This window comes from Candidatus Methylacidiphilales bacterium (genome assembly GCA_028713655.1).
Classification (GTDB): domain Bacteria; phylum Verrucomicrobiota; class Verrucomicrobiia; order Methylacidiphilales; family JAAUTS01; genus JAQTNW01.
Genome location: JAQTNW010000008.1, coordinates 1 through 82,637 on the forward strand (window position 1 = coordinate 1; position 82,637 = coordinate 82,637).

Below are 82,637 nucleotides of genomic sequence, written 5' to 3' on the forward strand. Positions count from 1 at the left end.
AGCGCCGGGCTTCTGAATCTCTCGAATGCGCTCGCCCTCCAAAACAGCACATTGGCGGCCAACAGCGCCTTTACAAACAGCGGCATCATCTTTTCCTCCACTGTGTCCGGCAACGCCTTCACTCTCGGCGGGCTGACTGGCAGCGGCAACCTCGCCCTTCAAAACAATGCCTCCACTCCCGCAGCCATCACCCTGTCGGTCGGGAATAACGGCAGCAGCACGACCTATTCCGGCGTGTTGAGCGGGCCCGGATCCCTGGTCAAAGTCGGTGCTGGAACGCTCATACTTACCGGTTTCAACACCTATGCCGGCTCCACCACGATCAGCGGCGGTACGCTGCGCTTGAAAGCACCGCCGATTTTGCCCACAGGCCTGAAGATCATGCCCGTCGGGGACTCAATCACATTCGGCTACAACGGCACCAATGCCGGTTATCGCGGACCGCTTTACAACCTGCTCAAGAATATTGCGCCGGGCCTTCTCTATGTTGGAAGTTCCGTCCAGGGGAATGTCACGGTGACCGGTCCGCAAATGTTGCCTCTGGACCAGCGCCATAACGAGGGGCACAGCTCCTATACCATTTCAGACATCAATAACAACCTGGACGGATTGGATCTCACCGAGTTTAACATATATGGCGGCGCGGAACGTGACCCCAATGGCGGGCACTGGCTCGACGGGGTCGCAGATACCAACAGCCCGAACTATCGTCTTCCTCTCTATCCCGACATCATCACCCTGATGATCGGCACCAACAACACCAATGATACAGATCGGGCCGCGGTCCAAACCCAGTTGCACGCCCTCATCACGAAAATCACCACGATGCGCCCAAATACCAAACTCATCGTCGCTCAGATCACCCCGTCCACCCGGCCCAACGTCGTCAGCTACAACGCCGCCGTGGCAAGCGAGGTCGCGAGCTTTCAGGCTGCCGGCAAACAAGTCAGCATGGTCGATCTGTACACCAATTTCCCGACGGGAGGGCTTACCGGCGACGGAATACACCCTAACGATACGGGCTTCAATTTTATGGCGAACCAATGGTATAACGGCATTCTCGCCGTCGTCACCCCCGTCGGCAAAGGTGTTTCCTCTTCCCTTCCCACGACTTCGCCCGTGGCCATCGCAGGTGGAGCCACCTTGGATCTGGATGGCGCTCAAGCCGCTGTCTGCCAGATTTCCGGAAGCGGCACCCTCATGCTCGGAAGCGGTGGGATTCTCACCGCCGTCAATACGGCCGGAAATGACACGACCTTTTCCGGTCCAATCTCAGGTTCCGGAAATCTGATCAAAACGGGCACCGGGACCTGGACCCTCACCGGATCCTGCAATTATACCGGCACAACACAGATCTCAGGAGGCGTGCTCAATCTCAGTGGCACACTTGCAAACAACAGCACTTTCGATGTCTTCAGCGGTGCGACACTAAACCTGGCCGGCGGCACGATCACAACCAACTCGATTCACATCCACAGCGGCGGCGCCTTAAGCGGTACCGGCACCATCAATGCCACCATCATCAATGATAACAGCCCTTACAACGCCTGGAAGAATCTGAAGTTCTCATCGTCAGATCTTGCCGACCCGGCAATCAGCGGGGACACCGCAGATCCGAACCGCGACGGCATTCCAAACCTGCTGGCATACGCGCTCCATCTCGAGCCCAAGAACCCAAACACGGGCGGTTTCCCCGTCGCAGGGGAAACCAATGCAGGCGGGAACAATTACCTCACGCTCAATTACACCCAGCTCAACTGGGTGACCGAAATCAACTATCTCGTGGAAGTATCCAGTGACTTGGCCACATGGAATTCCGGCCCCCCTTACACGGCTCTTGTCAGCTCATTAGACAACGGCGATGGCACCAGTACCGTCGTGGCACAAGACCTGACGCCGATGAACGCCGCAACCAAACGGTTCATCCGCCTGAGAATAACAAAGCTTTAGCAACCAAATTCGCAAAACACAACACATCCGGATTCAATATAAGCCTTCTTGCTCCTTGAGCTGCCGAACCCGGCAAATTTTGCAAACAAAGTTCAGGACTTTCTTGATTTGGAAAAGACAGAACATGGAAACAACCGCCGAAAAGTCAAAGATATCCATTGAGGAGTCACGAGAGGCCATTGTTTTTGAATAGGGCACCATTCATTCTTATGAGCTTGTTGAAAACCATGCCACTGAACGTATTTTTATGATCCGAGATCCTATCGCTATTGATCCTGCACGGCTTCCCTCGCGCCTTCTGGCCTCCGGTGCGCGGATGCCCGCCATCGGGTTGGGCACCTTCGGCTCCGACTCGGTCAGCGGCGAGGTTATTGCCGAAGCGGTATTAGATGCCGGACACCTCGGTTACCGGCACTTCGATTGTGCCGCCGTTTACTCCAACGAGCATCTGATCGGCCCTGCTCTTAAAAAACTTATCGCCGACGGAGTGAAACGGGAGGAACTTTGGATCACCTCGAAATTGTGGAATGACAAACACGGCGAGAAGGATGTCATTCCGGCATTCCACCAATCGCTGAAAGACCTTCAACTCGACTATCTGGATCTCTATCTGGTACATTGGCCCTTTCCGAATTTTCATCCGCCCGGCTGTGATGTGAATTTCCACGACCCCAACGCCAAACCTTACATTCATGAGAAATTCATGAGCACATGGCGACAGCTCGAAAAATTGGTGGATCGAGGCCTCGTCCGCCATATCGGCACTTCGAACATGACAATTCCCAAACTCAAACTCGTTTTGCGCGACGCCCGGATTCGTCCCGCATGCAACGAAATGGAACTTCATCCTCATTTTCAACAGCCCAGGCTTTTTGCCTATGTCAGGGAGCAGGGCGTCGAGCCCATCGGTTACTGTCCGCTCGGTTCACCGGGCCGACCTGAACGTGATCGCACGCCGGAAGACACTTCGCCCACGGAAGATCCTGTCATTCTAGATATTGCGAAGGCGCATGGCGTTCATCCTGCCGAGATTTGTTTGAAGTGGGCCGTGCAACGCGGCCAGACGCCCATTCCGTTCTCTGCCAAACGGCGCAACTACCTTGCCAACTTGCGTGCGGTGACGCAGGATCCGCTCACGGACATCGAAATGAAAGCAATTGCCAGGCTCGACCGCAACTGCCGCCTGATCAAAGGCCAGGTCTTCTGCTGGAAGGAAAACCAATCCTGGGAAGATCTCTGGGACGTCAACGATGTCATTACTCCTGCTTAACCCTAACCAAATTTATGCCCACTCCAACCCTCCCCGATCAAATGCAAGGTGCCATTCTCCCCGGCAACAGCACCACCAAACTTGAATGTTTTGCCGTCCCCACTCCCGGACATGGCGAAGTTCTGATCCGCATGAAAGCCTCCACGATATGCGGCTCCGACATCCGCTGCATTTACCATGAACACCTGGGCAAGGGGCCCGAAGGATATCAGGGAGTGATTGCAGGCCATGAACCCTGCGGCCAAATCGTCAAGGTCGGCCCCGGTTGCCGGGAATTCAGGGAAAAGGATCGCGTGATCGTTTATCACATTTCCGGCTGCGGTGTCTGCAATGATTGCCGCCGCGGCTACATGATCTCATGCACCAGCGAAAAGTATAGGCGCGCGTACGGCTGGCAGCGCGACGGCGGCATGGCACAATACCTTCTGGCCGAGGAAAAGGATCTGGTACATCTTCCTGACGAACTTTCCTATGCGGATGGCGCGCAGGTGGCCTGCGGCTTTGGCACCGTTTATGAAGGGTTGGAAAAAATCGGCATCAGCGGCAATGACGCGGTGCTTATCACCGGCCTTGGCCCGGTCGGCCTGGCCACGGCCGCACTCTGCCGCAAGCTGGGCGCATCGAAGATCATCGGCATCGATGTCGTTGAGGATCGGATGAAGCTCGCCCGCGATCTGAACCTTTGCGATGAAACTTTGAAATCAGGCCCGGACAATGTTGAGGAAGTGCGAAAGCTGACCGGCGGCCACGGCGTCGAGCGGGCGGTTGATTGCTCCGCCCATCCGGCGGCGCGGGCCACGGCCATTCGCGCCACGCGCAAGTGGGGCCGCATCGTTCTTCTTGGCGAAGGCGGCAAACTTGAGATCAATCCGTCCCCCGACATGATTCACGACCAGAAAACGCTTTACGGCTCGTGGGTCACCTCCATCTGGCGGATGGAGGAACTCGTCGAGCGGCTCGTGCGCTGGAAGTTGTATCCCAGCGAACTCATCACGCACCGTTTTGCCATCGATCAGGTTTCCGAAGCCTATGCGCTCATGGCCTCGGGCAAATGCGGCAAGGTGGCGGTTTGTTTTGACGAGGAACTCTCGAAAGCCTGAACCAAGCCACCAGCAACGAGAGGCAGCCATTAACAGCGCGATGGCCATGCGCCCCTGCAAATTCGCCTACGGTTTAAAAATCCAACCTGAAGCAGAAAAATTCAGTCCGACTCCCAGACTATAAAATACATGAGACATGATCCCCAAAGTCATTCTCGATGCCACAGAGCAATCCCGATTCATCGAAGGATGTTTTTTCCAGCGCTGGCTTTGCCCGGGTTGGCCTGTGCCGCCTTGGTTTCGACAGGTTTCGCGCAGGGGACAAATTCCGGCACCGGCAAGACCCTTATCGATTATTTTCTTCCGATGCCCATCGAGGGCTCCCTGGTGTCTGATGTCTGGGGTGCTCCCGGTGTTTTCCCGCGCGATCCAAAGAACGGCCTTGAAGATGTAACCATGAAAAAGTGGTGCTATTGGGACGGGCAGATTATCAAGGGAACGGATGGCAAATATCACATGTTCGCCAGCCGCTGGAACCAGGCCCGGGGCCATTTCGGTTGGACCGGTTCCGTGGCTGTACACGCGGTCAGCGACAACGTCATTGGGCCTTATGTGGACAAAGGGCTTTGCTGGCCGGATAATCTGAGTGGGAAAGGCCACAATGTGACGGCACTTGTCCTAACAGATGGCAGTTATGCCATTCTTGTCAGCGATACAAGGCCTGGTGATGTTTTTGTTTCCAAATCGCTGGATGGCCCCTGGAAGATGCTGGGCTCGATTCGGGTGGATGCAAACGGGTTCCGCAGGCCGTCCATGCAAAACCTGAGCATTATGGTTCGTCCGGATGGCGACTACATGATCGTACCCCGCTCAGGCGCCATTCTGATCAGCAAGGACGGCATCCTGGGACCCTACAAGGTCCAGGGACCCTCCATCTATCCACAAATTCCCGGTTTGCCGGGGAGCAACCTGGAGGACCCTGTTGTTTGGTACAGCGGCGGTTTGTATCATATTATTGTCAATTGCTGGAACCAGCGAAAGGCATTTCATCTGACGTCATCCGACGGCATTAACAACTGGACCAACAGGGGATCGGCTTACGATCCACTCAAGGATTTTCTCCGTTATACGGATGGCACGCTCAACCATTGGGATAAGATGGAACGTCCTGGGGTGCTCATTGAAGACGGACATGTGACTCATTTTACATTTGCCGTAGTGGATGTTCCAAAAAAGGAGGAATTGGGAAACGATATGCACGGCAGCAAGGTTATCGTTGTTCCATTCGACGGCGCAGCCCTCGATCGCGATCTGCAATCCGCCGCCGATCGTGCATTAAAAGCGCCGCAACCGGCTGTTTCCCTGGGCGTTGACTCCCAATGCCGCACAGGACTTTGACTTTTAACCCTGCTTCAACCTATAAAATTACAGCAATAATAATGAAAAAGAACCCAAGTGTCGCCCCGGAAGAATTCAAGCTCATCGGCGAAGCTCCACCTCCGCCTTCAGCATTGACGTTGTGGTATCGCCAACCCGCCGCTCGCTGGCTGGAGGCCTTGCCGGTCGGCAATGGGCGCCTGGGCCTGATGGTGTTTGGCGGCGTCGTGGAAGAACGGCTCGAACTCAACGAAGCCACATTCTGGTCCGGCGCACCCAGCGATAAGAACGACAATCCGCTGTCGTGCGACGCTTTCACCCGGATTCGCGAATTATTCAAGGCTGGGAAGTATGATGAGGCGGAACCCCTGATCCATAATATGTTGGGCCGCAAGCTCAACTTCGGCACAAACCTGCCGGCTGGACACCTCTTGCTGAGACAGTGCGGAACGAGCGGCGAAGTCCGCGATTACCGGCGGGAGCTTGACCTTGAGCAGGCCCTCGCACGAGTGTCCTTTACAGCCAACGGCGTACGGTTCCATCGTGAAGTTCTGGCGAGCCATCCGGATGGCGTGGTGGTGCTGCGGTTGAGCGCAGATCGTCCGGGTGCCATCGGTTTCACACTGCACTACGGCAGCGAGCGGCTCCCTTGGACTGCAAGGGTTCAGGGCAACGATACACTGACGGTCACGGGTCATGCCTTTGAGGCGAAACACAGTGACGGCAAGAGTGGTGTGTCATTTCACGCGATGGTCCGGGTATTGACGGAAGGCGGAACCGTGACGTCCGGAGAGGACACTCTGTGTGTCGCCGGCGCCAATACGGCAACGGTGTTCATCGACTTGAACACAGATTTCCAAGGGCGCAATCCGGCGGAATCATGCGCCGGAAATATTGCTTCCGCAGTGCGCAAAAGCTGGACCAGTTTACATTACGCTCATGTGGCCGATCATCAGCGGTTGTTTCGCCGCGCTACGATGGATCTTGGAGGCGCGAATGCAACCAATCTTCCGACAGATGTGCGTTTGAAAGCCCTGCGCAATGGCAAAGCCGATCCGCAACTCGCCGTCCTTTTCTTTCAATACGGCCGTTATCTGACCATTGCGGGCTCGCGGGAGGATTCACCGTTGCCGATGCACCTGCAGGGAATCTGGAACGACGGTCTGGCAGCAGACATGGGTTGGACATGCGACTATCATCTGAATATCAATGAACAGCAGAATTACTGGGCAACCGAAATCTGCAACCTGAGCGAATGCGGCCAGCCACTGTTTCGTTTCATCGAGTCATTGCAGGCATCCGGGCACCTAACCGCGCAAAATACCTATGGCATCAAGCACGGATGGGTTTGCCATCACGTGACCAATCCATGGGGTTTTACCGCTCCTGCCTGGGGATTGTGGTGGGGACTCCATGTAACCGGCGGAGTCTGGATTGCCACCCACCTCTGGGAACATTGGCTGTTCTCGCGCGACCGCGGATTTCTTGCCGGGTGTGCCTATCCAGTCCTCAAGGGCGCCGCCGAGTTCTTTCTCGATTATCTCTATACCGATCCTTCCACGGGGTACTTGCTGACCGGCCCATCCGTTTCCCCTGAATGCGGGGGTGAAACGACTCCCGGTGCAACACATGACCGGGCGTTGATCTTCGAACTTTTCAGCCAGTGTATCGAAGCCAGCCTGGCACTTGGAACGGATGCCGATTTCCGGGCACGGGTCGAGTCGGCACTGGCAAAACTCCCGCCCTACAAGGTCGGGCGCAACGGCCAGTTGCAGGAATGGCTCACGAAGGATGACGGGGGCGAGACCAATCATCGCCACACCAGCCATCTGGTGGGGCTGTTTCCACTGGCGCAGATTACTCCCATTAACACTCCGGAACTGGCGAGTGCCGCGGAACAATCCCTGCAACTCCGCATGCAGCGGCCGGATTGGGAGGATGTCGAGTGGAGCGCCAGCAACAGCATCTGCTACTACGCCCGTCTCGGCAACGGCGAACTGGCCCATAAGAACCTGCTCCACCTGATGACCGAGGACACGGACATGGATTTGCTCACTTTTTCACGCGCTGGCGTTGGTGGCGCGCAACACAATATCTTCGCCATTGATGGAAATACTTCCGGCACAGCCGGAATTGCCGAGATGTTGCTGCAATCTCATGCCGGTGAAATTAAACTTCTTCCCGCGTTGCCGAAAGCCTGGCCGAACGGTTCCATCAAAGGCCTGCGCGCGCGCGGCGGTTTTACCGTGGACATCGAATGGAAGGATGGCAGGGTCGCGAGCTACCGCATCGCTTCACCCAATCCCACCGAAGTGAAAGTCCGCATGAATGGTGAAACCAAGACCGTCAAAGCCGAAAAGCAATGAGACGGAATGGCCAACATTATGCAATCCATTAAATAAGATGAATTCCTCCCAAAAGGGTATGTTCATCGCGAAGAATGGCCAGAATCTGTTCTTCACCTTCATTCTCGTCAGTTCGCTGTTCCTCCTCTGGGGATTTTGCAACGGAATGATCGACGTGATGGACAAGCATTTCCAGGAGGAACTGCACCTGACCCTGTCGCAATCGGCCTGGGTGCAATTTGCCCATTATCTAGGTTATTTCCTGATGGCATTGCCAGCGGGATGGCTGGCCACCAAGCTGGGTTACAAGGGCGGCATCATCGCGGGCCTGCTGATGGTTGGCATTGGCGGGTTTTGGTTTATTCCGGCAACGTACATCGCGCAATTCTGGGCATTTTTGTTAGGCGTCTGTTTTATTGCGGCGGGCCTCACCTTCCTTGAAACGATCGCCAACCCTTATACCACCGTGCTCGGCCATCCGCACTACGCGGCAACCCGCATCAACCTTGCCCAGTCCTGCAACGGCATCGGCTGGATTTTCGGCCCGATTGCCGGCGGCATGTTTTTCTATTCAACTGACGCCGCAGGAAACAGCACCGGCAGCCAGACACTCTGGATCCCCTATGCAGGCGTTGCGGTCGTGGTGGTGGTCCTCGCAGGCATCTTCTACTTTGCCAACGTTCCCGATATCAAAACAGAGGACGACTACCGTTTGGACGATTCGGGGCCTGGAACCTCGCGCTCCATCTGGTCGCATCCGCACTTCGTACTGGCAGTCGCCGCGCAATTTTTTTATGTGGCCGCACAGGCCGGCATCTTCAGCTTTTTCATCAACTACATGACTTCCCAGGTCCCCGCCATTCCTGCGTCATGGAATACGGGTCTGCTGCGGGGCTGGTTTGAAGCCAATCAAGCCGGAATCTTCCACATCACCAACAAAGGAGCATCGAATCTCGCATCGCTCGGCTTTCTTTTCTTTCTGGCCGGTCGCTTTACCGGCGCCGGCATTCTCAGAAAAATCGAGGCGCACAAGGTGCTGGGCCTTTATGGACTCCTTAATGTCATCGTCACTCTTCTGGTTTTCTGCAAACTCGGATGGCTATCAGTAGCCTGCGTCTTCCTGAGCTACTTTTTCATGTCGATTATGTTCCCCACGATCTTCGCGCTTGGCATTTTCGGCCTCGGTGTGCGGGCGAAACAGGCCTCTGCTTATATCGTTATGGCAATCATGGGCGGCGCCCTGCTTCCCAAGCTGATGGGCCATATCGCGGATGTCTATGACATGTCCCGCGGCTTCATCGTCCCAATGGCTTGCTTCGCATTTGTTGCGTTCTATGGCTTCAACTGGCCCCGCTTCAGCGGATTTAAGGGCATGGTTTCCATAAAACCGCCTTCCTCCGTGCGCTTGCCTCCGTGAGGGAAAAGGCGGAATGGCTGCCCTGTTGCCGCGGCCCAGGACAGCCATCATTCTAATTATAATTGGCATTGCCTTTCCAGCGATAAATCAGGAAATATCCAACAATTCCGTCTATTCCAATTCGATGCGTTAAAATATTTTTAGCGCTTGCTTGCAATACGGTTTCCGTTCGGGAGGATGCCGAACGGTGCGGCCGGGACGGTCGCGCTCCTGTAAGTCAGAAGAGCCACTCCCCGCCGATTCCATTGCGGTCCAAATTTGTTATGTGACGAATACAGGCAACCTGGTTTTTATCTGTGTGAATCCGTGTTTATCCGCGGTTCAACCAAGCCTGCGCCGGTATTTGGCTCTAATGCAAGCCGGTGGCGCAGTCGTTGCAGCCGGAAATCTGCCTGAAAAAGTCGTTGCCTTTGTCATCAACCAAAATAAAGGCGGGAAAATTTTCCACTTCGATTTTCCAGACCGCTTCCATGCCAAGCTCGGGGTACTCGAGCACTTCGACTTTTTTGATGTTCTCCCTGGCCAGGATGGCCGCCGGCCCGCCGATTGAACCCAGATAAAATCCGCCATGCTTCTTGCAGGCTTCTGCGACCTGGGGGCTGCGGTTGCCTTTTGCGATCATCACCATCGACCCCCCCTTGGCCTGGAACAAATCGACGTAGCTGTCCATCCGGCCCGCGGTGGTGGGGCCGAAGGAACCCGAAGGCAGGCCTTTGGGGGTTTTGGCGGGACCCGCGTAATAGACCGGATGATTTTTGAAATAATCCGGCAGCTCGCCGGTGCTGTCGAGGCGCTCCTTGAGTTTGGCGTGCGCGATGTCCCGGGCCACGACGATGGTTCCACTCAAGGACAATGGCGTGGTAACCGGGTGTTTGGACAGTTCGGCCAGTATCTCCTTCATCGGCCTGTTCAGGTCGATCCGTATGGATTTTCCGCTGAGATCGAGCCGGCGGAATTTTTCGGGAATATAGCGGCCGGGATTGGTTTCCAAACGCTCCAGCCAGAGGCCGTCCTTGTTGATTTTGGCTTTGATGTTGCGGTCGGCCGAGCAGGAGACGCCGATGCCGATCGGACAGGATGCGCCGTGGCGCGGGAGCCGGATGACCCTGACGTCCAAAGCAAAATATTTCCCTCCGAACTGGGCCCCGATGCCGCAGGCGCGGGCGGCCTCCAGCATTTTTTCTTCCATCTCCAGATCCCGGAAGGCCTGGCCGTGTTCGTTTCCCCGGGTCGGGAGCGCGTCGAGATATTTCGTGGAGGCGAGTTTGACGGTCTTGAGGCAGGTCTCGGCCGAGGTGCCTCCGATGACGAAAGTGAGGTGGTAGGGAGGGCAGGCCGCGGTGCCGAGGGTCTTCATTTTTTCCGTGAGAAATTTTTCAAGTCCCCCGGGAACGAGGGTCGCGCGGGTTTCCTGGTAGAAATAGGTTTTGTTGGCGGAACCGCCGCCTTTGGAGACAAACAGGAAGCTGTACTCGGAGCCTTCCGTGGCATAGATGTCGATCTGGGCCGGGAGATTGGTTCCGGTATTTTTTTCCTCATACATGGTGAGCGGAGCGTTCTGGGAATAGCGCAGATTTTCCTCGGTGTAGGTTTTGTAAACCCCCTTGGAAAGTTCTTCCTCGTCGTTGCCGCCGGTCCAGACCTGCTGGCCTTTCTTGCCCATGATGATGGCGGTGCCGGTGTCCTGACAGAATGGAAGAATTCCCTGGGCGGAGATTTCAGCGTTGCGAAGCAGCGTAAGCGCAACCGTGCGGTCGTTTTCCGAGGCGGCGGGATCGTCAAGAATCGCGGCCACCTGTTTCAAGTGCGCGGGGCGCAGCATGAACGCAATGTCCTTAAAAGCCTGATTGGCCAGATAGGACAACGCCCCGGGTTCAATTTTGAGGATGGGCTGGCCTTCAAATGACCCGGCTGAAACGAAGTCATTGGTGAGAAGCCGGTATTCAGTTTCGTCTTTGCCGAGTGGGAAGGGTTTTTGATAATGGAAGGGTGGAGTTGGCATGGAGAGGGGTTTCCGTATTAAAAAATTAAAATAAAGTTCGCAGCGATATTAGCCGACCGGATATAAAAAATCCAGCAGCATTAGTTTGGCTATCCGGATTTTTACCTTAAGAAATCATTCTGCGCATTCCTAAGCCTTTAACACTTCCCGGTATAATCCATTTGAATTGGCAAAATCGCTGATTTGAGTATCATCTTGCCTTTCTGCTATATTGATTTGGACTAAAAACATGATCCGCCAAGTGCTCAAATCCAAGATTCACCGCGCCGTGGTGACGGACGCCAACGTCAACTACGAGGGGAGCATCACGATTCCTGAGGATTTGATGCAAGCCGCCGACCTCTGGGAAGGCGAAAAAGTGCTGGTGGCTTCCATTACGGGTGGTTCCCGGCTCGAAACGTACGTGCAAAAAGGCCCCATCGGTTCCGGAGCCATTGTCATCAACGGAGGCGCCGCCCATCTCATCCACAAAGGGGAACTTGTTTCCATCATGGCGTTTGCCCTTTCGGAAAAGCCCCTTTCATCCAAGCGCATCCTGTGCGACAGCCACAATCGAATTGTAAAATAGGAACGAAACAGGCTGCCTCCCGCGGGATTTGTGCGGCAGGAACAGCTTTTGAAAGAGGGAGCTAAGTGGGCATGACAATATCCAAGGACAATTCCAGGATTTTCGTTGCAGGCCACATGGGCATGGTGGGATCTGCCATTGTGAGAGCCCTCAAAAAGAAGGGAAACCGGGACATCCTTACCCGGACACGACAGGAACTGGATCTTGCCGACCCGGCAGCGACCCTGCGTTTCCTGGAAAAAGAAAAACCCGCAGCCGTCATCATTGCCGCCGCGCGCGTGGGCGGCATCAAGGCCAACTCAGACTTCCCGGTGGAATTCCTGCTGGATAACCTGAAGATCCAGAACAGTCTGATCGAAGCCTCCTATAAAACGGGGGTAAAGAAGCTTCTTTTTCTCGGCAGCTCCTGCATTTACCCGAAGCTCGCCCCCCAGCCCATCAAAGAAGAATCGCTTCTCACGTCAGAGTTGGAACCCACGAACGAGGCCTACGCCATCGCAAAAATCACCGGTATCAAGCTTTGCCAGGCCTTTCGCCGGGAATACGGGTGCAATTTCGTATCGGCCATGCCCACCAATCTATACGGAACCGGCGACAATTATGATCCCGAGACCTCACATGTTCTGCCCGCAATGATAGGCAAATTCCACCGGGCCAAACAGGCCGGAGAAAGGGAAGTGGCGCTATGGGGCACGGGCAACCCGAAACGGGAATTTTTGCATTCTGACGACCTGGCGCAAGCCTGTGTGCTTCTGCTTGAAAAATATAACGACGCGGCGCCGATCAATGTCGGCTGCGGCGAGGACGTCAGCATCCGCGAACTGGCGGAGCTGATACGTGAAATCGTGGGCTTCTCAGGCGCAATCCGTTGGGATACAAGCAAGCCGGACGGCACTCCGCGAAAACTCCTGGATATCTCGCGCATCAAAGCATTGGGCTGGTCGCCCCGGATCGGCCTTGCAGACGGGGTACGAAAAACCTACGAGGAATTCAAGGCGTTGCAAAATCGTTAGCCTGTATATTTCTTTTTACTTTGCTTGGCAGATGCCATGAAATAACATGTCACCTTCATAACTGGCGATCGTTGCTGAGGGACGCCTGTTCATTGAAAGAATGGATTGATTATAGATGCCGGGCTTTTTAATTCGGGTTGTCCCAAGGTCTGTCTGGCCAGAAGAGCAATTTTCTCCTTCGACTCTGGGGGCCAGGCTGTGTCGTGGAGGGCGGCGTAAGCCGCCAGTTTATTGAAGACTGTATCACGGTTGTACGGATTGGAGATGGCGAGGGCCACCGTCAAGGCTTCGGCGGGGTGATCCATGCCAAGCAGCGTTTGCATCTGGCAGAGGGACGCCTCCTCTTTTACGTCGAGCGCCGTAGTCATATCAGGAGAGAGCGTCTGTCCCAATTGGTCGAGAAGTTCCTGGGATTCTTTCCAACGGCCAGCTTCGATCAATTTCCGTTCCACCGACAGCAGAAAATAGGCTTTATCGGAAGGCGTTTCCATTTTGGCCGCCAATCGATTGGCCAGATCGATGTGTAAATTTTCACAGATGGCATTTTGGAGATCCTCCAAGCGCGCGTCTCCGATGCCATTTTGCTCGATGACGGACATGGCGGCTTCCGCATAGGTCCTTGACGCAGCTTTGTTCGATTTGGCGTTGTCCTTTGCCACTCCGCCAAGCACCGCAATTTGCTTTGAGGGGGTGTCGCCAGCGCCAGCCAAGGCAGCGGGAAGTCCTTTTGGGGCCAGTTGATCATCGAGATCCATGGCCATATCCCACAAAGTCTGGCTTTGTGTCTGAAAAAAGGATTTTAATTTTTCAGGGGTGGCATCCGGCGGTGGCGTAGCCAGGAGTTTGGAGTAGAGTTTGCGCGCCAGATCGTATTTTTTGTTCCCCCACTTTGCGCTATTCCACGCGGCCAGTATCAATTCCTTTTCCAAAAAGAGGGTAAAGGCCTCCTTTTCAGCGTATTCCTCGGCCTTGCCGGCATGCACAATCGAACTCAGCATGGAACGCTCGGCGTCCTCCAAGCTTTTGGTGTCATCATCTCCCTTGATTTGGGAATAGGCATTTTCAGCGTCCTTGATCCATGTGACGGTCAACGGGTACGCCTCGGGGTCTTTGTTTGTGAGAGCGGCTTCAAGAATTTCACCGCGAATGAGGAGCGTTTTGAGCAGCCCCAAACCCGGCGGGATTTGAGGGAGCGTCTGTGTGATGCCGTTTTTTACTACGGACTGGCCTAATTCCAATTTCAACGCCTCGTTATAGAGGAAGTCAAAAGTATGGGCCGGTATTTGTGCCCGGGAGCGTTCCAATTCCATGCTGGTGTAATGACTTCCCTTGGCTTTGATTTCACTCATAACGTTAAGTGCATCTGGATGCTTCTCCGCATATTTATGCATCAAGGTTTCATAGGTCAGGATGGCTGCATCATAATAGCGGACGGCTTCCTCATTGCTTTGTTGCCGGGCTGTCTTTTGCAACCAATAGATCGCCTCCATTTCCATGCCGATATGGGACTCCGGCTGGTCCGGCTCCGAGCCTTCATCATCCTCGCCGCTTTCGGACTTGAATAAATCGGCGACGGATTCGTTGGCGAGGTTGGAGCGCATAACGGCATCGGCACAGGCATATTGATCCACATTGAGCAAATCTCTCACAATTGAATAGCGGTATTCCGAGCTTGGCCGGAACAGACTTTTCGGGGGATTTGCCTTGATGAACGTTGCGAGCTGTTCCACTGCGGCGGTGTTGCCATCCTTCCGGCATTGCTCAATTGCGCTGGTACAAGCTTGAATGCGGTCAATTCCGTCCCTTTCATATCCGGCAATTTTTAGCGCGGCGGGGAGATCGCCCGTGTCGATCATCGTATGGAAACAGTAGAGATTGTCGTAGAGATAATACAGTGGTTTGGCTGCTTTGGAGACCACGGCGAGCACTTTTTCATATTCGGCGGCGGCCTTGTCGTGTTTTTTTGCCTTGGCGTAAGCCGCACCTAAACGCCAGTGGATGGATATTTCCCCCGTGGGGGAGAGCGGGAGTTTCATGGATTCAAGTGCTGAAGCCGAAACGTCAGGATCGTCTTCCTTGATGAGCGGAAGTGAAACTTGCGTTGCAATGTCCTGAAAGTCATCCTCTGAAATTGGCACAAGGCGGGCCTTGTCCACCAAGCCCCTCTTTAACAGGTCTTCGATCAGGCTCGTTCTCGTCGCCAAGGCGGTTTCGGGTTGATTGGCGAGTGCGATGGCCCAATCGACCGTCGCGGCGGCGCTTTCGGGGATCTTTGAATCGGAGCCTGAAAGTTTGGAAACAATTTTTTCAGCCAGTCCCGCCTGTTGGGAAGGTGGGAGTAATTTGGCCAACGCGAGAGCCTTGTCCCATTTTCCATCCTTGGCCAATAAAAGCGCGGTATTCCCATGTTCCGAAAAGTCGTGCCGCACATCATTGGATTTGAGAGCAAGGAGGTTATTGAGGAGAAAGAGGTTCTCGGTCAGCACCCGCGTTTCCAAAGACAGGAGGGTGTCGCTGAGGAATTTGTCCGGCGGCATGCCTGCCACGGTCGCCCTATTCTGCAGCAAATCCGAGGCCAGTGGAGCCTGCGGGGATTTTTGGGTGATATCGACCAGCGCCTGCGTGGCGCTCAAATAAAGTTTGAGAGCTCCGACTGTGTCACCTGACTTGTCGGCCACGGCGGCATCCGCGCACAATTTTTGGCTGCGCGCGAAGGCTGCGTTTGCCAGTGTAACATGGATTGTGGCCGGATCGGGGAGTTTGGAATTGAGAAAGGCCGTCACCTCTGCGTCGCTTCTAATGGCAATGATGCGTCCGGTTTCCTTGCCTTGCTGGAGAACAAGCAAGGTTGGGATGGTCTCCACATGGAAACGTTCCGAGAGGGGGCCTGTTCCGGAAGCGGAAGCGTCCACCGCCAAAAATTGAAAACAGGGGTCGTAATACTCCCGAATATCTTTAAGAATGGGGCGATATCCTTGGGTAATTCCATCACCGTTGGAACCGGCTTTTGTCCAGCAGAAAAAAATGAGGACGGGCTTTTGTATATTTTGGGCTTTTGCATCAAGCTCGGCAGGCTTGAGAAATTCCCATCCGTCCGACTTGAGCAGATCCGCCGTGTCCGCCCGGAGAGACAGGTGAAGTGAGAGGAAGACAAGCAAAATGCAGGGAATCGATTTTTGCTTCATAAGGTTTAATTCAGGGTAAGTTCACTACTGTATCTGCCTGACAAGCCTGTCCGCTGATGACCGCTGTGGCATGAATGGAGATGCTTCCCGGTCCCTTGGAGTGTACGGTGATTTCACCGGAGGCACTGCCATCGGCGGCGATGTCGATGGCCCCGCCTCCAATGGCGTTTTGGTCAGTCGAGAACTGGCTTTTGTCGGCATCGTGGACGCTGAGGGCAATGGCTGCTTTGCCAAACCCGCCCGGCAATCCGGCGACCGTGGCGGTGATTTTCAATTTATATTCGGTGGCGCGGGCGTTTGGACCCAGGGTGGTGTTCACATTCTTATCAAGAACCTCCGCTTCGAGCTTGCTGAGGTTGGCGTCCTGCTTTGAAGGGGCCCACTTTTCGGGAACAACGCCGGAGGCGATTGCCCTGAAAAGATCAATATCGTTGACGCCTTCGGGCACCCGGGTTCCGGTTTCATTCAAAAATTGGCCCCAGGCCGGAGTGGAGTCAGCGATGAACTTTTTATAGGCATCCAAATTTTGCCGGGCCGCCATTCTGAGCTCGTTCTGCGTGGCGACAAGCTGCTTGTATTCATCGGGCGGATAGCGATGGCCCACATGCTGTGCATCAAATGCTTTCAAGGCGTTGTTGGAATCTTCAAAGGTCTGGGCAAGAGCGAGCGCTTGCTGTGCCATCCGGACCAGTTCAGGGGAAAATTTGCCGTTGAATGCTGGCCTGGAAGGGGCCGCAGGCTTCTGTTCTGTTCTCCCGGTTGTGTTTTGCAGGGTGGAGGAGACCGGCTTGCTTTGTTCCTGTTTTTGCACTTCTTCTTCCCGCTTCTTTTTAGCCTCAAAATCCCTCAGGAGCTGTCGGCGCTCCTCGGCCAGAGCATTGACCTTGATTCGGGCGGTTTCGTAATCCTTGGGCAGAGCGTCAAGTTTGGCCTGGTCATCGATAATAAGCTGTTGCAGGTTGCTGATGACCTTGAGATTGGCGGCGCGAACCTTTTCATCGCTTGTAAAAGACTTGAGCTGTGAGCGGGCCACCTTGATTTCCTGAGTCCAGAAGGCGGAATACTTGTCGTTCAAGTAACCCAGATATTCCAGCTTTTCCTTGATAATGGGGGCGTACTCGGCTTCGCTGCCGGCACCGGCGAACATTTGCGAGTCCAAGCTGAAAATTCCGTCCGGGCCGATGGGAATGGTATCTGCTCGGCAGAGCGCCATGGCAACCCAGAGGAATAGGGATAGAGTGGTAGATTTGGCTTTCATGGGTATGTCATGGATCGGGTGAGAGGAACAATAAATCGAGAAAGAGGCTTGCCGGAGCGCGACAGGCGAAGATGGAGGAAGGCCGCCGCGATTTTTTGGACGTAATATTCGCCCCATGAAGACTCCCCGTATGAAATTGAAAACATCCCCCTTCCCCTGGTGATAGATAATGGCGCCGTTTATATAAGCAGGCCTAATTTTTTCTATAAGTTCTCTGATTCGTTGACAAGATAAATAAGAGCTAAGATAGTCCTTGAATTCCAACTTATATGAGACAACTCCAAGGTTTGATCGTTTCAATTTTCTGTTTGCTTGGCACGGCCCATGTGCAGGCTGCCGAACCCGCTCCCACAACTGTAACATCGGCCAACCCAGCCGAAGGCAGCAACTGGGTGAATAGCATCGGGGTCGAAATGAAGTGGAATGAAAAAGGCTATTGGATGGCGGGTGACACGATGAAGCTGGAACAGGCCCGGAAAATCATCAACCTGCCGTCTGCGACAGAGTCTGCAAAAAGCCAAGGCAAGGATGCCGATTATTGGACTTCCCTCACATGTATCTCTGCTGAGCTGTTTTGTTCTTACCTGACCCTGTTGGAGCAAGCCAAAGGGCTGCCGACCGGCTTGGCCTATCATATCCCGAGCGGCGCGCAGTTGAATAACGTGGAACTAAATCTAAGCGAGTGGTCTGAGCCTGTACGCGAGGGGGGAGTCCATTTCGTGATATGCCCGCAGGGCAATTATACGGCAATACCTGCATTTGCATTTAGCGGGGGCCAGAATAGGGAAAGCACCGGAGAAGGTGTGGCCGCAGACTTTCTTGCCGGGGGCGGTACCGCCAAGGAGAGCCGCAAAGATGCGCATTTGGGATTTCGCCTTGTGCTGGAGAAAGCGGGGGCAGTTACATCTGGAGGCATGGGCACGTCTGGCAGTGACGCTGCTGCGGTGAAAATGGCGTTGGAAAAATCTTTTCTACCGAACAGCGCTGAGGATTGCTTCGCTCAAGGTTTGGATGACATGTCGAAAAAACGTTTAGACGAGGCCTTTCTGAATTTCAAAAAAGCCGCGGAAATGGACCCGAACAACGCCGACTATGCCAGCGCCGTGGGCGCCTGCTATGCGGACGGAACCGGCACCGCCAAAGATCCGGTGCAAATGGTGGTTTGGACTACAAAGGCGGCCTCGTTGGGGAAATCCAGCGCCCAATATTTTTTGAGCCGGATATATCGCGGCGGCTGGGGAATTCCTTCCAACCTACCCCTGGCAAACGAATGGCTGCAGAAAGCTGCGGATAAAGGCGACTCCGATGCCTTGAGCCATATGGCGAGCTTCTATATCGAGGGCATAAATGGCTTTCCCCAGGATTATGCCAAGGCCTACGAATGGGCCAAAAAGGGAGTCGGCTCGCGGCATTGCATCTATCTGTTGGGATTGCTCACCTGGAACGGCTGGGGTGTTACCAAAAATGAAGCAGAGGCACGACGCCTCTGGCAAAGCGCGGCAGATCTCGGAGACAACGCTGCCAAAAATGCGCTTGAAAAAAGTGCGGCCGCTCAATGAAACACGGCACAGGTCTAAATGAATTATCAGCCGACCAGTAAACAAGCTGAAACTGGCCACTGCGTTCCGCTCGGAAAGTGGAACGCAAGGCTTCTGACCGACATCAAGGCAGCAGACGGGCGGGAAGACTGCATCCGCTGCCACTATATATATGAGGTTTCCGACCCAGTTACCAAAAAAATTGTTTATGCGACTGCTTTGGAGGAGTCGCGCGCGATTCCCGGCATGCTGTTTTTGTGCGCCTTCCTCGGAGACAAACATGTCAATTTCGGCCGGTTTGAACCCGGGGCAGATGCGGACGCGTTTGTCGCCAAAGCCCGGGAAATGGCCTGTGTGCACTTGGGCGTCAGTGGAAATAAGGAATCTTCCATACAATTCAAATTCAGGGTCTTTCTCTGCTATCTTGACCCCATGGTTGCGGAGATGCTCCAAGGGCTGCTTTCCAAGGACAGGCCCAAGGACGAAATCGGGTATGTGGTGCAGGAACCCGACACCATTAATGCTGATAGTTCCAAAAGGGCCCGGACTCTAATGATCAAGGCTGGCCAGGCGCACCGGGGAGGGGCGATTGATCTGATTGTTCTCGGAGTCAATAATGCGTTTGAGCAGCCAACGGTACAATTTTTAGCTGGTATGCTACGCTGTCCCATTTGGGCAATACTGACTACGGAAACCGAAAATTTGGAAGAAAACCTGCGTAAAAGCGGAGTGTCAGAAGTTTTTCGACCGACAGAAATGAAAGCTCTGGAAATGGCTTTCAAAGAAAGACTGAAATGATACACATCGAAGCCCGTGCTTGTGACAACCGCCAAGGACACATTTGGGGAGGCCGCATGCCGTATTATTTTGAAAAATTGTTGTATTTGCAAATACCGCCTGATTTTGGTTTTGTTATTCATGCTGGTAGCGCCTACGGGCTGGCTTTACGCCCAAACAGAAACGGCAACTCCGAATCCACCCAAGTCCCTGCAAGCAACGACAACTGCGAGTCGCAAATTCAGTATTCTCGGACAGGTACAAAAACCGGGGTGCTATGAGATTCCGGCCAATACACATGTAAGCATCATTGATGCAATCTCACTGGCTGGGGGATACACACGAACGGCGGCCCAGAATTCCGTCACGGTCAAGCGAGTGGTCAATGGCAAGCCCACGATCTTAAAAGTCAGAGCAGGTGATATGGCTCACAGTCCCGATGCCGCGCCCTTCGAGGTTCTTCCCGGCGATATTATCAAGGTACCAGAGAGCTGGTACTAACAGCCTTTTGAGAAACACAGGCCGATGTGGTTGGACACTCGTCCTTCCATTTCCGACTGCGCTAGGGGGCTTAAGGACTGGTGACCGGAATTTGGGGAGGGGGATCCGGCGGGATACCCAACTGATTGTTGACGGCATCGCTTAATCCCTGTGGAACCGGCGTCTCAGGAAGATAAAACTGCGTGACGGTGTTTCCAAAGGCGCTGATCTCGGAAGCAGTAAAAGGCGCCCCGCTGGGACCGCTGTCTGCCGCCAGTTGAACAATGGGAACTTCCTGGGTCAGCAGCGCGGCGGCGAATTTGCGGATGCTGAAGCCGCTCCCATTGCCCCAGGCAGAGGCAATGGCCTTTTTGGGAATAAAACGGAACATAATATAGCGGACCGGTGTCATGTCAAAGTTAACCGCCATCCGGCGTGGGCCACCGGACATTTCGATGGTCCGGTAAGGCTTTGTTTTGTCAAAAAATGCGGGGGGAATGGTCAGGCTGGGAGGCGCGCTCAGGCGGATCTGGGCCAGGAAGATTGGCAGCCCGCTGGTTCCGGAGGATGATCCGTACGGCAGAAAACCCGCGACATCGGAAGAATCTTCCCCCGGCAAACGGTAGAGCAGATAAATATTCAGATCACCGGGAGGGGAGGTAAATGTTCCCGAAATGCGCCGCAGCGGCGTGGTGCTGGACAAATCCAATATCAGGCAGGGATGCGGATCATCCGGGGCAAAACTGTAGCTTGTGCTGATATTATTATCGATCATGTAGTTCGCATCGGAAAGTTTGTTGCCCGGTCCTGTTGAACTCACATATGCGACCGAGGATTTGGCCGTGTACAATGCGGAATAGCTGTAGTTGACAATTTGCTCCACAGGCTGCTGGGCATCAACCACCTCCGGCTTGCCCCGAAGACCGTAGTTTTTGGCGGTGCCAAACAAACCGAACGCCCGGATTTCCCCGGGGATCGAAACGTCAAAGGTCACTTTCACATATCGCGCATCCGCCATGGTAAAATGGCATTCGTACGCATGATCTTTGGCAAAAGTTATAATCTGGCCCGCAGGACGCCAATCGGGACTGTTAAAATCCAAGTCATTTTTCGAGAGAAAGACCGAAAATTTTCCGGCACACTTGTAATTTTGAAAATTAAAGAAATCGAGCGGGTAGGTTTGAGGTAATGATATAATATAAGAAGTTTTCCCGGACAGCAGCGGAGTGCTAATGCTTTGATCGTCGGAAATCAAAGTCATTCCGGTATTCGAACGGCTCTCGTCCTTCTCGTCATCAACAATTTTTTGTGTCGCCTGGGTTGGCCGGTCTGATTTGATATGCGCCCCCAGATTGATCCTCGCCAGATTCAGCGGGTACGTGGCGCGTTTGATTTCATTCAAGTCCGGCGTTTTTTTCAAAACATCTGCCGCCACTTGCTGGGCAAATGTTGTGAAGTAAAGCAAAGCCAAGGCATACAACGAAAGACCAACACCGCGCGCAACCCTCGCCTTGGAATATCCGCTTTTTTGGAAAGTGTCCTTTTTTTGCGTAATCATGCGTGTTCTCGTAGCTCTTTGTCTCCTTCCCCCTTTTAACCTATCCGAGGCTGTAGTATTTGACAATCCGTAAAAGAGAGGCCAGTACTATGGGGTCAGGGCATGTCTCAAAGGGAATTAAAGGGAGTTTTTACTGTAAACTTCGTATTTACATGATCTAAATGTTCTATAATGTGCTAATTAGTAGGAAAATCCATCTGCAAAAGGCGGATAAACCGCCGTTTTGGGGAATTCCATATAAAATGGGCAAATAATAGTTTCGCGACCAATTCAATTGATGTGAATGCCGGGAGAACAGGAAGACGTCTTTCCCACGAAAACGGGGGGAAAGTAGTGAAGACTTGTGGACTGAAATACTTTTCAGGGCGCCTGTCATTTCTTTTTTATTTTCTTTATCTGCTTGCGCCTGCGTATGCCTATGATGGGTCGTATAATGGGGCTTATAATGCAAGGGGGCCTGACATCGGTGTGCTGGGCGAAAGAACAACATTCCCCCATAGTGCCGACGATTCCTACAACATCAAAGCCGGCCCGATCGAGATGAAAGTATCGGCGGGTCTTCGTACGACCTACAGCGATAACATCGGTTTGTCGGAATTCAATCGGATGGAGGATGTCATTTTCAGCCCCTATGTGAACTTGTCCGCAACCTGGCCCATGACTGAATACAACACCCTGCGAATCGGCCTGGGGGTTGCCTACTATAAATATCTCATGCATTCCCAGTTTGACAGTAATGGCCCGATTCTAAGCCAGAATACCAACACCGACACCGGGGTTGATTTTACCATACTGGCGGGTGATTTCCGTTTCATTATATATGACCACATTGCGTATGAACAGGATCCGCTGCAAAACGGCACCTTAAGCAACACTGTGAACTTCGGAGAACTGATCAATACCGCGGGTGTGCATGGAAATTGGGATCTGAACGATCTGCAGCTTTCCCTCGGCGTTGCGCAGCAAAACACAATTTCGACTGAAGGTTCATTCGATTACCTGAACCGATCTTCGCAGATTATCGACGGGGCCGCCACCTTCCAACTCGGGCCTGCCACATTTGCCGGGATTCAAGCCTCGACTGCTCTTACCGCCTATGAGCAGGGCGTTCAAAACAACAACACGAGATTTTCGGTCGGACCGTTTTTCCGGACAAAAGTCACCAATTATCTCGATTTTGATGCCGGGGCGGCGTTTGAATTGGGCGAGTTCAGCAGGGGTGGAAGCAACGGAGATAACAGCGATCTGTCGAGTTACAGCGCTTATGCCGGGTTGCATCACCGCCTGAACCGGCACGTCAGCCATTCTCTGACAGCCACGCGATTCATCGACCTTGGCACCATTTCCAACTATGTCGAGACTTGGAGGGTAGAACACAATGCCAGTTGGACGGTTTTGAACAATGTTTCATTGGGCACCAATCTCTTTGTCGAGTTTTCTGATGAATCGGGAGGCATCCTGGCCGACAGCTACACCCGCTACGGCGGCGGACTTTCACTGGGATACCGCCTGACGGAGCAAACTTTTTCAACGCTCAGTTACAATTATATCGAAAAAGAGTCCCGGATTCCGGGCTATAGCTATTATCAAAACTCCGTCACCCTGGATATTCAGTATAATTTCTAAGAGACTGCCGCGAGATTTTTCGCTACAGTCCGTGCTGTGAAGCCATCCTGTGCGATTCTATTGCTCGTGCTTGCGGCGACTTTTGCCAGGGCTCAAGCCCAGAACGTCAACACGTTGGCGACACCGCCAACCCGGCCTCCGGATCCGATGTCCCTTTTGGATGACACAACCAAATTGAATGTCGGCGATCAAATCACGTTCCGCGTGGTGGAAGACCAGGATCCGGCGGTACCGTTGCAGGTCATGGATTCGGGCGAGGTCGAATTTCCCTATCTGGGGCGCTTTCCCGTTGCGGGAAAAACCTGCCACGCTCTTGCACTGGATCTCAAAAAGGCCCTGGAGAAAGACCTGTATTACCACGCCACCGTGATGATTGCGATCGATGCGCAAAGGAAATCACGCGGTAAAATCTATTTGTTCGGCGGCATCGCCAGGCAGGGACCGCTTGACATTCCGGTGGATGAAATATTCACTCTGAGCAAGGCCGTGGTGCGGGCGGGCGGACTGGTGGCCGGGGCGGATCGAACCAGCGTCAGAATCGAGCGTAAAAAAGGCGACAAACCGGATGAAAAGCAGACCATTACAACCGATCTCAGCAAGGTCTTGGACCAGGGCAGGACCGACCTCGATCCGATTTTGGAGCCTAACGATGTGGTCATCGTTTCACAACTCGGATCCTTGGGCAAAATCACCGTGGTTGGAAAAGTTGGAAGGCCCGGCGTCCAGGAAATTCCGCCCGGCGAACCTTACACCGCAAGCAAGGCGATCATGGCTGCCGGAGGGTTTGCCGATTTTGCAAACAAGGGCAAAGTCAAAATTGTCCGCAAGACAGGGCCCAAGCCAGAGGACAAAACCGAGATCCTGGTGGATGTGGGGGCCGTTCTGGAAAAGGGCGAATTCCAAAAGGATGCGGAGCTTAAAGACGGTGATTTTATCATAGTTCAGGAACGAATCTTCAATTTCAACTGATGAACCAATTCGATCTCAACAAGCCGCAGGTCATGGCCACATGGTCTGCGTCTTTTTTTACAAAGCTGCACCGCTACCGGACGCTCCTCAAGAGGCGTTGGTGGGTGTTGTTGGCGAGCCTCGCCGTCTGCATTGCCTATCAGTCCGTCAAAATCGCCCAGACGGCGCCGATTTATATTTCAAGGTCAAAAATGATGGTAAGCCCGCGCATCAGCGTGATGGACAAAGTTTCGTACAGCGAAGAACTGAACAGCTTTATCGGCACCCAGATTGAACTCATGCGTGGGGCCGAAGTCCACACCCGCGCCATGAACCGCGTCAAGGCCGTCCAACCCGAATTGCCCCAGAGCGCCGTCGGCCTGGACGTCTATCAAACACCCCGGACCTCGATTTTTGAATTTACCGCCACGGGTTCGGAACCCCGGTTTACCCAGGCGTACCTGGACGCGGTCATGCGCGAATTCATCAAATACAAGGATGAAATGCGTTCTCAAACCTCGGACAAAACACTGTCCTCCCTGACGGAGCAACTGCTGCGCCTGGACAAGGAGCTCAAGGAATACCAGGAAAAGCTTTTTGACTTTCAAAAGCAAAACGATGTCATTTTCCTGCAGGAACAGGGAAACACGGCGGCGCAATATCTCGCCAATCTGGACCGCGAAATGGCGGATATGAAAAAGGAGTACCAGTTGTTGGACCTGCTCAGTTTTGAAGACAACCTGCGCCGCGCAAATCTGGCGGCGCAGAAGGACCAGCAAGCGGCGGGAAAAACCCCGGCGCCCGGTAATCCCAACAATCCAGACTCCGACAACTCCTATATCCAGGAAGGGCCGGAAAGCGATTATCTGAAAACAAAAAAGGAACTCCAGATTCTCAATTCCAACCTTGATGAATTGTCGGTCAATCTAAAGCCGCTCCACCCCAAAATCATCAAGATGAAGAGCGATATTGCGCGCCAGGAACGCTTGCTGGAAATTTACAAGACGCAGGGGATTGAACAGTTGAAGGCGCGCCAGAACACCCTCAAGGTCCGCCTGGAAAATGCCGCCAAAATCAGGAGCGAATATGAGCCCAAGGCGCTCGATTCCAGCCGTAAAATGGCTGACTATGCGCGGCTCAAGGCCGATGTCGAGCGGGTCAAAGGCCTTTATAACCGGCTGCTGGATACAGTGCAGAATATCGATGTCAGCTCCAATATCAACCAGACTGAAATTGAGATTCTGGAGTTTGCAACCGCTCCACAATCCACCCGCCCCGACTTTATGAAGGGAGTCCTCACAGGCGCAATTGTGGGGTTTGTTATCGGGATCGGGATTCTGTTTCTACTCGACCGGATCGATGACCGCGTTAATTCCTTCACTGAATTGCGGGAGTATTTTGACGAGCAGGTGCTTGGCCAGATACCCTTGGAATCCGCCTCGGGCGGCAAACGCGTTGAGATACTCAAACGGGAAGATTCCCGGCAGGTTTATTCGGAGGCATTCCGCAATATCCGCTCTTCCCTGATGTACATGGCAGTCGAAGGAGAACGCCCTAAAACCATTTTGGTTACCAGCGCCATTCCCAATGAAGGGAAATCCACCGTGTCCTGCAACCTCGCGATCACCATGGCTTTTGCCGGGTCCCGCGTCCTGCTGATTGACGCCGACATGCGGAAGGGATTGCTTCACGCGGAGCTGAACATCCCTGCAACACCAGGACTTTCAGAGATTCTCGCACAGAAAATGAGCTGGCAGGAAGTGGTTTCCCAGACCCCTTATGAGAATCTTCACTTCATTCCACGCGGGCATGCGAGCGCCCAGGTGGGGGAACTGTTGCTCAACCCGGCAACCATTTTGTTTCTCCAGCACGTGCGGAATGAGTACGACTATGTGATCATCGACAGCGCGCCGATTCTTGCCACCGACGACACACCGAGCCTGGCGCCTAAAATTGACGGGACGCTCATGGTGCTGCGGGCCTCGCACACCTCCATGCGCCTGAGCCGGAACTCCCTGGACGCGCTGTACCAACGCCAGGTGAACGTGCTAGGCATTGTTTTCAATTGCATCGACACCAATCTGCCTGACTACTATCACTACCAGTATTACAAATATTATTATTCCTCAACCTAGCGGCCCGTTCTTCGTGAGATGATGGGCCACTAGCAGCTCCTTGTAGAGCGCCAGATAGCGGGGCATCAAAACATCCCATCTGTATGCCTCATGAATTGAGGTGGCCAGAACATCTCTGGCCCCCTCGTCCCATTCGGAAGACTGGAACCAATTCTCCAGGTTATGGCATAGCGACTTTACATCGGGCGAACAGATGTAACAACCTGCCTGCCCTTTGCAATCACCCCAAGGCGTTTGATCGGTAGTGAGGACCGGTGTTCCAACCTGCAAGGATTCCAGCACCGCCAGTCCGAAATTTTCGGAATACGAGGGCAGGCAAAACAGATCGGCCCCTTGAAAATAATCCCACCTGGCTTCCCCCCAGATTTCCCCGGTCCATTCGATTTCGGGAAGCGACCTCACATGGCTGCGGCAATAGGCTTGGAGTTGGGACAGATACCCGCTTTCTCCGCTTCCAACAATGACAAGTTTGTAGTCTCTAATTCCCTTTTTATGCAATTCCCTCAATGCTTGTAATAGCAAGTGCAGGCCCTTTTTGGGATGGACCCGGGACAAAAACAATATCACCTTGCGGTCCCACCCCAGTCTTTTGCGCGCCGCGCTGTAGTCCGGCCCCTTGATGGAAGGCAATCCCAGCGGAATCATTTCAACCTTCCGGCCTGGCAACAGCTTAAGAATATTGCCGGCTTCCATTCGGCTGGTGGCAAGAATGCAGGAAGCGTTACCCAAAAAATTCTTTTCGAATAGGTGGTAATACGGCCACTTCTTCCACGTTTTCTGCCTCAAAGACCAGGGTTCAAGCATGCCGTGGGGTGAAATCAGATAAGGCCTGCCCTCACTCCGGCATGATTTTGCCACCGCCCTCCACGCCGGCTGCCAAAGTCCATGAAAATGCACCAGATTGACGCCGGTCAAATCAACGCCCGGGCCGGCCACCCTCACATCCACACCGCTCAATTCCAGCCGCGTTTTCAGCCGGGATACGGCGGCATCCAATCCACCCTTGGATTTTTCGCCAAAAAGCTGGTAAAATGCAATTTTCATCAATGTGCCGCGGCTTCCAGATATAGCTTTTCGTATTCGCCGGCCATTTTACGGATTGAATAGCGCTCTTGAATTGTCTCCCGCGCTTTGGAACCGATCCGCTGAAAAAGGCCGTCGGCGCCAGCCCAGTCCAAATCCGATGTAAGTTCTATTGAATTATGGGTATCAAGAAAATCCAGGTCTCTTCTGACTTCCGGGGAAACCGCAGGCGGGAGCCCCGCAGCCATGGCTTCCAAAAGTGAAAATGGCAACCCCTCATACTCAGCAGTGTGGAAATAAGCATCTGCGGCGGCCAGAAAGGGCCTCAACTCCTCCTGCCAGGGCTCTTGTCCCACGCAATCTTCCATCCGCAATTTCCGTACTTCATCCCGCCACCGCTCCATCAACGAGCCGGCGCCGAACCGGGTTCCCCGGCCCACCCACCCGAAGGACTTTTCATTCTCACCGCCCACCCACAAAAAGCGGGCGCGTGGGAAGGACTTTTTTAAACGCGCCGCCTGTTCAAGAAACAGCAATGGGCGCTTTTGTTCGACAAACCGCCCAACTCCAATTACGAGCAGATCATCGGCTTCGAGTTTCAATTCCACGCGCTTTAAATTTCGGAGTCGCAGGATTTCCTCCTGTGCCGGAACCTCCACGCCATTGGAAACCACTTTGACTGTGTTTTCAGGGCCGAGAAAGCGCCTGAGTTCCACCGCGCGGCTTTCGTGGACGGTAATATAATTCCCGGAAAAGCGCCGCAGCGCGCGCCGTGCATTCCAATCACGGAGCCTTCCGCACACAGCGCCCAATGCGGACGGGCTTTGCGTCAGATGAATCGTGCAGACGCCGGGCGTTTTCAAAGTTTTTGCCGCCGCTAATAAATCAAGCCCGTCCTCGAGGTTTTGTTTGTTGAAATGAATCACATCCGGCTTCCAATCTTCCCAAACCCGGGTAATGCGGCCCGGGATTTTCCTTCCCCATGGAAATCCCAGACCCCGAAAACGGCGGTCATAGGTGTTACGGTAGGGACTTCTGAAAACCGTCCCGATTTTTGAGAAAACGGAACAAAGTTCATCCATCCTGGGGTGCTCCGAGGCCCAGAGCGCCACCTCATGGCCCATTCCCGCGAGGGCCGGACCCAGACGCGCCAGAAATATTTCACCTCCTCCTCTCGAACCTGAACTGCTGCTGATAAACAAAATTTTCATCCGCTTGCCAGGGTTTCTCCCACCAGTTTTAACCATTTTTTTGCGCCTGCCTCCGCCGTCCACTCCCTGGATTTTTCCAGCGAATAATTTCCCATTTCCCCGCGCAACAACGGGTCGTCAGCCAGCTTTTTCATCGCATCAAACAACAAGGCGGCTTTCCCGGCCGGAACCCTCAGCCCGTTTTTCCCGGAATCAACCAGGTCCTGGCTTGCCCCGGCGGCCTCCGAGCAAATGATCGGGAGACCGGCTCCCAGCGCCTGATTAATGACGACACCCCAGCCATCATAGCGGCTTGACAGAACAAACACATCCGCCCGGGCAAAATATTCCGGCAATTCATGCGGTTCTTTGAAACCGGCGTATTCAATCCTGTTCCGCACGGGAGCCGGGAGCGTCTCCAGCAATGCGGGCAACTCCCCCGGCCGCCCCGCCAGGAGCAGTCGGGCCAATGTATTGCCCTGGCAAAGCTGTGTGAAAGCCTCGAGCAGGATATCGATTCCCTTTCTGCGAATCATCTGGCCGCAGAAGAAAAATGTCACGTTTGCATCCGAGGCCCTTCTTTGATCAAGCGCTTGGTACGGGTGCAAGTCGCAATGATACGGCATGTTCCATATCCTTTGGCCGGGAAAGCGGAGGGCATAATCCCGGGCGGCGCGCGAGCCGACGGCCGCTATCCCCGAAGCCTGCGCAAGGGGCCAGGATAAAAACCGCTGCAACCGTTGCTTTAGCAAGTTCGAGGTCGGACGGATTTGCTCGCCCCAGAAAATCCAGCGGGAGTTGCCGGGGTTTCTCCGCATCATCCATTGGGCCGATGGCGAGGTCAGGCTTCCGTTGATGACCCAAAGATCGGCCTCATCCGCGGCGGGCAATCCGCGGTTGAATTGCAACCGGACATTTAAAAATTCAACCCCCCGGCCCGAAAGAAGCCTTTCATAGCTGTTCAATTCCGCGCGCTTCCAGGGCGAGTCCTGCGCTCCGGGTTGTTGATAATATATTGTTAGTTTGATCTCATTTTCCTTCGCCAGCGCCTCAAACAAATCTCTCTGATAAGGAGAGGGCATGACGGTGAAAAACGCGACTTTGGGAAGCTTCATTGGCGGGGAAATCTGGGCGGAGGGGGCGGACGATTTGCTTGTTGCGCCCGCAGTTTGGACACCAGGATGGAACCGCCCACAATGGCGGCCATGGTTGGCAGAATCGCCGTCGTAAAGACAAACAGGCTGCGCATGGAAATGACAGTGGCGAAAAAGCCGGAGGCATAAATCAGAATTCCAAAATCCGAATTCCTGGGTGACGCCAGGTGCGACCACCACCCCGCCATAATGCCAAAGAACAGCCCGGCCCAAAAGACGCCATAATAACCATTGGCAATATAAGCCTCCCCGACAAAACTTGACGCCAGGGTCAATCCCTCAACCCCAAGCGCATCCTCAATTGCCTCGCTGAGTCCTTCGGGCTTTCCCGGCCACATGGCCCGTGGAACCGGCCGGATCAGGGCAAGGTAGGGAACCTGCCAGCCGAGGTAGGGTACGCGGTCTGGAAACACCTGGGCCAAACCGCAAATGACATAAAGGTTGTAATCCACAAAGAGAGTCTGTTCCGTGTCCAGTTCCTTGCTTTGGTTCCCTTCCAGATAGTTTCTTAGCCCCATATTCCTGAACTCCAGCATCACCTTGGTGGAAACCAGCATCAAGACGGCGCACGTTCCCGCTACAATCAAAAATTCCTTCGTCTTGTTTTTCGGTAGGGCAAAATTGTAAGCGATCATGAAAGTTACAAGAAAACAGGCGAAGACATTGCGTGTTCCGCCGGAAAAGCCAAAGAACATCGTCCATGCCAGTCCGAGGGACACGAGAGTCAGTTGGCCTCGCGTGTAAGCATGGCGCTTGGCCAGCATAACCCCCGCCAGGGGCGGAATCAGGTAAATCAACAAACCCAGCTCGGTTATGAGGGCCTTCCAGTCTCCAAATTTTCCTCGCCCCCATGGAGCGGTAAATCGTGGTTCCAAATACCACATAAACACATCTGACGGGTTGAAATTTACAGCCAGAAATTGGTGGAAATAGCCCACAATCATGGCCAGCCAGAAAATGACCATCATGATTTTGGGTGAAAGCGGTGTGGTGAAGACCTCGTTGAATGGAGCTTTTTTAAGGTTCGGCAAATGCCGCCCCACTGCCAGTCCCGCAAAACCCATCAATACTGCCTGGACTCCTATCATCACTGTTCTGCGATCCACCATTGTATCAAAATCAGTCTGCTTGTAAAAAAATTCAAAAAGTGTCAGGAAAAACAAGGCAATGATCCCCATCAAATCGGCACGGATCAAATTCCGGACCCCACGTGTAATATCCACAAGAACGCTGGCCCCGATGCTGATGGCCGTTCCATAAGCCGCATAACGCGCTATCGACGATGCACGGTCGCCTTCGAGCGTTGCCGAAGTAATGGCAAGACCCGCCAAAAGCAATGCTGTGCCCAGCAAGGTGGGTTTGGGCATTTCCGTTTCCTGTACGGCTTGCCTGACATTCCGCTGCATCGCTTGGCGACGGGGCAAACCGGCGGAATTGAATGCGGGCTTCAAACCAAAACTCCTTCGCTGATTTCCTTCATCTTCAAGCCCGGCGCCCGCCAACTCATGTCTTCTTTCACGCATTTCGGGTTTTCAGACCAAAAATGCAATTCCTCCAAAATCGCCCCCGCATCACACGCCGGGACTATCGATCCATTGTCCCGATGGCGGATAAGATCTTTTGCTCCCGTGCGGTCGCTTACGATGCAAGGAATGCCGCAAGCCAGAGCCTGGGGCACCACCAGTCCGAACCCTTCCTCCAGCGATGGCAAAACCAAAACCGAGCTTTTTCGGAAGGCCTTGCCCAATTCAAACCTTGGAATTGCGCCGTGCCAGGTTGTTTGGCAAGCCGGTTGGTATTTAGGCAGGACACTTTCCATCTCACGCGAAATTACACCATAGCCCTCCAGTTTCCAGCCTTTCGCCTCTTCCGATTGCAGGGCTTCAAGCAGATATTGGATTCCCTTTCTCAGACAAATTTGCCCCGCAAAGGCGATGGTAAAGGGCGCTTGCACAGGTTTCTGTCCCGGATAAAAGAACGCAGGATCCGCGCCATAAGGAATAACCCAGATGCGATTTTTATCAACGCCCTCAGCCACGAGCTGTTCTTGCACGACCGAGGATGCGACACAATGATAGTCGGCCAGGGAATATTCCCGGGCCTCCCTGGAAAAATATGCGTCGTTGAAAAAATGGAATTTCTCCTGTTTCAAGCCGAAGCGCCGGTATTCTTCAGCAACGGCGGCCAATTGTTGCCGCACCGGGCCAGTTGCATGGTTCAATACCGTCCGGATTCCCAGTCCTTTGGCGGCGCGGAATGTTTCGTGGCATTGCCCGGGCATGGCATGGATAAAATCCGCAGGGCACAGCATGCGGGCCACGGCCCGGTCAAATGAATCATCCTGCCAGCGGAACATCCGCTGTGGCGAAAGCTTCTGGCATCGGGGCGCAAATCGAAGCGCTCCATAAACCGCCAGGGTTCGCCAACTGCTCGAAGCCATCGGGAATTGGGGAGGCGGCTTGAGTTTCCAGCGCGGGTATCCGGAATAATAACGACTTAATACACCCAATTTTCTCAACTCCAGCGCCATCTCGTAAAGGTGGCAGGGATTGGTGGCTGAAACCGCTATCATGGGCCGGGTTGCTTTATGGCTCATTGAGGGCTGCGCCTTTGCAGATTCCGGAATTCCAGATATTTCCTGAAGCCCATGGCCTTGCGTTCCCGGCGATTTTTAATTCCTGTTCCAATACCGTCAATCCAACCTCGGAAATGACAGCCGGGCAATCCGGTGCGAAAGGAAAGTTTCCCATACTTGCACAGCAGCCGGAGCAATTCGAAGGGAAGCAAAACCGCAGGGGTGTGCAGGAAATGCATGAAAACCTGGTTGCGCGGACCGTAGTAACCCATGCGCCGCCAGTCGCGCGAGGCGTCCGAGGACCAATGCTCCACCGGGCATTCGGGAAAATGCCTGATTTCATAGCCGGCTTGATAAATCCGCATCGCCAGTTCCAGTTCCTCCACCTGGTGGACAAAATCAACCCGGTAGCCGCCAAGCTTGAGAAAAACTTCCCTGCGTATCAGATGGCCGCATCCGATAAATGAGGCGCATGGGCCGGCTGGCATCGCGGGAGCGTGGCTCATTTGATGTGTTTCAATCACCGGAAAACTTAACACGGCAACACTTGGATTGTTTTCCAAATACCGCACTGCATTGCGCGCCCCGCCGGCATCGATCAAGCAGGAATCATCATCCAGGCTGAAGATGAGATCAAAGGGCGCCTGGCGGTTTGCCTCATTACGCGCATAAATGTACCCGTACCTGTCCGTGGCGCGCAGAACTTTAACACAGGACGCTTCCAGGAAATGCCAATAGTCCTCCGGCGCCGAATCACTGGCATCATCATAAACCAAAACTGGCAATCCTTTTAAATACGCGTCCAGTTGAAGCCGGGCAAATACAGTCTTCAGATCCTCAAAGCGGTTGCGGGTGATAATGACAATCCCCGCGGCGTGTCCTGATGCGCCGGATGCCGCTTCCGCTTCTGTGACTATTTTTGACGGGGTTCTATCACCCATAGCTGTTTGTCCTCCCGCCAGACTGCAAGATGGGAGGCCGATTCCCTGTTTTGCGCTATCAGGATCGTGGAATCATATCCGTTGATAAAAAAAGATTCCGGATCATCGAAACCGGCCCACATCGTACGCAATCGGGTCCAATCGACACCCGGCTGGGAATAGGCCTCGACGAATGTATGGTCCGGAATTTCACCCCGCTCCACCTGTGTGAGAAGAATTGTGCTTCTTTCGATTTGCCAGTTGCGTGCTGCGGTCAGCAACCACGCGGTGGGTACATCAAACACCGCCAATAATAGCAGCCCGCCGATGAGCCACGCTTGCATCCATTTGCGTTGAAACGTACGGAAGAGTGGCAGGAGAGAACCAAAACAAAATACTAGCAGAATGATAACGGAATAACGCTTTCTGGAATCCAGGGAGTATCCTCCTCCCACGGCATAAACAAATGAAACCCCTGAGAGCAAAGCAAGCAATGCTGCGGACCAAATCCATTTATCAGGCGCAAAGGTTTTCTGTTTTAAACGTGCGGTTGGGGCGCCGTCATTGTGCTGAAGAATAAAATATGCCGCTGCCGCAAGGCCGAGTGCGCCGAAGCAAAACGACACCAGCAGTATGGCCGGGCTCAATTGCGTGCAGAGCAGTTTTCTCAAAGGCCCATATCTCCAAACTTCATAGGCATAAATATTGGCGTGCTGGTAGTAATATGTGGATAGGATGGAGCCAAAATTAAAGTGCGGTTTTTTGATCGAATCCGGGGTGGAGGTCAGTTGAAAAAGCGCCACATAGATAATGGCGCCCAGAACCGCTCCGAAAGACGGCGCAATCCGCCTGACTGCACTGGAAAAGGCGGCACGAGATCCATCCCAGTTAAAACCTAACAATAGGATTGGGAGCGCCGCATAGGCAAAGGCAAGCTGCTCGCAAATGATATTTCCAATGAACGAAATAAAGACTGAAATTAAAAAGACACGGCCCGGAAGCGCGCCTGCCGCGTTGCATTTCAACAGTACGGAAAGCAACAGCATGAAACAGCAAGTGGACCATACATAGATATCACTCCATGCAATGGCTTCATGATAACCCGGAAATGAGGCGCAAACCAACGCAAGTGCCAGCGCGGTTTTCCCGGAAACCTGCAGCAGACACAAGGCGCGATAGAGCATCAGGCAATTCAAGGCATGCACAAAAATCGTAATGACCGTATCAAGAGTTGGAGACAGGTGCTTTAGAATGGCGGAAACCTGCAGGCCGAGAATCCTCCAAATCCCTTGTGCGTGGAAAAAGCCCATATAATTACCATGCACAAACTTGAAGAGCACCAGGTCATCTGCAAACAGCCGGTAGTGCCAGGCAGTGGGCAGATAGGCAGCCAGGGCAAAACAGCATAGAATGGCATAAGCCATCCATGGCTTCAAACACAGGTCCGCCGCCCGCGCTTCGGTGTCATTCCCAAAATCATTCATTTTTCTGCGCAAAGCTATTTGAGGTCCTCTGATGAGAAAGTCCGCTGTTTGATGACACGCGCCGGGTTTCCCGCCGCGACGCAGCCCGGAGGCAGGCTCCGGGTCACCACACTGCCCGCGCCCACGATTGAATTCTCGCCGATTTCCACCCCTTTTAGCACCGTTACATGCGCGCCGATCCAGCAGCCGTCGCGGATAATGACGGGACGGCTGACAAAATGCCCGGCGCCTTTCTCCAGATCATGGTCATGGTCTGTGATATAGCAAAATGGCCCGATAAGGCATTTTTCGCCAAGCTCGATTTTTTCCGTCGCATCCAGCATTGTGTAGCGGTTGATATAAGTGCCGGAATGTAAAATAATCCTCGGTGCTTCCCTTTTCTCGCCGGTGGAAAGCAGGGTTACCTTTTCATCCAACATGACACCCGCGCCAATTTGGATGTCCCATGGGTTCCGCGGCACAGCCACATCCTGAAACCAGCACTTCCCTTCAATGGCAACACCGCGGCTGTGGAGAATCCATTGATTATAACGCGAACGCAGTCCTGTAAGGCATCGTATTAGCAACTCCATGTTCCCTCCAATTCTCGCGCCCAGCCCGGGTTCCTTTCTCGTATAATCACAAAGGATGTAAACAAACGGTGTAACAACAGCTTGGCTTGCGTTTCAACCCTGCCAAGACCCATTACCTCACGGGCGATTATTTTCTGGTTGTGCAGTCGCATACGCGCCAGGGCGCGCTTGTCGCTCTTTGCGGAACTTTCCGGGCTGAAATGTTCGTAGAACGCGTCGGCATGAAAATACAGACGGTGGGTTTTGGCAATTCTCGCCGAAAGATGCGCATCTTCCATGAAGCTGTAACCCTCAAATTGCGGAAATTGCTGCTTCTCAAACAATTCCCTCCTATAAAGCACACAGGTGCTGTTTAGCCATTCGGCTTCGATCAATGGGCCCTTCTCTTCCGCATAACACGGGAGACAGTTAATTGCGGGCCCGAACAACCGGCCACCATAATGCGGATGCCTGTAACCCGCCTGAATTTGATAATACCAGCGAAGCAGTCGTCCCGGCTTGGAATGCTCCAAGCCTCGAATCCGGCCGGCCACGCCCCCAATCCGTCCCTCAGCATCCGTTGCCAGTACGGAAAGCAATTTTTCATACAAGTCCGGAGGCAGCCACACATCATCGTCCAGGAAGGAAATCAACGGCGTACGAACTTCCCTTGCGCCCTGGTTTCGTTGCAGTGCACTGCTCGATGCGTCTGCGCGCAAGTAAACAACCCGGTCAAATGAATTTTTTTCCAGCAGGTCCCGTGTTTCATTCGACGGAGAAGCATCAACCACCACCACGCGTTCAGGCTGGAGGGTCTGGGCCTTCAGCGACTCAAGCGTCCGCATCAAATCCAAATGCCGGGAACGAGTTGCTATTACAATGCTATAATCAGGAAGCATGGCGGTAAAAGGCGGCCAATTGTTCAGCACGGCGGAACCCGAGCAGTCCAAGGGCAAGGCGATAATGCCAGGGCGCGGCAGGCCCAAGTAATTTTATCTCTTTTTGATGCGCGCAATAATATTCTTCCGCCACATTCAGATCATAACGCGCCAGGGTGCGGCTCATTTCCAACAAGGAACGTCCCAGTGCGCTCTGAAGCTTGTCTGTAGCTCTCCCCCGCTCCGCCAGCCAATCGCGCATGGAGAAGCTCAGAGCCGTGCGCATTTCCAGTGTTTGAAGGACATTCTTCCGACTGAGTGTTTCTTCAGACCAGAGGCGGTAAATGGCGCCGGCATTTGAGGTCGGAACAAGTACCAATCCCTGCTGAATAGCGCGCATGACCACCTCATAATCCTGGCAGCAAGGCAGGTCCTCCTTCCAGCCACCAATCCTGATCAGTGCCTCTTTACGCCACAGCAGGCCGCCGGTTTGAGGAAACCTCCAAGCCAGCCATAATTCAATCAAATCACTGTTGGCATCCACGGAACAGACTTCCCGGAATTGCGGTTTTCCGCATCTCCAAATTTCGCTGATAACGCCGCCCGCCAGAACATCCGCACGGGTATTCACACCCTCCTTGAGTTGAAGCGCAATTTTATCCGGAAGCAATTCGTCATCCGCGTCCAAAAATTGCACCCAGCCGCCTTGGGCCTGGGACAAAAGGCGGTTGCGCGCCTGGTTCGCCCCCGAACGTTCCTGCTCCAAAACACGGATTCGGCCGCCAAAGCGCCGAAGCAACTCGCGGCTGCAGTCGGTTGAACCATCGTCCATGACCAGCACCTCGGTATCCGGATGTGTTTGTGCAAGCGCACTTTCCACGCATCTGTCGATCCATGGCTCCGCGTTATGACAAGGTATTAAAATGGAAACTTCAGACACGCAGCATTTCCTTTGTTCTCTCTTCCAGTTTTACGGGATCAATATAATAGGCATCTTCACGGCCTGCCGCCGTCCCGCGAAAAAATTCATAATTTTGGCCCTGCAAATAGCTCATGCAACGGTGCCGCCATCGATGACACGTTTAAATACTCAGATGCCATGCCAACCGCTTCTGAGCGCATGGTACGGCAGACCGATTCCGGCGCGACAAGCGCTTTTCGAACCACATTTCCCCATCCATCCGCCCCGGCCAGCAGGCAATTACGATCATTCTCCAACGGTAAATTGTAAATCCATTCGTGCTCAAGAATCGGCACTGCTCCACACAGCAAACTCTCGGCAACGCGGTGAGTCCAATAATCCCAGCCCTGCGGACAAAGGCAAAAATCGGACTCGCGCAGCATTCCTGCATACTCCGCAGGACTCAAGCCCCTTGCAGCATCATGATCTCCGTATTCAATCCAAAGAACATGCCTTTTATCCGGCGCCAGCAACTCTCCGTGCCAGTTTTTATGAACCACAACATCCGGAAATGATTGAATGACTTTTTCCACATCTCTGAGAATCCGGCATCTGGCTTCGGGATTCTCATTGCCGATGAAAGTCAGCCGGAATTTGCGCGATAATTCCGGCAGCACGGACTGAAACAGAAGCTCCATCAAACCCGTATCGCTCAGATATTGCGGATGTATATAAGGGCTGTGAAAGACCTTTGTCTTTAGGAAAAAATAAGGACTTCGAGTGGAGGCCCCGGCTTGGAATATTACGAAGTCCGCCTTAAGCCAATATGGGAAATTATAAATCAGTTCTGCGGCACGAACTTTCAGGCCTTCTTTAAAGTAATAGTAGTCGCTTAAAAGGCCCAGCCGTCGGCTCCGGGCCGCCCAGGCATTCAAATTCCCGTTCCACAGGAACCTACCCCTGGCCAGCCTGAGTATCAGGCAATCGGAATCTCTGGCGGGCGCATCTTCTGTAAGAATTTCCACAAAATCCAGTTTCTCCAGGCGCGCCAGGGCGCCCGGATGTTCCGAACCTGCAGGCGCTTTGTCTTTCCGGCAGGTAAGAATCAAAATGCGGCGGCCGGGCTTTTGGCCGATCAAAAAAACAAGATTTTCGATCACATGAGTAAGCCACGGGGTCTGAAAAACAAGGACTGTTTCCTTCCGTGCCGCCGTCATGTGTTTTCATCCCGTACAATTTCATAGACCTGCCGGGTTTCGGCCCCCACGCGCTCCCAGGAGGTATATTGACGCCATTCTTTTGATAGCTCATAATCGCCCCCCAAAGAGACGGCCTTCGACAGAACAAGGTCAAAGTGCTCATCCATATCGTCATAGCGCAAAACCAGCGGATGCGGTTCCATCAAATCGACCGTATGGCAGCGGCTGGGCAGCAAGACCGGAAGTCCCCAGGACCGCGCCAGGCATGCCGCGCCGGAAGTCAGAATCCTCCGGTAATTGCACAGCACGGCATCAGCGGCATCAAGCCATGTGGCTACTTCAAGGTCATTCAAACGACCTTCCCGCAACAGAATGGATGGCGTATCGTCGGCCAGTTTTTTCAATTGCGCCAGGTAGGCTGGGTTTCCGCAAGCGCCAACAATGGCCAGCGTCACGTCCGGCCGGTACTGCTTCCACCATTCGACCACTTCTTCTATTCCTTTGTAAGGCGCAACCGCCCCGAGCATCAGGCATAATTTCCCGTTGCCAAATCCGAGCGTACGGCGGGCCTCCCTTTGGCTTCCGGGCTGGCCATACGCAACGCTCAGATCCCCGTGCGGAATCACAAAAATCCGTTCGCCAGGCAATTCAAATTCATCTTTTACAAGGCCGGCTGCGGCAGGCGAATGCGCGATCACTGCGGATGCATTTTTATAGCAGAGCGTCATGTTTCTCAGGACCATGGCATCCACTTCCGTGTCATGCGGCCATAGGTTGTGGGCCGTGAGAATGATCCGGCATTTTTGACCGGCCAACTTCAAATCGAGCGGAAAACGCAAGCGCCGTATGAACGTGTGAACTCCCCCGCGGGCGCTGTAGTAAGCTTCCGGCCAATGCAAATGAAGCAGGGCGCCGGGATAAAGCCGCACCATGCGGAAAAGGGGAAGTACCCGTCGATAATGTTTCAAATAAATCAAATCGGCCCCATCCTGTTCCATCGCATTCCCAAGCAGTTGTTGGTAGGGATTGGCCTCACGATAATCTGGCGCGACAATCACCCGAATCCGCGCGGGTTTCTCCGCCGTTTTGCCTTGTGAGGGGGTTTCGGCGTCCGTTGACAAATGTGGAGAAAGACCTGAATGCGCTTGGAATCGCGGACGGATTTTGTTCCAACGTTCATACAACCAAAGGGAATAAAAAACATGCGAAAGCTCCTCACCCGCAAGAAAGCGGTTCCAAGCCTTGCGCACCCTTAGAGGATCCAGGTAGTCGCGATAGGCCGCATCCCTGCAGAAAAGATCATGTTCAACTGCGGGCCGGAGCTTGCCCCGCAACCAATAAGCCAGCGCAAAAGCAAAGCCGTTTTTGGGAGTATCGGCGGCATGGGGCATGCGTCTTGCCAGGCATGAACGCAGCAGCAATTTGCCCGAGCCGTTTTTCACATCAATCAGCATTTCCGATGGAATTCGCGACGCAATCTCCGCCACTTCCATGTCCAAAAAGGGGCAGCGCAATTCTACGGATGCCGCCATGCTCATCTTGTCCGCTTTCTGCAGCAGGAATTCCGGCAATTGCCAGGATATGTCAAACATCTGGGCATCCTGCACGGGATTCGGCTGTTGGCTGCAGATGGACCCGCCATACATATTACATCGCTCCAAAAACCATTCCTGCTGCTCTCTATTCCAGCAGGCTGGATGCAAAAAATTTCCAGGCAACCCTTCCGCCCTGAGGGACACCAGTTCGGCCGCCCGGTTCAAGCTGATGCGCTTCCTCATTCTATCCCAGCGACTCGTTGGAAACGGCCTGCCCGGCGGCACGAGCAAACCAAGATATTTCCGGAGAAAATCGGAACGCTTCAATGTTGCGGAAATTCCGGCATAGCGCTGCCCGTAACCGGCGAGCAATTCATCGGAGCCCTCGCCTCCAAACAGCACGGTGACATGCCGAGAGGCCAACTGGCAGATGCGCAGGACGGCAAAGGCCGCGGGGTCCGCCACCGGTTCGTCCAAATGCCATGCAACCTCATCGATTGATTCCTCCAAATCCTTCGCTTTCAAAACTGTTTCAAAGTGCTGCATGCCCAGCATTTCAGAAACCTTTCTGGCGCCGCCCAGTTCCGAATCGCTGTCTTCAAACCCCACAGTAAAGGAACTCAAATTCCGCTTGCCGCTGAGATAGGCGTAATTGGCAAGCGTGCAACTGTCCACACCGCTGCTTAGCAAGACGCCCACCGGCACATCCGCCTGCATATGGCGGTGGGTGGAGTCCATGAGAGCCGAATCCAGCATTTCTATTGCTGTCTGGTAATCGATTCCACCAAAGGAGCCGCCAAACTCCATCCTCCAATAGCGTTGCGGCTTGCCAGCATAAAACGGAGCAAGAGACACGGCCAATATTTCACCCGGACCCAATTTTTGAATCTCCTTGAAATGCGTGGCCGGCGCAGGCAACGAATGCCACGTCAAATAATCAGGCAGGGCTTCGGGATTAAGCGTGGAACCGACAAACGGAAGTGCAAGAAGCGCCTTGATTTCCGAAGCAAAGGCAAAGTGCCCGGGAGAAACATGATAATAAAGCGGCTTTTGTCCAAAATGGTCCCGTGCGAGCAGCAAGCGTGATTTTTTCAGGTCCAAAATGCAAAAAGCAAACATGCCGCGCAACTGGCCAACCAGTTTGTCTTCGGATTCTTCATACAGATGCACCAGGACTTCAGTGTCCGTTTGTGTTTTAAAATGATGCCCGCGCCCCTCAAGCAGCACGCGCAATTCCTTGTAGTTGTAAATTTCACCGTTGAAAATCACCGCAACATCATGCCGCTCATTCCAAATGGGTTGGGTTCCCCCCGGAAGATCGATGATTCCAAGCCTGCGCATCCCAAATTGAACGGGGATGCGGGCATCCTGGTACAATCCTTCGCCATCCGGACCGCGGTGCCGCATCCGATCCAGCATGCCTTCCAGCAGGCTGCGCGATTCCACGCGCGTTAATCCGGCGTCAAAAAATCCGGCTATTCCACACATAATCTTTTAAATTCCGATGACGGTGTTATAATTGGTTCAGGATGGAACCCAATGAATACGAAGTCATGCGCTCCGTCGAGGACATCCATTGGTGGTACAGGGGCCTGCGCTTTTTGCTTCTCAACGCCCTTGCGCGCCATGCCGGCGCCGCCACCGGTGCGAAGCTGCTGGATGCCGGTTGCGGCACTGGCGCCAACTACGAGGCCATCAGACGTTTTTTCCCGCAAATAAAACCGGTGGGCATGGACATCAGTCCGCTTGCCTTGCAATATTCCGCCGCCCGTGTGCCCGGATTCTTCCTCCAGGCCTCGGTGGAATGCCTGCCGTTTCCGGAAGACACCTTTGAATTCATTGTTTCGATGGATGTCCTGTATCATGAAAGGGTGGATCCCGCGCTTGCACTGCGTGATTTTTTCCGCGTCCTTAAACCGGGAGGAGCCTTGCTGCTGAATCTGCCGGCTTTTTCCTGGCTCTCCGGCGAGCATGACCGCGCGGTCCACGCAGGCCGGCGCTTCCATCCGGACAGGCTTGCCGACTCCCTGCGTGAGGCCGGGTTTCAAGTTGAAACCATGACGTGTTGGAACAGCCTGCTGCTGCTCCCCATCTGGTTGTGGAGGCGTCTCGATGCATGGTCCAACCATGACAAACCCCATTCCGATTTGACTCCCGACAACTCCTGGGTCAATCAAATATTGGCATGGTGGATCCGGATCGAAGTTCGTTTGGCCTTGAAATTCGGCCTTCCGCTCGGAGTATCCGTCTTTACCGTGGCCAGAAAAATGCCAACTTGACAGGGTCATGACAGCAACATCCTTACCGGGAACGAATACTCCTTTATGAAGCCAGCACTCAGCATTGTCATTCCCGTTTATAATAGTGAATCAACACTTCAACGCCTCGTGGACCAATTGGCCCGGCTGAAAATTCCGGGTGGCAAGGAGTTGATCCTTGTAAATGACGGAAGCCGGGATGCCTCCGCCGAAACTTGCATGCAACTGGCGAAAACTTCGATGTTTCCGATAACAGTGGTTGATCTTGCGCGAAACTACGGCGAGCACAATGCGGTTCTGGCGGGTTTGCATCAAGTCCGGGGGAAGCACACAATCATCATGGATGACGATTTTCAAAATCCTCCCGCTGAAATCGCGCGCCTGCTGCAACATGCGCAAAAGACCAACTGCGATGTGGTGTACACCTACTATGACGGGAAAAAACATTCGCTTTGGCGCAATTTCGGCAGTTGGCTGACGAATCGCATGGCAGACTTTGTTCTGGATAAACCCAAAGGGCTTTACCTCTCAAGTTTCAAATGCCTCAATGCCCTTGTCGTGCAGGAAATCATCAAATACCGCGGCCCTTTTCCGTACATCGACGGCCTGATCCTGCAGGTCAGTCGAAAAATAAACAGCATTCTGGTTGCGCACTCGCCCCGGATGGAAGGCAAAAGCGGATACACCTTGCGAAAATTGCTCCGGCTTTGGATGAGCATGTTGGTCAATTTTTCCATCATGCCGCTGCGCGTTTCCACCCTGTTGGGCATCGGCCTGGCCATTGTCGGCTTTCTCGATGTGTTGGAGGTGGTCTGGGAAACGCTGACTTATCATACACCGGCTGGATGGGCGTCGTTGATGGCAGTCTTTTTGGTTTTTTCCGGAATCCAACTCATCATGCTCGGGCTCGTGGGCGAATATCTGGGCCGCATTTATCTTACCGTCAATTCCAAGCCCCAGTTTACGGTGCGGCGTCTTTGTCATTCTAAGAAGCGCTAAAACATTTGAGTGCGGCCGTCACCTGCGCGACCTCGCCTTCTCTGAGTTCCGGGTAAACCGGCAGACTGAGAATTCTTCCGGCTGCTGCTTCCGTATGCGGCAAGCCCGCCGGGTCGCAGGCATAACGGTGCAGGTAGGCAGGCTGGAGATGCACGGGGACGGGATATAAGATTGCCGTGGCAACCTCATTGGCATTTAGATGCGCTTTCAGGGCGTCGCGCCGGGCGCAACTCACCACGTACTGATGATAGACATGCCGAAGGGTTGCCGGAGAAACTGCGGGCGGGATAATTGAAGTCCCCCTTAGCGCATCATCATAACGGGCGGCAATTTCCGCGCGGCGTTGGTTGTCGGCATCCAAATCCCGCAAGCGCACCCGTAACAGGGCGGCCTGAAGCTCGTCCAGGCGGGAATTGACCCCCCGGGAAACACTGACATATCGTTCAATCCATCCATATTGCCGTATTTCACGGAACAATTCAGCCCTGTGTGCATCGCGGGTGAAAACCGCTCCTCCGTCGCCAAAAGCGCCCAGGTTTTTGGTCGGATAAAAGCTGAAGGCTGCAGCGTCACCGAAAGTTCCCGCTTTGCCGCTCCGGTCCGCCGCGCCATGCGCCTGTGCGCAGTCTTCGACCAAAAGCAATCCGCGTTTTTGGGTGATTTCCAGAATGCGTTCCATGTTTGCGGGCTGCCCGTACAGGTGGACGGCCACCACGGCTTTTGGCTTTTTGGACACAAAGGCACCGGCCACACGTTCCAATGATTCGGGACAAAGCGTGTAAGAAGCAGGCTCGATGTCCGCAAACACCGGCTCCGCGCCACAGCGCTCAATTGCGGCAATCGTGGCAACCGCCGTATGTGAAACCGTGATGACCGAATCCCCGGGACCGACACCGAGTGAACGCAAGGCAATCTCGATTGCATCCGTGCCCGATCCCACGCCAACCGTATGGCCACCTCCCATGTATGCCGAAAACTCCCGTTCGAAAGCCTCCACTTCCTGTCCCAGGATAAACCATCCGGAATCAAGAACCCTCCTGAAGGCAAGGTCAAAGGCCTCTTTGTTTCCGGCATAGATCCGTTTGAAATCGGCGGTTGGAATCATTATGAATTACAAGTAATGCTCCATGTTCCTGCGGTAATAATCCAATGTACAACTGAGCGAATCCGCAAGCGTCGTGCGAGGCTCCCAGCCAAGCGTCTCTTTAATATGCCCGTAATTTCCATAGTAATCTCCGATATCGATCCGTTTCCGGTCATCAGGATATTTTTTGATCTCATAGTGACCCGATCCGTGAATTTTTATCAGGAGTTCCGCAACATGCCTTAAGGAGACCGGCGGAGCTGAGCCCAAATTGAAGATTTCGCCGTGGGCTTTTTCGTTGGTAGCGGCCAGTAAAAAGGCGTCCACCACATCACCGACATGATTAAAATCACGAAGCTGTTCCCCACCCCACACTTCAAAATCCCGTCCTTCAAGCAGCCGACGGATCCAGATGCCGACAAATGTCTGACGCGCATCCTTGATGCGCATCCCTGGGCCGATGGTATTTGTGAGCCGCAACGAACTGGAGCGGATGTCGTACACGTTGTTGTAAAGAATGTGATACCACTCACCCGCCATTTTGTTGATCCCGTTGACATCGACCGGCCGCAATAGATGCTTTTCATCAACGGGCAGATAGTCCGGGCGTCCATAAAGCTGGCGCGTACTGGCAAAGACAATTTTTATCGAGGGGTTCACTTTGCGGCAAACTTCCAGAATGGAAAGCTGGGCCTGGCAATTGATTTCCAAGTCAGTGAACGGATCTTCCATCGAGTCGAGGTGACTGGTCTGGCCGGCAAGATTAAACAGATAATCCTTGCCTTGGACAAGTTGTTCGAGGCTTGCGGCATCCCGCACATCGGAAATGTTAACGTGGACTTCCTTTTCAATGTCGTGAATGTTAAACCTGTTTCCGCCGTAAGCGGGGATCAGGCTGTCAACCAGCGTGACATCCGCCCCAAGCGCGACAAGGCGCCTGGCGAGGTTGGATCCGATGAATCCCAACCCACCGGTGATAATGATCTTGCTGTTGAAATAATCGGATTCCACAAGCGCTATTCTTTCCAATGCCGGGTTCCTGTCACGCCCGTCCATGATGTGAATTCGTGCCATTGCCTGGCAACAAGATTTTTTTCAGCCTGCGCATGCCTTCGCCATAAAATCGGTCCCGAACCGCTCCGACATAGTGGCGGGCAATGGCTCCGGGTCGGGCATTCCAAGCCAGCGAAACTTCGTATTCCGCAGGCAGCAGCCCTCCTCGCCCGTAACGAGAAGCGCAGAGAGCAAAGAGCGTTTGTTCCACCCGCCACAGGTTGTCCTGCAACATCGGCGTGCGCGCGAGGCATTCTTCGCAAAATGCAAGATCAATAGCATGTCGGTAGATCAAGCAGACGCCGCTGTTGACTTTCGGCCAGAGTTTTATTCCCCACACTGCTTCCGCTTCCTTTGGATCAACCAACGAGGCTTCCTCCACATCCTGGTTAAACCAGCACCCCTCGGATCCTTCATCCACCCAACGCAGCATCTCGGCCGGTTTTGAAAAAAAGAGCACGTCTGCATCCAGCAGGATAATTCGCTCCTGCTCCGCAAGGACAGGAACATCAAAAATTTTCCGCCCCAAGGGATGGCGCGTGCGGTATTGGCGGCATAATGGAAACTGGGCCAGAACCGTTGCCATCCGATCGTCCGCTTCCGCTCTTTCAACCAAACGCGACTTGGTAAAAGCCTGCAAATAACGGGTGGTCTCGCTGCGGTCCAAAGTCCCATCATCGTGCAGTACCACTTCCCAATTGCGTCCGGTCCAGGCAAACCAACTGGCCAGCATCCAGCGGGCCAGGCGAAACTGTTCCCGCCCGGTAAAAACATGGACGGCCACCGGCTGTAGCGGATGCTTCGCATTGTGATTTTTCCAGCCCTTCATGCGGCCGCAAACCTGATAGTCGTGCCAGGTCGCGCTCCATCCGCGGGCCCAGTCCCTCCGGAACAACCACCAAAGCCGTCCGGGACGAATCATGGATGCCCGGACCCGTCTTTTTTGGCAAACACCAGATAACAACTGTTCTCGTAGCTCAATTGGAGGCGGTTCGCAAACAAGTCTTTCAAATACGCATCCAATTTCGGGTCTGATGGCTTTGCTTTCGCAGCTCCCTTTCTTACCACGATCAGGTCCGGGATTTTTCCGGTATAATATCCATAGAAAAAGTCGTCCTTTAGATTGGACCGGAATCCGTTGCTGAAACCAAATTCCGGGCCGGCACTGATAATCCTGCCCTCATCCTGGGCATCCACCATGCGCGATACCGGCAAATAGAGATTGCTGTAATAATCTGCTCGCACTTTGTGCGCAACAATGGATAACTGACATATCAAAAGAGCCGCAACCAGCCCGCAGGCCGCAATCCTTCCACCCTTCCAATTCCAAAGTTCCACTGCAAAACCCGCCAAAAGCAGGGCATACAGCGGCAGGATTTGCGGCATGTGGTAGTCGGATTTCAGCGTGATAAGAAAGGCCATCCCTGCAAATTCAATCGCCCACAATCCGGGTAACAGCCCCTCGGCGAGCCTGCGTCGGTGTAAAAAGATCCACCAAGCTCCGGCAACGCCGCCCGAGTAAACCAGGAAAATTATCAGTCCGGAAAGAGCCTTTACATGACCTGAAATATCTACCCCGTAAAGCGGCAAATAACGCACTGCGATTTCACCGGCCAATGCCGTCAATGGGTTGAGGTCCGGTGCCGACGTTTTTTCACCGAATTGTTCCAGGAAAACAGGTACATTTTTTGAAATGTAAATCCCCCACAACACTCCTCCCGCAAGATATGGAGCAATTGCCGGCAACAACAGGCCGGGGCGCAGTCGCTTCCAATCCAGAATCAACACAAGATACAGCATCCCCAACCAGCCGATGATTCCAATCGGATTTGTCAATCCCGCCAGTACGATCAGGGTCTGTGACGCAAGCACTGCGTAAGCCAGGTTTCTTTCCCGCAGCAGCAAATAAATGGCATAAGCTGAAAAGGAGCAAGCTGCGACCATCATGTCCATTCGGCCGTCCGCAGCATGGTTTAAAAACAGAAAATCGGAAGCCAGCAGAGCGGAAGCCAGCAAACCAACGGCGCGGCGTCCGCTCACCTTCCAACCAATCATGTAGGTAGCAATCAAACATACCGCTCCCCAGATTACGGACAGGCATCTTTGTTGCATGAGGCCGAATCCAAGCATTTTGAACCACGCGGCCAAAACGAGGAACCAAACTGGCGGCATCCAATACGTGTACCGGGCAAAGGTTTCATTCGTATGGTCAGCGGGTTCATAAAAGTCAGTCACGAGGCCGTGCCCATGCAGCAAATTGTAGGCAGGATTGGCTACAAAAGCCTCATCGATCCAGGGCAGCTTGGTTCGCGCCATCGCACCTGCGGCTATTGCATAATAAGCCAGCACCAGCAGGAGAGGCCAAGTTCGCCGGAACTTGTGAAACAGTTTAATCATACAGGTGTGCCCAATGCTTGTTTTCGTGGAATGAAACAACGGCGCATGGCCCCAAGCCAGGGTCGGAACCAAAGTTGGGAAGGGTTACTGAAGGCCGAACGCAGCAATAAGTCAAGGGCCTTGCCGGAAACCCCTTGTTGATGGAGATAAACCGCTTTGCGGGCAATGATTTGTTTCTTTTCAAATCGCAACTCCTGTTTCAGCCGGGCTTGTTCTTCTATTGTTAGAAGCGACAGGTAGGTTTCGGCAATCTGAATTTCGTCCTCCCGGAATCCATACGCCATGCCGGCCCCTGAGGTTTTGCTGGTATCATGCCAGCGCCAACGCCCCAGAATTTCGGGTATAAGCCGTGGGGTTATGTTTTTTTGGAAAACACAGCGGGCGTAGTACTCGATGTCCATGGAATAATGCAGGTGCTCATTCAGATCGCCAATCTCTTCAAATAGGCCACGACGCATAAAGGATGCCACCGAGCATGGAAAGACATAGGGATACGGGCGATTCCAGGGGGTTAAAAAGTCCGATTTATGGTCCGGTAAATGGGCGTCAATCCGGCCTATAATTTCTTCCCCGCAAAATATTTCTGCCACGCCACCCAGCCAGCACAACGAGGGATCGGACATCAAATCAACAACGGTACGCAGGGCCCCGGGACTCAGCAAATCATCGCTGTTCAAATAGCTCCATACTTCGCCGCTCATGCGGTGGAGGCCTTTGTTGATGGCATGCGCCTGGCCACGGTCGGGTTCGCTGCACCAGAAAGCCAGATGCCTTTCATATTTCCTTAGAATATCAATACTTCCGTCCGTGCTGCCACCGTCAATGACCAACAATTCCAAATCGGCATGGCCCTGCTCCAGAACGGACAGCAATGTCTGCTCCAGATACGCCGCTGTTTGATAGCTTGGAATGATGACGCTGATGCGCATGCCGCTCTTTCAAATGCCGCTCATATGATCCGCCAATTGCAGAAGCTGCTCCGTGTCGATACTGTAATCAAACTCATGAGGATCCGTATGCGGAGCCGCCACCTGGCTTCCGATCAAATATCCGTAATGCACCTGCGCCAGGTTGGCGATGGCCCATTGACAGACATTGACGGATGACTCGGAAAAAAGTTCGATGGCTCGCGCACCTTTGGGGCAAAAAACCAGGTTGAACATGCTGGAACCGTTTGGCCCAATCACCCAGTCCGCCTCGGCAAAAACACCCACTTGTTCTTCAAGCTTCAAATCTTCCAGCGCCACTGTCTTAAAACCAAGCCCTTCCAGGGTTCGGGCAATTTCGTCCTCATTGACAATCCAGCGCCGGGCGATACAGCAGGCAGATGCCGCTGTTGGCTTGGGGCCAGAGTTTCACGCTGAACTTTGCTTCAGCCTCTGCCGGGCTGACCAACAAGGCATCCTGGGCGTCCCGGTTGAACCGGCATTCCTCCGAGCCACTATCCACCCACTGTAGAATTTCCACCGGCTTCTGGAAAAACAAAACGTCGCTGTCCAAAAGAATGAAGCGCTGCTCCTTGCAATAAAAGGGGACATCAAAAATCTTCCTGGCAAGGGGATGTTGCTTCCGGTACGTGGCGCAATGCGGATACGTCCGCAGGACAGGCTCCATGCCCGCATCTGACTCAAGCAAGGGTACCACGCTAAAATGCGGAAACATCGCATGAAGCCGGCTGATGATTTCCGGTGTGAGCGTGCCATCATCGTGCAACACGATCTTCCAACTCCTTTCTGTAAAGTGAGTCCAGCTTGCCAGCATCCAGCAGGTCAGCAGCCAGGTTTCCCTGCCTGTCAGTACGCAAACCGGTACCTCCGCGAGGGGATAACCGGGATGTTTCCAAAGGAGGATTTTTTTGCTGGTGACATGGTCATGCCATGCCGCCCGCCCTCCGCGTTTGCAATCCCGCTGAATCCACCACCATAACCGGCCTGGCCTCATGTTCCTAACTATGTAATCATGCGGTTTGCTATCGGCGAATCCCCAAAGCTGCCAGCGTCTCGGCCAATCTTGCCGGATCGATATTAAAATCAGCATGCTTGGGGTCGCCTTCTACAGCGGGGAAGGCAAGACACGCATAGGCCAAATCCAAACGGCTGGCGATTCCCCAATAAGCCATGTCCGAGTACCCGCTAGGAAAGCACTCGACAACCGTGGTTCCGGTCTTGCAAAAGGCCAGATTGGCCAGCGCGGCGCCATGCGAAGCCACGATGGCCCCAGCCTCGGCAAAGAGCGCGGCTTGTTCCCTGACGCTGAGGCCGTTCATAAGAATCTTTTCAAATCCAAGCGGTTTTAGTGCCGTAAAAACCTCCGCATCGTTCAAGACCCTGCGGGTTGGCGCGTCGCCCCGGCTGATATAGAGGCGTTTTTTTCGTGTTTCTGAAACCGGGCGCGTAAAGGCCTTTTGCAAAAATTCAAAGATCCAGCGCGGCCGAAATGCCGAGGTCAGTGGGGATAAGGCGACAAACTTTTCCAAACTCAAATACTCCCCCGTCTGTTCCAGTGAGATTATCCGATCCGGACTGATATTAAATACCTCAAGAGTGTCCGTCACAAACGGTGTCAGTGCGTTGACCAAAAATTTGTCGATGCTGCTGAAAAGGCCCGCCTCCCGGAGTACATGTATTTTGGGCAGGCAATCCAGGAGCCAGTGGCAGTAGTTTTTTCCGTCGCCCAGGCATGTGAGATCGGCGATCGTTCCGCGCAAATGCAATGGTTTGGGCAGGCGCCACTTGCCCGCCTTTCCATCCCTGTAGAATTCATCCGCGTTGTAGAGTCGAAAAATCAGGTCGCTGACCGGATTGCCGTCGGCTGCAAAGACGGCATTGGGTTGCCAGGGCCTGAACCAAAGGCGCGCACCGGGCATGACGGCGGCAAAAACCGCCGGGAATATTTCTCGCTCCCATTGCATAACATTGTAATTATAACCAAAATCTGGGTAGTTCATCCGATTGACCACTTCCTCAGGTTCCCGAAGCCGCACATAGGCCGCGCCAATTTGGGAGCTGTTCCTTTGGAACCAGTCTGCAGTTGTATTGTAAGCTGTAAAATCCAGGGGTTGCGGTTTCCTGCGAAATAATCCGGCGCCGGTCTGCAGTAGCTTCACAATCATAGTCCGCCTTTTTGCAGGCTCATTGTTCGGCGCAGAGCGCCCAACCACGGCCGGTTGCAAGCCAGATCGGGATAGCGCAGCAAGCCTTTCGCCAATTTGCCGAAGGCTTTCAATTTTTGCCGGCATTGCAGCAAATACATGGCTTCGCGCGGCACAAGCATGCGGCGCTCCCTCTGCAGTTCCTTTTCCAGTTGGCTGCGTTCCGCGTCAGGCAGGCGTGGCGCATACCTTTCCGCAATCCGTATTTCATCCTGTCGAAACCCCCAGGCGATGCCTGATTTGATGGTCTTGGAATCCGCATGGAAGCGCCAGGCGGCCAGCTTTTCCGGAACCAACGTCTGTACCAGTCCGCATGCGAGCACAGCCCGCGCGTAGTACTCCATGTCCATCGAATAATGATACGTTTCATCCAAGCCGCCCGAGCTTTTCGTAAACCGAGCGCCGCATAAAGCAGGCGTCGGAAAAGGGGAAAAGATAGGAATGTGAGCGGCCCCACGGGCGCAGGTACTCGGATGCTGTCCTTGCCGGAACGGGTACAATTTCACCACACACCCCATTGGAGGCAAAAGTGTCGGCAGTACCGGAGATCCAGACTATAGAGGGATCTTTGAAATAATGTTCCACCGTTTGCAGGAAGCCAGGCAGCAGGATGTCATCACTGTTCAGATACATCCATGCGTCCCCGGTCATTTTTTGAAGGCCCTTGTTGATGGCATGTGTCTGGCCCCGATCCGGTTCGCTGACCCAGAAGGCCAGATGCTTTTCATATTTTCTCAGGATATCAATACTCCCGTCCGTGCTCCCGCCATCAATGACCAGCAATTCCAAATCCGGATATTTCTGTTCCAAAACGGACAGCAGGGTTTCCTCCAGATAAGCGGCTGTTTGATAGCTGGGAATGATGACGCTGATGCGCATGGCGTTTGAAAATGCGGATTACAGCCCCGCTGCTGCCTGGAAGATCCGGGTTGTTGTCATATCAGTTCCCGATACACAGCCAAGGTTGCGGCGATTGACTTTTCCAGTTGAAACTCCGGCGAGCGCATTCTTCCCAGAGTTTTCAACTCCTCGCGTAATTCGTTTTCTTCAGCTAGCTTTCGCAGGGAAAGATACAATGACTCTTCGTTATTTTCCGCAAAGAACAAGGCGGCATTGCCGGCGACCTCCCTGAAGGGCGCGATGTCCGACGCAAGTACTGGCGTTCCACAGGCAAATGCCTCGAGGATGGGGAAGCCGAAACCTTCCCAGCGAGAAGTTAGAACAAGGGCCAGCGCATCGCTATAAAGCTGTGCAAGATCCTGTTCGGATAAAAAACCAAGATGCTCCATTCCTTCCAGCAGTCCGGCTTGTGCGAGTTCGGCCTGTTCTTCCGTGGAAAACGGCTGGCCCGCGAGTTTAAGGATTGTTTCCGGATAAGCGGCGTGGAAGCGGGCAAAGGCGCGGGCAAGCAGTTTGAAATTTTTGTATCCTTTCCTGTACCCGACGTACAAAAAATAGGGCCGGGATTTTACACCGTCTGTTTTCCGCAATGGAGGCAGTTGGGGCGTGCCATGCAGAACAACCCGGGTTTTGCATTCCAACCCAGGATAATAGTTTGACAGGTCCTGCCGGGTTGACTGGGAAATGCAGATGATGGCGTCCGCGCTGTCCAAAGCCGCCCGTTTCGCCTTTTGCAAACGCCCGTCAGGATCTGTTTCCGGAAACCGCTCATGAATACAATCATGCACGGTAACAACCCGACACCCGTGGAATTCCTTGAAAGGGACATTCCGGAGTGTTTGGTAATAGGTAAAATGGACGATCTGATTTATTTCGGCCTGTGCCAATCCTGTGAGAAACCGTTTTTCGCGCCACATTTGCAAGCGTCCGGGCATCCAGCGATTCCACCGGTACGAACAGGGTTTGGCATTCGGCCAGCGAAGCGCAGCGTCCCTGCAGTTTGCATTGTCGAGCAGTGTCACGCGAGCTTCCGCTTTTAAACTGATGCCGGAAATCAACTGATGAAAATACCTGGAGACGCCGCCCCGGGGCGAATGGTCAAAAACATACCCTTCATAAAGGACGTTCATAGGTTTTTGCGTTCTGCGAAGATGTTCAAAGCCATTTCGATTCCATCCCAATCGGGACGTTTGACAAAGGGTTGTGAGACAATGCAGTTGGATTGGATAAAGGCGTCAAAACCAGCCGTTTCCAGAATATCCAATAATTCGCGCAGCCGGGTCGGCTGGTCTTTGAACCGGTGATATTCCACAAAAAGCCGTTCCACACGGTTGAGCTGGCCGCGGCATTCCTGCAACACATCGATTTCTTTCCCCTCGATATCCAGCTTTAACAGGTCAATGGGCTCATTCAGGCGGGAGGAAAGCAAAACCTGTTGGACTTCAACCTGTCCGGCAGTTTTACTGTCTGACAATCTGCCGGCCGCGCCGCCGCGCGGATCGAAACGCCCGGAGCCTTTTTCATCCGACAGGGCGGCGGCCACCACTTCCACATCCGTCAAATCGAAGCTTTGGAGATTTTCCTCCAATACAAGGAGCAGTCCAGGGTCGGGTTCAAAAGCCGTGATCCTGGCATCCGGGTAAAGCTTTTTCCAATAGATGCAAGCCAGGCCTATGTTCGCCCCTGCGTCAAGAATCCGGGGACAAGGAGAGGGGCTTGAAAAGCGGTAGTATTCGTTTTCGAATATTTCCTCGTACATTGTCAAAAAAGATGCGGGATCCGTGATTTGGAGGGGCTTCCCCAGCAAGCCTGTAGTCATTTGAAGATTTCGCGGGCTGCGGCGCAAGCGCTCCACTTCACGGACACGGCGGCGATAGGGCGGATTGCGCAACCGTTTCCACCACTCATGCGCGCGAAGAAATTCTTTCAAACTGTATTTAAGTTCCATGTGTATTCTTATTTTTTGGAGGCGGGAAAAGACCGTATTTTACCAGCAGATATTTCAATCCTCTTTTCAGTTTGCGCAGAGCGCGGATCGGGAGAGCTTGGGGCTTCCGATACCCTGTACCCCAGTGCGTATGAAAAGTATATTCATCCGCTTCGCAATCCACTGTCAGGTTAGGCGGATGGCAAAGTGCCGGGATTTGTCCGGTTTCGAGATTTGCAAGCAGTGATTCCGCGCGCGTGTGGGATCCATCCGCCCGGAATCCGAGATTCGTGATCAAATTTTTATCCGGTATGGCGGCAATTCCCTTATGAGACCAGCACGCATATTGCCATTGTCCGTCCCAGGTGCAATCGCGCCCCGCATGCAAGCCGTCCAGAATGCGGGTCCAGAATTCTGATTCCGCCGGATTTGGGCATATTTTTTTCAAATAGCCTCTCTCACGGAGGTCCGGCCAGCTTTTCATTTCGATATCGTAGTGGCGCCAGGCGCGCCGCCATGTCGCCCAACCCCAGACATGGGCATATTTCGAAAAATAATAGGAGCCCGTGGAACGGCTGATTCCATTTTGAAAGTTCGAGCCGCCGATATGCATGACTTTTGGCTCATCCCGATAATACGCCAGAAGGTCCCGGCAATAACCGAAGAAGGAGGAAGACGGCAGGCAGTCGTCCTCCAGGATAATGGCTTCCTCAACCTGTTCGAAGACCCAGTTGATTGCGCCGGAAGGTCCGTATTTGACGCCCAGATTAATATCCGAATACCGTTTCAGAACCCGGCACGGCCAGTCCACTTCCTCAATTATCGCCCTCGACTCGCGGCATTTGTCCATATCCCCGGGTTTGCCGTCCCGCGGCCCATCGGCAATGACGAGCAAAATTTCAGGGCGCGCTTCGCGAATGCGCTGGAATACCCGGCGAGTCAAATCCGGGCGGTTAAAAATTATAAAGGCGACTGGAACCGCTCTCATGGAGTGGGAATCATTTCCCAAGGTGACCGTTCACTAGAATGTGGCCACATTCAGCAAGTCTTCGGCCAAAACGGAGCCCGGGTTTTTTGGAATCATGCTTCTGGATCTCTGGTATGCCAAACTCCCCATTCCCCGCCAGCGGTGCCGTTCCTGCCATGCTTTTTCCATGGCCGAGTCCAAAAGCGCGACTGTGGGGGCGGCGGCTAGAAAACCATTTTTGCCTTCGAGGATATGTTCCGCATGGCCGGCCACATCCGTCAGCACACAAGGGCGTCCGCATAAAAGGGCTTCCAATACCACCATGGGCATTCCTTCATAGCGGGAGCCTGACAATAGCATGTGATGTCGGGCCCAAAATTGGTCTATATCTTCGATTTGTCCGGCAAAGGTAACCTGTGAAATCCCTAACCTAGCAGCCAATTTTTTAAGGCTTTTTGCGTGCGATCCAGAGCCGGCAAAGGTCACACTGAGTGGGCGCGCTTTCCATTTTTCCAGGGCCAACATGTGCAAAATCAAATCCTGTCCTTTGGCAGGCGGATACAGGCGTGCGACGCACCCCACCCGCCAGATGCCTTCTTCTGCGGGCCATGCAAAAGGAGCGTCATAATTTACTCTGAACGGGTTGCAAATAACACGCGCGTTAGCCAAAGACTCAGCCAAAACGGTTTCGACCCATTCGCGATTTCGTTGTGAAACGAAATAATTTCGCTTTGCATGTTGAAAGCCTTCCCGTAACTGCCTGATCTGGTCGTCGGGAGGCCATATGTGTTCCGCAGCGCATTGCGAAATGCTCACATAGGGCCATTTTCGGCGCAAACAGGGCTCTCCCCAATAATCCACCCCTATAAAAGCTGACTGGCAAATCACCACCAAATCCGGTTGAAAGCGATCAAGCCAGGCGAAAGTTTGCTCTTCTGCCGTATTTTCATGCCATATCCCCGTGAACCTCAACAAACGTCGCGCCAAGCCGCCTTTTGGTGACTTGGGCACATGGATGGGAACGCCCAGATCCTGCAGTCGGCGGAATTCAAACATATCCATGGCAGCGCCGGGCGCGCAACAAACACCCACATGCGCCGCCTGGGTTTCGGACAAATGGCAGGCGGCGTTTGCCCATAGCAGTTGGCAACCGGACGCGCGAGCACCACTGATGTCATGGACAAATGCAATGTGCGGTTTCACTTTTTTGTTAGAATCCAAAAGTTGGAAAGATACAGTGTGCTCTCCAACTGAACCAGATTTTGCAATCGATTGGTGGACAGCAGTACCCAGAGCGCATTGCGGAACAGGGCAGCGGTTTTTGCCGCCAACCGGCTTGTCCATGTGGGTTTGGCGCTTAGTACAAAACTGGCACCTAGAAGGGTGCCGATAATGTCCCAGGCATTTCCAAGAGCTTCATATGTGTGGATCGTCAATCCGTGCCTTTGAGTGAAAAATTCAACGGCATGGCGTGTGGGACGCCAGTAATCATGGGGTTCTTCATGCAACGGATAAAAATGAGGACAAGTGAGGAGCAGGGTCCCTCCACATTTCAAAAGAATCGCGAGATTGGCAAAAGCATTCTCCCAATCCGCTACATGTTCCAAAACCTCGGTGCATAAAATAAAATCAAAAGGACCTTGCGCAAGCAAGGCGGGCGGCAACCCGTCCGCATCCAGGGTTGTCAGCCAATGGACGGTGTTAGTGCTGTTTTGTCCAACATCTAGGCTATAGTAAGCAGCGCCGTATTCTTCAAGATTGTTGCGCCAAGGCTGTTCACCACATCCTGCGTCTAAAATATCGGCATGATCCGGCGCTGTCTTCATCCATTCGTCAATCGCGGCCTGGATCCTTTTTTGCAAGAGCGGAACGATAAATAACTCTTGAGAACCGGAGGGGATATAACTTTTGCGCCGGGAGAGGTTTTCAGGATGATTGGACTGGATTAAAGCCGAGTTCATACATTGTTGGGAGACGCCGAAAGATCATGCATGGCTCTCACAATGCCGGCCAAAAGAGCCTCGCTCATCTTCTCTTGGAATAATGAATCTGCGTCCAGAGATCCGGAAAGTTTGGCCCTGATCCGTTTGTAAATCCGCAGCAAGCGGTCGCTTCTGTCCTGGGTTGGCAGGGATGGGCGGTAACCTTCCCGGATATAGCGCAGTAGATGATGCGAGTAGGACATGGCTTCCTGGAGTTGAAGCAAATAGGCGTCCTGCAGGCGGGATTTTGGAATGAGGTGGGTAAGTTTCAACTCGCGGAACAACCCAATGCCCATATTGCAATCGCATGCCGTCAACGCCATGTCCACATCTCCAAACGAGCTCAGTTGGGCGCCGCATCTGTCAAGGGATGTTCTGAGCTTTGATTCAACTGTTAGCCTGCTGTATTCCCTTGCAACTGATTCGCGCAGGCACAGGCCCGTGCCAAATGGGCATGATGCCAGACTCTGCAGGCCCGGAAGAAGACACCAGGATGGGCGGTTGATTTCCCGAATCGCCAGTAGTTTTAGATAGGGTTGATGCCGGGTCTCTGGTTTTATTTCAAACTCCGGAAAGGTGCTGCCTCCAAATGCACCGAGATATGGGTAATTCTTTGCGATCTGCAGCGAGGCTTCCAAATAATCTGCCGCCAAAATATTGTCATCATCGACAAACACCAGCAGAGGGGCGCGTGCGTGGGCGATTCCGCAAAGCCGCGCGGGTGTAAGCCCCAGTTTTGGCTCCGATATTTTTTTTGCTGACGGGTGCCAGCTTAAATCGACAGAAGACAGAACAGTATTGCTGGACGCATTGTCGATAATCAGCAGCTCCCACGTGCGTTTAGGCAGGGATTGCTGCCGCAGGGCTTCAAGAGTCTTCGCCAAAAAATCATGGCGGGGGTTATGCGTGCAAAGTATGATGCTGATATCAGGCATGCTCATTTCCATCGTTTGTTATTGTCGCCATATCGGCAGGCGGTGGCGTCTTTCTGTTTCCTAGCAATCTTTCAAGGGCATCACAAACTTCATCCACGCGGATGTCCTTCATGCAAATGCGGTCATGCTCGCAGTCATTCCAAAGCCAGCAGGGCGAGCATTCTGGACGGCGGCAGAGATTTTCATTGCATGAATATCCGCTTTGAGAGGGGAGTTCCCGCCCACCGTAGACAATAACAGACGGACATTCAACCGCCCGGGCCAAATGCATCAGAAAGCCGACCTGGCCGACAAAGGCAACGGAATTTGCAAGAATTGCGGCACTTTGGCGTATCGAGGTTTTGCCCCTCAGATCCAGGCAGCCGGTTAAGGGAGGATCCTGCATGGAACCGATCTGGACAAAGGGAATCCGACCCAAGAAGTGGTTAACCACCTGCTGAAACCTCTCTGGAAACCATTCTTTGTTGAGCATATAATATTGGGCGCCACGTCCGGAGGATTGAATGGCGACCTGATTTTGGAAAAAGCGTCCGAACTGCAGTTCATCCTGCGCAAGAAAAAAATAAGGCTTAAGGGCGATGCTTCCACGAATTCCGGCGATGCGGCACATTGCGGCAATAATATGTTCGGAGGGGTTGGCAGAGCGTGTATGCCCTGGGTCAACTGATGCGTATTCAAGCTCCTTTTCCAGGCCGTATTTTCTCAAAATCGTCATGCGAGGATCATCCCGTCTTATGACTTTATCAACATCCTGATTTCCATCAAATAGCTCTGGATAATTGCTTGATACGACCATACATCGTTTACCGCGCCTTTTCATTTCATGCGCTACTGCAGAGCATAAAAGGTTGTCTCCAGGCGCCGCCCCATAAGTTAAAATCGAACGGGGAAATCCAAGCTTGGCGGAGACCCAAAGGAAGAAAAGCCTGTCATATATTCTCCAATAACAGGAGCGGACTCTAACATAGATTTTTGCCGTGCTTGAATGCGTGCGTAAAAGGGCCTTTAGCGCGTCAATCATTTTCAAACAATTTTTTGCGCAACGAGATCCCACGAGTAAATATCCACAAGAGGTGTTTCATGAATAAATTTTACACCGCCTATTTCACTAAGAAGGGCCTTCGCTTTTTCCAGCGAGAAATCAGGGTGCTTGTGGTTCTCGTTGTAAACCTGCCCGGTTGCTTTGCAATGCTGGCGGTAAACCTGTTCATCAGGGCAAAAGAGCACAAGGTTTCCGCCCGGCTTGAGGACCCGCACCCATTCGCGCAAAACAGCTTTGGTATCTTCGAAGTCTTCCAACAAGTGGGAGGAATAAACGTAATCCAGAACGCCGTCACGGAACCAATGAAGCCTGGTTGCGTCGCCACCCAGTTGGACGGATGCCGTCCCCGTATTTGCGTAAGGCATCGGACTGTCCACCCGAATCGCTTGCGAAGTGATTGGATCTCCGCCAAATCCAAGATCCACCCCGTAGCCCGTACAAAACCGGGCCAATCGCAAGCGGCATTTGGATGTCTCACTTTGGTAGGATCCGCGCTGCATTTGGTTGAAAAAATCGCGTATGTTGATTCTGCCTTCTTTTGAAAAGAGGCGCCTGGTGAGGCACATGCAAGATCCCGAGTAAGCCTCTAAAAGGCACAGTACGCTGATAAGACGCTGCTTGAGTTTGATGATCATGGTTGGGGTAAATCCATTTTTGGAAAGATAACAACAAACCCACGGCCGAGACGGTGTTCAAAACAACCTCCTGCGTCGGATGCAAGTTCACGCAGCCTTTTGATATAGCGGATGTGCAGTTCTTCTGATGGATAATCGCGCATGGAGCGGGTACGAAGCGGAGAAGTATCATGAAAGGCAGCGGGTCCTTTAAGCAGGGATCTCTTCAAACAAAGCTCATATTCTTGGGCGCGTATCTCACAGATCGAATCGAAAAACCCGAAATCAAAGATAATATCTGTTGAAGACAGAAAATCCATCGAAGATGCGCAATGGACACAAACATGCTTTTCCAAACCGTTCTTGAGGACAGTTTCCTGAAGACTCTCGGCAGTTTCCGGATCAATTTCCACACTGTGTACGCATCCAAATCCATTGTCGCGGCAGGCTGAAGCCAGCGCCAACGTGCCCAGTCCATTGGCGGCCCCTGTTTCAAGAATATGCGTCGGCTTGATCAGGCACACCATGGAATACAGCCAATTCAGGGTTTCAATCTCGGTGCTGCCTGTATTGTATGCAAGAAACAGCTCGGCACGCTCTTCAGGAACGTGCGGATGCACTTGCGCCTCTGAGACAAGACGAAGTTTGGAAGGCAGCCACACGGGCCGCCAGGCTCGGGGGGCACTCGATTCCGGAAAATTCGGCTTGAAATAATGCTGAAGTGCCAATTTTAATCGGTTGATCATAAGGTTTATAAAAGTTCAAATTTAGACTGCTGTGCAATAATGCCGTGTATGGTATTCATGCCCGAATGCCTTTCCGTCCCGGTTTCCAAAATCTCAATTTCAAGCGCTTCTGGCAAATAGTCTTCCAGACCGCGGTCCCGACGGACCCCCAGTCCAATGTGATAGATGCCAGGCGTGAGGTTCAATTTCGGAAAGCTTACGACTACCGCAAAGACGCCCGGATCAATATTGCCGAAAGAGGTGTTCCATGAACTCAATGTTGAGATGATTTCAGTGCCCTCTAAAGTTTTGAGGGACAATCCGAGTTCCATGCCACGAATTTGTTCCTTGGCCTTCATGGTCAACTTCAAGCTTATGATCGCCCCAAACGACAATTGCCAGGGTTGCGCGCACAGAGATTCGCATAACTCCGCGGATATATACTTTACGGCCCCCGAAAACTCCGAAACCCTTTCAAGCTTATCCAGATCAATAATTTTGGAGGCTTTTGTTTTGGCTGCCAAGTAGCGATTCGCGACACTGTGGGGTTCCCCCAGATTTTCAATTTGCCCATTGTTCATAAGGGCAAGGCGTGAGCAAATTTGCAGCATCACTGTGATATTATGTGAAACAAATAATACGGTGCGCCCATGGCCTCGCGCCAATTCGCCCATTTTACCCAGGCACTTTTTTTGAAATGCAGAATCACCTACTGCGAGCACTTCATCGACGATCAGGATTTCCGATTCCAAATGCGCCGCAACAGCAAAGGCCAGACGCACATACATTCCGCTGGAGTAATGTTTTACGGGCGTATCAATAAATTTTTCAACTTCGGAAAAGGCGACAATTTCGTCGAGTTTTTTGTCCATCTCCCTCTTTTTCATCCCCAGGATCGCCCCGTTCAAATAAATGTTCTCCCGTCCGCTCAAGTCGGGATGAAACCCCGTGCCTACTTCCAACAGCGAGGCCACACGGCCGCGCAGAATGGCCTCACCGGAGCTCGGCTCGGTGATACGGGACAGGATCTTGAGAAGCGTGGATTTGCCAGCCCCATTCTTCCCGATAATGCCCAGCACCTCCCCAGGCTGAACATCAAACGACACGTCGCGAAGCGCCCAGAAGGAAGCTTCGCTGTTCTTGGTTCTTGGTTCTTGGTTCGTAGTTAACAAGGAACGAGGAACAAGGAACGAGGAACATTTGTCGAGAAAGCGTTCCACTTCATCGCGCAGGGTGGTCACGCCGATGCTTCCAAGGTTGTAACGCTTGGAGAGGCCGCGAACTTGAATAATGGGGGAGGTCACGGGGTTCTTAGTTCTTAGTTCTTGGTTCTTGGTTGTTGAGAAAATAGTGAATGAAGCCTCCGATCTTTAAGGCAGTCTGGTCTGCCAAAGTATAAAGAGCTTCAAACTGCTGTTTCGTGACATAGCCTTGGTCAAGGGCGATATAAAGCTGGCTCTGGACTTCGCGGCAAGAACGCTGGGCATAGCGCAGGAATTTAACGAACTCCGCGTTGCTGCCGCCGTCAAATCCCTCGGCGATGTTATGCATAACCGAGCCCGCGGCGCGTTGGATTTGATCCCTGAGTCCAAAATCCTTCGCAAACGCGCTCGTTTTGCCCACGGCATAAATCTGATTTGCAAGCTACCGCCCGAGCTTCCGGCCTTCAATTTCCTCAAAACACGTTATTTTCATAGCCAGTAACCAAGAACCACGAACTAAGAACTCCGAATCAGACCGTATCAATAAAATCCCGTTCCACATGCCTGAACAACAAAAATCCCCCGGCCAAAATCAGCAGCGTCAGTGCCAGCGAAACCACCACCCCTTGCGGTTCGACCGTTCCTGCCCCAAGGAGGATGCGCTTGAATCCTTCCACCACCGGTACCATCGGGTTGAACAGCGCCACCCAGCGCCAGCGCTGCGGGATCTGCGACAACGGGTAAATCACCGGCGTGGCATACATCCACAATTGCATGAGCAGCCCCAGAGCGTGCATTAAGTCGCGATACCGTGTTGTCAGTGAAGAAACGCACAGCCCGAATCCCAGAGCCAGCGCCGCCGACTGCAGCAACAGCAACGGCAGAAGAAAAAGGCTTTCATCCCATGCAGACGCCATGCCCTGCATTCGGTAATAGGCGTAAAACACCAGAAACGTCGCCGCTTGGATGACAAAGGCGAACAGATTGGATATCAGCACCGAAAGCGGTAAGACCAGCCGGGGGAAATACACCTTGCCGAATATATGTGCGTTGGCTGTAAATGTCCCCGAAATGCTTCCGGCGCATTGCGAAAAATAGGTCCAGCCCAGCAAACCGCACAGATAAAATAATAGGGGAGGCTGACCGTCCGTGGGTATTTTTGCCACGTTGCCGAAGACCACCGTGAACATCAACGTCATCAACAAGGGCTGCAGAATGAACCAGAGCGGGCCGAGGATGGTTTGTTTGTATTTGGCTATAAAATCCCTCCGCACAAGCAGCCACAACAGATCGCGGTATTCCCAAAGCTCGCGCCAGTTGGGAAAGGACCATGAACGCGTCGGGCGGATCAGAATGTTTTGTTCCATCGTTTTATCGCCCTTCTTGCGCCCTTGGCTCGAATTGTTTCAAAAGTTTTACCACATCCGGTTTGATCCTGGCCGCATCAGCCGCCTGCCCCCAGGCCGCCTTGTAACTTTCACGGTAGCTTCCATCGCCGTAACGGATGGGAAATGATTCAGCGGAAAAGGACAGCCAGCAGCTGTAGGCCAGCGCAATCAAGCCAGTAGCGATAAAATATGCGAATCCGCCCTTTAGCAGGAGATCGCGGTATTTGCCTGGAACCCATTCCCGAATCCCGAGGTAAGCCAGCCAAATTAATGACGGCAAAACTGGAATAAAAAAGCGCGCGTCGGCAAACGGCCAGACGCTCAGGATCAATGCGTATATTGCCAGATATGCCGCCAGTTCGATGTTATCACCGATCTTCCGGAAGCAGGCGCCAAGGACTGGAATGCAGAGGAAGAGCCCTGCCACCTGCAGAAACAGGGAAGGAAAATGGATCTTGGAGCCCGGTAGATTTAAAAACAGTCCGGCTATTTCCGAGCAGCGAAGCTGGATTATCAAGCCCATGTTTTCAGGCACAGGCCCCTTGTGGAACTGCCGGATCAAAATATCGAGATAACTGCGTTCTCCTTCAACCCGGTGTTTCAAAATAAATGCCCAACAAAGGAACAGAGCGGTGACGGCAAGCCCCGCCGCCGTAAAGAACATGAGAGGCGGCACGCTCTTGCCTGTCGTTGCAGTCCGCATCCGCATCCAAAAAATCGCCTGTGCGAAAATGCCCGCAAGTATCAGGCTTAACCCTGCTGTCCGGACCCAGGGTGACAGGCATGCCAATAACAACGCGCCACCGTACCCCAATGCCCTGCCGGCGCCGGTTGACGTACGTCCGAGTCCCGCCAACAGAAGGCATGCCTGGACGAGCAGGAAATATAAAAGATCCGACAATGGAATCGCTTCATGTTTGATGATCACCCAGGAGGAAAGAACCAGCGCCATCATCGCAAGCGATTCCGACGTGGATGCGCGCGCAATTTTTCTCAAGTAAAGCGCAAAGCAGGCTGTTCCCGCCGCCATGCAAAACCAATTCAGGGCATTAAGCCAGACGGCATGGCCAAGACCCGCCTTCATCAGGCACACAACAACAAACGGATACCCAGAAGGGAGCTGTGCCGCCTTGCCATTTAACAAAAACCCATTCCCCTCGGATGCCGAGACAGCCATTGAAAGCAGCTTGACGGCGTCGGTATTCAACCTGAGTGGCGAAAAGAGCTGGGTGAGATGAAGCGCCAATAGGAGCACCACCAGAATCCCCGGAACCCATCCGGAAATGCCGGACCTCTGAGCATCGTTAGAAACTGCTGGCATGGATGGGTTGGCACACTCCGTGCCGGTCAATTCGGAACTTTCGAATCTACAAAACATTCACTTTCAATATGTTAGAAATATAATTCGCCGCTAAAATGCCGGACTCAGAAGCCGCGAATCAATTTCCACCGCTACGGAACGCTGTAAAAAATCCACTGACAAAACCAGCCGTGTACTCCCGGCAACCCGTTTTATAATCCCAATCAGTCCCTTGAGTTCGCCCCCGTGGATCCGAACCTTTTGCCCGGTACGGAAATAGGGGCATTCCTGCAAACTCAGACCTGCCTGCAGCACCCTCTTGATTTCATCCAATTGGCGCAGAAAGGAACCTTGATCCGCCACTTCCAGGACGCCCGCGGCAAAACCCGAATCATAGACCGCCTTTTTTTTCAGGTCGGAAAATGTCCCGAATGCATAACCGCCGAATAGCGGTAATTCAAACTCGATTTTTTTTGACGGATAGCTGCGCAGGACACGGCGGGTGGGAAGATAATGCCCAAGGGCTTGTCCGGCCAGCCACTGGTCCATTTTCTTTTCACAACGGGGCCGGGTGTGAATGACCCGCCACCTGGCGATTTCAAAATTGAAATCTGAAATTTGAGGTTCAAAGGCATTCATTTGAGGATTTTTTCCAATACCGGCAGGATTTTGGCGGCGCGCCGTTGCAAAGTTTCCATTTTCGCGATCCGCTGCCTCATGAATTCCCCCTCAGGGGAAAGTTTCCCCGCCGTCTTTTCCAAAGACAAGCGCATATCGTTTAATTGCGCTCCGGTGGACTCGATCCGGGGCCGGATGAGGGAGGATAAAAATTGGCCCAACACCTCGCTGAAATTCGGATTGACCTCGTAATAATCCCTGCGGTCGCCCTTGACCCAGATCCGCCGGATCAAGCCCCACTCCGCCAGTTGGCGTACCCCCATGCTCGCGTTGCCTTTGCTGATGTGCAGGGATTTCATCAGATTTTCAAGGCCCATCGAATGCGGATTGAGATAAAGAACGGCATAAATCTGGCCGAGCGAACGGGCAAAGCCAAGGCGCTGGGCGGAGCGGCCGCCGAGATCGACGAATTTTTCCCAGATTTGACGATCTTCTTCGTTCAAAACATTTTGAACATAGCGAATTATATCGCGCGCGGCAAGCGAATTCCCGCCCCCAATCCAAGCCTACGGAAGCTTTGCATTTAAAACCGTCTGGGTCTGTGCCCGGCGGAATGCGTCCAATTTCTTGCTTAACGCACTGTCGCTCAGGGACAGCATGGCAACGGCAAACAACGCCGCGTTGACGGCGCCTGGCGTCCCGATTGCAAAGGTGGCCACCGGAATGCCCCCCGGCATCTGGACAATGGATAAAAGAGAGTCCATCCCTTTCAACGATTTGGATTCCATCGGAACACCCAGCACCGGAAGCTGGGTCAGTGCGGCGGTGACACCAGCCAAATGCGCGGCACCCCCCGCCCCCGCAATAATGACTTTCAGTCCTCTTGATGCGGCCGTGGCGGCATATTCAATGGCTTGTTGTGGTGTACGATGGGCCGAAATGACGTTCCTTTCATAGGGGACGCCAAAACTGTCGAGCTTTTCCGCGGCGTGCCGCATGGTTTCCCAATCCGATGAGCTGCCCATGATGATCCCGACACAAGGTTGAAGATTAGCTTTTCTCATTTGGATAATTTACACTGCTTGCCTCGCGTTCGTCAGGCAATTTCATCAACCTTCCGGCAGGCTTCCATTAGAATCGCCGTGGCATCCCCGCTGATGGTGTGGGCCGGGCTGCCCTGGTTGAAAACAAACTCAAACTCCCCTTCGCGGAAGGCAAGGAGAACAGGCAGGGCATCCACGCCAAAACTTCCATCATAACATTCTGCATGAACTATCGAACCGCAATAAAAATAAATGGACCCCGCCGTGTGCCCGCTCGTGTTTCGAAGGACCAATTGGCCCGTCTTTGTACCCTGGACCAGAATCTGTGAAAGATCGATCACGGAAAATTCCGCCAATCGTCCCGTCATCTCCAGATTTTTGGCATTGGGGGCCGCCGGAACGGCGGGCGGGCGGGCGTCAATGGACTCGATTTGTTCCGCGACTTTGATGATGTTTTCCAGCTTCTTCATCAACCGGTCCATTTGAACTTCACGGTCGATAAGATTGGAGGCCACGCTTCGGGCAAGCCCCATCACATTGGAATCAGCCAGCTTCATCCGGATGGCCTGCGTGATCTTCCCGCCGGGCCTGCCGGAACTTTCCTCGAGATCGTCTTGAATCACGCGGGCAGGGCGCTCAGCTGCGGTAATGGAGCCGGACTCCGTGATGCTGATCATCATGGAACGAGCGTCGGGTGTGAGCTCAACCAAGGCTTCCACCATCATTCTGTCTTCATCCCGGGTCACAAGGCTCAGGTTATAGCTGGCTGTTTCGTCCCGGTTTGTTGCATCTTTTAATCTCATCAGGAGTTCCTGAAACAGCTCGCGAAAATCGCCTTCAAAAAGCTTTTTGAACGGCAATTTCCCGTCGGCGATTTTGTGGGAATATCCCGTAAGCCTCAAAAAACAGGGGTTCGCCGCAGTAAGCCGTCCGTTTTCGTCGAACAGGACAATCGGCACATGGGTATGCTCAAAAACTTCCTTGAACCGGGTCTCCTGCTTTCCGAGACGAAAACTGTTGTCGAACAATTCGTGGTTTTTCTTGGCCAGGGCCGCCAGTTGCGCGTCCATGGCGGAAATGCGGTGCGTCAAACCTTCAATATGGTTGAGCAACAGGTCGCGCACCGAAATCAACCCCACAAAGGCACTGCCTTGATGCACAATGATGTCATTGAAAAAGTCATCCTCTGCCCCCTTGGTTGCCATCAAATGATTCACCACGGTTTCGACATGCTTGTGCCCCTCAACCACCAATGGGGCGGAAATCATGATTTCTGAAATCGGCGCCTTGAGCAGGGCTGGATCGTTTTTCTGGCCGATCAGATGCTGGCCGAGGTGCGCGCGCGTAATCAGGCCGAATTGCCCCTCCCCGACCACAATTCCCAAACTGAAAACAGACATCTGGGTCTGAAACCAGCCTTTCACATCCGCCACGGTCATCGTGCCTTCGACGTAGTTTGTCGTGTAAACCAGATCCTGCGCGGTTACAAGCTTTGAGGAAAACACCACGAGCCATCCTAAGCAACCCTCCGCCTTGAAGCAACCTCCGGATTACATTTATTCTGAATATCTCTCGGTGATTTTGACGCCACACGGAACCCCCAAAACGGGGGAGCTGGGTGGCGCCCGTTTCAATGTTGCAACCTTCATGGATTTGAACAGAATCCGCAACCGGGATGGAATTTCGCTACAAACGGATTCGGGAAGTGTTTTGGCTGTCCCTCGCCGTGTCACTGCTCATGACTTTATGCAAGCTGGTGATCGGCTTGAAACTCCGGAACCTGGCCGTGTTGGCCGACTCCGTTCATTCGCTTTTGGAGGGCGGATCGAGCGCCATCGGGCTCGTGGTGATGTACACCTTGGGGCAACCCGCCGCCGGCCAGGCAAACAATCGGGGAAAATTTGAAATTCTAGCCGCGATTCTGCTTTCTGGCCTTTTTTTCCTCAGTTGCTGGGAAATTCTCGGCAGTGCGTTCGAGAGGCTTTTTCAACACACGCTTCCTCCCAAATTTTCATGGTGGGGGATTTTGTTTTTGCTGGGGTCTCTGGGCATCCACCATGGCATGCAAGGCTACAAAAAAGGCCGCGCCTTTGAACTCAGCAGCCCCTTGCTGGCTGCGGGTGTGGCCCGTGGGTTTTATATCCTGATATCCACAGTGGCTGCGCTCGCCAGTGTTGTTGCTTCCGCGGCCGGTTGGGCCTGGTTCGATGCTTATGTTGCGGTTGGCATCATTCTCATGGCCGCTCTCTCGGCCTATTCCTTGATTGATACTGCCATCGACGCCCTCGCCGGCGCACGCCGGCAGCAAATGGCGGAGGAACAGGGAACCCGGCTGCTATAAAGAGCTGTCTAACCCGGATGCAGGCATTCCCGTATTCTGCCCGGCTATTGAGAATGGACACTTTGCAGGAGCTTTTAGAAGCGGGTGAAGCATCCGGGTTAACCGCCTGCAAACAGTTCAACTCCCAGCTCGGTCGCCAGCCCGTCCAGCCGGGCGTCATGGCCCAATACTGGAAGTCTATCTACTCGTTGGAGATCAAAGCAGCAGCCTGCAGCCGCCCCCCCGAGTCCCGGCAGCAGCCGGTCATAATACCCTTTGCCACGCCCGAGGCGGAAGCCCCGCCGGTCAAAGGCAAGGCCGGGAACCAGGGCCAGATCCACGCAGGAAACCTTCTCTGCGCCGGCGTCTTCCGGTTCCAAAATCCCATAAGCTCCGCGCTTCAAATCACACAGCGCCGCCACGGGATAAAGTTCCAGATTGGGGCCCTGTACCTTTGGAAATACGCATTTCTTCCCTTCTTCCAATGCCTGTAATGCCAGGGTGGAAAGATTGGGCTCTGATGGCAGCGCGGAATAAAACAACACGCTTCGGGCGTTGGCCCAGAACGGGCTGGCGCTGAGGCGGCGGCAAATCTCCGCGGAAGCCCGGGCGCAAAAGCCCGGTTCCAGTGCCGCAAGCCTGGAGCGCATTTCGTTCCGCACTTTTTCCTTCTGCTCTTCCCGAGTCATGGGTACACCGGCTGCGCGCGTTTGCGCGCAAGGTCTGCATTGTGGCACCGCAAGAGAAGTCTCACAATTCAAATTGAACAACAGGCATGGAAGATTCTATGCTGGTTGCACATGACTTCTCCGGGCCAACCCAGACAAAAATGGAGCGACCGCAATTTTGTCACGGAAGTGCTGATTCCTTCGTTCTTTCAGCGCAAGCGCGGTACACGCCCGCGGCATGCCCCGATTTTTCCCGTGCTCAAGCCCGGCCAGTTCTGCATCACCTGGATCGGCCACGCGTCCTTTCTTATCCAGACACACAACCACAATATTCTGATCGACCCCAATTGGGCGAACTGGCTCCTGGTCATCCGCCGCCTGCGCCATGCGGGCCTGGCCATCCAGCATCTGCCTGACATTGACCTTGTGTTGATCACGCACGCCCATTTTGACCATCTCAACCGGCGGACCCTGCGCAATATCGCCAGCCGCCAGCCGATCCTCGTACCGTCCGGTGTTGCCGGCCTGGTTCACGGCCTCGGCTTTGAAAAAGTGCATGAGATGGATTGGTGGCAAACGCTGGAGTTCAAGGACCTGAAAATCACCTTTACGCCGGCCAAGCATTGGGGCGCGCGCACCCTGCTCGACAACCACCGCAAATACGGCGGCTTTGTCATTGAATACGCGGGCCGCTCGGCCTACCACGGCGGCGACTCCGCGTATTTTGAAGGCTTCAAGGAAATCGGAACGCGATTTGCGCCTGAAATCGCCCTCCTGCCGATCGGGGCCTATCAACCCCCCAGTTTTCGCGATAATCACATGGGCCCGGAAGAAGCGCTTGACGCCTTTGTGGATCTCCATTCGAAAATCTTCATTCCCATGCACTATGGCACCTACAGGCTCAGCTATGAGCCCATGCACGAGCCTCCCCAACGCCTGATGAAAGCCGCCGCAGCGCTAAACCTGCTGCACCAGATCCGCTTCCTCACCGAGGGTATGCCTCAAGTGATGTAGGGGATGCCGGCAGTTCAGATAGATACATGGATCGCCACGGCACAACTCCGACATGCATCGCGAGTGAACTCCTTCAGAGTTGGGAACATTTTTGGCAGATACCCAGGGTAGGCTCTCGCTGACTCGCGCCAACCCTGGGCTGAAAGACGCAACCGCGTTGCGGTAAGCTACAGCTTACATTCATTCCCGCTCAAAACAGCTTTTTTGAAAGGTTTGGGTTCTCGCGATGACGAAAATTGTGTTTCCGCAGAGAGGTGAAAACCTGGATTATTTCCGGTCCGGCATGATTTGCCCAACCAACCGCTGTACGCCTTCACCCGCAAATTCACTGGCGGGATAAAGGCTCTGCGCCTTCAAATACCAGGCCAGGCTCGATCCATACTGATCCTTGTCTTCCAATTGTTGCGCCGCCCGCAAGCTCCGGACGAATTCCGCAGCCTCGGTCGTGAGATCGGCCCTCACCTGGTTTAGCTTGTTGTCGTCCGGAAATTTCCTGAAAACCTGTTCCACGCTTTCCCATGCCCCCGCATAATTCCCCGCCTTCGCAATCTCATTCGCGCGGATGATGCCGCTTTCAACCAGTTGCATGTTCTCCATTATTTTCCCCAACTGCTGCTGTTTCTCGGGATACAGCGCGGTGGCCGCAATATAACGCACCTTGTCGTCGAATATCTGGCGATAGTTCTTCTGGCTTATCAGGCGATCCAGGTCAACCAGGGCCTGTTGTTGCACGTCCGCCTGGGAAAAAATGGACGAGGAAATTTTGGCCAGTTCCGGATTCCTGGGCCAGATCTCGGTGGCCGCCTTGAGTTCCGCTTCCAGCGTTGCGCGATCCCCGCTGACCGCGGCATTGCGGGCTTTGCTCAAATGCATGGAGCTGACGGTCCGCGCTGTTTCAATGGCGGCCAGCGGTTTCGACGCGTCAAAATCCTTTGCCACCGCCTGGATGTTTTTCACCAACTCTTCGGCCTTGCTGTAATCCTTCACTTCAAGGGCCGACAACAACTCAAAGTTGTTCCGCGTGAACTCCAGAACCTGGCGCTTTTTCTCCCGGGGCACATTGCGCACCGAGGGCATGTATTCGCCGACTGCAAAAGCTTCCCCCAACCGGTCGGAGGCCCCGGCCATTTCCTTTTTATCGAGCAAAAAGTTAAAGGCCTCGACTCCCTCGTCCACGTCGCGGATGGCCTCGCTGGACAGGGAATCCAAAACGCCAAGGGTCGGCGGCGCTCCTGAAATTTTGGTGATGGATTGCTCGCTTTCCTTTCCGACATAAAGTTTGTTGTCCCCGTCGCCATAAACCACGCGGTAAAAACGCGTGGCCATCAACACATGTTGAAATCTGCGCTGGAGAAAATAATCCAGGATCAACGCCTGGAACTGGATTTTGCTCTGCAATTCCGAAGCCTCGCGCTTCAGCCTGTTTGCCTTCAGCATGGTTTCGACATCCGCCAGGCGCGCGACGTACGGTTGCATGCGCAGATCGCGCGTCATCTGTTTTTCCTGCTGCCAGATTTTTAGGGCCGCTGCGTCCTTTGCACTCGGCGCCACTCCGAGCGAGCCATCACTGACACTCGCCGAGGCGTTCCAGGTCAGCAATTCCCTCTGGCGTTCGAGCGCGGCGTTCGCATTTTCCAGACGGTCATTTTCATTTTTTGCCAGCCAAACGCTGTAAACCGCATTGGCCAGCGAATCGCACAACTTCGCGTCGATGGCAAAGTTGGAGGCTTTGGGCAGCAAACCCCACGCTTCATCAACCGATTTGGACGTCAATTGTTCCGGCGCCAGTTTGTCCAGAATGGCATTGATGACCTGCTGGTATTCCCGGTCATCCTTCTCCGTCTGCCCGGCCGAGCTTAGATATTTTTCAAAACGAGCCCGGAAAAAACGGTTGTTGGCGACGTTCCAGGCTTTGCCATCCCAGGTGACGGTATTGCTGCCCGGGTCCAGAAAGGGGACATCCTTTCCCAGAAATTTGGATGATTCTCCGGGACCTTGGCCGGAGGAGGAAGATTCGGAAGAACCTTGCGCCGGCGCCGCAGGCGCGGGTTGTGCAGCTCCACCGCCCACGCTGTTGGGAGACTGCGCCTGCGCCAGACCCGACATGAGCAAAAACAGCAAAGTGAAAACTCTCATGATTTTTGCAATTCCAGCACTTGAAGAATTCCGTTTTCAATCACTTCAACCTTCATGCGAAAGCGCTGGCCTTTTTGAATATTCAAATGGTTCAGGCCCGGCGGGACAATGATGGGAACATACCCGGAATTTCGCTCACTGCCCAATTGCACGGAAAAAAGCCGCCCTTTGGCCGGCGACCATGCCAGCGAATTCTGCACGGTTCCTTCAATTTTATAAATATTGCCCCGCAGGCTGTTGGCATTTTCCATGTAGGAGTTGACCTCCAGTTCCTGGACCGCGCGGTAAGGGTCTTGAACCTGTTGGAAGATATAATAGCCGCCGACTGTCGCGGACACAATGAGGCCAAATACCAATATATACCAGAATGGCTTTGGCTGGGAACTGGCACGCCGGGACATGCGATTATTTTAAGAGGGGTCCCTTTAAATAGCAATAGCCGAGCTTTCCGACTTAATAAACCGGCCCGCGATTTTAAACCGGCTAAAATGTATGGATAAACAAGCCGGAGCGCAGTTTGGGTTCAAACCAGGTGCTCTTCGGCGGCATGATCTGCCCCGCATCGGCAATATCCATCAGTTGTCCCACCGTGACGGGAAACATCGAAAACGCAACCGCCGCTTCCCCGGAATCCACCCGCTTGACCAGCTCCGCCGTGCCTCGGATGCCGCCGACAAAATCAATCCGTTTGCTCGTGCGCGGATCGGCAATCCCCAGCACCGGCGCCAGCAACCGCTCCTGCAACACGCTGACATCCAAGCGTGAGACCGGATCGGCCTTGCTGTCCGGCTGCCAGTGCAACCCATGCCAACGGCCCTGCAAATACATGCGGATCGACGCCGGGGCCTCCGGTTTGCCGGAGGCGGCATCGCTGACTTCAAAGCGCTCCCTGATTTTTCCTAAAAAGATCTCGGGTGTCAGGCCATTCAAATCGAATACCACGCGGTTGTAGGGCAACACCTGCAACTGCGAAGCCGGAAAAATGGTCGCAAGAAACCAATTGTAATCCTCATTGCCCGTATGCTTCGGGTTGGCCTGGCGGCGTTCCTTCCCCACCCGCGCGGCGCTGGCGCTGCGATGGTGCCCGTCGGCCACATAAGCCACGGGCACTTTGTCAAACGCTTGCATAAACGCTTCACCACCGGGAATCCGCCACACGGCATGCTGGATTCCATCCGGCGCCGTAAAATCATACAACGGAGCGCCTTTTGCGGCCTCAGCCACCAAGGCGTCAATCTCCACGGAATCCTTATAGGTGAGAAACACCGGTTCCGGATTCGCGCTGAGCTCGTGTGTGATGCGGGTCCGGTCGTCTTCCTTGTCGGGCCGGGTCTTTTCATGTTTTTTGATGATGTCGTTGTTGTAGTCATCCACATGAAAAACAGCCGTCACACCGGTCTGGGTGTGGTTGCCCATTTTCAATCGATACAGATAAACGCACGGCCCCGGCTCCTTCTGCAAAATCCCGCCGCTTTGAAACTGCCGGAAATTTTCAACAGCTTTGGAATAGACCGCATCGGAGTGAAGATCGGTCCCCGCCGGGAGGTCGATTTCGGGCCGGATCACATGCAAAAGGCTGATGGGATTCCCTTCCGCCAGCGCCGCTGCTTCCGCGCTGGTCACAACATCGTAGGGCACGCAGGCAACACGCGCGGCTTCAGCCGCCCGGGGATGCAACCCCTGAAATGAACGGATACGCATAGAGGCGACAAAAGCACCATGTCCGCGCGAGGATTGCAAGCCTCATCGTGCCGGAAATCAAGCCTGTGGTTCGGCGCTGATATTCGGCGGGGAAGCCCTGCCCTCTTTCAATTCCTGATAATAGGCGGCCAGTGCGTCACGCTGGGCTTCAGGGACTTTTTTGCGGGCCTTCTGGTAGATTTTTTCCGCCGACTGGACATCGCCCATGCAGGCATGAAGCACATACAACAGGCCGCGGTACGCGTCGGAATTGTGCCGGTGATGTTTCAGGATTTTTTCATATTCGGCCAGGGCTTCCGCGTATCGTCCCTGCTCCACATACCACGCCGCCAATTTAAACAACGGCGGCGGCAGATAGGTGTCCGTTGGCCAGAACAATGATTCAAAAATCGAGCTTAAAAAGCGCCCGAGTGGGAAAATCAAAACAGCCGCCCCGGCGGCAAATAAAAGAAATCCGATAAACGCAAAACCAAGTTCCTTGAGTTTCTCATCCGGCGTCGGATCTTTTGGGGCGTGGATCGAAAAAAAATAAATGGCCGCGGCAAAACACGGCGCCGCCGCCAACATCGGTTTGAGCAGCTTTAGCAGGCCCCCTTGCGAATCAGATGCCACTGGTCAAATGATAGGCATTTGGCGTGAAAATTTCCAGCCCAAATGTTCGAGGAGGGGAACGCACTCATGCGTCATCACAGAGTCGAAATTTTGCAGTGCGTCCGCCGCGGCGGACACTTTGCATTGAGAACATGTCGCCCGTAATGAAAAGCGGCGTCGTGCCGCCGCAGTCCAAATTTGGTGTGTGCATTCACCTGATATACGTCAGTTGGCTGAACCACTTCTGCCCGTGGCTGGACAGGACGGGCCCGTTTTTGCCATTTCCCACGAGCCCGCGCGTGACGGCTTCCTGCCTCGACAGCTTGTTATCAAACCAGATCAAAACCGGTTTTTCAACCGGAACGGACGAAGGCTTGAAATGAACGGGAATGCCGACCGCGTCGCAGTCGATCTCCCACGAAACCGGCATGGGCTTCTGCAATCCGCCCTCCACCGTCCACGGCAGGTTTTTTTGCCAGCAAAAGAAATCCTTCCCCGCCGGAACGCGCACGCGCAGGATTGGCTTCAATGAGTTGATAATGCCGCGCAGGGTCATCGGTTTGCCCGCGGCGCTGGCGATCAGGATCGGGACGGGGTCCACGCCGATGTAATTCAAGCCGTTGTATTCGCCGTGCAGGTTCGGCCCTCGTTCGCCGAGCGGGCGGCCCAGGCGGTTGTACCATTCGGAATAATCCGGCAGGATACGAAACCCAAATTCAAAATGCAGGTGCGCGCGCTCGCGGGCGCCGACATTTCCCGTCCAGCCCATCCGGCCGATCACATCACCCGCATTGACCTTGCGGCCCTCCTCCACCATCAGGCGCGCGAGATGCCCGTAGGTGGTGTAGGCTGTCCCCTCCGGCAGATCATGGCGGATCATGATATACCGGCCATAATTGGATTTGGCCGGCGCGTCATTGGCATACACCACTTCTCCCGCCGCGGCCGCATGGACGAGATCCAGCGGCTCGCCCTGCGCATCGCGATGGATTGGGCGGATGTCAATGCCCTCATGGAACAGGTTGTAGAGGCTCGGATGGGGCCCGTCCTCGGAACTGCGCACAAACCCATAATGCCCGCCATAGCAGCGGTGCATCTCGGTTTCCTGATAAAAGGCATCCAGATCGCCGGTCAAAAGATTGCGATTTTCCGTCGGCATCAGCAGATTCACCCCCATATCCGCCCCGCGGCTTTGAGCCAAGGCGACAAATCCAACGGCTATCATCAGCAATGGAAAAATAAACTTTCGCACAACGCGTATACTACGGGAACCGGTCCTGCTCCGGCAAATCAATCCGGTTTCGGATATGAATGGGATGTGGGATGTTTGTGATGGAGGGATGCACTTACCTGATGGAAGAGAATATTAGGCATTTGCTCTACATGAGACGTGGGTTTGTAGTTCTGACGCCGCGGGCATTGGCAAATAAATGCGAAACTTGAGCGCGCCAGCGGTGATTGTTAGCTTAGTATAGTGGAAAAGAATACCTGCATGTGTATCAATGTCGGATACACAACTCCACGGAAAGTGAAGTGGCCGGTGAAAGAGCCTAAACAACAACTGAGTCTCAATGTAGATTCCAGTGGGAGACGAGACGACGTTAAGACAATGACGATATGAACCCAGAGGTGTAATCCACCCGCTCACATTTCGATAGGTTGTTCCGATCGGCTTTGACTGCGCGGCATGCTTGATTGCTAACTGCCGCCACCCACAGCAGGAAATGACAAGCGTGACGAAGCAATAAAGGCATATGACAAACAAAACGATGCTCGCCGGGGATTGGAATGAATCAAGATTCATGAGCACGGGTGGCTGTGTATTAATAGAGACTCTATCGAACAAATCCTGTCTATAATAAATAGTAAACCTATAGCAGACAACTTAGGAAATAGGAATTCCCTTTTTCTCCGTTTTTTTGCGGAGACGAAGCGCCTCCTTGAGAACTGGAAGTGCGGCCAAATCCTTATCCCGCCGAATAAATTCCTTGCTTTTGATCACCCGCTCCAGCGGCAATACCGGCAACCCGATGCCCCCGCGGCGCAGAGTCTTGCATCCTTTCAATTCCCGTTGAAACCCGCGCAATCCATCAACCCGATAACAAAAATTCACCAGGGTATCATCCTTCAAGGCCACGACCGTCCGCGCCAGGATGGTGGCGCCCAGTTTTTTGCTTAGATCCAGCAAACGGACATATTGCCGCTCGGGAAGATCCACCCAAAGGTCCGTATCCAGGGTAGTCTGCGGTGATCCCTGCAGGATGGCTGCACCCATGCCGATCAGCATGAACGGGATTTTTTCCTTTTGGAGCGTGCGAACCAATTCAGCGAACGGAGAACAGTTTGGCTTCTTTGCCAGCGTTGCTCCGGAGTGGCGGCCAGCGACCAGGCGAACAGGATCTTTTCGTCCTCGCTCAGCTTTTTTTCGTCCTGCAGCACGTCGAGGATTTGCCGCATTTTTTTTTTCACTTCCACGATTAAAGCCTAAGATACTCCGGGTGACAAGCGTTCAAGGAATGTGCTTACCAGGAAAGACACATGCGACTTGCTCTAACCCAATAAATGCTTTTGTTTCCTTCGCGCCTTCGTGTGAGACCTGTCTTTATCATCCTGTGTATCCTGTTCATCCATGTTAAAATCTGCTCCACAAAGCCTGCGAGTGAGCCTTCAAACTGTGTCATTTTGTCGCTAAGGAGCGACATCCTGTCGCACCGTGAAACATCGGACATTGCATAAGCCGTTGAACATCAATATGTGACGAAAAATCCATGTTGGCACCCGGATTGCATGAGTAAGGATGTAGAAACACACTTTTCTGAAGTTAACGACAACGGAGTCAAAAGCTAATTTATGAGTAAAGTACTGGGCATCGATCTGGGCACGACCAATTCCTGCATGGCCGTCATGGAAGCCGGCAAAGCCATCGTCGTGGAAAATTCCGAAGGTTCGCGCACAACACCCTCCGTTGTTGCTTTTACCAAAGGCGGCGAGCGCCTCGTCGGCCAGGCCGCCAAACGCCAGGCCGTCACCAATTCGAAAAATACCATCTTCTCCGTCAAACGCCTGATCGGACGCAAGTTCTCGGAAGTCACCGAGGAAATCAAACGCCTTCCCTACAAAGTGGTTGAAGGCAAAAACGGCACCGCTTGCGTGCAGGTCGAAGTCGGCGGCGAAACCAAAACCTACACGCCCGAGGAAATTTCCTCCTTCATTCTTTCCAAGCTCAAGAGCGACGCCGAAGCCAAGCTCGGCGTGAAAATCACACAGGCAGTCATCACGGTCCCGGCCTACTTCAACGACAGCCAGCGCCACGCCACCAAGGACGCGGGCAAGATCGCGGGTCTCGAAGTTCTCCGCATTGTCAACGAACCCACGGCCGCATCGCTCGCCTACGGGCTCGAAAAAACCAAGGACGAAAAAATCGCCGTCTATGACCTCGGCGGCGGCACCTTCGACATCTCCATCCTTTCCATCGCGGACGGCGTGTTTGAAGTGCTGGCCACCAACGGCGACACCCACCTGGGCGGCGACGACTGGGACAACGCCCTGATCGACCACATTGTCAATGAATTCAAAAAAGATAGCGGCATCGACTTGCGTGGCCAGTCCGACGCCATGCAGCGCATCAAGGAAGAAGCCGAAAAAGCAAAGATCGCGCTGTCCTCCTCGCAGGAATACGAAATCAACCTGCCGTTCGTCACAGCCGACCAGACGGGCCCGAAACACATCCAGCTCAAGCTGACCCGCGCCCGCCTCGAGCAGTTGACAGATTCCCTGGCTGAAAAGAGCATCAAACCGGTTGAAGCCTGTTTGAAGGATTCCAAACTCAGCACAGCCCAAGTCAACGAACTGGTCCTGGTCGGTGGCATGACGCGCATGCCCAAGATCATCGACATCGCCCGCCGTATCATTGGCAAGGAACCCCACAAGGGCGTCAACCCGGACGAAGTCGTCGCCGTCGGCGCCGCGATCCAGGGCGGCGTGCTCCGCGGTGAAGTTGATGACATCCTGTTGCTCGACGTCACACCTCTCTCGCTTGCGATTGAAACCTTGGGCGGACAGGCCACGCCCATGATTCCGCGCAACACAACCATCCCGACCAAGAAATCCCAGACCTTCAGCACGGCTTCAGACAACCAGCCCGGTGTGGAAATCCACATCCTCCAAGGCGAACGTCCGCTCTCACGCGATAATAAATCCCTCGGCAAATTCCACCTGGACGGCATTCCCCCGGCGCCGCGAGGCGTACCTCAGATCGAAGTCACTTTTGACATCGATGCCAACGGCATCCTGAACGTCTCTGCGAAGGATACCGGATCGGGCAAGGAACAAAAGATTTCCATCACCGGATCCAGCAACCTCGATAAAAACGAGATCGACAAGATGATGAAGGAAGCCGAATCGCACGCCGAAGAGGACCGCAAGGCCAAGGAGAAAGTGGAGATCCACAACCAGGCCGACAACATGGCTTTCGCCGCCGAGAAACTGGTCAAGGACCAGGGTGAAAAAATCAGCGCGGAGCAGAAAAAGGAAGTCGAGGATCTCGTCGCCAAGGTCCGTGAAAAGCTGAAGGGCGACGACAGCGACGCCATCAAGCAGGCGACCGAAGAGCTGAACAAAAAGATCCAGGATATTTCCACCGAAATGTACCGCAAAGCGTCGGAACACGTCGGCGCTGCGGCCGCTCCAGGCGAGAGCCCCGGGCCCGAAGCGGAGCCTTCCGAAAAACCCGCCGGCCACAAGCCTGCCGAGGATGACGTGATCGACGCCGACTTCGAAGTCGTGGACAAGGACAAGAAACCCAAGAAGAAATAATTTCGACAGGCCCGGAGGACGGCGCGGTTTCCGCGCGGTTCCGATGGGGTTATCACTGGACGAATAATCCAACAAAACCTAACAAGGAGTAGTAACTTATGGCAGACATTAAGTTCAAACCCGTGGGTGACCGCATCGTCGTTCAGCCCATCGAGGAGCAGGAAGTGAAAAAGGGCGGCATCATCATCCCCGATACCGCGAAAGAAAAACCCCAGGAAGGCAAAATCGTTGCCCTCGGTTCCGGCAAACGGGACGACGCCGGCAAGCTGATCCCTTTCGAGGTCAAAAAGGGAGACCGCGTGCTCTACACCAAATACGGCGGCACGGAAGTCACCCTGGACAGCACCAAATACCTGATTCTGCGCGAGGATGACATCCTTGGCGTGGTTGAATAACACATTTATAACCCACAAAGGAGTCCATCATTATGGCAGCAAAACAAATCCAATTTGAAGAAGCCGCCCGCCAGTCCCTGCTGCGCGGCGTGGAAAAACTGGCCCGCGCCGTCAAGGCGACCATGGGGCCCGCGGGACGCAACGTCGTCCTCGACAAGAAATTCGGTTCCCCCACCATCACCAAGGACGGCGTCACCGTCGCCAAGGAGATCGAGCTGGAAGAGCGCTATGAAAACATCGGCGCGCAACTCGTTCGCGAAGTGGCCAGCAAGACCAGCGATATCGCCGGCGATGGCACCACCACCGCCACCGTTCTCGCGGAATCCATCTACAAGGAAGGCCTCAAGAACGTGACCGCGGGCGCAAACCCGACGGAACTCAAACGCGGCATCGACAAGGCTGTCGAAGCTGTCGTCGAGGAACTCGCCAAGATCTCCAAAAAGGTCAAGGACAAGGAAGAAATCAAACAGGTTGCAACCGTTTCCGCCAACTGGGACCACACCATCGGTGAAATCATCGCCGACGCGCTGGACAAAGTCGGCAAAGACGGCACCGTGACGGTCGAGGAAGCCAAGTCCATCGAAACCACGCTCGAAGTGGTCGAAGGCATGCAGTTCGACAAAGGTTACCTCTCTCCTTACTTCGTGACCAACGCGGAAGCCCAGGAAGCCATTCTGGAAGGCGCTTACATCCTCATCCACGAGAAGAAAATCTCGAGCATGAAGGACATGCTCCCGCTGCTGGAAAAAGTCGCCAAGAGCGGCAAACCCCTGCTCATCATCTCCGAAGATGTCGAAGGCGAAGCCCTCGCCACTCTCGTGGTGAACAAGCTCCGTGGCACCCTGTCGGTCGTCGCCGTCAAAGCCCCCGGCTTTGGTGACCGCCGCAAGGCCATGCTCGAAGACATCGCCATCCTGACCGGTGGACGACTCCTCAGCGAAGACCTCGGCATCAAGCTGGAAAACGTTACCCTGGAAGACCTCGGCAAAGCCAAACGCCTCGTCGTGGACAAGGAAAACACCACCATCATCGAAGGCGCCGGTAAAAACACCGACATCCAGGGCCGCGTGGCTCAGATTCGCCGCCAGATCGACGAAACCACCTCGGATTACGACCGCGAGAAACTCCAGGAACGCCTGGCCAAGCTCGCCGGAGGCGTTGCCGTCATCAATGTCGGCGCCGCAACCGAGACCGAGATGAAGGAAAAGAAAGCCCGCGTCGAAGACGCCCTCCATGCCACCCGCGCTGCGGTGGAAGAAGGCATCGTCCCCGGCGGTGGCACAGCCTTCATTCGCGCCCAAAAGGCAATCGATGCCCTGACGCTGGAAGGCGATCAGAAGATCGGCGCCGGAATCGTCCGTCGCGCGATCGAGCAGCCGCTCCGCACCCTGGCCGACAACGCCGGTGTTGAAGGCAGCATCGTGGTCATGGAAGTCAAGAAGCGCAAAGGCGCCGAAGGCTATAACGTCGCAACCGCTCAATACGAAGACCTCGTCAAAGCGGGTGTGGTGGATCCGACCAAGGTGACCCGTTCGGCTCTGCAGAATGCGGCCTCGATTTCCGGCCTGCTGCTGACCACCGAAGCCATTGTGACCGAAGTTCCTGAGAAGGAAGCTCCTCCGGCCCCCGGCGGCGGACATGGCGGCATGGGCGGGATGGATTATTGATCCAACGTCTGGTCAAAAGACACAATTCAAAAAGGCGCTCCGAAAGGGGCGCCTTTTTTGTTTTTTGAAATAATCACACTATTGGGATACTTATCGTTGCTGTTTTTTATTGGTTCTGTCCATTATACATCTGTCTGATTATTTAGCGGTACTGCGGTGAATAACTCCCGGAATTCGCAGCTTGGCCCTTGTCGTCATCTTGTACGCGATTAAGGTCTGTTTTCAGCAAGGTGGAACTCGAAATGCTTCCGGAATTATATTCGATGAAGTCCGCAGCCTATTTATCCGAGTCTCTGCTCTTGAAAAATTTCCCGCAACAGCGGAAAATGAGCCCAGGCAGCCTCCCGGGCTACAAATGGAGGAAAATTCTCCACCACACTCTTGCCTGCATGCTCCTCACACTGGTTGGCGCGATTATCGTGTTTGCGTATTTTTACCACGTCTTCCACAGCGCACAGGTGGCGAAATTGGAGGCCGAACAGCGGATGGCCCAACTGCAGCAGGAAATCGACCGGCTGCAACAGCTCAATTATTACACCTCCACCCAGATGATCGGCCTTGCGAAAAAAATCCATGACGTGGTCGAGACCGCCGACGGGGACCAGAAAAAATTTCTTTCTCTGCTGATTCCTGAAGCCCTGCGCGTGCAGGCCACCCATGGCGTGCCCGCATCCGCCACCATGGCGATGGCCATCTATGAAAGCGGCTATGGCCGCAGCCAGCTCGCGGTAGAACACAATAATTTCTTTGGTTTGAAAGCGTTAAGCGAAGCTTGGGAAGGGCCCAGGGTTTACACGGCGACGCACGACAGCGGGCAAAGGACCATGGCCTATTTCCGCGGGTATTCGGACATCCACACGGCTGTGCTGGGCTATGCGGATTTTCTCAAGGAATCCGGCCGCTACGCCTCGGCATTTCATTACCGCGACGGGGACAAATTCGTACAGGCCATTCTAAAGGCCGGATACTGTCCCGACTCGGATTACCACCGCCATATCGCCGAGATTATTTCCCGGCATCAACTCAACACGTTGGACCTGCCTGAAGCAAGCGCCTCCCACCCGATTGGCCGCCACACCGTAGCCCTGGCACCGGTAATCCCTCCCTGGCGCAAAGGTTGGCTGACGGCGGCTGAAGTCCATTAGAGCAAATTGCATTCATATTGTCGCGTCATCGCGAGAACCCAAACCTTTCAAAAAGGTGTTTTGAGCGGGGAGGGACGTGGAAATTTTGGAGTGCGTCCGCCACGGCGGACGCTTTTTACTCACGACCCATGTCGGAGTTGCACTTTAGCGGAAAATCCAAAGCGGTGTCGCGCCCGGCTGCTGCCGGACTTGCCACCGCACTCCATATCGCCTCATGGTCAAAATGATTTTCGTTATAAGATTCTGCATTTTAACATGTTGCCACAAGTGTTCATTGGAGCATTTTCGATTCAATTGGCTGCATATTGGGCATGAGCAAAGAAGTTGGCGCAGTGCTCTGGTGTGAAGGATTGGATTGCGTATTTGAGAGCCGAGATCAGATCCTTCCAACATCTGGGGGCGGCTCTGCGCAAGTGGGACTTTAATTTGGCGAAGGCCATCTCGATCGGATTGAGATCCGGGCTGTAGGGTGGCAAGTAGAGCAGTCCGGCCCCACAGGCTTCAATCGCTTTGCGGACGCCCTTGACTTTGTGCGAAGAGAGATTGTCACAGACCACCAAATCTCCGGGCTTCAACGTGGGAACCAAATTCTGTTTCACATACGCAAGGAACAGTTCTCCGTTGATGGCCCCATTGATGAGCAGGGGTGCGGTGATTCCATCATGACGCAATCCAGCCAGGAAGGTGGAGCTGTTCCAATGAC

At 53.7% G+C, this 82,637-nt stretch carries 73 protein-coding genes and 1 pseudogene; 22 read left to right on the forward strand and 52 right to left on the reverse strand.

What is annotated here, in order from left to right; translation table 11 throughout:
• The 6 genes from PHD76_03980 to PHD76_04005 all read left to right on the forward strand — a co-directional run.
• Positions 1 to 1,950 (forward strand): autotransporter-associated beta strand repeat-containing protein (locus PHD76_03980; GenBank protein ID MDD5260987.1); only part of this gene is annotated, 1,950 nt, incomplete at its 5' end.
• 247 nt (positions 1,951 to 2,197) lie between these two features.
• A complete protein-coding gene (locus PHD76_03985) occupies positions 2,198 to 3,220 on the forward strand; it encodes an aldo/keto reductase (GenBank protein ID MDD5260988.1) in 1,023 nt (340 codons plus the stop codon).
• A 14-nt stretch (positions 3,221 to 3,234) separates the two neighbouring features.
• Entirely contained in the window at positions 3,235 to 4,320 is a 1,086-nt protein-coding gene (locus tag PHD76_03990) for a zinc-binding dehydrogenase (GenBank protein MDD5260989.1), read from the forward strand.
• A gap of 189 nt (positions 4,321 to 4,509) precedes the next feature.
• Complete coding sequence (locus PHD76_03995; GenBank protein ID MDD5260990.1) at positions 4,510 to 5,658, forward strand: glycoside hydrolase family protein; 1,149 nt, start codon at positions 4,510 to 4,512, stop codon at positions 5,656 to 5,658.
• Positions 5,659 to 5,699: 41 nt separating this feature from the next.
• Positions 5,700 to 8,003: a glycoside hydrolase family 95 protein gene (locus tag PHD76_04000; GenBank protein ID MDD5260991.1), complete on the forward strand. Its 2,304-nt coding sequence runs from the start codon at positions 5,700 to 5,702 to the stop codon at positions 8,001 to 8,003.
• Positions 8,004 to 8,040: 37 nt separating this feature from the next.
• Positions 8,041 to 9,399 carry an MFS transporter gene (locus tag PHD76_04005; protein MDD5260992.1) on the forward strand — a complete coding sequence of 453 codons (1,359 nt, stop codon included), beginning with the start codon at positions 8,041 to 8,043 and terminating at the stop codon, positions 9,397 to 9,399.
• A 349-nt stretch (positions 9,400 to 9,748) separates the two neighbouring features.
• Here the strand turns inward: PHD76_04005 and PHD76_04010 are convergent, their stop codons facing one another.
• On the reverse strand, positions 9,749 to 11,401 hold the full coding sequence (locus PHD76_04010; GenBank protein MDD5260993.1) for a fumarate hydratase: 1,653 nt from the start codon (positions 11,399 to 11,401) through the stop codon (positions 9,749 to 9,751).
• Between the two features lie 229 nt (positions 11,402 to 11,630).
• On the opposite strand from PHD76_04010, the gene PHD76_04015 reads away from it, so the two are divergent.
• Positions 11,631 to 11,969: an aspartate 1-decarboxylase gene (locus PHD76_04015; protein MDD5260994.1), complete on the forward strand. Its 339-nt coding sequence runs from the start codon at positions 11,631 to 11,633 to the stop codon at positions 11,967 to 11,969.
• Positions 11,970 to 12,040: 71 nt separating this feature from the next.
• The gene (locus PHD76_04020; GenBank protein ID MDD5260995.1) at positions 12,041 to 12,982 is read left to right on the forward strand and encodes a GDP-L-fucose synthase; all 942 of its coding nucleotides are present in this window, start codon (positions 12,041 to 12,043) and stop codon (positions 12,980 to 12,982) included.
• Between the two features lie 89 nt (positions 12,983 to 13,071).
• Here the strand turns inward: PHD76_04020 and PHD76_04025 are convergent, their stop codons facing one another.
• Both PHD76_04025 and PHD76_04030 read right to left on the reverse strand, forming a co-directional pair.
• Complete coding sequence (locus PHD76_04025) at positions 13,072 to 16,167, reverse strand: thioredoxin family protein (GenBank protein ID MDD5260996.1); 3,096 nt, start codon at positions 16,165 to 16,167, stop codon at positions 13,072 to 13,074.
• A gap of 10 nt (positions 16,168 to 16,177) precedes the next feature.
• On the reverse strand, positions 16,178 to 17,425 hold the full coding sequence (locus tag PHD76_04030) for a hypothetical protein (protein MDD5260997.1): 1,248 nt from the start codon (positions 17,423 to 17,425) through the stop codon (positions 16,178 to 16,180).
• A gap of 269 nt (positions 17,426 to 17,694) precedes the next feature.
• Between PHD76_04030 and PHD76_04035 the strand changes: the two genes are divergently transcribed.
• Genes PHD76_04035 through PHD76_04045 form a run of 3 tightly spaced genes read left to right on the forward strand, consistent with a single transcriptional unit; the run spans position 17,695 to position 20,241 of the window.
• Complete coding sequence (locus tag PHD76_04035) at positions 17,695 to 18,984, forward strand: tetratricopeptide repeat protein (GenBank protein ID MDD5260998.1); 1,290 nt, start codon at positions 17,695 to 17,697, stop codon at positions 18,982 to 18,984.
• Positions 18,985 to 19,002: 18 nt separating this feature from the next.
• Positions 19,003 to 19,761 (forward strand): hypothetical protein, encoded by a 759-nt coding sequence (locus PHD76_04040; GenBank protein MDD5260999.1) that lies wholly within the window; start codon positions 19,003 to 19,005, stop codon positions 19,759 to 19,761.
• 21 nt (positions 19,762 to 19,782) lie between these two features.
• On the forward strand, positions 19,783 to 20,241 hold the full coding sequence (locus PHD76_04045; GenBank protein MDD5261000.1) for an SLBB domain-containing protein: 459 nt from the start codon (positions 19,783 to 19,785) through the stop codon (positions 20,239 to 20,241).
• 70 nt (positions 20,242 to 20,311) lie between these two features.
• Here the strand turns inward: PHD76_04045 and PHD76_04050 are convergent, their stop codons facing one another.
• Entirely contained in the window at positions 20,312 to 21,778 is a 1,467-nt protein-coding gene (locus tag PHD76_04050; protein ID MDD5261001.1) for a hypothetical protein, read from the reverse strand.
• A 333-nt stretch (positions 21,779 to 22,111) separates the two neighbouring features.
• Here PHD76_04050 and PHD76_04055 point away from each other — a divergent pair, with 333 nt between their 5' ends.
• The 3 genes from PHD76_04055 to PHD76_04065 are packed head-to-tail and all read left to right on the forward strand — an operon-like array spanning position 22,112 to position 26,487.
• Entirely contained in the window at positions 22,112 to 23,404 is a 1,293-nt protein-coding gene (locus tag PHD76_04055; GenBank protein ID MDD5261002.1) for a hypothetical protein, read from the forward strand.
• Between the two features lie 36 nt (positions 23,405 to 23,440).
• Positions 23,441 to 24,373 carry an SLBB domain-containing protein gene (locus PHD76_04060; protein ID MDD5261003.1) on the forward strand — a complete coding sequence of 311 codons (933 nt, stop codon included), beginning with the start codon at positions 23,441 to 23,443 and terminating at the stop codon, positions 24,371 to 24,373.
• On the forward strand, positions 24,373 to 26,487 hold the full coding sequence (locus tag PHD76_04065; GenBank protein ID MDD5261004.1) for a polysaccharide biosynthesis tyrosine autokinase: 2,115 nt from the start codon (positions 24,373 to 24,375) through the stop codon (positions 26,485 to 26,487). The genes PHD76_04060 and PHD76_04065 overlap by 1 nt, the downstream gene beginning before the upstream one ends.
• On the opposite strand, the gene PHD76_04070 is transcribed toward PHD76_04065, so the two are convergent.
• From PHD76_04070 to asnB, 12 genes are all read right to left on the reverse strand, one after another.
• Complete coding sequence (locus PHD76_04070; protein ID MDD5261005.1) at positions 26,479 to 27,531, reverse strand: glycosyltransferase; 1,053 nt, start codon at positions 27,529 to 27,531, stop codon at positions 26,479 to 26,481. The genes PHD76_04065 and PHD76_04070 overlap by 9 nt on opposite strands.
• Complete coding sequence (locus tag PHD76_04075) at positions 27,531 to 28,721, reverse strand: glycosyltransferase family 4 protein (protein MDD5261006.1); 1,191 nt, start codon at positions 28,719 to 28,721, stop codon at positions 27,531 to 27,533. Before PHD76_04075 ends, PHD76_04070 begins: the two co-directional genes overlap by 1 nt.
• The gene (locus PHD76_04080; protein MDD5261007.1) at positions 28,718 to 29,815 is read right to left on the reverse strand and encodes a glycosyltransferase family 4 protein; all 1,098 of its coding nucleotides are present in this window, start codon (positions 29,813 to 29,815) and stop codon (positions 28,718 to 28,720) included. Before PHD76_04080 ends, PHD76_04075 begins: the two co-directional genes overlap by 4 nt.
• Positions 29,812 to 31,221, reverse strand: a complete 1,410-nt coding sequence (locus tag PHD76_04085) for a hypothetical protein (GenBank protein ID MDD5261008.1) — start codon at positions 31,219 to 31,221, stop codon at positions 29,812 to 29,814. Before PHD76_04085 ends, PHD76_04080 begins: the two co-directional genes overlap by 4 nt.
• An 80-nt stretch (positions 31,222 to 31,301) precedes the next feature.
• Positions 31,302 to 32,450: a glycosyltransferase family 4 protein gene (locus PHD76_04090; protein MDD5261009.1), complete on the reverse strand. Its 1,149-nt coding sequence runs from the start codon at positions 32,448 to 32,450 to the stop codon at positions 31,302 to 31,304.
• A complete protein-coding gene (locus PHD76_04095; GenBank protein MDD5261010.1) occupies positions 32,447 to 33,370 on the reverse strand; it encodes a glycosyltransferase in 924 nt (307 codons plus the stop codon). The genes PHD76_04090 and PHD76_04095 overlap by 4 nt, the downstream gene beginning before the upstream one ends.
• Positions 33,343 to 34,833, reverse strand: coding sequence for a hypothetical protein (locus PHD76_04100; protein ID MDD5261011.1), 1,491 nt, complete (start codon positions 34,831 to 34,833; stop codon positions 33,343 to 33,345). The genes PHD76_04095 and PHD76_04100 overlap by 28 nt, the downstream gene beginning before the upstream one ends.
• A gap of 14 nt (positions 34,834 to 34,847) precedes the next feature.
• Entirely contained in the window at positions 34,848 to 35,405 is a 558-nt protein-coding gene (locus PHD76_04105) for an acyltransferase (protein ID MDD5261012.1), read from the reverse strand.
• Positions 35,393 to 36,283, reverse strand: a complete 891-nt coding sequence (locus tag PHD76_04110) for a glycosyltransferase family 2 protein (protein ID MDD5261013.1) — start codon at positions 36,281 to 36,283, stop codon at positions 35,393 to 35,395. The genes PHD76_04105 and PHD76_04110 overlap by 13 nt, the downstream gene beginning before the upstream one ends.
• The gene (locus PHD76_04115) at positions 36,273 to 37,202 is read right to left on the reverse strand and encodes a glycosyltransferase family A protein (GenBank protein ID MDD5261014.1); all 930 of its coding nucleotides are present in this window, start codon (positions 37,200 to 37,202) and stop codon (positions 36,273 to 36,275) included. The genes PHD76_04110 and PHD76_04115 overlap by 11 nt, the downstream gene beginning before the upstream one ends.
• Before the next feature lie 86 nt (positions 37,203 to 37,288).
• On the reverse strand, positions 37,289 to 38,380 hold the full coding sequence (locus PHD76_04120) for an exostosin family protein (GenBank protein MDD5261015.1): 1,092 nt from the start codon (positions 38,378 to 38,380) through the stop codon (positions 37,289 to 37,291).
• On the reverse strand, positions 38,377 to 41,385 hold the full coding sequence (gene asnB, locus PHD76_04125) for an asparagine synthase (glutamine-hydrolyzing) (protein MDD5261016.1): 3,009 nt from the start codon (positions 41,383 to 41,385) through the stop codon (positions 38,377 to 38,379). Before asnB ends, PHD76_04120 begins: the two co-directional genes overlap by 4 nt.
• A gap of 41 nt (positions 41,386 to 41,426) precedes the next feature.
• On the opposite strand from asnB, the gene PHD76_04130 reads away from it, so the two are divergent.
• Together PHD76_04130 and PHD76_04135 are read left to right on the forward strand one after the other, a co-directional pair.
• Entirely contained in the window at positions 41,427 to 42,176 is a 750-nt protein-coding gene (locus PHD76_04130; protein MDD5261017.1) for a class I SAM-dependent methyltransferase, read from the forward strand.
• A gap of 45 nt (positions 42,177 to 42,221) precedes the next feature.
• Positions 42,222 to 43,154 carry a glycosyltransferase family 2 protein gene (locus tag PHD76_04135; GenBank protein ID MDD5261018.1) on the forward strand — a complete coding sequence of 311 codons (933 nt, stop codon included), beginning with the start codon at positions 42,222 to 42,224 and terminating at the stop codon, positions 43,152 to 43,154.
• On the opposite strand, the gene PHD76_04140 is transcribed toward PHD76_04135, so the two are convergent.
• From PHD76_04140 to PHD76_04270, 27 genes are all read right to left on the reverse strand, one after another.
• Positions 43,141 to 44,259, reverse strand: coding sequence for a DegT/DnrJ/EryC1/StrS family aminotransferase (locus PHD76_04140; protein ID MDD5261019.1), 1,119 nt, complete (start codon positions 44,257 to 44,259; stop codon positions 43,141 to 43,143). The two genes, PHD76_04135 and PHD76_04140, sit on opposite strands and share 14 nt — an antisense overlap.
• Positions 44,260 to 44,265: 6 nt before the next feature.
• Entirely contained in the window at positions 44,266 to 45,312 is a 1,047-nt protein-coding gene (locus PHD76_04145; GenBank protein ID MDD5261020.1) for an NAD-dependent epimerase/dehydratase family protein, read from the reverse strand.
• Positions 45,281 to 46,213, reverse strand: a complete 933-nt coding sequence (locus PHD76_04150; GenBank protein ID MDD5261021.1) for a hypothetical protein — start codon at positions 46,211 to 46,213, stop codon at positions 45,281 to 45,283. Before PHD76_04150 ends, PHD76_04145 begins: the two co-directional genes overlap by 32 nt.
• Positions 46,210 to 47,688, reverse strand: a complete 1,479-nt coding sequence (locus tag PHD76_04155; GenBank protein ID MDD5261022.1) for a glycosyltransferase family 39 protein — start codon at positions 47,686 to 47,688, stop codon at positions 46,210 to 46,212. Before PHD76_04155 ends, PHD76_04150 begins: the two co-directional genes overlap by 4 nt.
• Positions 47,685 to 48,617, reverse strand: coding sequence for a glycosyltransferase family 2 protein (locus PHD76_04160; GenBank protein MDD5261023.1), 933 nt, complete (start codon positions 48,615 to 48,617; stop codon positions 47,685 to 47,687). Before PHD76_04160 ends, PHD76_04155 begins: the two co-directional genes overlap by 4 nt.
• 9 nt (positions 48,618 to 48,626) lie before the next feature.
• On the reverse strand, positions 48,627 to 48,959 hold the full coding sequence (locus tag PHD76_04165; protein MDD5261024.1) for a glycosyltransferase family 61 protein: 333 nt from the start codon (positions 48,957 to 48,959) through the stop codon (positions 48,627 to 48,629).
• Positions 48,960 to 48,978: 19 nt separating this feature from the next.
• Entirely contained in the window at positions 48,979 to 49,629 is a 651-nt protein-coding gene (locus PHD76_04170; protein MDD5261025.1) for a hypothetical protein, read from the reverse strand.
• Between the two features lie 28 nt (positions 49,630 to 49,657).
• A complete protein-coding gene (locus PHD76_04175; protein ID MDD5261026.1) occupies positions 49,658 to 50,800 on the reverse strand; it encodes a glycosyltransferase family 61 protein in 1,143 nt (380 codons plus the stop codon).
• Positions 50,797 to 51,213, reverse strand: coding sequence for a hypothetical protein (locus PHD76_04180; GenBank protein MDD5261027.1), 417 nt, complete (start codon positions 51,211 to 51,213; stop codon positions 50,797 to 50,799). The genes PHD76_04175 and PHD76_04180 overlap by 4 nt, the downstream gene beginning before the upstream one ends.
• On the reverse strand, positions 51,206 to 51,718 hold the full coding sequence (locus PHD76_04185; GenBank protein MDD5261028.1) for a glycosyltransferase family 2 protein: 513 nt from the start codon (positions 51,716 to 51,718) through the stop codon (positions 51,206 to 51,208). The genes PHD76_04180 and PHD76_04185 overlap by 8 nt, the downstream gene beginning before the upstream one ends.
• Before the next feature lie 56 nt (positions 51,719 to 51,774).
• A complete protein-coding gene (locus PHD76_04190; protein MDD5261029.1) occupies positions 51,775 to 52,869 on the reverse strand; it encodes a glycosyltransferase family 1 protein in 1,095 nt (364 codons plus the stop codon).
• The gene (locus tag PHD76_04195) at positions 52,866 to 53,669 is read right to left on the reverse strand and encodes an FkbM family methyltransferase (GenBank protein ID MDD5261030.1); all 804 of its coding nucleotides are present in this window, start codon (positions 53,667 to 53,669) and stop codon (positions 52,866 to 52,868) included. The genes PHD76_04190 and PHD76_04195 overlap by 4 nt, the downstream gene beginning before the upstream one ends.
• 7 nt (positions 53,670 to 53,676) lie before the next feature.
• On the reverse strand, positions 53,677 to 54,654 hold the full coding sequence (locus PHD76_04200) for a hypothetical protein (GenBank protein MDD5261031.1): 978 nt from the start codon (positions 54,652 to 54,654) through the stop codon (positions 53,677 to 53,679).
• Between the two features lie 33 nt (positions 54,655 to 54,687).
• Positions 54,688 to 55,836 carry a glycosyltransferase gene (locus tag PHD76_04205; protein MDD5261032.1) on the reverse strand — a complete coding sequence of 383 codons (1,149 nt, stop codon included), beginning with the start codon at positions 55,834 to 55,836 and terminating at the stop codon, positions 54,688 to 54,690.
• On the reverse strand, positions 55,833 to 56,594 hold the full coding sequence (locus PHD76_04210) for a class I SAM-dependent methyltransferase (GenBank protein MDD5261033.1): 762 nt from the start codon (positions 56,592 to 56,594) through the stop codon (positions 55,833 to 55,835). Before PHD76_04210 ends, PHD76_04205 begins: the two co-directional genes overlap by 4 nt.
• Positions 56,591 to 57,550 (reverse strand): glycosyltransferase, encoded by a 960-nt coding sequence (locus PHD76_04215; GenBank protein ID MDD5261034.1) that lies wholly within the window; start codon positions 57,548 to 57,550, stop codon positions 56,591 to 56,593. The genes PHD76_04210 and PHD76_04215 overlap by 4 nt, the downstream gene beginning before the upstream one ends.
• Positions 57,543 to 58,571 carry a glycosyltransferase family 9 protein gene (locus PHD76_04220; GenBank protein MDD5261035.1) on the reverse strand — a complete coding sequence of 343 codons (1,029 nt, stop codon included), beginning with the start codon at positions 58,569 to 58,571 and terminating at the stop codon, positions 57,543 to 57,545. Before PHD76_04220 ends, PHD76_04215 begins: the two co-directional genes overlap by 8 nt.
• A 2-nt stretch (positions 58,572 to 58,573) precedes the next feature.
• Positions 58,574 to 59,227 (reverse strand): methyltransferase domain-containing protein, encoded by a 654-nt coding sequence (locus PHD76_04225; GenBank protein MDD5261036.1) that lies wholly within the window; start codon positions 59,225 to 59,227, stop codon positions 58,574 to 58,576.
• Positions 59,224 to 59,952 carry a class I SAM-dependent methyltransferase gene (locus tag PHD76_04230; protein MDD5261037.1) on the reverse strand — a complete coding sequence of 243 codons (729 nt, stop codon included), beginning with the start codon at positions 59,950 to 59,952 and terminating at the stop codon, positions 59,224 to 59,226. The genes PHD76_04225 and PHD76_04230 overlap by 4 nt, the downstream gene beginning before the upstream one ends.
• A 5-nt stretch (positions 59,953 to 59,957) precedes the next feature.
• Positions 59,958 to 61,235 carry an ABC transporter ATP-binding protein gene (locus PHD76_04235; GenBank protein MDD5261038.1) on the reverse strand — a complete coding sequence of 426 codons (1,278 nt, stop codon included), beginning with the start codon at positions 61,233 to 61,235 and terminating at the stop codon, positions 59,958 to 59,960.
• 7 nt (positions 61,236 to 61,242) lie between these two features.
• Positions 61,243 to 61,563 carry a four helix bundle protein gene (locus tag PHD76_04240; GenBank protein MDD5261039.1) on the reverse strand — a complete coding sequence of 107 codons (321 nt, stop codon included), beginning with the start codon at positions 61,561 to 61,563 and terminating at the stop codon, positions 61,243 to 61,245.
• A 100-nt stretch (positions 61,564 to 61,663) separates the two neighbouring features.
• Positions 61,664 to 62,500 carry an ABC transporter permease gene (locus PHD76_04245; protein MDD5261040.1) on the reverse strand — a complete coding sequence of 279 codons (837 nt, stop codon included), beginning with the start codon at positions 62,498 to 62,500 and terminating at the stop codon, positions 61,664 to 61,666.
• A gap of 4 nt (positions 62,501 to 62,504) precedes the next feature.
• A complete protein-coding gene (locus PHD76_04250) occupies positions 62,505 to 63,842 on the reverse strand; it encodes a hypothetical protein (protein ID MDD5261041.1) in 1,338 nt (445 codons plus the stop codon).
• A gap of 90 nt (positions 63,843 to 63,932) precedes the next feature.
• The gene (locus PHD76_04255; protein MDD5261042.1) at positions 63,933 to 64,460 is read right to left on the reverse strand and encodes a hypothetical protein; all 528 of its coding nucleotides are present in this window, start codon (positions 64,458 to 64,460) and stop codon (positions 63,933 to 63,935) included.
• The gene (locus PHD76_04260; protein MDD5261043.1) at positions 64,457 to 64,942 is read right to left on the reverse strand and encodes a hypothetical protein; all 486 of its coding nucleotides are present in this window, start codon (positions 64,940 to 64,942) and stop codon (positions 64,457 to 64,459) included. The genes PHD76_04255 and PHD76_04260 overlap by 4 nt, the downstream gene beginning before the upstream one ends.
• Positions 64,943 to 65,005: 63 nt before the next feature.
• Positions 65,006 to 65,503, reverse strand: coding sequence for a 5-(carboxyamino)imidazole ribonucleotide mutase (gene purE / locus PHD76_04265; protein ID MDD5261044.1), 498 nt, complete (start codon positions 65,501 to 65,503; stop codon positions 65,006 to 65,008).
• Positions 65,504 to 65,535: 32 nt separating this feature from the next.
• Positions 65,536 to 66,987: a DUF4388 domain-containing protein gene (locus PHD76_04270; GenBank protein MDD5261045.1), complete on the reverse strand. Its 1,452-nt coding sequence runs from the start codon at positions 66,985 to 66,987 to the stop codon at positions 65,536 to 65,538.
• A gap of 170 nt (positions 66,988 to 67,157) precedes the next feature.
• Between PHD76_04270 and PHD76_04275 the strand changes: the two genes are divergently transcribed.
• Positions 67,158 to 67,823: a cation transporter gene (locus tag PHD76_04275; GenBank protein MDD5261046.1), complete on the forward strand. Its 666-nt coding sequence runs from the start codon at positions 67,158 to 67,160 to the stop codon at positions 67,821 to 67,823.
• Positions 67,824 to 67,921: 98 nt separating this feature from the next.
• Here the strand turns inward: PHD76_04275 and PHD76_04280 are convergent, their stop codons facing one another.
• Positions 67,922 to 68,491, reverse strand: a complete 570-nt coding sequence (locus PHD76_04280) for a 5-formyltetrahydrofolate cyclo-ligase (GenBank protein ID MDD5261047.1) — start codon at positions 68,489 to 68,491, stop codon at positions 67,922 to 67,924.
• A 111-nt stretch (positions 68,492 to 68,602) separates the two neighbouring features.
• Here PHD76_04280 and PHD76_04285 point away from each other — a divergent pair, with 111 nt between their 5' ends.
• The gene (locus PHD76_04285) at positions 68,603 to 69,484 is read left to right on the forward strand and encodes an MBL fold metallo-hydrolase (protein MDD5261048.1); all 882 of its coding nucleotides are present in this window, start codon (positions 68,603 to 68,605) and stop codon (positions 69,482 to 69,484) included.
• A gap of 267 nt (positions 69,485 to 69,751) precedes the next feature.
• On the opposite strand, the gene PHD76_04290 is transcribed toward PHD76_04285, so the two are convergent.
• From PHD76_04290 to PHD76_04320, 7 genes are all read right to left on the reverse strand, one after another.
• Positions 69,752 to 71,620, reverse strand: a complete 1,869-nt coding sequence (locus tag PHD76_04290) for a hypothetical protein (GenBank protein MDD5261049.1) — start codon at positions 71,618 to 71,620, stop codon at positions 69,752 to 69,754.
• Positions 71,617 to 72,021, reverse strand: coding sequence for a hypothetical protein (locus tag PHD76_04295; protein MDD5261050.1), 405 nt, complete (start codon positions 72,019 to 72,021; stop codon positions 71,617 to 71,619). Before PHD76_04295 ends, PHD76_04290 begins: the two co-directional genes overlap by 4 nt.
• Before the next feature lie 82 nt (positions 72,022 to 72,103).
• The gene (locus PHD76_04300; GenBank protein MDD5261051.1) at positions 72,104 to 73,321 is read right to left on the reverse strand and encodes a DUF1015 domain-containing protein; all 1,218 of its coding nucleotides are present in this window, start codon (positions 73,319 to 73,321) and stop codon (positions 72,104 to 72,106) included.
• Positions 73,322 to 73,378: 57 nt separating this feature from the next.
• Entirely contained in the window at positions 73,379 to 73,933 is a 555-nt protein-coding gene (locus PHD76_04305) for a tetratricopeptide repeat protein (GenBank protein MDD5261052.1), read from the reverse strand.
• Between the two features lie 190 nt (positions 73,934 to 74,123).
• Positions 74,124 to 75,164 (reverse strand): M23 family metallopeptidase, encoded by a 1,041-nt coding sequence (locus PHD76_04310; GenBank protein ID MDD5261053.1) that lies wholly within the window; start codon positions 75,162 to 75,164, stop codon positions 74,124 to 74,126.
• 633 nt (positions 75,165 to 75,797) lie between these two features.
• Positions 75,798 to 76,199, reverse strand: coding sequence for a hypothetical protein (locus tag PHD76_04315; protein ID MDD5261054.1), 402 nt, complete (start codon positions 76,197 to 76,199; stop codon positions 75,798 to 75,800).
• The gene (locus PHD76_04320; GenBank protein ID MDD5261055.1) at positions 76,193 to 76,381 is read right to left on the reverse strand and encodes a hypothetical protein; all 189 of its coding nucleotides are present in this window, start codon (positions 76,379 to 76,381) and stop codon (positions 76,193 to 76,195) included. Before PHD76_04320 ends, PHD76_04315 begins: the two co-directional genes overlap by 7 nt.
• A 381-nt stretch (positions 76,382 to 76,762) precedes the next feature.
• Here PHD76_04320 and dnaK point away from each other — a divergent pair, with 381 nt between their 5' ends.
• From dnaK to PHD76_04340, 4 genes are all read left to right on the forward strand, one after another.
• Positions 76,763 to 78,727 carry a molecular chaperone DnaK gene (dnaK, locus tag PHD76_04325; GenBank protein MDD5261056.1) on the forward strand — a complete coding sequence of 655 codons (1,965 nt, stop codon included), beginning with the start codon at positions 76,763 to 76,765 and terminating at the stop codon, positions 78,725 to 78,727.
• A gap of 98 nt (positions 78,728 to 78,825) precedes the next feature.
• Complete coding sequence (gene groES, locus PHD76_04330; GenBank protein MDD5261057.1) at positions 78,826 to 79,122, forward strand: co-chaperone GroES; 297 nt, start codon at positions 78,826 to 78,828, stop codon at positions 79,120 to 79,122.
• A 32-nt stretch (positions 79,123 to 79,154) separates the two neighbouring features.
• Positions 79,155 to 80,789 carry a chaperonin GroEL gene (groL, locus tag PHD76_04335; protein ID MDD5261058.1) on the forward strand — a complete coding sequence of 545 codons (1,635 nt, stop codon included), beginning with the start codon at positions 79,155 to 79,157 and terminating at the stop codon, positions 80,787 to 80,789.
• Between the two features lie 242 nt (positions 80,790 to 81,031).
• Positions 81,032 to 81,934 carry a glucosaminidase domain-containing protein gene (locus PHD76_04340; protein ID MDD5261059.1) on the forward strand — a complete coding sequence of 301 codons (903 nt, stop codon included), beginning with the start codon at positions 81,032 to 81,034 and terminating at the stop codon, positions 81,932 to 81,934.
• A gap of 398 nt (positions 81,935 to 82,332) precedes the next feature.
• On the opposite strand, the pseudogene PHD76_04345 reads toward PHD76_04340, so the two are convergent.
• Positions 82,333 to 82,637, reverse strand: a pseudogene (locus tag PHD76_04345) (transposase).

Coding starts and splice junctions, on each gene's coding strand:
- PHD76_03985 (MDD5260988.1), top strand. CDS start 2,198: ATGATCCGAGATCCTATCGCTATTGATCCTGCACGGCTTCCCTCGCGC.
- PHD76_03990 (MDD5260989.1), top strand. CDS start 3,235: ATGCCCACTCCAACCCTCCCCGATCAAATGCAAGGTGCCATTCTCCCC.
- PHD76_03995 (MDD5260990.1), top strand. CDS start 4,510: ATGTTTTTTCCAGCGCTGGCTTTGCCCGGGTTGGCCTGTGCCGCCTTG.
- PHD76_04000 (MDD5260991.1), top strand. CDS start 5,700: ATGAAAAAGAACCCAAGTGTCGCCCCGGAAGAATTCAAGCTCATCGGC.
- PHD76_04005 (MDD5260992.1), top strand. CDS start 8,041: ATGAATTCCTCCCAAAAGGGTATGTTCATCGCGAAGAATGGCCAGAAT.
- PHD76_04010 (MDD5260993.1), bottom strand. CDS start 11,401: ATGCCAACTCCACCCTTCCATTATCAAAAACCCTTCCCACTCGGCAAA.
- PHD76_04015 (MDD5260994.1), top strand. CDS start 11,631: ATGATCCGCCAAGTGCTCAAATCCAAGATTCACCGCGCCGTGGTGACG.
- PHD76_04020 (MDD5260995.1), top strand. CDS start 12,041: ATGACAATATCCAAGGACAATTCCAGGATTTTCGTTGCAGGCCACATG.
- PHD76_04025 (MDD5260996.1), bottom strand. CDS start 16,167: ATGAAGCAAAAATCGATTCCCTGCATTTTGCTTGTCTTCCTCTCACTT.
- PHD76_04030 (MDD5260997.1), bottom strand. CDS start 17,425: ATGAAAGCCAAATCTACCACTCTATCCCTATTCCTCTGGGTTGCCATG.
- PHD76_04035 (MDD5260998.1), top strand. CDS start 17,695: ATGAGACAACTCCAAGGTTTGATCGTTTCAATTTTCTGTTTGCTTGGC.
- PHD76_04040 (MDD5260999.1), top strand. CDS start 19,003: ATGAATTATCAGCCGACCAGTAAACAAGCTGAAACTGGCCACTGCGTT.
- PHD76_04050 (MDD5261001.1), bottom strand. CDS start 21,778: ATGATTACGCAAAAAAAGGACACTTTCCAAAAAAGCGGATATTCCAAG.
- PHD76_04065 (MDD5261004.1), top strand. CDS start 24,373: ATGAACCAATTCGATCTCAACAAGCCGCAGGTCATGGCCACATGGTCT.
- PHD76_04070 (MDD5261005.1), bottom strand. CDS start 27,531: ATGAAAATTGCATTTTACCAGCTTTTTGGCGAAAAATCCAAGGGTGGA.
- PHD76_04075 (MDD5261006.1), bottom strand. CDS start 28,721: ATGAAAATTTTGTTTATCAGCAGCAGTTCAGGTTCGAGAGGAGGAGGT.
- PHD76_04080 (MDD5261007.1), bottom strand. CDS start 29,815: ATGAAGCTTCCCAAAGTCGCGTTTTTCACCGTCATGCCCTCTCCTTAT.
- PHD76_04085 (MDD5261008.1), bottom strand. CDS start 31,221: ATGCCCAAACCCACCTTGCTGGGCACAGCATTGCTTTTGGCGGGTCTT.
- PHD76_04090 (MDD5261009.1), bottom strand. CDS start 32,450: ATGAGCCATAAAGCAACCCGGCCCATGATAGCGGTTTCAGCCACCAAT.
- PHD76_04095 (MDD5261010.1), bottom strand. CDS start 33,370: ATGGGTGATAGAACCCCGTCAAAAATAGTCACAGAAGCGGAAGCGGCA.
- PHD76_04100 (MDD5261011.1), bottom strand. CDS start 34,833: ATGAATGATTTTGGGAATGACACCGAAGCGCGGGCGGCGGACCTGTGT.
- PHD76_04105 (MDD5261012.1), bottom strand. CDS start 35,405: ATGGAGTTGCTAATACGATGCCTTACAGGACTGCGTTCGCGTTATAAT.
- PHD76_04110 (MDD5261013.1), bottom strand. CDS start 36,283: ATGCTTCCTGATTATAGCATTGTAATAGCAACTCGTTCCCGGCATTTG.
- PHD76_04120 (MDD5261015.1), bottom strand. CDS start 38,380: ATGACGGCGGCACGGAAGGAAACAGTCCTTGTTTTTCAGACCCCGTGG.
- asnB (MDD5261016.1), bottom strand. CDS start 41,385: ATGTGTGGAATAGCCGGATTTTTTGACGCCGGATTAACGCGCGTGGAA.
- PHD76_04130 (MDD5261017.1), top strand. CDS start 41,427: ATGGAACCCAATGAATACGAAGTCATGCGCTCCGTCGAGGACATCCAT.
- PHD76_04135 (MDD5261018.1), top strand. CDS start 42,222: ATGAAGCCAGCACTCAGCATTGTCATTCCCGTTTATAATAGTGAATCA.
- PHD76_04140 (MDD5261019.1), bottom strand. CDS start 44,259: ATGATTCCAACCGCCGATTTCAAACGGATCTATGCCGGAAACAAAGAG.
- PHD76_04145 (MDD5261020.1), bottom strand. CDS start 45,312: ATGGCACGAATTCACATCATGGACGGGCGTGACAGGAACCCGGCATTG.
- PHD76_04150 (MDD5261021.1), bottom strand. CDS start 46,213: ATGATTCGTCCCGGACGGCTTTGGTGGTTGTTCCGGAGGGACTGGGCC.
- PHD76_04155 (MDD5261022.1), bottom strand. CDS start 47,688: ATGATTAAACTGTTTCACAAGTTCCGGCGAACTTGGCCTCTCCTGCTG.
- PHD76_04160 (MDD5261023.1), bottom strand. CDS start 48,617: ATGCGCATCAGCGTCATCATTCCAAGCTATCAAACAGCGGCGTATCTG.
- PHD76_04170 (MDD5261025.1), bottom strand. CDS start 49,629: ATGAGGCCAGGCCGGTTATGGTGGTGGATTCAGCGGGATTGCAAACGC.
- PHD76_04175 (MDD5261026.1), bottom strand. CDS start 50,800: ATGATTGTGAAGCTACTGCAGACCGGCGCCGGATTATTTCGCAGGAAA.
- PHD76_04185 (MDD5261028.1), bottom strand. CDS start 51,718: ATGCGCATCAGCGTCATCATTCCCAGCTATCAAACAGCCGCTTATCTG.
- PHD76_04190 (MDD5261029.1), bottom strand. CDS start 52,869: ATGAACGTCCTTTATGAAGGGTATGTTTTTGACCATTCGCCCCGGGGC.
- PHD76_04200 (MDD5261031.1), bottom strand. CDS start 54,654: ATGAGAGCGGTTCCAGTCGCCTTTATAATTTTTAACCGCCCGGATTTG.
- PHD76_04210 (MDD5261033.1), bottom strand. CDS start 56,594: ATGAACTCGGCTTTAATCCAGTCCAATCATCCTGAAAACCTCTCCCGG.
- PHD76_04215 (MDD5261034.1), bottom strand. CDS start 57,550: ATGCCTGATATCAGCATCATACTTTGCACGCATAACCCCCGCCATGAT.
- PHD76_04220 (MDD5261035.1), bottom strand. CDS start 58,571: ATGATTGACGCGCTAAAGGCCCTTTTACGCACGCATTCAAGCACGGCA.
- PHD76_04225 (MDD5261036.1), bottom strand. CDS start 59,227: ATGATCATCAAACTCAAGCAGCGTCTTATCAGCGTACTGTGCCTTTTA.
- PHD76_04230 (MDD5261037.1), bottom strand. CDS start 59,952: ATGATCAACCGATTAAAATTGGCACTTCAGCATTATTTCAAGCCGAAT.
- PHD76_04245 (MDD5261040.1), bottom strand. CDS start 62,500: ATGGAACAAAACATTCTGATCCGCCCGACGCGTTCATGGTCCTTTCCC.
- PHD76_04250 (MDD5261041.1), bottom strand. CDS start 63,842: ATGCCAGCAGTTTCTAACGATGCTCAGAGGTCCGGCATTTCCGGATGG.
- PHD76_04255 (MDD5261042.1), bottom strand. CDS start 64,460: ATGAATGCCTTTGAACCTCAAATTTCAGATTTCAATTTTGAAATCGCC.
- purE (MDD5261044.1), bottom strand. CDS start 65,503: ATGAGAAAAGCTAATCTTCAACCTTGTGTCGGGATCATCATGGGCAGC.
- PHD76_04275 (MDD5261046.1), top strand. CDS start 67,158: ATGGAATTTCGCTACAAACGGATTCGGGAAGTGTTTTGGCTGTCCCTC.
- PHD76_04280 (MDD5261047.1), bottom strand. CDS start 68,491: ATGACTCGGGAAGAGCAGAAGGAAAAAGTGCGGAACGAAATGCGCTCC.
- PHD76_04285 (MDD5261048.1), top strand. CDS start 68,603: ATGACTTCTCCGGGCCAACCCAGACAAAAATGGAGCGACCGCAATTTT.
- PHD76_04290 (MDD5261049.1), bottom strand. CDS start 71,620: ATGAGAGTTTTCACTTTGCTGTTTTTGCTCATGTCGGGTCTGGCGCAG.
- PHD76_04295 (MDD5261050.1), bottom strand. CDS start 72,021: ATGTCCCGGCGTGCCAGTTCCCAGCCAAAGCCATTCTGGTATATATTG.
- PHD76_04300 (MDD5261051.1), bottom strand. CDS start 73,321: ATGCGTATCCGTTCATTTCAGGGGTTGCATCCCCGGGCGGCTGAAGCC.
- PHD76_04315 (MDD5261054.1), bottom strand. CDS start 76,199: ATGCTGATCGGCATGGGTGCAGCCATCCTGCAGGGATCACCGCAGACT.
- dnaK (MDD5261056.1), top strand. CDS start 76,763: ATGAGTAAAGTACTGGGCATCGATCTGGGCACGACCAATTCCTGCATG.
- groES (MDD5261057.1), top strand. CDS start 78,826: ATGGCAGACATTAAGTTCAAACCCGTGGGTGACCGCATCGTCGTTCAG.
- groL (MDD5261058.1), top strand. CDS start 79,155: ATGGCAGCAAAACAAATCCAATTTGAAGAAGCCGCCCGCCAGTCCCTG.
- PHD76_04340 (MDD5261059.1), top strand. CDS start 81,032: ATGCTTCCGGAATTATATTCGATGAAGTCCGCAGCCTATTTATCCGAG.